Source organism: Comamonas avium (assembly GCF_014836675.1).
Lineage (GTDB): Bacteria > Pseudomonadota > Gammaproteobacteria > Burkholderiales > Burkholderiaceae_C > Comamonas > Comamonas avium.
On record NZ_JACSQK010000001.1, the window covers coordinates 208,334 to 323,676 of the forward strand.

Here is a 115,343-nt window from a genome sequence, read left to right on the forward strand (position 1 = left end):
GCGGTAACTTCGAAAATCTGGACACCACAGCCACGGCAGACGTGGTGGTGGCCGATACGCCTGACACGGTCAAGGTGGATATCCATGCCATTGTGACCAAGACATCAGTGATCAATGTGGACAACGTATCGACCAGCCAAAGTTTTGTGGTCAAGGCTTATGGGGTGGATGGCAAGCCTGCTGATATCTCTACGGTGCGAGGTACAGATCACGACGGTTTTGGTGTGGCTGGTGCGGCATCGGGTGACGACAAAGAGTTGGGCTACAGCAATGGCAAGAGTGAAAAGATTGCCATTGAGTTCAAAAACGAGGTCAAGAATTTTGATGTCCAGTTCGCTTGGCGCCATAACGGCGAAGCAGCCAAGGTGGAGTTTTTTGATGCTGCTGGCAAGTCTGTCGGTTGGGCCATTGTTTCTGGCGGAGGCTCCAGCACAGAGGCGCTGGTGAAGTACTACGACGCCAGTGGCAACCTCACCAGAACAGAAAAAGCGGCAGGGGGCTCGGACAAGGTGGACTTGGCCTACACCTTTGAACCTGGCAGCGGGCAGACCTTCGCATCGGCGGTATTTTCTGCGGTAGGTGCCGGAGATGATTACTTGATTCACTCCATTGCTTATCGAGAGGTGGTGGCGGGTGGTGTGCAAAGCATTTCAGGCGTCAGCGATGTGACGTTTGAATTCCGGACCACGCATGCGCCGGATCCCAGCAAATATGATTTCGTGAATACGTTTCCTACCGCACAGGTTGATATTGCGGGACAGATTTATCGCGTGCAACTGGATGCCAATGGCTACGGCAAGCTTTCTGTGATTACCGATGGGTCAACAGATTTGCAGGCAACAGTGGTTGCTGTCGATGGCAATTTTGAGCATGTTGATGTCCCGGCGAGTTTGACTTTGACAGCTACTGATGTCGTGGCGCGCGATGACGCCTTGCAGGGCGGTGAGGGCAACGACATTTTGGTTGGCGGACTGGGCAATGACAACTTGAGCGGCGGCGCTGGCAAAGACATTCTGATCGGCGGCAAAGGCCATGACACTCTGCTGGGCGGGCCGGGTGATGACATCTTTGTCTGGCTGAAAAATGATGCAGGCACTGCCCAGGCTCCAGCCAAGGACGTGATCAAGGATTTTGGTGAAGGCGGTGCTGCCAAAGGCAATGACGCTCTGGATTTGCGTGATTTGTTACAGGGTGAAGAAAACTCAGGTGATCTGAGTAAGTTTCTGCACATCGACCGTGCTGGCAGCAACACGGTTGTCAAGGTATCCAGCTCTGGTGTCTTGGCCAGTAACGGCAATGGGTTTGATCAGCAGATCACGCTGGAAGGCGTGAAGTGGACAGATCCAGGTAACGATGCGGGGGCACAGAATGCTTTGATCAAGCAGCTGATTGCACAAGGCAAATTGCTGGTTGACGGAAACCATTGATCTTGATGCTGCTGGCAGTCGCAATGCTGCTAGCAGCGTTCGCTCCAGTGGCAACTGCATCGAAGCGCATGTCCTGCAGGCATGCGCTTTTTTTATGGGCGCCCCAGCATCTGTGAACTGGTTGTCAGTGATCTTGGATGAGCAAATCTTTGGCTCAGGTGGTAGTGCGTTAAAAACCGTGCGTTCATACAGGCATGAATGTCAGCTGTAGATAGCACTTGCATTAGAATAAAGAAATAGGAATTATTCTTATTAGTTGTTGGGTGTTCCTGACCGCAATTCTTGTAACCTCCCGCACCTCGACGGTGTAGTGCTGCAGCCGATGCGGCACGATTTTCTGACTGGAAGCTTTTCAAAATGAAACTTTGGAAGACAGCTCTGTGCATGAGCTTGGTGGGTGCTGCAACCCTGGCGCAAGCCGCGCAACCTCAGGCCGTGACCGTGTACTCCTCGCGTATTGAAGCGTTGCTCAAACCTACGCTGGACGAGTACACCAAGCAAACCGGTGTGAAAATCAATCTGCTGACCGATCGTGGAGGTTCTTTGGCAGAGCGTCTGGCCGCAGAAGGTGCCAGCTCTCCGGCAGACGTGCTGATTACGGTGGACGTGGGCAATTTGTGGAATGCTGCTGAGCGTGGCCTGCTGCAAAAGGTCGATTCCCCGACATTGAACGCCAACGTACCAGCCAACTTCCGTGACGAAGGCAATCGCTGGTGGGGCCTGTCGCAGCGTGAGCGCACCATTTTTTACGCAGCAGATCGCGTCAAGCCAGAACAACTGAGCACGTACGAAGACTTGGCTGACCCTAAGTGGAAGGGCAAGCTGTGCCTGCGCACTTCCAAGCAAGCCTATACGCAGTCGCTGGTGGCCATGTTGATTGCCAAGCATGGTGTAGAAAAAGCAGAAGCCATCACCAAGGGATGGGTGAACAATTTGGCTGGTGACGTGTTCACCAACGATGCCAGCTTGCTCAAAGCCATTGCTGCTGGTCAGTGTGATGTAGGCATCGCCAACACTTACTACTTTGGTCGCATCCTGGCCAAAGAGCCTGAATTCAACAAGACCGTCAAATTGTTCTGGGCCAACCAAGGCCCCGGTCAAGGTGGCACACACGTGAATCTGTCGGGTGCTGGTGTGGTTAAACACGCAAAGAACCCAGAAGGCGCTCGCAAGCTGCTGGAGTGGCTGTCTTCCGAGAAGGTGCAGACGGCCTATACCCATGGCACTTACGAGAGCCCGATCAACAAGAAGGCTGAAGAAGATCCTATCGTCAAGGCGTGGGGCAAGTTCGTTCCTAGCCCTCTGAATGCTGGCGACATTGGCTCGCACCAAGCAGAAGCCATCAAGCTGCTGGACCGTGTCGGCTATCGTTAATCAGTTTTTCCAATTAGGTTAGCTATTTGTCCGTTGTAGACCATACCGCGCCAGCCTACCGCTGGCGCGGTTTTGCTTTTGCGCTGCCCATTGCGTTGCTCACCATCGTGCCTTTGCTGGCGGTGGTGGGAATGGCTTTAACGCCTCAACCTGAGATTTGGCAGCATTTGTGGAACCACGTGCTGCCGCGTGTATTGGCCAATACATTGCTGCTGATGCTGATCGTCAGCATCGTGGTACTGGCAGTCGGCGTGCCCCTGGCGTGGCTGACAGCCATGTGTGATTTCCCCGGCCGTAAGTTTTTTGCCTGGGCGCTGGTGCTGCCGCTGGCCATTCCTGCCTATGTGCTGGCTTTTGTGCAGATGGGGCTGTTTGAGTATGCAGGGCCCGTGCAAAGCTTTCTGCGCGATATCTTTGGAAGCAGCCGCTGGTTCCCTGATATCCGTGGCAGCCTGTGGGGGCTGGTCATGGTGCTGGTCATGGCGTTTTACCCCTACGTGTACTTGATGGCGCGCAGTGCATTTCTCACGCAGGGGCACCGCAGCATGGAAGCGGCGCAGGCACTGGGCTATAGCCCCGTAGCCGCATTCTTTAAAGTCGGCCTGCCTCTGGCACGCCCATGGATCGGTGCAGGTTTGGCCCTGGTGCTGATGGAGGTGCTGGCTGACTTTGGTGCGATTGCGGTCTTTAACTTTGATACGTTCACCACGGCGTTGTACAAGTCGTGGTTTGACCTGCACAACATTGGTGCTGCCGCACAGCTGGCAGCCATGCTCGTGCTCGTGGTTACGCTGCTGCTGGCGGCTGAGCAGCGATCGCGCAGTGCACAGCGCTTTCATGTGAGTAATCCTCAGCAGTACCGCGTGGTGCTCAAGGGGGGCAGTCGCTGGCTGGCGTTTGCGCTGTGTCTGCTGATTTTTTCTGCCGCATTTGCCGTGCCCATGGTGCAAATGGTGGCTTGGTCGCTGTCGGTATGGCAGGAAGATCTGAACAGTGATTACTGGGGCTATGCGTGGAATACGCTGTCGCTTGCATTGATGACTGCAGCCATTGCCACTGTGCTGGCGCTGATGCTGTCCTGGATTCGGCGTCGCTATGCAGATGGACTGACCAGCTGGACGGTGCGGTTGGCTGTTCTGGGTTACGCCATGCCGGGCGTGGTACTGGCAGTGGGGGTGTTCGTGCCCATTGCGTGGCTGGATGCTTGGTTGATGGCGCTCCTGGAGCCTTGGGGTGTCCAAAGTCTGGGCATCATCAAGGGCAGTCTGGCTGGCATGCTGCTTGCGCTGGCAGCCCGCTTTTTGGCAGTCGCCTACAACGCGACCGACGCTGCCATGCAGCGCATTACGCGCAGCCAGGAAGAAGCGTGTGCTTCTTTGGGACTGGGGCCGTGGCAGACCTTGCGCCGTTTGCACCTTCCGCTGCTGCGCACAGGGTTGCTGTCTGCTTTTTTGATGGTAGTGGTGGACGTGATGAAGGAGATGCCCATCACGCTGATGATGCGCCAGTTCGGCTGGGATACCTTGGCCGTGCGTGTGTTCCAGCTCACATCAGAATCCATGTGGGATCAAGCCGCTTTGCCTGCTTTGGCCATTGTGCTGGTCGGTTTGCTGCCCGTGATTTTGCTGGTGCTGCAAACGGAAAAGACGCCGTCTTCAGGCGGTTAAACATTGCCGAGATTTTTGAATGCTTGAAGTTAAAAACGTTTCGCTGGGCTATGGCGCCACCATCGTGGTGCAAAACGTGAGCATGCGTCTGGATCAGGGTGAGATTGGTTGTCTGCTTGGCCCTTCGGGCTGTGGCAAAACCACCTTGCTGCGAGCCATTGCAGGCTTTGAGCCTGTGCGGGCAGGCCAGATTGATTTACAGGGCCGGACGGTAGCTGCAGTTGCGCAGAGCGTACCGCCACAGTTACGTGACATTGGCATGGTGTTTCAGGACCACGCTTTGTTTCCCCACCTGAATGTGGGAGACAACATTGGTTTTGGCTTGCACCGCATGACCAAGAATGAGCGCGCTGCTCGCGTGCAGGAAATGCTGGAGCTTGTGGGTCTAGAGGGCATGGGCCAGCGCTGGCCCCATGCTTTGTCCGGTGGTCAGCAACAGCGCGTGGCCCTGGCACGTGCTTTGGCGCCAAAGCCCAGTTTGTTGTTGATGGATGAACCCTTTTCCAGCCTGGACACCAGCATGCGCGAGAGCATTGCGCGGGAGGTGCGGGCCATCTTGAAGCAGGCCAAGGCCACCGCTTTGATGGTGACGCACGACCAAAATGAGGCCTTTGCCATGGCCGACAATGTGGGGGTAATGGCGCGTGGTCAGCTCATGCAGTGGGGCAACGCAGTGCAGGTGTACTGTGCACCTGCGACACAGGATGTTGCGCAGTTTGTCGGCGAAGGGGCCTTGGTGCATGCGAAAACTACCCCTGGTGGTCAATGGCAAACCGCACTGGGTCTGCTGCCCGCAGGGCACCCCCATTACGCCACTGCGCATGGCATGCAAGTTTTGCTGCGCCCTGAGCATGTGCGTGTAGCTGAAAGCGGAGTGAACGTGAAGGTGCGTGCACGCACTTTTCGTGGCAGCCACTTTGTGTTTGAACTGGAGCTGCCTGACGGGCAGCGTGTGATGTCCAAGGTATCCCTGAATGCGTTGTATGCCAACTGCGAACGTGTGAATATTGCCTTGGCGGCTGATATTTAGTCGTCAAATAAACAAGCCTGGAGCGCTCATCCTGTATAGGGTGTGGCGCTTTTTTTTATGGCTTTTTTTGCTACGAAGACACGAAGGCTGGCCGCAAATTTCCTGCGCCGTGCGGTGTTTGCAGCGCTGTTCTTCCTCTGTGCACATGCTTATGCGCATAAGGAAACAACGAATCATTCGTTGGAGTTTGGAGAGCAGGCTTTCACAATCGGCCCTCCCAAGGAGAGCATGCCATGTCCACCACCCCACCTCGCATCATCATTGTTCCAGGCTGGCGCAATTCTGGCGTCGAGCATTGGCAAAGTTTGTGGGCCCAAGCACTTCCCCACGCGGAGCGGGTAGAGCAAGAAGACTGGCTCACGCCCAAGCGTGAAGACTGGGTGCGTACTTTGGAAACCGTGCTGCTGTCGCGCCCTGAGCCTGCCATTGTGGTGGCGCACAGTCTGGGGTGCATTACGACCACCCATGTCTCAGCAGCAGCTGCAGCGCGCATTCGCAGTGCATTGCTGGTGGCTCCGGCAGACCCTGAGCGCAGAGCTCATTTGGCCGACTTTGCGCCGGTGCCCTATAAGGCCTTGCCTTATCGCAGCGTGCTGGTTGCCAGCAGCAACGATCCATATTGCCCTGTGCGCCTGGCAGGAGCCTATGCACGGGCATGGGGCAGTGAATTTGTGCGGCTGCAAAACGCAGGCCACATCAATGTGGAATCAGGCCATGGCCGCTGGCCGCTGGGCTTTGCCTTGCTTGAATCTTTGCTGCAAGACATGGACTGGGGTATGGGCAAGCAGCAGATTGCGGCTTGATAGGGGTATTTAAAGTACGGACATGCGCTGTCAGACAAGCGGATTTTGCTCATATTTTCTATATGCAATTTTTCGATAAATTTAAAAGAATATATTCTTTTGAGTTTTAAGAACTCTTCATCACAATTCGAAGCATCTCTTTAAAACGCTCCTAGTGAGCAAGGCGACCACACCATGACATCTTTGAAGCTCAAGACTCTGTTGGCAACGATTGCGCTGGCTGCCGGTGGCATGGCAAGTGCGCAGGATCAATTGCTCAACGTTTCATACGACGTTGCACGCGAGTTCTATAAGGACTACAACCAAGCGTTCGTTGCGCACTACAAGAAGACCACCGGCAAGGACGTCAAGATTGACCAAGCGCATGGCGGCTCCAGCGCTCAAGCCCGTGCCGTCAATGACGGCCTGCCTGCCGACGTGGTGACTTTCAACACCACCACAGACATTGAATTTCTGGCCAGTAACGGCGTGGTAGCCAAAGACTGGGCCAAGCAGTTTCCTAACGACGCATCGCCAACAACATCGACCATGCTGTTTCTGGTGCGTCAAGGCAACCCCAAGAACATCAAAGACTGGAAAGATCTGATTCGCCCAGATGTCAAGGTAGTGGTCGTGAACCCCAAAACTGGTGGCAATGGACGCTACGCCTATCTGGCCGCCTGGGGCTCGGTGCGTGAAAACGGTGGTTCGGATGCTGATGCGCAGGCTTTTGTGAAAAATCTGTACAAGAACGTTCCGGTTCTGGGCAAGGGTGGGCGTGACGCAACAGCCATTTTCTTGCAGCGCAATATTGGTGATGTGCTCATCACGTTTGAATCCGAGGTGATCTCGGTAGACCGTGAATTTGGCAAAGGCAAGGTGCAGGCGGTGTACCCATCCAGCTCCATCATTGCAGAGAACCCAGTAGCTGTTGTTCAGCGCACGGCTGAGAAGAAAGGTTCAGGCGCATTGGCCAAGGCTTACCTGGACTACCTGTACTCTGACGAAGCCCAGGAAATTGCAGCCAATCATGCATTGCGCCCCCGTTCGGAAGCTGTGCTCAAGAAGCACGCCGATATATTCAAGCCCCTGAAGCAATTTACGGTGGGCAAGTACTTTGGCTCATTGGGTGAAGCGCAGAAGGTTCACTTCAATGACGGTGGCAAGTTCGACGAAATCTACACACCAGGCAAGTAATGCACAGCGCCTTTGCGCTTTGCATGCACATAACAACAATCTAGGCTGACAGGGACACCATGGCTTCTGCATCTCCCGCCAGCCCAAGCAGTCTTAGCGCCACCGCTGCGGTTCGCCGTGGGCGTGGCGCTAAGCGCGTTTTGCCCGGTTTCGGGCTGACCTTGGGCTACACACTTTTTTATCTGAGCATCATTGTGCTGATCCCATTGTCAGCACTGATCTTCAAGACATTTGAACTGTCTTGGCCCCAGTTCTGGGAAGCAGTCTCTTCACCACGCGTAGTGGCCTCTTACAAGCTGACCTTTGGCACATCGTTCATCGCTGCGTGCGTGAATTTGGTCTTTGGCCTGCTGATTGCATGGGTGCTGGTGCGCTACAAGTTTCCGGGTAAGAAGATCGTAGATGCACTGGTGGATTTGCCTTTCGCGCTGCCCACGGCAGTGGCAGGCATTTCACTGACGGCATTGCTGGCAGGCAACGGCTGGGTAGGGCAGTACCTGGAGCCTTTAGGGATTCAGCTGGCGTTCAACCCCAACGGGATTGTGATTGCACTGATCTTTATTGGGTTGCCTTTCGTGGTGCGCACCGTACAGCCCGTACTTGAAGACTCTGAAAAAGAACTGGAAGAAGCAGCCACCAGTCTGGGTGCTTCGCGCTGGCAGATTTTCTACAAAGTCATTTTGCCCAGCATCTTGCCAGCGTTGATGACAGGCTTTGCCATGGCATTTGCACGCGCGGTGGGTGAATACGGCTCGGTTATTTTCATCGCGGGCAATATGCCCATGGTTTCAGAAATCACACCGTTGATCATCATCGGCAAGCTGGAGCAGTATGACTACGCTGGAGCCACAGCCGTGGCTGTGGTGATGCTGGTGATCTCCTTTGTCCTGCTGCTGGTGATCAATGCCTTGCAAGCGTGGCAGCGCCGCCATACAGGAGCTCCCGCATGAACGAGCAACATTACTTTTTGTTGAAAGTGCTGCTGGCTATCCTGGTGGTGCTTGTGATTGCCTACAAGCTCACAGCCCCACCCAAAGGCAGCAGACCTGAAAAACTTTCCACGACAGAGCCACGCTGGGTGCGCTGGCTGCTGGTGGGAGTGGCACTGACCTTTATCTTGCTGTTCCTAGTGCTGCCGCTGGCCGCTGTGTTTACCGAGGCGCTGCGCAAAGGGCTGCAAGCGTATTGGGAGGGCTTGAATGAGCCAGACGCCTGGGCTGCCATCAAGCTGACCTTGCTGACTGCCGTAATTGCGGTGCCACTGAACCTGGTCTTTGGTGTGGCCGCCGCCTGGTGTATTGCCAAGTACGAGTTCAAAGGCAAAGCTTTTTTGACCACGCTGATTGACTTGCCGTTTTCTATCTCGCCCGTGGTAGCTGGCCTGATGTACGTGCTGGTGTTCGGTGCCCACGGCTGGCTGGGCCCCTGGCTGGCAGAGCATGACATCAAGATCATCTTTGCTGTGCCCGGCATTGTGCTGGCGACCGTGTTTGTGACCTTCCCATTCATTGCCCGTGAGCTGATTCCGCTGATGCAAGCGCAAGGCAATGACGAAGAGCAAGCGGCCATCGTACTGGGGGCCAGCGGTTGGCAAACCTTTTGGCATGTGACCTTGCCTAACATCAAGTGGGGCCTGCTGTACGGCGTGATCTTGTGTAACGCCCGTGCCATGGGCGAGTTTGGCGCGGTGTCGGTGGTCTCTGGGCATATCCGCGGTCAGACCAACACGATTCCTTTGCACGTTGAGATTTTGTACAACGAATACCAGTCCGTGGCGGCTTTCGCAGCGGCGTCTTTGCTGGCTTTGCTGGCGCTGGTGACTTTGCTCATCAAGACCGTGGCGGAGTGGAAGCACGAACAACAGATCAAGGCGGCAGCCAACTTGCCGCCAGAGCGTCCGACACCCCTCAAGGCATCTTGAGCGTGCAACGCATTTGAAAGAGACAGACCATGAGCATTGAAATTCGCAATGTCAGCAAGCAGTTTGGCGACTTCCAGGCCCTGCGCGATGTGAGCCTGGACATCAAGTCGGGAGAGCTGATTGCGCTGCTTGGCCCCTCGGGCTGCGGCAAGACCACACTGCTGCGCATCATCGCAGGCCTGGAGACGGCCGACGTCGGCAGCATCCACTTCAGCGGTGAAGACACCACGGACGTGCATGTGCGCGACCGCAATGTGGGCTTTGTATTTCAGCATTACGCCCTGTTCAGGCATATGACGGTGTTTGAGAACGTGGCTTTTGGCCTGCGCGTCAAACCTCGCAAAGAACGCCCCAGCGAAGCGCAGATCAAAGAAAAGGTCATGAGCCTGCTCAAGCTGGTGCAGCTTGACTGGGTGGCTGATCGTTTCCCTTCACAGCTGTCTGGTGGACAACGCCAGCGCATTGCCTTGGCGCGCGCTTTGGCCGTTGAACCTAAGGTGTTGCTGCTGGATGAACCTTTTGGTGCACTGGATGCCAAGGTGCGCAAGGAACTGCGCCGCTGGTTGCGCCGCCTGCACGATGAGCTGCATGTGACCTCCATCTTCGTGACACACGATCAGGAAGAGGCGCTGGAAGTGGCCGACCGCGTGGTGGTCATCAATCAGGGCAAGATTGAACAAGAGGGAACACCGCAGCAAGTGTGGGACAACCCTGCCAGTCCCTTTGTTTACGGTTTTCTGGGCGACGTCAACTTGTTCAAGGGCCGTGCCAAGGATGGGCATGTCTATCTGGAAGAGGGCATGCAGCTGGAAAGCAGCGAGGCGGTCGGAGCCACTGACAAGAGTGCGTTTGCATATGTGCGTCCGCATGAGCTCGATGTGGAGCGCTATTCGCCGGGGCAGCATACCGATGGCAATGGCCGCCAGACAGGCATGGTGGTGCAGCTCAGTCGCGCGATTGTGGTGGGCCCCATCGCACGTTTGGAACTTATTGCTGCGGATGATCACCAAACCAAAGACAATGCGGATTCTGAGCATTTGATCGAGGCGCAAATCTCTGCACAGCAGTACCGTGAAATGGGGCTGCGCGAAGGAGAGACGCTGGTGGTGACACCGCGGCGCGCCAAGGTATTCTTGGACGAAGCTGCCGGCATCTAACGGCGTCGCCTGCATGGGGCAGGGGGCGTTGATGCCGCCCCTCCTGTTGATGAGAGAACCATGCAGGTTTTAAATCAGATCACCACAGCCCCGCGCCGCACTCTGGCGCTGATTGCTGCCATTTGTGTGGGCATGCTGGCCTTCGGCATGTATCTGCAGTATGTGCAGGGTTTAGAGCCTTGCCCAATGTGCATCGTGCAGCGGTATGCATTGATTTTGGTCGCTGTCTTGGCTGGACTGGCAAGCCTGAAAGGGCAAAGTGGGTGGTGGAAAACTTTTGGCGTACTGGCCTTGCTGGCCTCTGGATTTGGTGCTTTTGTGGCTGCACGCCAAAGCTGGCTGCAATGGAATCCCCCTGAGTTCGCCACCTGTGGGCGTGACTTCTACGGCATGATCGAAAACTACTCGATCAGCCGCGCCATTCCCATGATTTTCCGTGGGTCCGGCGATTGCACCGCGGTGGACTGGACGTTCCTTGGCGGCTCGATTGCCAACTGGTCTTTTATCTGCTTTGCGGGCTTTTCGGTGCTGCTGCTGGTCTTGCTGCTCAAAGGCGGAAAACGCACTTAATCTTTAGCAATTACCAGCAAAAGCCCCAGCATGCTTGTCGTGCTGGGGCTTTTTGCTTTGGCTGACAATCTGTGCTTTGAGACCTCCTGATTTCTGCATGCCCCAGTACATCCTCTTTCACAAGCCCTACGACGTTTTATCCCAGTTCACGCCTGAGGGTGGAGCGCGTTCATTGGCGGAGTTTGATTTGCCCAAGGGGGTGTATCCGGCAGGCCGTCTGGATAAGGATTCGGAAGGTCTGCTGTTGCTCACTGACGATGGCCCTTTGATTGAGCAACTGCTGCACCCGCGCAACGAAAAGCCGAAAACCTACTGGGCGCTGGTCGAGCGTGTACCTGATGAATCGGCCTTGCAGCGCCTGCGTGCTGGTCTGCGCATTGAGGACTACACCACCTTGCCTTGCCAGGCACAGTTGCTGGAGCCACAGCCACAAATCGCTCCCCGTGATCCACCTGTGCGTGTCCGCAAAAGCGTGCAGGATGTGTGGATGGAAATTCAGGTGGTTGAGGGCAAGAACCGCCAGGTGCGCAAGATGACGGCGGCGATTGGCCACCCGACACTGCGCCTGATTCGCCAAAGCATTGCCAACTTGGAGCTGGGTGATTTGCGCCCCGGTGAATGGCGCAGCATTGAGCGCGCAGACATCCAGTGGGGCGACAGCATGCCCGCTGGCGAGGGCCGCCGCAGTGCTGCGGCACCAGTGCTGCATAAAAAGACAAGCCCCGTGGTGTCGGCACGCCGTCCCGGGGCTTGGTTTAACAAGAAAAAATAAAAAAGACAGTGACTGGCGCTTGAAATACAGGCGCTGTAAGCCTGAGAGCGGCGAACAGTCTCTTTGATTCAGCGTCACTCTGCCTTGCCGTGCACTGTTGTGCTTTGTGAGGCTTTGTGAACTCTCTCAATCAAGAGCCCATGGCTGGCTGCGTGGTGTTAGCAAGTTTTAAAGCTTGGAGCTGTCAAAGCTTTAAGCAGATTCAATGCTGCTGGTGCTGAAAATTGGTCCCGTGGTGTCTGGTATCCAGCCTGGGTAGGTTTCCATGACTTCGGCAAACAGGGCTGAATCAATCCAGCGCTGCAGCCAGTCTTGCAGATGAGGCCAGGGCTGCTCAGCCCATTGAGCCTCATCAATGCGCGCAAACTGGCGCACAAAGGGGCGCAAAGCCATGTCGGCCAGGCTGGGGTTCAAGCCATACAGATAGCCTGTTTCTGCCAGTTGTTCATCCAAGGCTGCGAGCCACGTGATGGCATCGGTCTGAGCCTGATTGACGGCTTCGGCGGTATAGCGCTCAGGGTATTTGCAACGGTCCAGTGCTTGCTTAAAAAAATCGTCGTTGCGACCAACCAAGGCCAGCATGTCATCTTGCGTGCCGTGGGTTGGGGTGAGCCAGCCATCTGGGTCATTCGTCTGCAGCGCATGAAGCATGATCGCCAGACTTTGCTCGATCACCTGGCCATCTTGCAGGACCAGCACCGGCACAGTACCCTTGGGCGATGCATCCAGCAGTGCCTGAGGCTTGGCGCGCAAATTGATTTCACGCAACTCGCAAGCCATGCCGGCATGTGCCAGAGCCAAACGCGCACGCATGGCGTATGGGCAGCGGCGAAAGGAATACAGGATGGGCAGTGCGGGAGCGGTCATTCAGTATGGTGATGGAAAATGAAAGGTAGTAGCCAAGCGCAATACGCCAGCAAGTGAAGGTTTCGAACTGTACCTGCTTGCCCAAAAACATGTGTCCAGATGCAGTAAGCTGCGCGACGCATTGAATATCGATTGAGTTGCATGTCTCCAAAAAATAGCCGGGGCTGGTTGGCCTTTGTGTGCTGGATGTGGCTGTTCACTCCAGCATTGTTAGAAGGGCTCAGCCTGCGCGCTGGTGCTCTCTGGGTTGCAGCGGCCTTCTTGTTCTGGCCATTAACGCTGTGGCGGCCTGCTTTGGCTCTGGCAATGGCGGGGTTGCTGGCTCTGGGCGCCATCAATATTGTTCACGTTGGTTTTTTTGGAAATCTGGCAGACCAGTTGCTGCTTGCGACCGCGCTGCGCACCAACTGGCAGGAAGCGCAGGAGTTCGTGGGCGTGCTGCCCTGGCCATGGGTGGCGTGTGCCGTGGCGTGGCTGGTGACGGGTATCTTTGCTTGTCGCTATGTCTGGCGTTTCGCAAGCATGTCGGCCAATGCATCGCCCGTGTTGCGCAAACTGTCCTGGGTGGGGGTGGTGATCTGGAGTGTTTTTCTTGTGTTTGTGCTGGTCAAGCGTTATGACTTTGATGAAGTGATCCGCAAGCTGAAAACCATTTACCCCATGCACATTGTGCGTGCATGGACGGCGCAGCAGCAATTGACGGACAGCTTGTTTTACACGCCACAACTGCCCAGTGCTGCGCCTGAAGCTGCACAGGTGGATACCCTGGTGGTTGTGATTGGAGAGAGTGCGTCAGCGCAGCGTTGGTCACTCCTGGGGTATCAGGGTGCTGACACCAATGGTGCCTTGGCGCAATTGCAGGGTGTGCAGGTGGCGCGTGCAATGGCCCATGGTTTGAATACGGCGGCAGCGCTGCCTTATCTGCTCACTGGCATGGCGGCGCAAGACAGCGTGGAGCACCGCGCTCCCTCGTTTCTGGATATTGCCCGCCAAGCCGGCTACAAAACCTTTGTGGTGAGCAATTCGCGCTATCACAGCGCGGTAGAAGATTTTTATGGCGTCACATTCCGGCGTGCTGCGGATGTGTTTTTGAAGGCAGGAAATGGAGAGTGGGACGAGGTGCTGACACCGCATCTGCAAGAAGCACTGCAAGACCCCGCGCCCCGCAAGCTGGTGGTGCTTCACACTTACGGCAGTCACTTTCAGGTTGAAGAGCGCTATCCCGCCACTGCGGCGCTCTTTCCGGATGTTTATGACAACTCACTGCGCTATTCCAGTGATTTGCTGACTCAATGGATTCAAATGGTAGAGCGCGGCGCTGGGCAGGGGAAAACAGCCTTGCTGCTGTACTCCAGTGATCATGGGGTGGCTATGCCTCCATGTGCAGATCAATACCGTACTGGCAGTGGCTTAAGCAGCCTGCAGGTGCCGCTGCTGACCTGGAGCAATGCAGCTTTGCGTGAGCGCTTCCCGCAGCTTGTGCCGCAATTTGACATGTCTGAGCGCGAGCAGCTGGAGCGCAGCAATGCAGCATTGGCAGATATCTCTGTGGCAGCGCTGGGATTTCCCGGCGTACTGACGGCGCTGGCGGGGCCGCAGGGCCGTCAGCTGACATTTCATGAGCACGATTGGCCTGCTCTGCAAAAACTGGACGCCTGCAGCTTGCAGTGACGGTGTGCAGATACAAAGTGTTGATTGCCAGGCACAAGTGATCCACTAGACCTGATGCTTTCCATCTTCATCCGATCCACGTATTCACCTTAGCCTGCTGCTTTCTGGTGCAGCAGGGAGGGGCAGGGGTGATTGACGTGGCTACGTTGAGACGTCATCAGACGCTGGGCTCCATGTGAGCACCTGTCCATCCGAGATATCGCCTGCAAAACCGGATTCTTTCGCACATCGACGCTGTTCAGCCTCGTTCTGCGCAGCGCACCATCATCACCAGGCTAGACCTATTCGTCATTCAGCTTTCGGGCTGGCTGCGTACAGAAGCGAATCGATCCCTGCATCGACCAGATGCTCCTAGATAGCTATAGCTGCCAGTTTCACGCAATTGCGTCTCTCGAACTCTTCGCCAGCCATACACACCGCCACTACCTAGCCAGGCCTGCAGGAGCAAGCCCAGCGGGAGCTGGTCATCGGCAGCGCACTGGCTTTGCGGTTGAACTTTCCAGGCGCAGTAACCATTGGGGGGCAACTGCAGCCCCCGGCACATGCTCAGTACGTTGCTGCTTTTTTGAGCATGTCACGCTCATCGGTGACCTCTTGAGCCCAGCATTCAAGCAACGTATCTCTTTGCTTTGGCTGGTTTGCTCTAAGCGTTGTGTAGCAGCAATTTGCTGCAGGCGAAGCCACTCGTGCAGGCCTTTTGTCTCGCGCTTAAACGGAGTGAATCACAAGGCCACCCTGCGGTCGTTTCGCAAGATCTGTTTAACGACCTCAATCTGAAATTTTCTTGCTAGCGTTTTGCGTTCATGCGGACTCCTATTTAAACGTAAATAGGAGGCGAAGTATTATCTTTAAAAATATGGAAAATGCAAGAGAACAGGTGAAAATTAGACCCAGACTTTCGCAAGATATCGTTTATTCATGGTTTTCGTTAACTTTTTTTCGTTGATTTATTGATTTATCTTAGTGGTTGTGTTTGTTGAAGAATTTTATATTTCGCAGGTTTTTCGGAATAGCCATGGGTAATACATGCACCCCGCGCCCCGAAAAAGCCTATGAAAGAACGAATGAAGGTTTTTTACTTAGAGTTATTAGCATTTTGTCGCAATTTTCGCTTGACAGTTGTTTCGGTATTAATCTCAGGTTTCTCGTGTTCGACTTTGGCGCAGTTGTCTGGGGTTGCAGCTATTGAACAGCAGCAGCAACAGCGGCAGCAGGAGCGGGAACGCGAGCTACGCGATCGTATGGCGCCTGATGCAGATATTTTGCGCCCCACCACAACGGCAGCGACATTAGAGATTCCTGAAAACGAGTCGCCCTGTTTCAATCTGCATAAGCTTGAACTGACGGGTAAAAAGCTCACGGAGGTTTCTTGGCTCAAGGAGTCGGCTGGTGTCGATTTCAGCACTGCGCCATGCATTGGCTCTAAGGGGGTGGAAGTTATTCTGGCTCGCATGCAGCAAGCAGTGATCGAGCACGGTTACGTTACGTCTCGTGTCATGGTGGTACCGCAGAATCTCAGAGATGGTGTATTGACAGTTGCCTTCATCCCGGGGGTATTGCGAGAAATCAGGTTCAGCGCGGACAGTACAGGTAATACCTCATTGCTCACTGCGCTCCCTTCTAAAGAAGGTGAACTACTGCAACTACGCGATATTGAGCAAGGGTTGGAAAACCTCAAGCGCGTACCTACTTCTGATGCCGATATTCAAATTACTCCGGCAGATGGGCCCAACGTAGAGCCCGGGCAGAGCGATTTACTTATTACTTACAAAAAGGTCAATCCCCTGCGCTTTAACGTCGCTTTGGACAACGGCGGTGTCGAATCTACGGGCAAAGTACAAGGTACGGGAACGGTATCCTGGGACAATCCGCTGGGCCTGAATGACCTGATGTATTTCAGCTTCGGCGGTGGTCTTTGGAATGGTGGCAACCGTGGCACCGAGACGCGTGCCGTTCAGTATTCCTTGCCGTTAGGGTACTGGCTGCTTGCCCTGTCCGGTTCTTATAGCAAGTACCACCAAAGCGTGGCTGGCGCTTATCAAAACTACACCTACAGCGGTGAATCCAGCAACCTCGATTTCAAACTCAGCCGCGTGGTGTTCCGCAATGCCTCCTCCAAGGCCAGCGTTGGGTTCAAAGTATTTCAGCGGACCTCCAACAACTACATCGACGATGTAGAAATCGAGGTTCAGCGCCGACGAACGTCAGGCTTTGAGCTGAGCCTCAATCAGCGAAGCTATCTTGGCAACGCCATTGTGGATGCCAACCTGGCCTACAAACGTGGCACAGGAGCTTTTGCAGCCTTGCGAGCACCCGAAGAGCCCTTTGGTGAAGGCTCCTCACGCATGAAGCTCTTCATTGCAGATCTGGCACTGACCAAGCCCTTCGAGCTGGCAGACACCAAGCTCAAATTTACCAGCGCCTGGCATGGTCAGTCGAACCAAACGCCACTCACGCCACAAGACCGCATTGGTATCGGTGGCCGTTACACCGTACGAGGTTTCGATGGCGAAAGTACCTTGCTGGCCGAGCGTGGCTGGTACTGGCGCAATGAACTCAGCATTCCTTTGAGTTTGGGTGCCGCAGGAAATGCCGAAGCTTTTGTGGGTCTGGACACCGGGCATGTCAGCGGGCCATCTGCGCAATACCTCGTGGGCCAGTCATTGACCGGCGCTGCCATAGGTCTGCGTGGGGCCTGGGGCAATCTTTCCTACGAAGTCTTTATGGCAACCCCCGTCAGGAAGCCAGAGCATTTCCGTACTTCCCAAACCAATCTGGCTTTGAGCCTGGCCTACAGCTTTTGAGGGGACATCATGAACAAGAATCTTCACCGCGTTATCTTCAACAAAGCTCGTGGCATTCGGATGGTAGTGCAGGAAATTGCCTCCAGTGAAGGCAAAGCCAGTGGCGGCAGTACTCAGACAGGCGGCTCTGGCGAAACACTGGCAAACAGTGCTTGCCCAACCAGATCGCTCCTGGCTGACCTGTCTCTCGCCCCGGTTTCTGCTGCTGCTAAAACAGCGGGCATGCTGGCCTTGGCTCTTGGAGCGCAGGCCAGCCTTGCGCAGATCATTGCCGACCCCTCAGCCCCCAATCGCCAGCGCCCAACGGTTCTGCAGTCTGCCAACGGCACGCCCACGGTCAACATTCAGACCCCTTCTGCAGGTGGCGTAAGCCGCAACACCTACCAGCAGTTCGACATTGGACAAAAGGGAGCCATCCTCAACAACAGCCGCACCAATGTGCAAACCCAGATCGGTGGCTGGGTGCAAGGCAATCCATGGCTCGCCAATGGTGGCGCCAGAGTCATCGTCAACGAAGTCAACTCTGCAGCCCAGACCCGGCTGATGGGGCCCTTGGAGGTTGCCGGCCAGCGTGCTGATGTCATCATCGCCAACCCCTCAGGTCTGGTGGTCGATGGCCTGTCTTTCATCAATGCCGCAGGCGTGACCCTGACAACGGGCAGACCCCTTTATGGTGCCAATGGCAGTTTGGGCGGCTTTAACGTTCAAAACGGGCTTATCAGCATTCAGGGCAGTGGTATGGATGCCAGCAAGGCCGATTACGCCAACATCCTTGCAAGAGCCATCTCGCTGAACGCCGGGCTGTGGGCTCAGGATTTGCGTGTGGTCACCGGCGTAAATGAGGTCACAGCAGATGGCAGCGTCCAGCAAGGCAATGCCATGGCTGCAGGTGGCGATTTTTCTCAGAAGCCGCAGTTTGCCCTGGACGTGGCTCAACTGGGCGGCATGTATGCGGGCAAGATCTTTATCGTCGGCACGGAGGCGGGGCTTGGCGTCAAGAATGCAGGCACAGTTTCTGCAAGCTCTGGTCGTTTGACCTTGAGCGCAGATGGCTTGCTGAGCAACTCCGGAACCCTGGCCAGCAATGCAGACTCTGCAGATCTGAGTATTTCTGCCAAGGGTGTCGATAACGGCGGAACGATCAGCAGCCAGCGAAATGCAGTTCTTCAGGATGGAGGGGCTGGCTTCAACAACTCAGGAGCGCTAAAGGCTGGCCAGCAATTGTTGATTGAGGCTGGACGAATCAGCAACCAAGGCAGTGGCAGCATCACGGCTCAAAGGCTGGATGTCACAGCAACCGGTCTGAGCAATGCCGGAAACATCACCCAGACCGGGGCGCAAAGCCTGCTCATCAGCAGCGCCACGCTTGCTAATACCGGCTCCAATGCAGTGCTGGGGGCACCACCTGCATCAACCGCCTCTGAAGGCTCTGGAACGGGCACCGGTAGTGGCACAGGAACTGGAGAAAGCTCCGGTTCAGGAGCCGCCCCTACCTCGAGCCAGGATGGCAGCGCGATACAGACGACACCTGTTGCGCCTGTGATTTTGGCCGATGGACATATCCAGGTGGCGCAGGACATTGACAATACCGGAAAGCTGCTTGCGAACGGCGCAAGCGATATCTCTGTGTCTGAGGCTTTGACGAACAGTGGCACCGCCAATGTTCGTCAACTGCACAGTGAGGGCATTCTGAACAACAGCCAGGGCACCTTGGTTGCGCAAAGTTTCACTGGCTCGCAGTCCTCGTTCCAGAATGATTCTGGCTCGTTTTTTGCGCATTCTGATCTGCAGTTGAATGCACAAAGTCTGGACAACTCGGCAGGCTCCATTGGCAGTGCCCAGTCGCTGTCACTCACGATCCAGCAAGGATTGAACAACACTACAGGTACATTGGCTGCTGGCAAGGACCTGACGCTTCAGGCGCAAAGCCTGGACAGCAGCGGCGGTCGCATTGTCAGCAATGCAGGCAGCATCTCCTTGGACGTTTCTGGCGCACTGACTAACCATCAAGGGCAGATTGGCACAGTGTCTGATGCCAAAGAAGCGCAGATTGGCATTCAAGCCCAATCTTTGGATAACACCCTGGGAGAAATCTCACAAAACGGATCGGGTCAGTTGCGCATCAACGTGGCTGATGCTGTGCACAGCAAGCAGGGCAAGATATCGAGCAACGGCAGCACTCAGATTCAAGCAGCAAGCCTTGACAACGATTCCGGAAAAATCACTGCCTTAAAGCACCTCGACATTGCAACGGCCCAAGGCATCCGCAACGTGGCAGGCTCCATGCAGTCCGGTGATGGCAATACAACCCCTGCCTCTACCTCTACTTTGGTTTCAGAGGGGTCATTCAAGATTCATGCCGGAAGCGGCATCGACAACAGAGGCGGTGCCTTGTTTGCCAGCGGTGCATTAGATGCCTCAGCCGCTGACATCGACAACACCGAGGGCTCTGTCGCTGCCATGGGTGATGCGCGCATACATGCATCCAACAGCCTGACCAATGCTTCCGGTAAATTGCTAGCTAATGGCGCTGTAGATGTTCAGGCTGGTCAGCGTGTTGACAACCAGTCTGGCGTCATTGCCAGCAGTGGTGGTGCAGTTCAAATCCAGACACAGGCACTGCACACTCAGAAAGGGCAGATCAGCTCTGCCAAAGATGCCACGATCGTTACGCAAACCCTCGATAACACACAGGGTTTGATCGAGCAGGCCTCCGATGGGTTGCTGTCAATTACCGCCAGCAACTCTTTGAACAACACAGATGCCAAGATTGTCAGCAACGGCGATCTTCGCGCCATAGCGGGGCAAGTGAGCAACCAGGGTGGAGAAATCACCAGCCTGCAAAACGCACATTTGCAGGTGGCAGCGCTCCAATCAGAGCAAGGCCTGATTCAGGCTGGGGCAGCTCTTGTCATCGACAGTGCTTCCGACATCAATAACCGCAAGGGTCAAATTCAAGCCCAGGGGCCGTTGACCTTGGATGCCAAAGGTCAGCTCACCAATTCAGAAGGCAAGATCCAAAGCAGCGGTGCCATCAACGCCCTAAGTGCTTCGCTTGACAACACTGCTGGCCAACTCAGTGGCACAGAAACTGTCAGCGTACAAACCGGCGCTCTGGGCAACGTTCAGGGCACGATTGCGTCCACTAACACGCTCCATCTCAACAGTACATCACTGAGCAACCAAGCCGGGCAAATAGGTGCGCAAACCATTGCCATTGATACCCAGCAAGGCGCGCTGAACAACGATGGCGGCAAGATCATCGCCTCAGCAGGCAACCTGGATGTGCAAAGTGGATGGCTGGACAACCAGCATGGCCGTATTGCAGCCTTGCAAAATGGCACTCTTACCTCCAGCGGCATCAACAACGATGCCGGTCGCATCACTGCCGCTTCTGTGCACATTCAAAGCAAGGATGCGGCAGGCCAATGGAGCACGGTTTCTAACCAAGGTGGCACCATCTTGGCAGATCAGTGGTTGCAACTCGATAGCTCTGCGCTGAACAACTCCGCAGGAGCCATTCAGACAACCGCTTCGACCAGTCAGCTGCAGATCAGCAGCCATGGTGGAGACATCATCAATCAGCACTCGGGCAGTGTTGGCGGCATTGTCTCGTCAGGCTCGTTGCACATTGATGCGCAAGGCGCAAACATCAATAACAGCCATGGCGGCTATATCGGTGCCTATGGTGAAGGCCACTTAACGGGTGGTCAGGTCACCAATCAGGGCGGCGCGATTGCGTCCAATAACACTTTGCAAATCAACAGCACCGCAGGCAGCGGTGTGGGAATTGACAATACGGCGGGTGGAACCATTCAATCCACCACGGACGTCAAGCTCAATGCCTTGGCAGCAGAAATAGCGAATGTTGGCGGATCCATCACCTCCAACAACGATGTGCTCATTCACAGCAGTGGCAAGGTCAACAACAACCAGGGTGTGATCAAGGCAGGGCACAACCTGTCAGTGTTTGATGCTGGCATTGCCAGCGGCGCGGCGCTCAGCAGCGCAAGCCAGACACTGAGCAACCAAGGTGGAACCTTGTTTGCGGGCAACAACATCAGTATCAAAAATCAGTCTGTCTCAGGGGCTGGCAGTCTCCAGGCGCAAGGCGGCATGCAACTGGCCTTTGCTGGCAATTACACCCATCAGGGTGATCTGAGCGTCAATGGCGATCTGTTGGTTGAAAGCGGCGGGGACTTCACCAACCAGGGGCTCATCAAAGGCGGCAGCAGTGTCACCGTCTCGGGCAACAACGTTGACAACCACAGTGGAGCAGAAATCAGCTCTGCCGGGGTGACCAGCGTCAATGCCAACCAGACATTGGCCAACCGCGGCCTGATTGACGGCAGCGACACCCGCATCAATGCCACCACGGTGGACAACGTGGGCACGGGCCGCATCTATGGCAATCATGTATCCATCCAAGCGGACACGCTCAACAACCGTGCAGAAAATGCAAGCAGCGCAACGATTGCTTCTCGGCAGGACCTGGACATTGGCGCACTTGTTTTAAATAACACAGGCGGTGCCAGCATTTTGAGCCTCGCAGACATGCGCTTCGGCGCCACGCTTGATGCCAATCGAGTAGCGGCAGGGCAGGCGCAGGCCATCAACAACACCGGCTCAAAGATTGACGCGGCCGGCAGCATTAATTTGAATGCGGAGGTTGTTAATAATACTAATGCTGGAATTGAAATTGCGAAGCAAGAGCTGGTAAGAAGCCAGGCCGGTGAGAATTTGGTGCAGCTTCCAGGACAACAAGTTGAAAGTGCGAATAACTATGTCGAAGTCTGGAGTGGAACATTTGTTCCATATTTGAAGGGAAGTAGTATTGGATTTTTTAATCGGAAAGATATTCCAGGTGCTTCTTCCGATGGCCGAATGTTCAAGGTTGTTCATCCAGATAAATTCCTGACAACAATTCCTGTTGCAATTAAGAGCTCTAGATCTTGTTATAGCGATGACATTGATTCCTGCACGACCACTTATGTGTATGAGTCTGGAGGGTCGGCTAGATTCGCTCAGTATGGCATTGATAAGCCTGCAAAATATAATACGAATAAACCTGATCCACTTGCATATGGAGCATCTGCCAATGAAGGGGGGTCATTTTCTTGGTACTCTAGAGATAAAAAAGCTGCTTATGAGGCTGCTTTAAAAATATACGATGAATCTATCGCTGCAGTCACCAAATTAAATAATGCGATTTTGGCGGAAATAAAAGAAAATAATAGATTTGTGGCTGCAGAGCGCAGTTATACAATTGTGAGTGGGGTCACTGACTCTTTCTATAAAGATCGCGTTATATCTTCAAAAGCTGGAGAAATTACTGCTGGCGGAAATATCAATGTCAGTGGGTTGCTGAATAATTTTGATTCCACTGTTATTGCCGGTGGAAATGTCACTGCAGGAAATCTGAATAATAAATCAACGGTCACTGGTACTGAGACCAAGACTTCCAATGGAACGGCTGTCTTCTATTCATGGAAATACCACGGAGGATTCAGTGATTCTCAGAAGCGGCATGCATCTGCTCCTGCGGCATTCAGCAGCTCCGAAAGCACAAGTTTTGAACTCCCAACGGTCGTATTCCTTCAAAACCAAGCAGGCACAGGTACCGGCGGCGGCGTAGGTGCCAACAGCAACACGGGTAATAACGTTGGCGATATTGGCGCAGCTTCCGGTGGAGTGGGTCAGTCCGTAGGCAGCTCAGGTTCTGGTAATGCGAGCAGCGGCGGCTCGGTCAACTCCGGCGGGTACAACGCAGCAGGCTCCGGTTCCGGCAATGCCCCTGCCACCGTAACCCAGCAGCCGGTCACCGCAGCAGCGGGCGAACAGGTCTTTATTCGTACGGTGGCCTCTGGCCCTTCGCTGCCCAGCAGCAGCTTGTTCGTGGTCAATGCGCAAAACGGCAACCGCCCTTTGGTGGAAACCGATCCCGCATTTGCCAGCTACAAAAACTGGTTGTCTTCGGACTACATGGTCAATGCTTTAAGGCTTGATCCCGCCTTGATGCAAAAGCGCCTGGGTGACGGCTTTTACGAGCAGCAGCTCATACAGCAGCAAATTGGGCAACTGACAGGCCGCCGTTTCCTGAGTGACTACACCAGCAACGACGAGCAATACATGGCCTTGCTGCAAAACGGCGTGACCTTTGCCCAATCGCATGCACTGCGCCCAGGGGTTGAACTGTCTGCAGCGCAAGTTGCGCAACTGACCAGTGATCTGGTCTGGCTGGTTTCGCAAAACGTCACCATGCCCGATGGCTCGGTGCAAAGCGTGCTGGTGCCCAAAGTCTATGTGGTGGCCAAGCCAGGTGACTTGAGCGCCACAGGCACCTTGATCAGCGCCGACACCATCGCCGTTAAAACCGATGGTGATGTGCACAACAGCGGCACCATTGCTGGCCGCCGTACGGTACTGATTGCTGCCAACGATATTAATAACATCGGTGGCCATATCGTCAGCGACTCTGTATCGCTCAATGCGCAGCGCGATATCAATGTGGTGGGCGGAACCGTTTCAGCCGCACTGCAACTGCTGGCCCAGGCAGGCAACGATATCAACGTGGAGACCACCACACGCACCACCAGCGGTGGAACCGCCCAAAACGGATACTCCAACACCGTGGTGGACAGGGTTGCAGGCCTCGTGCTCACCGGCCCGCTGGACAGCAAAGCGGCAACAGGGGGATTGATGTCCCTGATTGCAGGCAATGACATCAATCTTCAGGGTGCGCAAATCGCCAATGCAGACGAAGGCGGAGTTACCCGCATCCATGCAGGCAACAACGTCAACCTCTCTACAGTCGATACCTCCTCAGACAACCGCATCACCTGGGATGCCAAGAATCATCTCTTCTTTGGCAGCAGCCAGGAGGTGGGTACACAGATCAACACCCAGGGTACAACCGTCATCAATGCAGGCAACGACATCAATGCCCGTGCAGCCCAGGTGCAAACCACACAAGACCTGCGCCTGAACGCAGCGGCAAGCAGGTGGTGGCCGATGTGGGCGGAAACCTGAATCTGGAGAGCCTGCAAGATACCAGCACCTTCAGCGGCAAGCAGCAAAACATCGGCGGCTCCGTCACTGTCGGTGCCGGTTTCTCTGGCAGTGTCAGCTATAGCAAAAGCAAGGCCAAGGGCGACTTTGCCAGCGTCAACGAGCAAACCGGCATACAGGCCGGTGACGGCGGCTTCCAGGTCAACGTTAAGGGCAATACTGACCTGAAGGGCGCAGTGATTGCCAGCAACCAAACTGCGATTGACAACAACCGCAACAGCCTGACCACCGGAACGCTTACCCACAGCGATATTGAAAACCACAGCGACTACAAAGCCAGTGGTGTCAACCTTTCGGGGGGCTACAGCCAAAGCATGGGCGGCGGCAAGTCCGCAGGTTCACCGAACACTGTCGGCCAGGGCACCACTTGGTCGGCACAGCAATTCGGTACAGGGGTCCAGGGCGCAGCTGCAGGCATCAGTAGCGACAGCGGCAATGAGCGCAGCACCACGCACAGCGGCATCAGCGCAGGCGCTGTGACCATCACCGACGAAGCCGGTCAGCAGCAAAAAACCGGCCAAAGCGCCAGTGAAGCCGCAGCCAGTATTCAAAGCAATGTGCTAACCGGCGACGGCAGCAATGGACTCCAGAAAAACTGGGACGGTCAAAAGCTGCTGCAAGAGCAAGCGGCCAATGCACAGATCATGGCAACGTTTGGGCAGCAGGCCAGCAAGGCCGTGGGGGACTATGCCGAAGCACAGATGAAGATTGCACAGCAGCTGCGAAGTCAGGGCAAAGACGCAGAGGCGGATGCCATTAACGCGCTATGGGGCGACAACGGTAGCCTGCGCCTGGCTGCGCACACGGTGGTCGGTGGACTGACTGGCGGAATTGGAGGCGCTGCTGGTGCGGCAGCCGGAACTCTGACGGCACCAGCGGTGGCGCAGGCGTTGAGAGAAGCGGGTATCACGGGAGCATTGGCAGATGTGCTGACGGCGGCGGCTAGCACAGCAGCGGGAGCGGTGACGGGTGGCGTTAGTGGTGCGGCTGCTGCTGGCAATGAGGTGACGAATAACTACCTCACTCACAATCAAGCTAGGGAAAAAGAGAGAAAGTTAGCTAGTGCAGAGACTGAGGATGATAAGAAGAAAATTATTCAAGAATACGCTCAGCTTGATGAACAGCAGCGCAAGGAAGCCGGTATGTGCTTGGTCAACGACCAATGCCAGAGTGTATTTGACAAAGAATCACTCAAATCCGTGCTTGCCGAGTTGAACTCGGCTTGTTTGCAGCCGCGCTACTGCACGGCAGATGAGAAAGCCAGTATCCAGGAACTTAATCAGTTCTATGCGATGCGTGACAGCGTCAATCCTTACACGACGGTAGAAGAGTTACTGCTGGGTAATAAAGTCATAAGTAGTGCCTTTAAGGGTGTGGTTGCATTGTATGGAAAATTGATAGAGCGTACAGCCACAGATAATATAGTAAATACCGCTAAAATATTGTCAGAATATGGGAATTCTTCGTCCAAGATGATTCATATATTTGATGATTTCTCTCATAATCTAGGGCCACTAGTTACAAAATATGGAAGTAACGAGGCTGCATTTTCTGCTGTTCACACTGCGGCACAAAAAATGGCGGGGCAGCCAGGGGTTGTTACGGCATGGATCGATGTGAGCGGAAACCCTGTATGGGTCCGTGGAATGACCGTTAATGGATCATTTCGAATTGGTTCGTTCTCTGGAAATACTATGAATTCCAAGTATCCATTACCTAGGAAATAAAATATGCTTGACCCATTTGAAATTAAAGTTATGAAACTTGCTTTAAGAGGTGATACCCCTTGGATCGTTGGGATGCGAAATCAGATTCCATACCTAACTGTGACTGATCGCCAGTCACATGCTGGTGGTTTTACGACAAAATTCCACTGCAGTGATGTTGCAATTCCAGTCGAAATTCCTCGTGGAGAGGGGGATCTACCTGTGAGTGGATATCCACCTGCGATTAATGCTAAGCGTCGTGAGCCAGCCGAAGGTCTTGTTAGTTTCATTGTTTGGCTAGGTGATGACGGAAGAATTCGTCAGCTAGAAGCATGTTCATTAATAGATGATCAGTGGCCGAGTGATATATTTAATGGTTTTTATGAGTTTCAAGACGACTCGGGCAATATTTTGGAGGTATAAGGTATTTACGAGTGGTAGCTCCCATTAATAATAATTTATATTTAAGATATAAAATTAAACAAAATATTGATCTACGGCCTCATCAAACATGACTGATGGTTATTAATTCAACTGAATTTCCCATGGGCATATAATAATGGCGTTGAGCAAAATATCGCAATTGGGGTTTCGTCAAATGGTTTTGTTGTTCGAGCCAATCCTGTAAGTTTTTGGAAATAATAGCTATGATAAATTTAAAATTGGTTAATGAGTATTTAGCTCCCCCATTATTTTGTCCTGACTTGGGGGAGATGGGACATATTTCGTTTAAATAGGAGTCCATATGAACGCACAGCGCTACCCAGAAGCATTCAATTGAGGCCGTTAAACAAATCTTGGAACAAGGCCTGTACAAGTGAATTCGCCTGCAGCAAATTCCTGCGGCACAACGCTTAGAGCAAGCCGGCCAAGGTGAAGAGATGTGTCGCTTGAAGGCTGAGTTCAAGCGGGTCACCGAGGAGCGTGACATCCTGAAAAAAAGCGGCGGCGTACTTCGCTCGTCAGTGCGACTGAAGTACGCCTTGCGATACGGTGATTTGTGCAACAACTCCCAGCAGAAGTCTGGATACAAAAAAGCCTGAGCGGTGAAGCTCAGGCTTTGTATGGCTGGTGGCAGGCCTGATAGTTCGGCCAAGCCAGTGGTATGAGATTGAAAAAATGCAATGGAGATGCTGCCGGTGTCTCAACAGATGGCCGGTTGAGTTCGATCCAGTACGGAACAATCAGCTAATTGATGGCAGGCAGGATGGTGGACAAAAAATAAAAGCCCCGTCTATTGCTAGACGGGGCTTCATTTCTTGGCGGAAGAGGCGGGATTCGAACCCGCGGTGGGGATTAACCCACACACGCTTTCCAGGCGTGCGACTTAAGCCACTCATCCACCCTTCCGAAGCTGAAATTCTAACCTGTTTTTTAGAGGTGCCTGGCTTTAAAGGCCTATTGCACCTAAAAAAACGAAGTTAGTTGCGTGCGCCTTGCTGAACCACGCGCATGGCAGAGGCGATGAGGCCCGAGACTTCAGAGATATTGCTGGGCACGATGAGGGTGGTGTTGGCGTCTTTGGCGACCTTGCTGTAGGCATCCACAGCGCTTTCAGCCACTTTCAGTTGCACAGCCTGCTCGCCACCGGGTTGCTGAATGGCAATAGCCACACGCTCCAGCGCTTGCGCGGTGGCCTCAGCCACGGTGGTGATGGCCGAAGCTTCACCCTGGGCTTTATTGATTGCAGCTTGCTTTTCACCTTCAGAGCGGGCGATGAACGCTTCACGTTCGCCGGTGGCAATGTTGATTTGCTCCTGGCGGCGGCCTTCAGAGGCGGCAATCAAGGCGCGCTTTTCACGTTCAGCGGTGATCTGGGCCTGCATGGCGCGCAGAATTTCGGCGGGAGGTGTCAAATCCTTGATTTCATAGCGCAGCACCTTGACGCCCCAGTTCAGGGCGGCTTCGTCAATGGCGTTGACCACTTGCGCGTTGATCATGTCGCGCTCTTCAAAGGTCTTGTCCAGCTCCAGTTTGCCGATCACGCTGCGCAGCGAGGTTTGCGCCAGCTGTGTCACCGCCATGATGTAGTTGGACGAGCCGTAGCTGGCGCGCATGGGGTCGGTGACTTGAAAGTACAGGATGCCGTCGACCTGCAGCTGTGTGTTGTCACGCGTAATACAGACTTGGCTGGGCACGTCCAGTGGAATTTCCTTGAGGCTGTGCTTGTACGAGACTTTCTCGATGAACGGAATGATGATGCGCAAACCGGGGCTGAGGGTGCCTGCGTATTTGCCAAAGCGCTCCTTGATCCATGCGTGCTGCTGGGGAACGATTTTGACGGACATGCTGACAAAGATGGCAGCTATCACTAAACCGACAATGGCGATTTCCATGGTCTAAGCCTTATAAGAGAAGAAAAAACGGGTTGAAAAAAGAGGGCGCTCAGGCCTTGTCTACGATCAGGCGGTTGCCTTGCACTTCAATCACGCGGTGCAGGCCTGCTGCGGGCATGCTGCCGGGGCGCAGTACCACGGTCCACTGGCTGCCGCGGTAGGGGATGCGGGCGGTGCCGTCGCTGTTCCATTCGGGGACATGTACGGTCTCGCCAATATCCAGATTCAAGTCGGGGTTGGCGGCAGCGGGCAGCTCTGGCATGCGGCGGCCACGTATGCGGCGGCACAGCATGACCGACAGCACGCCTACGATGGCTGCAGTGCTGATCTGAATGGGCATGTCCAGCCCCAGATGCGCAGCCACGGCACCGGCTGCCATGCCCAGCGCAATCATCAAGAGGTAGATACCCCCTGTGAGCAGCTCGGCGGCAATGGTGATACCCGTCAGGATCCACCACAAATTACTGTCCTCCATGTATCGACTCCCTTGTCTTGTTGATGGCAGTGTCATGAAACTGCCTGTAAATGTAGGAAAAGCGTCTGCAAATTGCAGTCTTGACTGCGATATTACTTACACTGCGCGCCTATCTGACTTTTATTGATCCCCGATTGCAAAGGGTTGCGCATGAAATTCCGTTTTCCCATCGTCATCATCGACGAGGATTACCGCTCCGACAACACGTCTGGTTTGGGCATTCGCGCCCTGGCACAGGCCATTGAGGTTGAAGGTTTTGAGGTCTTGGGTGTCACCAGTTACGGTGACCTGAGCCAGTTTGCGCAGCAACAAAGTCGCGCCAGTGCCTTTATCTTGTCGATCGACGACGAGGAGCTGACTGGCGACAATGATGATCCCATCATTCACAGCCTGCGCAATTTCATTGGTGAAGTGCGCCGCAAGAATGAGGAAGTGCCGATCTACATTTACGGCGAAACCAAAACGGCACGCCATCTGCCCAACGACATTTTGCGTGAACTGCACGGCTTCATTCACATGTTTGAGGACACACCGGAGTTTGTGGCCAAGCACATCATCCGTGAAGCCAAGAACTATCTGGAAAGTGTGCAGCCACCGTTCTTCAAGGCTCTGCTGGATTACGCCGAAGATGGCTCTTACAGCTGGCACTGCCCCGGTCACTCGGGTGGTGTTGCGTTCTTGAAGAGCCCTGTGGGCCAGATGTACCACCAGTTTTATGGTGAGAACATGCTGCGCGCCGACGTGTGCAATGCGGTGGAGGAGCTGGGCCAGCTGCTGGACCACAATGGTGCCATTGGCGAGTCAGAGCGCAATGCAGCGCGCATTTTCAATGCCGATCACTGCTACTTTGTGACCAACGGCACATCCACTTCCAACAAGATTGTCTGGCACCACACTGTGGCTCCGGGCGATGTGGTGGTGGTGGACCGCAATTGCCACAAGTCCATCCTGCACTCCATCATCATGACGGGTGCGATTCCGGTGTTCTTGAAGCCTACGCGCAACCATTTCGGCATTATTGGTCCGATTCCGCAAAGCGAATTCAGCGTGGAATCCATTCAGGCCAAGATTGCTGCCAATCCGCTGCTCAAGGGTGTGGATGCCAAAAAGGCCAAGCCCCGTGTGCTGACGCTGACGCAGTCCACCTACGACGGCGTGCTCTACAACACCGAAACCATCAAGAACATGCTGGACGGCTATGTGGCCAACCTGCACTTTGATGAGGCATGGCTGCCGCATGCGGCGTTTCACCCCTTCTACGGCACTTACCACGCCATGGGCAAAAAGCGCCAGCGCCCGAAAGAGTCGGTGGTGTATGCCACGCAGTCCATTCACAAGCTGCTGGCCGGTATCAGCCAGGCTTCGCATGTGCTGGTGCAGGACTCGCAAAACGAAAAGCTCGATCACCACCTGTTCAACGAGGCGTACCTGATGCACACCTCGACCAGCCCGCAGTACAGCATCATTGCCAGCTGCGATGTGGCTGCCGCCATGATGGAGCCGCCCGGGGGCACTGCGCTGGTGGAAGAGTCCATTGTGGAAGCGCTCGATTTCCGCCGCGCCATGCGCAAGGTGGACGATGAATTTGGCGACGACGACTGGTGGTTTGAAGTCTGGGGCCCCGAAAAGCTCGCCGAAGAAGGTGTGGGCCGTGCCGAGGACTGGATCATTCGCGGCAAGGACGCCACGCCCAAGTCCAAGGCCAAGAAAAAGAACGGTAAAGAGTTCGACAACTGGCATGGCTTTGGCGATCTGGCCGATGGCTTCAATATGCTGGACCCCATCAAGTCCACCATCGTGACGCCCGGTCTGGATCTGGATGGCGACTTTGCCGACACCGGCATTCCCGCCTCGATCGTGACCAAGTACCTGGCAGAGCATGGTGTGGTGGTGGAGAAGACGGGCCTGTACTCGTTCTTCATCATGTTCACCATTGGCATTACCAAGGGCCGCTGGAACACCATGCTCACTGCGCTGCAGCAGTTCAAGGACGACTACGACCGCAACCAGCCGCTCACGCGCATCCTGCCCGAGTTCTGCCAGCAGTTCCGCCGCTATGAGCGCATGGGCCTGCGCGATCTGTGCCAGCACGTGCACCAGATGTACGCCAAGTACGACATTGCGCGCCTGACCACCGAGATGTATCTGTCGGACCTCAAGCCTGCGATGAAGCCTTCGGATGCCTATGCACACATTGCCCAGCGCAAGACCGAGCGTGTAGAGATCGACCACCTTGTTGGCCGTACCACGGTGGGTCTGGTGACGCCTTACCCACCGGGCATTCCGCTGCTGATTCCCGGCGAAGTCTTCAACAAGAAGATCGTGGATTACTTGCTGTTTGCGCGTGACTTTGCCAAAGAGTGCCCGGGCTTTGAAACCGATATCCACGGTCTGGTGGAGATTACGGACGACAGCGGTGTCGTGCACTTTTACGCAGATTGCGTGGCAGAAGAAAAACCCGCGGCGGTCAAGCCACGTGCACGTTCGCAAGTGCGCAAGCCAGTGGCCAAATCCACAGGTGCTGCGGCTAAATAAAGACTGACCAGTCCATCAAGGCTTCAGATTGAAGCCTTTAATAAAGAGAGCTGCTAACGCTTATGCTGCTTGGTTTTTAGATATAAAACTATCTGAAAACTATAGTGTGTAAGCGTTGGTAGCTCTCTTTTTATTGTTTCTGCTGCAGGGCAGTGTCACTGCGCACCCGCCAGTAGCGGGCAAATCTTGGCAGGCCACTGGGGTGGCTGCCGTTAAAACGGTAGGTGATGGTGCTGCCCATGGCGGGCGGCTGTGCGCGGTCGGCATCGCTCAAGCCACTGCCAATCTTGAAGCGCTGGCCGCTGGGCATTTGCACCAGCAGCGCACCTGTCATGCCCTGGTATTTGCCTTTGCCGGGCAGGTGGGCCACCACTACGGCCTCGGCATCTTCAAACAGTTTGAGCTTGATGAGGTCATCGCTGCGGCCTGCACGGTAAGGGCTGTCAGCGTGGCGCAGCATCAGCCCCTCAGCACCGGCGGCGCTCACGGTGCGCAATTGCCGCATCAGCGCCTCATGGCTGGCAACCTGCCATTGCGCAGCAGCCTGCACCCAGTCCTTGCCGATGGCTGCCACCAGTTTTTGCAGCGCTTGCTGGCGCTGTGCAAAGGGGCCGCTGTGCGCGGGCAGGTCAAACACCATGTAGCGCAGTGCGCGCCAGCCAGCCTCGTCTTTGCGGCCCTGGCCCACACTCGATTGCACGGCTGCAAACTGCTCACGCCCGGCCCACAGCTCGCCGTCCATGGGCTGTGCAGGCCAGTGCTCGGTAAACCATGCGGGCGCATCAATCGGCACACCCTGTCGGCTGCGCAGCTGCTTGCCATCCCAGTGGGCGCGAATGCCGTCGTATTTTTCACTGACCCAATAGGCGCGTACATCGATGTCAGGGCGGTAGGTGTTGGCCAGCGTCAAATCACTGGCCAATGCCACGGTGGCGCAGGCAGCTGCAAGCGCTGCACACAGCATGCGGCGCAGCACCATCCATGTGGACATGGCAGCTCCTTTCCGGTCTGACGTTGGGTATGGGTCTTGGTGTGGCTGCATTTCACCAAATTGGTGCTGCAGTGCCAAGCCCGGGCGTCAGATGGGCACAGGTGGCTAACCCTGCGCCCTGCAAGGAGCCGCCGTGCCGCGGCCCTAAATCACAATCTGGCTGCCCAGCTCCACCACGTTGCGGTGGGGCAGGTGCAGAAAGTCGGCCGCTGAGCCCGCGTTGCGGTACATCTGGGCAAACAGCTTTTCACGCCACAGGGCCATGCCATGGCCGCGCTGGGGCACGATGATGTCGCGCGAGAGGAAGTAGCTGGTTTCCATGATGGATGTGGACGGCAGCTCCCCGCGCTGTGTGAGCATGGACAGAGCGTTGGGCACGTGCGGGTCATCCATAAAGCCAAAGTGCAGCAGCACCTGCCAGCAGTCATGGCCCAGATCGTGCGCCGTGGCGCGGTGTGCAGGGGGAATGTGGGCCAGCTCATGGTGGCGCACCGTAACAAACACGTTGCGAGCGTGCAGCACCTTGTTGTGCTTGAGGTTGTGCAGCAAGGCGCTGGGCACCGTGCCCGATTGCGACGACAGAAAAACGGCTGTGCCTGCCACGCGCGTAACGCTGTCACGGCGCAGCATTTGCAAAAACTCGGCCAGTGACAGCGCATGCGGCTGCATGGCGCTTTGTACCAGCTGACGGCCTGTGTGCCAGGTGCGCATCAGCACAAACATGCCGGCACCAATGGCCAGGGGGAACCAGCCCCCATCAGGCAGCTTGATGAGGTTGGAGGCAAAAAAGCTCACATCCACGACCAGAAAGAACAGCGTTGCCGCAGCAGTTGGGAGCAGCGGGTACTTCCAGCCCCAGCGCACGACAAAGAACGTCAGCACCGTGGTGATCAGCATGTCCAGCGTCACGGCAATGCCGTAGGCTGCAGCCAGATCGCCAGACGACTGGAAAAAGATGACTGCCAGCGCAATACCGGCGCACAGGCCCCAGTTCACCAGAGGCAGGTAGATCTGACCGGTATCGGTTTCGCTGGTATGCAGCACCTGCAGGCGCGGCAGATAGCCCAGCTGGATGACTTGTTTGGTCACGCTGAAGGCGCCGGTAATCAGGGCCTGAGACGCAATCACGGTGGCAGCTGTAGCCAGCACCACCAGGGGCAGCAGCATGGCGCGCGGTGCCATGGCAAAGAAGGGGTTGCTGACGGCATCGGGTTGTTGCAGCAGCAGCGCCCCCTGACCCAGGTAGTTGATCAGCAGCGCAGGCATGGCCACGCTGAACCAGGCCTGGCGAATGGGGCGTTTGCCAAAGTGGCCCAGATCGGCATACAAGGCCTCGGCACCCGTCACGCAAAGCACCACGGCACCCAGCAGCAAAAAGGCAGTGCCCGGCTCTTCGGCAATGAAAGCCAGCGCATAGTGGGGGCTGAGTGCCCACAAAATCTGGGGCAGCTGCACGATGTGCCAGATGCCCAGCGCGGCCAGACTCAGGAACCACAGCAGCATGATGGGCCCAAACCAGCGTCCAATCCCTGCGGTGCCGCGTTTTTGCACGGCAAACAGCACGAACAAGATGCCCAGCGTCAGCGGCAAAATGGCTGACGACAGGTTGGGCGAAATGACCGCCAGGCCTTCAACAGCCGAGAGCACCGAGATGGCAGGCGTAATGACACCATCGCCATAAAACAGGCAGGTGCCGAAAATGCCAATCGCCATCAGGTAGCGGCGCAGGCGAGGGTGCCCTTCTACAGCGTGCGCAGCCAGCGCCAGCATGGCCACCAGGCCCCCTTCGCCGCGGTTGTCAGCGCGCAGCACCAGGGTGACGTATTTGAGGGAAACAATGACCGTGACAGTCCACACCACCAGCGACAGTACGCCGTAGACGTGCTGGGTGGTGAGCGAGACGTGGCCGGAGTTAAAAACTTCCTTGAGAGCGTACAGAACGCTGGTGCCTATGTCGCCATAGACGACGCCCAAAGCACCCAGCGTGAGGGCGGTAAACGATGATTTTGTAGATTGCACAAAAAAAGCAGGCAGCAACGATGAGCGCGATTGTGCGATGGCGGAAGCTGCGCGTCGATGCGTGTGCAAAGCTACGCTGTAGGCATGGACTAATGCTTGACGCCATCCAAAAACCTGAGCTCTTTTAAAAAAGGAGCGCTGCACACAGGCTGAATGGGTGCCAAGCGACTAAAACATGGTGTTTACAGGGCAGTGAAGGTGCAGCGGCCAGCCCAGTGGGCTGGTTGCTTACTGGCGCTCAATCACGCCGCAGGCCAAACGTGCCCCCGCATTGCCAGTCGGCTGGGTCTGAAAGTCATCGGGGTTGGCGTGCACGATCAAGCCTTTGCCCAGAATGTCGCGCTCACCTTTGCCCAGTGCCAGCTGAGTGGACTCAAACTGCACGATGGCCAGGCCATTGGCATTGGCCCGCAGGCTGGGTAAGTCCCCCGCATGGCTGGCCGTTTGGCCATGCTTGCCGTGCGCGCTGGCTGCAGGGTTGAAGTGTCCGCCTGCGCTGGTGCCGTCGGGGCTGCTGCAATCGCCTTTTTCGTGGATATGAAAGCCGTGCTCGGAATTGGGCTTGAGGCCACTGACCTGACCCGATACCTTGACCACGCCGTGCTCGTGCTGGCTGAAGTGCACCTTGCCCGTGACCGCATTGCCTGCGGTGGGCTCAAGCTCTGCGGTGGCAGAAATGCCTTTGTAAGTGCCTGCACAACCGATCAGGGACGCAGCTGCAATACTGCCTAAAAAATATCGATAGAACATGGCAACCTCCGGGTTTGTTGGAATAGGGAAACAGGATTTGACTATGCAGGGTACAGCCCCTCGGGGCATGTCCACCCCGTCCGAGCTTTGCGTAATAGATTACCGCTTGTCACTGAATTTGCCCAGACGAGCTGTGGCTGTGTACGCACTTAGCTCAGCTCAGCTCAGCTCAGCTCAGCTCAGCGAGGTGTCCATGATCATCATCAGCACAAAGCCCAGCATGAGTCCGCCGGTGGCATAGGTTTCATGCCCTTTGCGGTGTGATTCCGGAATGATTTCGTGGCTGATCACAAACAGCATGGCACCCGCAGCGAAGCCCAGACCCCAAGGCAAAATGCTCAAGGAGGTGCTGACAATGGCTGCACCCAGCACCGCACCGACGGGCTCAATCAAGCCACTGAGCATGCCCAGCAGCACGGAAAGCTTGCGGCTGTAGCCTGCAGCGAGCAGGGCAACCGCTACCACCAGCCCCTCGGGCACGTCCTGAATGGCAATCCCTGTGGCCAGCGCATTGCCCGCCGCACTGCCGCTGGCGTAGCCAACGCCAATGGCCAGGCCTTCGGGCAGGTTGTGCAGGGCAATGGCAAACACAAACAGCCAGGTGCGCTGCAGTTTGCGCGCAGCATCTACATCCAGTCCCTCACGGCCTTTGATGAAGTGCTCATGGGGCAGCATCTTGTCCATGACCATCAGGGCCAGTGCGCCCAGCAAGATGGCAGAACCAATCACACCACCTGCCGCCCAGCCGCTGCCCCCAAACATGCCTTGGCTGCGGACAGCCTCCAGCCCCGGCAAGATGAGTGAGAAAGCGCAGGCGGCCAGCATGACCCCGGCCCCGAAGCCAAAGAGAGTGTCTTGCGTGCGCTCGGACATGCGCTGCGACAGCATGACGGGCACTGTTCCCAGCGCTGTTGCAAGGGCTGCAGCAGAGCCACCAGCCAGTGCCTGCAGAACCACCGGATGGTTTTGTGCATAAACCCAGAACTGGTGGCACACAGCCCAGACGCCAACCATCATGATGGTCAGCCCGATCCACAGCCTGATGCTGTGACGCACCTCCACAGGCGAGCGCAGGCGTGGGTGCGAATCGTCAATGGCTGCGGGGTGTTTCTTCATGCACATGCTCTTTGAAGTAATGGTCGTACCTGCTTAGCCTTGTGGGGCATTTCGGGCGGCGGCAAAGCGACGGGAAACTTCGGCCCAGTCAATGACGTTGTAAAACGCGGCGATGTATTCGGGGCGACGATTTTGGTACTTGAGGTAGTAGGCGTGCTCCCACACGTCCAGCCCCAGTATGGGCGTAGAGCCCGAACCAATACCTTGCATGAGCGGGCTGTCCTGATTGCCACTGCTTTCAATCGCCAGGGTGCCTTGCGCGTTGACGACCAGCCACGCCCAGCCACTGCCAAAGCGCGTGAGCGCAGCCTGTGTGAATGCGGCCTTGAATGCTTGCAGACCTCCCAGGTCTGCTTGTATGGCCTGGGCCAGTTGATCTGTCGGGCCTGCGTCACCCTGCCCGGCAGGGGTCATCACAGTCCAGAACAGGCTGTGGTTGGCGTGTCCGCCACCGTTGTTGCGCACAGCCGCGCGTATGCCTTCGGGCAGACGGGACAGGTCGGCAATCAGTTGCTCCACCGGTTCATCGGAATGGGCGGTGTCTTTCAGCGCTGCATTCAGGTTGTTGACATACGCCTGATGGTGTTTGGTGTAGTGAATCTCCATGGTTTGCGCATCAATATGCGGCTCCAGCGCGTCAAAGGCATACGGCAGTGTGGGCAGGGTGTGAAGGGTCATGTTGAAGCTTTCAGTTAGAGAGCATGGCCATCAGTGCAGATGGCTGGAGGGGAAACGAATGCTTGGTGTCGAGGGTGCAAAGCAAGCACTGTCAGGTTGCCCGGGCTCGGGAGCACGCAAAACGGCATCAATGCAGGTGCAGCTACCGTAGCGGGAGTGCCACTGCAGCAGGGCAGCGTGGGTTTCGCGCATGTGGCGCAAGGCAGCCTGCTGCACCTCGGGGGCTGTGGCTGGAGCGCTTTGTATGCTGCGCAGCCCGATGTGTGCATCACACAGGTAATCCAGCGCGAGCACCAGTTGCTGGCGCTGTTCCAGCAACTGGGCAACGTTATGGTGGCTCACCACCCAGGCAGCCATGCAGCGGTCAGGGTGTGCATACAGCATTGGACCGGCCAGAAGGCGTGCCGCCACCTGCAGTGCGTTGATCTGCAAAGCCATAGCGCTTTCTATCTTGCCGTGCTGGCTGAACTGCAGGGCGCGCCTTGCCAGTTGCTCCCAGGCGTGCAAAGTGCTGTCGTCCTGTGCAGTGTGCGGGTCCAAAGCGAGGAAAATGTTGGTGGCTTGCATATGCAGGCGGTTCTTGTGGAGTGCGGATGCCAAATCTTGCGCAGCATCAATTGATTGAGAATTATTATCATTCAATATTTATTCTGCTGCAGATAAAAAGACCAGAAAGTCATCGCAGGCATCTAAGGAGCAGGGCGTTTGCAAAAGCGATCAGCGGCTGATCGATGGGCCGCAGACGCAAAAAAGCCCCGCAGGCCTTGCAGACCCCCCGGGGCACCAGTGGCTTTATGTGCTGTCAGTTAATGCGGCAGCAGAGCCTGAGCACATCGAGTGAATGGCTTGCCTGCAGGTACTTCATGGAACACCAGACAGCTCGAGAAAAAGCCCTGCTCTGTGCGTTGTGGCAGACGTCAACGCTTGGGGGGTGTGTGTTCCAGTAATGATCCAGGCCCCGACATCCGGACCAAGCAAGCGGCATCAAGGAGTGCTTTACTGAGGTGCTCGCTGTGCTTGAGGGGTGAGCTGATGATCAGAGTGCGAGCTGCGACTGGAGAGAATGCTGCTGATCGCACCGAGGGTGAGCTCGCCCACGTGGGCATACGCCAGCTGGCCCTGGGCATCAAAGAAGTAGGTGCTCGGCAGACCTTGCGCGCCTAGAGTCTTCATGGCACTGGAAGTGGGGTCGAGCAGCACATGAGACAGATCCAAGCCTTGCGCTTGAAGAAAACGCACGACTTGCTCAGGTTTTTCACCTTGATTGACCATCACGAACACAGTGTCAGGGAATTTTTTCTGGGCTTGCTCAAACGCAGGCATTTCACGGCGGCAAGGTGGGCACCAGCTGGCCCACAGGTTCAGGACGACAGGCTTGCCCTTGAGGCTATGCAGTGCAGTGGGTTGACCAGTCAGCGACAGCAGCTCTAAGTCTGGTAAAGGTGCTGCTTGACGCTGCGCAGCTTCCAGGACAGCGCTGGCCAGGAACCAGGTAAGGATGCCCGCTGCAGCCCCCGTAAAAACCGCTTGGCGCAAGTCACGCTGCTTCATGGTCCGCCAGTACATGAATGCCAGCCCGGCAGCTACGCCTGCCCACCACAGGTAGCCGCCATCGCCAATCGCCAGCAAAGACATGGGAGATGACAAATATTCTTCGCTCCAGCGTGCAATGTGGGCCAGCCTTGCAGTGACGAGCCCCACAAGCAAACTGCTATACACCAAGCTACCTGCTGACTTATAGCGTTCTGCTGAGGTTTTGCGTTTGGCGAGCACTCTTGCAATGAACCACCCGACCACAAATGCCGCTAAAACCATGAGAGGACGGATAGGAAGTGGACCAATGCTTGTCATGGTGTGCCTGCTGTATTGAGTTTTTCTAAGAAGCTGGCTGCACAGAGTTCATCCACCATGCCTAGAGCACAGCGTTCCCCGACATCAGGAGCCATCCGAATCAAGACTGGAACTGCTGCCCAGGCCAGCGCTTGCCCTTGAGCAAGACACGCGTCTTGGGAGGCGTTGTGTGGAGCATCGGGGCCAATGACTGGCATCTGCCGCAAACACGCTGAGACTTTGGAGCGGCCAAAGCTATTCTTTTTGATCATATGACAGCTGGCACACCACTGAGCAAAGAAGTCGATCAGTATTCATTGGTCTTGCAGCGGAGCTTCTTGCAACAGCTCTTTGGCATCCTGAACCCGTTTGGCAGGCCAACGACAGCCGCCAACGGCCAGAAGCAGCAGCCACATGTTTTCCTGTAGATGGCCACACCGCTTCTGAGCCTTTCCATAGGCAATGTCTGCCCCTTGGGGGTCAGTGCCGCACAGATGCCTTGATTAGCAGTTCTGTGATTCCGTCTGCATCAGTGTCGTCCGATGAACTCTCAGGGATTTGCGCTGCAGCGTCAGGCAGTGCAGGAAGTTTCCAGTTCTGCGACAAGCCTGCTTGCCTGCCATGTCCCTGCTTCATTAGCCCGTGAAGCAGCAGTTCGTAGAACTCCGAAAACGCTTCTTCCAGCGTCAGGCCGGTGCGCGCCAGAAACCGCGTGCGCCGGATACGCAATGCACCACCCATCAAAATTTCTGCGACCAAAATCGCATGGCGAGGGTGAAACACACCTTTTTCAACACCCCGCTGCACCAGATGGGCTAGCCCTTGGCCGCGCTTTTCCTGATAGCTATCGAACAGCCTGCGGCCTTGACGCGAAGCGTCCAGGTCCTTCAGGAACGGAACACCAAGCAATGCCGACGCTCGTACACCGATATCGAGGTACTGCGTGATGATCTCCACAACGTCGCCGTCTTTGGATCTGAGCGCGTCACTCTCTAGCAGCAGCGAGTTGAGATACTGCTTTGCCACAACCAAAAAGAGATCTTCCTTCGTCTCTGCCACCGAATAGAGCCGGCTGCGCGAACAACTGAGGCGTCGAGCGATCTCGCCGACTGTCAGCTCCGAAACGCCCTCTACACGAAAGAGTTCAAAAAGGTCAGACAGAAACTCTTCCTGCGAGCGTCTTGAAGACATAAGTGGATTCCCTAGATTTGCTTGAAAACGGTACCAAGCCGATTGACTTGGTACTTTTAATTCACTCAAATGGTACCAATCAAACAGGATTGGTACCAAATGACTGATCACCGACAGAGAGACATTTCGTCTCCAATTCATACCGCACCACAGGCGCCTGCGAACGGGAAATTATCAGGTCGCAGAATTGAAACCCACATCGGTGCGATTGTGCTGATTGCACTCGTACTGATCACGCTGGTCAACGTCGTAGTCCGCTATTTCACGGACCAGTCCTTCGCTTGGACCGAGGAAATCTCGGTGTTCCTGCTGCTGGCACTGACGCTTGCGGGATCCGCAGTCGCGTCTGCACGGGATGGCCACATCCGCATCGAATTTTTTTACGAACGCGCGACACCACGGGTCCGACGACTGCTGATCTGGTTGAGCATGCTGTGCACTCTGGCAATGTTTCTGCTGCTCACGGTGCTAATGGTACGTGCCGGTTGGCAGGAGTTCACCTTTGGTGAAACTACGACGGGACTTGGAGTCCCGCGATGGTGGTATACGGTTTGGCTCCCGCCATTGGCCCTCTTTGTGGTGGTACGAACTTGGCTGGCCGGCATCCAGCAGCTCAAGAGCTCACGCACCCCAGATTCCCTGTCGCATGAGGAGGTGCTCTGATGATCGGCACCATTTTGATCCTCGGCTTTGTCTTTCTGATGCTGGCGGGCGTTCCCATCGGCGTCGCGATGGGCCTGAGCGGCACGATGGCCGTTGTAATGACAGGCGTTGAGATGCCCTGGTTCGGGCTGTTCACCGTTCAACAGAACTTTGAAGCAGGTATTGGCAAATATCCTTTACTGGCGTTGCCTATGTTCGTACTGGTGGGTGCCGCCTTCGACAGGTCCGGGGTGGCCCAGCGGATGGTCAATTTCGCAACGGCTGTACTGGGCAGAGGCCCGGGAATGCTGCCGATCGTAGTCATCGTGGTGGCCATGATTTTGGGCGGCATCTCCGGCTCGGGCGCGGCGCTGGCGGCAGCCATTGGAAGCGTGATGGTCGGTGCAATGACCAAAGCCGGTTATCCGCGTGCGTTCTCAGCCACCGTGATCGGCTCGGCCACCGCCACTGACATTCTCATTCCGCCGTCACTGGCATTCGTCATCTACAGCATTCTGGTGCCAGGCGTTTCATTGCCCGAATTGTTCGCTGCAGGCCTGGTGCCAGGTGTCTTGGCAGGTCTGGCATTGATTGTTCCCGCATGGTGGATCTCCCGGCGGCAAGGATTTGGCAAGACCGAAGCGAAGGAGCCTCGCCCCCCGTTTTGGAAGAGCCTGCGCGAAGCCAGCTGGGGGCTGGTCACGCCCGTACTGATTCTGGGCGGAATGCGTGCTGGCTGGTTCACCCCCACTGAAGCCGCTGTCGTTGCAGCCGTCTATGTTCTTGGGATCGGGCTATTTATTCACCGAACTATCAACTGGGCCGATCTATACGACATCTTTTGCGAGGCGGCCGTGGTGTCCGCAGTCATTCTGGTGATCCTCGGATTGGCAGGCATTTTCGCCTACTGCATTCAGACGCTGGGAATTGTTGACCCCATCGTGGCGTGGTTCTCCGCAAGCGGCTGGAGCAGTTTCCTCACGCTGATCGTGGTGCTCGTCGTGCTCAAGCTCGTGGGGATGTTCCTGGACGGTGTGTCCGTATTCATGGTGTTTCTGCCCTTGCTGGTTCCTCTGATCAAGCTGTTCGGCTGGGACCCGGTCTGGTTCGGTGTGCTGGTCACGATGGTGATCGCGCTGGGTCAGTTCACCCCCCCGCTCGCTGTCAATCTGCTCGTGGCCTGCCGATTGTCACAGGTGGCCGTGGAAGAAACGTTGCCCTGGGTGGGATGGTTCTTTCTGAGCTTCGTGCTGGCGATTGCTGCCGTTGTGTGCTGGCCTGGATTGGCGCTCTGGTTGCCCAGGGCCATCGGCTACTGAGCCCGCTGACAGACATTTTCTTCAAACCCACAAAGGAGACAAACCATGATTCAACGCCGACAGCTGCTACAGGCAGGTGCTTGCACCGCCGTCATCGGAATGCCTGCGCTGGCGCTCGCACAAACCAAATACCGTGCCGAGTACCGACTCTCGCTCGTTGTGGGGGCAGGAACAAACTGGCACTTTGCGGCCGAGCGATTTGCAAATCTGGTTCGAGAAAAAACACAGGGGCGTCTGAACTTCAAACTCTACCCTGGCTCCTCGCTGGTGCAAGGCCAGCAGGACCGCGAACTGACGGCATTGCGCCAAGGGGTGATCGACATACTCGTCGGAACAACGGTGAATTGGTCGGGAACGGTCAAGGATTTTGCCTTGTTCAATCTTCCCGGTCTGATGCCCAACGACCGTGCCGTCGATGCTGTGCTTGCGTCGGATGCGCTCAACAAAGACTTCTATGAGGTGATCCGCCGCTCAGGCATGGAACCTCTGGCAAGCGGCGAATATGGTCCCATTCAACTGATCAACGCCAAGCGCCGCGTAGCTGTACCTAATGACATCAAGGGCCTCAAGATCCGTGTCGTGGCGACCCCCATGCAGCAGCAAATCATGAGCGCCATGCACGCCAATCCGACCACGATGACGTTTGCCGATGCGCAACCCGCACTTGCCTCGGGAGCGATCGATGGACTCACTCTGACCCTCGAGCAGTTTGTTGCTTACAAGCTCAGCTCCCTGGGCCAAAAACACATTGCCTACTGGAATCAATCTAACGAGCTCATTCACTTTCTCGTGGCCAACCCGGTTTGGAAAACATGGAGCGATCAGGACCAAAAGCTCGTCCGCGAGGCGGCCCAGGAGGCAGGCAAGGAGCTGACCCGGCGCGTGCGCGAGACAGTGGCGACCAATGAGCAAATGGTTGCTAAGCAAGGCGTTGACATTTACAAGCCGACCGCTCAGGAGCAGGCGCTGTGGAATGGCGCCACCCGCGAGGTTTACCAGCGCTGGAAGCAGCAGATCAACGCACCGCTGGTGAGCAAGTTCGAACAAGTCGTGGCCCAGGCCATGCAGTCCTGAGTGCTTACGTGATTGACCCCAACACAAGGAGAGAGCAATGAGCAACGTAATCGTCGCCGGAGTCGGCATGACACCGTTTCGCAAGCCGGGTGATCACCCCCCCTACACGCAGATGGCGGCGAAGGCCGTGCGCGATGCCTTGGCGGATGCAGGCTTGGACTACGGTCAGGTACAGGAGGCGTTTGCCGGCCACGTCTATGGAGACTCCACAAGCGGGCAGGCCGCGCTGTACGAAGTGGGCATGACCGGCATACCCATCGTTAACGTGAACAACAACTGCTCTACTGGATCGACCGCTCTGTACTTGGCTCGCAGGGCGATCATGTCAGGGGCGGCAGACTGCGTATTGGCCGTGGGCTTCGAGCAAATGGCTCCAGGCGCACTGGGATCCCACTGGAACGATCGCAGCTCCCCACTCGCCAAGTTCGACGACGCTACAACCCGGTTCGCGGGCGAGAGCGAGTTGCCGATGGCCATCCGCTATTTTGCCAGTGCGGGGGCCGAGCATATGAAGCGCTACGGAACACCACTGGAGACGTTTGCCAAGGTCCGCGCCAAGGCCAGCCGCCATGCGGCGCGCAATCGTCTTGCGCTATTTCGCAAGGAGGTAAGTGCCCAGGACGTGCTCGACAGCCCAGCAATTGCCGAGGGCGTCATGACGCGCCTGATGGCCTGCCCACCAACCTGCGGGGCGGCAGCAGCGGTACTGGTGAGCGAGGCGTTTGCCAAGCGCCACGGCATTGATACGCGCGTGCGCATCCTCTCTCAGGCGCTGACCACGGATCGCCCCGCAACGTTCGAATCTGGCTCCATGCTCGAGGTTGTCGGTTTTTCCATGACGCGTGAGGCAGCCCGCAAGGTCTATGAGGACGCAGGTATCGGGCCGCGCGACATCAATGTCTGCGAGCTGCACGACTGCTTTGCACAGAACGAGGTGATCAGCTACGAGGCGCTCGGGTTCTGCGAGGAAGGCGAGGTGCAGCGATTCGTGGATGACGGCCAGAACACCTATGGCGGTATGGTCGTCACCAATCCTTCCGGCGGCCTGCTGTCCAAGGGACACCCACTGGGGGCGACGGGACTGGCCCAGTGCTTTGAACTGACCCAGCAATTGCGAGGTAATGCCGAAGATCGACAGGTGCAGGGAGCACGCCTGGCGCTGCAGCACAACGCCGGCATTGGCGGCGCCATCGTGGTGACCCTCTATGGCCGTCACGACTGAGGTGCAACGATGACACATGCGCACTCTCTCGATCGCGGGCTGCTCATCGACAAGGATGCAGCCTGTCTGGTGCAAGGCAAGCAACAGTGGACCTATGCAGACGTGGCACGTCACAGCTACCGGCTCGCGCGCAAGCTCAAGGAGGCCGGTTATGAGCCTGGAACCAAGGCATCTATCCTCAGCCGCAACAGCGCTGCTGCGTTCATGTGCGTTTTTGGCATTGCACGGGCGGGGCTGACTTGGGTGCCAGCCAATCCCAAGCTCAACGAGGAGGACAACGCATACCTCCTGAACTTCATGGATTGCGAGCTGCTGATCTTCCACAGCGATCTAGCGGATATGGTTCGCTCACTGCAAAGGCAGTTGCCCAAGCTGACACTGTGGCTCTGCCTGGATCGGCAACTGCCGGATTTTTTGTCCCTTGAGGACTGGCTTGGTGACGTCAGTGCGGAGCCTATCGATGCCTTTCATGACCCCGACGCCGTCGCAATCATCGCACCGACAGGAGGCACGACGGGGCGCTCTAAGGGCGTGCAGCTCACCCAGCGCAATGTGAACGTCTTTATGGCGTCTCATCTGATGAGCCTGCACTATCCGCATTCCGAGCGCCCTGTGAACCTGGCCGCCGCACCGCTCACACACGCAGCGGGCTTCGCTGCGCTACCGACCGTGGCGCGGGGTGGCAAGGTCGTGGTGTTGGAGTCGCCCGATCCAGCGTCTTTGCTCGACACCATCGAGGAGCACCGAGTCACGGAGCTGTTTTTACCTCCGACCGTGATCTACCGGCTGCTTGCCACGCCCGGTGTGGAGACACGAGACTATTCCAGCATGCGGTACTTCATCTACGCGGCAGCGCCCATGGCCGTGGAAAAGCTCAAGCAGGCCATCCAGGTTTTTGGTCCTTGCATGACCCAGGTATTCGGTCAGGCTGAAGCCCCCATGATGTGCACCTACCTCGCACCGGACGAGCATCTACAGGATGGAGCCCTGGCACCCGACGATGTGCTTTCGAGTTGCGGTCATCCGACACCCCTCGTGCAGATCTGCATTCTGGACGATGACAATCAGCGCTTGCCAGTGGGCGCGCGCGGTGAAATCTGCGTGCGAGGCGACCTTGTGACGCCGGGTTATTACAAGCAGCCTGATGTGACAGCCAAGACAATCGTAGATGGCTGGCTGCATACCGGTGACGTAGGCTTCATCGACAAACAGGGCCGAGTTCATATCTGCGACCGCAAGAAGGACATGGTCATCTCAGGTGGATTCAACATCTACCCTCAGGAGATCGAGCAAGTGCTTTGGTCGCATCCCAGCGTAGAGGACTGCGCAGTCATCGGTGTTCCTGATGACGATTGGGGAGAGGCGGTGAAAGCTGTCGTGGAACTCAAAACGCACGCACGGGCCACGGCAGCTGAACTCATGGCCCTTTGCAAGGATCGGCTGGGATCTCTCAAGACGCCCAAGTCCGTTGACTTCATTGACCAATTACCTCGAAGCCCCAATGGCAAAGTGCTCAAACGGGATCTCAGAGCCACATATTGGGTTGGCCATTCCAAGGCCATCTAAACTGGCGTCGCTCGTGTCCCTGTGCTGACGGGCTGAAATGCACATTGACCCGAGCGACAGCACTACGATGCCTCGACTACTGAATCTGACGGCTCAAATGTGATTGATGAGAGCTATTTCGCATCCATGCATTAAATAATGCGGCAACGCAGTCCTGTAAACGGCCTCAATTAAGAATGCAGTAGGCGCATGACTTGTTCATGAAACGTGATGGCCAACTTCCAACAACCCATCGGGCAGCAGCTGATAGACACTGTCGGCTGCTCCCTTAAAACCCGTCGTTGGGCAAGTGCCGGCCTTGTTGATGCAATGACCGCTATACAGCCGTGGCCGATAGGTCGTGAGCCAGCCCTGAACAGCAGCCACCGCGGCACAGCAGATATGTGCTGCCGATGCACGAACGACAGAAACGGGTTGATCTGAGGCTCTTGTCATCGAGCCACAACCAGCCATTAGCCATTCCGCCAGCAAACGCACTGAGGTGGGCCCCAGTGGCGCAGCCCTATGACTTCTTGCGTCGCGTTTCTGGAAGAAAGGCGGTCGCAATGCCAAGCAGAGGCAGAAAAGAGGTCACTCCATAGACCCACACGATGCCGTGGATGTCTGCCAGGTCACCGAGTGCGGCTGCGCCAATGCCGCCGACCCCGAACATCAGTCCAAACATCAGCCCGGATACGAGTCCCACCCGACCGGGTACGGCCTCCTGTGCATAAACCACCAGAGCGGCAAAAGCGGATGACATCACCAGGCCGATAACGATGGCGAGGATGCCTGTCCAGACCAGGCCAACGTGCGGTAAAGCGAGTGCGAACGGGGCAACACCAAGGAACGATATCCAAATGACGGCCTTACGGCCAATCCGGTCTCCAACAGGTCCGCCGGCGAAAGTACCGGCGGCGACTGAGGCCAGGAACATGAAGAGAAACAGCTGGCTGGACTGGACGCTGAGCTCAAAGCGCTCGATCAGGTAGAAGGTGAAGTAGTTGGTGAATGATGCGATGTAGACAAACTTTGCAAACATCAGCACGCAGATGACGGACACCGCACGTATTACGCCAGCGCGGTCCAGTCCCTCGCCGTGGCTTTTTGACAGAGCCTTGGCTTGGGCTGTTCCGTGCTGACGTACCCAAATTGTGAGTCTATATAGAACGAAGATAGCAACCAGAGCAACCACCATGAACCAGGCCACTGCGGGCTGTCCATAGGGGATGACGATGGCTGCGGTCAGCAGGGGACCTATGGCCGAGCCGGTGTTGCCGCCCACCTGAAAGGTCGATTGTGCGGTGCCAAAGCGTCCACCCGACGCCAGCCGGGCAATGCGAGAGGCCTCCGGGTGAAAAGTCGCAGAGCCGACACCCACCACCGCCGCTGCGATCAAAAGCATCTCGTAGGTGCTGGCTGTTGCCAGGAGTGCGATTCCGATGAATGTCATGCCCATGCCTGATGGCAGCAGGTAGGGCTTGGGATGCTTGTCTGTGTACAGGCCGATCCAGGGCTGCAGTAGCGAAGCCGTCACTTGATAGACCAGGGCGATGATTCCGATCTGCCCAAAGCTCAAGGCAAAGCTTTGCTTGAGCATAGGGAAGATCGAAGGCAGCATGGCCTGGATCATGTCGTTGAGAAGGTGGGCAAAGGCAGCGCCACCCACAATAGGCAGGAGAAAGCCTTGCGGCTTAGCTTCAGGAGTCACCACTGGAGTTGCATCCGAGGAAGCGATAGTTGCGGTTTGAACGGTCATTGAGATACGGGGCAGGGCGATGGCGCTGATCTGTTAAGAGGCAGAACTTTGAGATTACGGGTTTGCTAATTGGCTGTCGCGCGCTCATCTGCCAATACCTGTAGAGTTTCTGCCATGACCCCGCACCCATCCCATAAGCACAAGCAGTACGACGACATGGCCTGGCCGGTCGTGGTCATGGAAAACAGGTGGCCGGCAGGTATGTCCACGGGCTGGCATTTCCATCCCAAGGGGCAGCTTCTCTACGCTACTGAGGGGGTGATGATCGTACACACCGATGCCGGGTCCTGGATTGTTTCGCCCAACAGAGCGCTCTGGATGACCACAGGCCTGAGGCATAACGTCACGATGGTTGGTGACGTGTTGATGCGCACGGCGTATATCGATGTTGAGAAGGTCTTGATCTTGCCGGGGGAGAGCAGCGTCATCAACGTCTCTCCTTTGCTGCGCGAACTGCTCGTGGAGGCGGTTGGCATTAATTTTCGCGTCGAACCGAAGGGCCGTGACGCACGGCTTCTCGAATTGCTGATTGATGAGATTCGCGTCTCAACGACCTTGCCGCTGCACCTGCCAATGCCCAGTCACGAGCGGCTTCGCACCATCTGCGACAAGCTCTGTGCAAACCCATCGAATTCCTTCAGCGCTGCCCAATGGGTAGCATCGATTCATGTTGCAGAGCGAACGTTGCACCGGTTATTTATGAAAGAAACCGGCATGACTTTTGCCCAGTGGCGCGAGCAGGCCAGGTTGGTTCACGCGCTGCGTGGGATTGCTGCGGGTGACAAGGTGATCAATGTGGCGCTTGACTGCGGTTATGGCAGTGCCAGCTCTTTTGCCGCTATGTTTCGCCGATATTTTGGGGCCTCGCCTTCGAGCTTCTATCAGTAACAGTGCCAAGTTAAAAAGTTGTCACTTGGGTGTGTACTGTTGACGAACTGGCATCTGCTAATTGGCAGTTGTTAATTGGCCTCTGTTTATAGGCTGCAACTGTCCAGATCCAGGAGCGATTAAGTCCTGGCCACAAGGTCTGTGCACGCCTGAGCTACCTAGATTGCAGCCTGCTCTTCGTGGTCTTTGGCAAAGCTCGATCAGGTACTCTTATGTGAATAAATGATTGAAAACAGCCATGCATACCCACTTCACGCGTGGGATGCGGATATTTGATCTATCTGCATTGAAGTTGCAGCCTCTTGGCATATCCAGTCCATGAAAGCTTTCACCTCTGGCCGTGTAGCCGCACCGGGGCGAGTTACCAAGTAGTAAGCAAATCTCGCAGGCCAGGGCTTATCCAGAACCTGCACAAGTCGTCCCGCTTCAATCTCGCTGCGGGCATAGGCTTGCGCAACCAGTGCTAAACCTTGTCCGGCCTCCGCAGCCCGGATGAGTAGAAATTCATCTTCAAATGCACTGCCTCGTTCGGCTCGTGGGTCTTCGTGTACGCCATGCGCGTTGAGCCAAAGCGCCCAATCAGCACGGTCACTGTCGTGGAGCAGTGGAAAGCGCAGGCAGTCGGCAGCATCTGTGATCGATTCTTGCTGATCTTTCAAAAAAGCAGGGGATGCAACGGGTACGAGTACCGGCGCCATTAGGTGCATGACATCAAGGCCGGGATAGTTGCCCAGCCCATGGCGCAGTGCAATATCTACACGAGCTCGTCGCAAATCCACCAGCTCAGAGGTGGCTTCCACGCGCACTTCTATATCAGGGTTATGTTGCTTGAAGCGTCCTAGTCGAGGAACTAGCCAGGAAGCCGCAAATGTAGCCACGGTACTGACCGTGAGGCTTTTTCTGCTTGTAGTGGCTTCCAAGGTGTCCACGGCCTTGTCAATTTGCAGGAATGCCTCCAACAGCTTGGGGTAGACGCTTGCACCGGCTTTGGTAAGACGCATACCCAGACGTTCGCGCTCCAGCAGGACTACGCCCAGCCTGTCTTCCAGTAATCGAATCTGTTGGCTGACCGCCCCGGGAGTGACGTGCAATGCCTGGGCTGCGGCCTTGACGCTTCCGCGCTGTCCGACTTCGACAAACGTGCGCAGAGCTTGTAATGGGTATGTCATGTTGAATTTAGTTTTGCTAAATACAAAAGGTAGAAATCATCGCTTTTCTAACCATTAAATAAGAAGAAAAATGCGAACTGTCGATTAATTTCTAATTTAGTTTATCTAAAAAATGTTGCATCTTTATACCGACAGTTCTCCGAATGGGTTCAAGGTAACCATTGCGCTTGAAGAGCTTTCATTGCCGTACAGCCTTCACCACGTGCGTATCGATGAAGGCGATCATCAACAACCAGACTTTCTTGCCCTGAATCCGCATGGCCGCATTCCGGTGCTCACGGATAGCGATACAGGCGTTGTTCTTTTCGAGTCGGCAGCCATCTTGCTTTACCTGTCAGAAAGGACGGGGAAACTGTTGCCTCAGAACGCACGCGCACGCTGGGAAGCCATCAAGTGGTTGCAGTTCCATGCGTCCAGCGTTGGCCCGCTGCTGGGCCAGCGTGTGTACTTTGAGCTGTTTGCAAATGCGCCTATTGCAGAGGCTATAGACCGCTATCGAAACCTCACGCAAGAGATGTTTGCAGTGCTAGACCGTCTGCTGGCCAATCGCCCCTATCTGGCAGGGGAGGACTATTCGATTGCAGATATCGCTCATTTTGGCTGGATGCACATTGCACAAATCGTCCATTTCGACTTCAGTCAGTACCGTCACTTGAGTGAATGGTATGCGCGCATCGGGGCTCGAGCCGCAGTGCAAAAAGGCATCACGCTGCCAGCACCGGCAACTGGCGCATGAACATCAATCAGACCTATCCAGAAATGACCAATTCACATTTTTCTGCGCGCACGCGTGGCGCGCCCTGTGCCGCTTTTTATGCACACCCGGGCTACACACGCATGTTCGCTGCGGATCGGCTGACTGTGGGAATCTTCTTGCCGTTGCGAAGCTACCAAGGAGACATGGCTGTGCTTGCGGGTCAGGCGCATCTGGTCACTGAAATCGATAGACATGGTTTTGCCGCAGTGTGGGTGCGAGATGTACCTTTGTTTGATCCATCTTTTGGAGATGCGGGACAGGTTTTTGACCCGTTCACCTACCTTGCTTTCCTGGCTGCAAACACCAAGCATGTGGCTTTGGCAACAGGTAGTGCCGTCATCTCTTTGCGTCATCCCATTGACTTGGCGAAAGCAGCTGCCACGATTGATCAGTTGTCTGGTGGGCGCTTGGTGATGGGTGTGGCCTCGGGTGACAGGCCTATGGAGTTTCCCGCGTATGGACTTGAGCATGCTGCCAGGGCCGATCGATTTGCTCAGGCGCTCTCCTATATGCGGCAACTGACACAGACCGGGCTTTTGTCCATTGATTCCCCGCTAGGGCACTTCAAGGGGGCAGAGTTCCTGCCAAAACCTGTGGCAGGGTCCATACCGCTGGTTGTCACGGGTTCATCAGGTCAATCGCTGTCCTGGATTGCAGAGCACGCAGACGGCTGGTTAACTTACCCCAATGAGACGCATACCCCGAGAGGGCCGCAACATTTGGCGGAAAAAATTCGTGCTTGGCGAAACCTCATTGCAGATGGTGCGTTTCGTCCGCACATGACCAATGAGTGGATCGATCTTGTCGATGACCCCGAGCACCCTCGCACGCCTTTGCACGGGGGTTATGTGTTGCGAACAGGGCGTAACGGTCTGATCACACTGCTCCAAGAGTGGCAGGCTGCTGGTGTTAATCATGCAGCACTGGGTATTCAGTTTTCTCAGCGCCCTGCTGCGGAAGTACTTGATGAGCTGGCCAAGGAGGTGCTGCCGCATTTCCCATCCCATCAGGGGGCTCGTGCATCGGCAGTCACCTGGTAAATGCTTGAGCACGGCCATACAGCAAAGGAGGCGTTATGAATATTTGTGACCCAGTGGTGGAGGGTGTCCAGGTGCGGCAAGTGCAACCACACGATCAAACGCAATGGATGCATCTTTACCGCCAGTACGCGCACTTTTATGGTGTGCCCATGAGCGATGCAATATTGGAGCGCACTTGGTCGTGGCTTTTAGACCCTATGCATCCGTTGGAAGGGCTCGTCGCTGAGTCTGCAGGGCAGCGCCTGACTGGATTGGCTCACTTTCGTGCATGCCCGGAGCCACTGATGGCCCAGGAAGTGGGGTACCTCGATGACCTTTTCGTTTTGCACGATCACAGAGGCCTGGGCATCGGGCAGTGTTTGATGATGAACATCGATGCCATTGCGCGCGAACGAGGCTGGCCCCTGGTGCGCTGGGTCACTTCGGATGCCAATACCCAGGCACGCCACCTCTACGATAAGCTTGCCCAGTTGACCTCATGGGTCACTTACGACCTGGATACTCAGAGATAGGCGGGGCGCAGATGCCATGCTGTTTGCTGGCCCGGCCTGCATCACAGTCCGAAGTCTGAATACTTCTGCCAATGATTGCTCTGTGGCTTTACGCCGATGGCCTGACACCCTGCCTTATGCTTGCCGCAACGCTACCCCACACTTGGATTGGTGCCTGCACCATTGACTGCCATGACAGATATCCGCTTTGCCCGTTTCCCTGATGATCTTGACTCGGTGCTCTGCATTTTCCGGGAGTATGTGGCCAGTCCCGCCGCCAACTTGGACTTTCAAGACTTTGAATCCGAGTTCGCATCCTTGCCAGGAAAATACGCTGCACCCGAAGGCTGTGTTCTGCTGGCTTGGAAGAACGGTCAGCCCGTGGGATGCGCTGCGCTGCGTCGTGTAGATGCCCAAGTGGCAGAGATGAAGCGCGTCTATGTGCGGCCTGCAGTGCGTGGTGAAAGCCTGGGGCGCCGATTGGTGGAGGGTATTTTGGAGTCTGCGCGGCAGGCTGGCTACGCCCGCATCTGCCTGGATGTGCTGCCCGAGTTTCAGGCAGCGCAGCGGCTTTACGAGTCGCTGGGGTTTGCAGATGCGGCGCCCGTAAGTTTCAATCCTGTGCCGGGGACTCGGTATCTTGGACTGAACCTCAAAGAGCGGTAAATCTGACGACCGATCGAGACGGCCATGCAAGAACAAGGCGTGGATATTCCCGTTTGACCGGCCACAGGCTGTCCATGCTCGATCCTTTGAGCCATCTCTAACTTTTTCCCCTTTGCGCTCGTGCTCACCCAACAACTCCAAGGATTCATCCTGACCCGCAACTGGCGAGATACGGCAGCGGGTACCGAAGTCGAGTACTGGCTGGCCACGCAGGCAGGCCCCTTGAAAGTCCTGCTGACAGGGCAGACGTCCGTAGCATTTGTAGAGGCCAGACACAAAGCTGTGGTGCAGGCACAGCTCTTTAGCATGCCGGATGTGACGTTGCGTGAGCTGGGGCTCAAGAGCTTTCAGCAAGAGCCAGTTCTGGGGGTGTACTCCAAAAAATTCCGTCAACTGGGGCGGCTGGCACGCGCACTTCAGCGCCAGGGGGTTGCTTTGCTTGAAGCCGATGTGCGCCCGCATGAACGCTATCTGATGGAGCGTTTCATCACTGCGAGTGTGACGATTCAAGGAGGGCGGCTAGAAAACTCCGTGTGCGTCGACTGCAAGCTCCTGCCTGCACCGGATTACAGGCCACATTTGAAAGTCGTTTCGCTGGATATCGAAACCAGCCAGCACCAGGAGCTTTATTCCATTGCGCTGGATGGCATGGCGGAGCGCGTCGTTTTCATGCTTGGTGAGCAGCCCTGCGAGCCTGTTGAATCCACCAACTTTGCGTTGCGCTATTACTCAAGCCGTAAAGCGATGATTGAGTCTCTCAACGAATGGTTTGAGCGCAATGACCCTGACGTCATCATCGGGTGGAACGTTGTTCAGTTTGACCTGCGTGTTTTGCAAAAAACAGCAGATGATGCGCAAACACCCCTTTTATTAGGGCGCGAGCGCCAACCTATCGCATGGCGTACCCATCCTGGCAAACAGGAATATCTCTTCGCCCCCATGCCAGGCCGGGTAGTCATTGACGGCATCGAAGCGCTCAGAGCCGCGATTTGGAGCTTTCCCTCTTTCAGTCTTGAAAATGTCTCGCAGCAACTCCTTGGCGAGGGTAAGGACATTGGCGATGAGTACGACAAGATGGCAGAAATCGAGCGGCGCTATCAGGAGGACAAGCCTGCTCTCGCCGTTTACAACATCCGCGATTGCGAGCTGGTTCTGCGCATTTTCGAGAAAGCGAATTTGCTGCCTTTTGCCATGGAGCGTGCACATACGACAGGTTTGCAGCTCGACCATTTTGGTGGATCTATCGCCGCTTTCAGCCACCACTACCTGCCGCGCATGCACCGCTTGGGCTATGTAGCACCCAATGTGGGGGAGATTCAGGGCAAGTCGTCTCCGGGTGGCTATGTCATGGATTCCAAACCCGGCTTCTACGATTCAGTTTTGGTTCTGGACTACAAAAGTCTCTACCCCTCCATTATTCGAACCTACCTTGTGGACCCGGTGGGTCTTGTCGAAGGCTCACGTGCAAGTGAGCCTGGGAAACCTGTCAAGGGGCCGATGGATACCCTGTTCTCAAGGGATAAGCATTGCTTGCCGGGGATTGTGACTACGCTTTGGCAGGCACGTGATGAGGCTAAACGCAATAAAAACGAGCCTTTGTCGCAGGCGCTGAAGCTGGTGATGAATTCTTTTGCCGGGGTGCTGGGGGCATCAGAGTGCCGCTTCTTTAACCCCAGGTTAATTTCTGCGATCACCTTGCGCGGCCATGAGATGGTGAAGGTCACCCGTGACTTTGTAGAAAAGCGAGGCTACCAGGCGATTTACGGTGACACGGACTCTATTTTTATCTGGCTAAGACGTAGCCATACTGACGAGCAGGCACGCGCTGTAGCGGCTGACCTTGTCAGCGATATCAATGCGTGGTGGTCGCAGACTTTGATGCAAGAGCAGGGCTTGGAGAGTTTTCTTGAAATCGAGTTCGACACGCATTACAAGAAGTTCTTCATGCCGACAATCCGGGGCTCGGATATTGGCAGCAAGAAGAGGTATGCGGGCCTGTGCAGCGATGAAGAGGGCAAGGAAGCGATGGTTTTTCGTGGTCTGGAGATGGCGCGAAGCGACTGGACACCTTTGGCTCGCCAATTCCAGGAGGGCTTGCTTTCACGCGTTTTTCAAGGAACCCCTTATCAACAATACATAGCCGAGTACGTGCATTCCACTCTGGCTGGTCATAAGGTTGATTCGCTGATCTATAGAAAGCGCCTGCGACACAGACTCGATGCCTATGTGACGAATGTGCCCCCGCAAGTGAGGGCAGCCCGCATTGCTGATGCATACAACGTACGTCTGGGGCGGCCCGCACAGTATCAAAACGGGGGCTGGATCCGATACGTCATGACCCAAAACGGCCCCGAGCCACTGGAGGCTCGCAGTTCACCAATTGACTACGATCACTATCTGACAAAGCAGCTTCAGCCAATTGCAGATGCCATCTTGGTGCCGCTGGGCGACAGCTTTACAGCGTTGACGTCGCCCCAAAAAAATCTCTTTTAGCGAATGGATTGCCCCTGATCGGTCCACATCGAATGTGTCAGCTTTAAAAAATCAAAGCTAGCAGCAATCGATGATCAATCACTCATGCCCAATCGATTGATAAGGCATGAGGTATCAGCGAAGTACGGGGCGTTGTCTCAAGCGACTGCGGCTTACACCTGATCGGCTGACAGGCCCGCAGTCTGGCTGAAGCCACCGTCTACATAGGTGATCTCGGCGGTTACGCCAGAAGCCAGGTCTGACAGCATGAAAGCTGCTACGTTGCCGACATCTTCAATGGTGACATTGCGGCGCAGTGGCGATGCATCGGCCACGCGGCCCAGCAACTTGCCAAAGTCCTTGATGCCCGAAGCAGCCAAGGTCTTGATGGGGCCAGCAGAAATACCGTTGGCGCGGATGGCGCGGCCATCTGCGGTGCGGCCCACGGCTTCAGCCAGGTAGCGCACCGAAGCTTCCAGCGATGCCTTGGCCAGCCCCATGGTGTTGTAGTTGGGAATGGAGCGCAGTGCGCCCAGGTACGACAGTGTCAGCAGTGACGACTTGTCGTTCAGGTAAGGCAGAGCCGCCTTGGCCATTGCGGGGAAGCTGTAGGCGCTGATGTCGTGGGCGATCTGGAAAGCTTCGCGGCTCAGACCTTCCAGGAAATTGCCTGCAATGGCTTCACGCGGCGCGAAACCGATGGAGTGCACAAAGCCGTCAAACTTGCCCCAGGCATCGCCCAGGCCCTTGAACATGGCTTCAATCTGTGCGTCGTCGGCGACGTCGCAGTCAAAAATCAGGGTCGAATTGAATTCAGCCGCGAAATCGGTGATGCGGTCCTTGAAACGCTCGCCCACGTAGCTAAAAGCCAGTTCAGCGCCTTGCTCATGGCAAGCCTTGGCAATACCGTAAGCGATGGAGCGGTTGGACAGCACGCCAGTGATCAGCAGCTTCTTGCCGGTCAGAAAACCCATTGTTCTTCTCCTTAGGAAATTCAGTGAAGGCCAGCCGCAGGTTTTGTACAACGCAAAAAACACAGGGCGGCGGGCCGCAGTGGTGCAGAATTGTCGCATGCGCTTTTGGAAGTTTTGTTTCTTGCTCGCAGGAGCCACTACGGTTGCCCCGACTTGGGCTGGCTACGCCTATGCTTTGTGGGGACAGCCCAAGTACGCGCAGGACTTTGCACACTTTGGCTATGTCAACCCTGACGCCCCCAAAGGCGGGGAGTTGCGGCTGGTCAGCAACCTGCGGGTTTCAACCTTCGATAAATACAACCCGTTCACCATCAAAGGCAATGCACCCGCTTATTTGTCCAACTTGATGTTTGATACCTTGCTGACCGGCAGCATGGATGAAACAGCGACAGGTTATGGCCTGCTGGCAGAAGACGTGACGGTGGCCGCTGATGGCATGTCTGCCACCTTTCGCCTGCGCCGCCAAGCCCGTTTTCACGACGGCACACCGGTTCTGGCCCAAGATGTGCGGCACAGCTTTGCCACGTTGATGGGGCCACACACCTCGCCCGCCTACAAAACCATGCTGGCTGAAGTCGTGGCTTGTGAGGTGATGGACAACCGCACGGTGCGCTTTACTTTTCGAGCGCCCAATCGTGAACTGCCACTGACCGTGGGTAGTCTGCCCATCTTCAGCCGGGCGTGGGGTGCAGGCAAGCCTTTCAGCGAGGTGGTAATGGACACCCCGATTGGCAGTGGCCCCTACAAAATTGGCCCAGTGAGCTTTGGCAAAGACATTACCTACGTGCGTGATGCGCATTACTGGGCCAAAGATTTGCCTGTGCGCCGTGGCACGATCAACTTTGACCGTATCAACGTCAAAATTTACAAGGACAACACCGCCAGACTAGAAGCGCTGAAGGCGGGGGAGTTTGATTTGATGCGTTTTTACAGCGCGGGCGACTGGGCGCGGCGTGTGGATGGGCGCAAGTTCAAATCTGGCGAACTGGTCAAAGGCGAGTTCGCGCACAAGCAGCCCACTGGCTTTCAAAGCTATGTGCTCAATGCTCGCCGTCCTTTTTTGCAAGACGTGCGTGTGCGCGAAGCGCTGGGCCTGGCGCTGGACTATGAATGGATGAATCGCCAGATGTTTTACGGCGCTTACCAGCGCGTAAATGGTATTTTTGGCAATACCTTGTGCCAGACCACAGGGCTACCCAGCGCTGCCGAGCTGGAGCTGATGCAGCCTTGGGGCGATGTGCTGCCCCCTGGTGCTTTTGGCCCCATGACGGTTGCGCCACGTACGGATGGCGATAGCAGCCTGCGCGAGAACCTGCGCAAAGCCAAGGGCTTGCTGGCTGCAGCGGGCTGGACAGTGCAAGGCGGTGTGCTGCGCAACAGCGCCGGCCAGGCCATGGAGCTGGAGTACTTGGACAGCAGTGAAGTGGGCCAGCGCACCGTAGCGTCATGGCAGCGCAATTTGCAAAAGCTGGGCATACAGCTCAATTTCCGCGCCGTGGACTATGCGCTGTACCAGCAGCGTTTGCAGAAGTTTGACTTTGATATCACATCCATTGCCTACCAGGGCACCAACAACCCGGGGCAGGAGTTTGCCGACTTGTTTGGCAGCGCATCAGCCGATCAGGAAGATTCGGGCAATTTCCCCGGTGTGAAGAGCAAGGCGGTGGATGCGTTCGTTCAGGCCATGGTGTCGTCCAAGACTGAGGCGCAGTTGCTGCCTGCCTGCCATGCACTGGAGCGAGCGATTGCCCATGGGCACTATCTGATTCCGCAATGGTCGTCCAGCACGCACCGCATGGCCTATAACCAGTGGCGTCTGGAGCACCCGCAGGTGATTCCTCCGTACTCCAATGGTGAAAACTGGGTGATCGACACGTGGTGGGCACGCATGCCCCCCTTGACGGCAGAAACGGCCCCGGTGGTCTTGAAAGAACAGGCGCAATAGACATGCTGGCCTACATTTTCAAACGCATTCTTTTAATGGTGCCCACGTTGATGGGGGTGCTGCTCCTGACTTTTGTGGTCATCCAGTTCGTTCCCGGTGGCCCTGTCGAGCAGTATCTGGCCGAGGCCAAAGCAGGGGTGGGTGGAGGTGCTGAAGGCGGGGGCATGGCTTACCGGGGTGCGCAGGGGGTGGATCCACAGCGTATCGAGCAAATCAAGGCCTTGTACGGGTTTGATAAGCCGGCGCACGAGCGGTTCTTTCAAATGCTGCGCCAGTTTGCCCAATTCGATCTGGGCACCAGTTTTTTTCAGAACAAACCCGTCTGGGCACTGATTGTGGAAAAGCTGCCTGTGTCCATCAGCTTGGGGTTGTGGACGTTTTTCATCAGCTATCTGGTTGCGGTGCCGCTGGGCGTGGCCAAAGCGGTGCGTGCAGGGTCGCGTTTTGATTTGGTGACCACGCTGCTGATCTTGATTGGCTACGCCATTCCAGGCTTTGTGCTGGGCGTGGCGCTGCTGGTGATTTTTGGCGGGCAGTTGCAGTGGTTTCCGCTGCGTGGGCTGACTTCGGCCAACTTCGACGAACTCAGTGCCATGGGCAAGGTGGTGGATTACCTGTGGCACATTGCGCTGCCGGTAACTGCCATGGTGGCGGGCAGCTTTGCGGTGACGGCCATGCTCACCAAGAACGCTTTCCTGGAAGAAATTCGCAAGCAATATGTGCTGACTGCGCGCGCCAAAGGCTTGAGCAAGCGGCAGGTGCTGTGGAAACACGTATTTCGCAATGCGCTGATTCCCATCATCACGGGCTTTCCGGCCGCGTTCATTGGGGCGTTCTTTGCCGGGTCGCTGTTGATTGAAACGCTGTTCTCACTGGACGGTCTGGGTCTGCTGAGCTACGAGAGTGTGATTCGCCGCGATTACCCCGTGGTGCTGGGATCGCTCTATCTGTTTACCTTGATCGGACTGGTGACCAAACTCATCAGCGACCTGTGCTACGTGTGGGTCGATCCACGCGTTAAATTTGATTGAATATGGCTCCAATCCAAACACCGTCTGTGCAGGCAGCTATGTTTATTGAGTCTTTGCCCACCGTGGCACCACGCTCTGTCTCACCGGGGCGCAGGGCATGGCAGCGCTTTAAGCGCAATAGGCTGGGTTTTTACAGCCTCATTTTGTTTTGCGTGATTGTGGTTCTCAGTCTGTGCGCTGAGGTGGTGAGCAACGACAAGCCGCTCATCGTGCACTATGAAGGGCAAACCTATTTCCCGCTGCTCAAAGACTATCCTGAGACAGTGTTCGGCGGCGACTTTGAAACGACCACGGACTACCTCGACCCCTACATCACAGAGCAGTTGCACAAGGGCAGCAACTGGGCGCTGTTTCCTCTCAATCGCTATGGGGAGGCAACGATCAATTATTTCGCCCAGGCCCCAAATCCTGCCCCGCCATCAGCCGCTAACTGGCTGGGCACCGATGACCGGGGGCGTGATTTGCTGGCACAGCTGCTGTATGGCTTTCGCGTAAGTGTGCTGTTTGCGCTGGCTCTGACTTTTGTTGGGGTGCTGCTGGGGGTAGTGACGGGCGCGATTCAAGGCTTTTTTGGGGGCAAGACTGATTTGGCCTTTCAGCGGTTCATTGAAATCTGGGGCTCCATGCCAGAGCTGTACCTGCTCATCATCTTCAGTGCCGTGCTGGCGCCCAGCATCAGCTTGTTGCTGGTGCTGCTCAGCCTGTTTGGCTGGATGGGGCTGTCTGACTATGTCCGGGCCGAATTTCTGCGCAATCGCCAGCTGGACTATGTCAAGGCTGCACGCGCCCTGGGCGTGCCCAATGGGCAAATTATCTGGCGACACATCTTGCCCAACAGCCTGACACCGGTCGTCACATTTTTGCCGTTTCGCATGAGCGCCGCCATCTTGGCGCTGACATCGCTGGACTTTCTGGGGCTGGGTGTGCCCCCTGGAACGCCCAGCTTGGGCGAGCTGCTGAGCCAGGGTAAGAACAGCATTGATGCATGGTGGATTTCGCTGGGCACATTTGCTGTGCTGGTCATGACGCTGCTGCTGCTGACCTTTATGGGCGATGCCCTGCGCGATGCGCTGGACCCACGCAAAGCGCAAGTGACCGATGCCAAGGGGGGTGTGTGATGCAAGCGGCCGATGACAAGCTGCCACTGCTGTCTGTGCGTGACCTGAAGGTGCGCTTTGGCCGCAAGACGGTGGTGCAGGGGGTGAGCTTTGATGTGCATCCTGGAGAGAAACTGGCTTTGGTAGGCGAATCCGGCTCTGGCAAGACCATCACAGCTTTGAGTTTGCTGCGGCTTGCGGAAGACGCACATATCAGCGGCCAAGTCTTGCTCAATGGGAGGAATCTGCTCTCACTGACTGAGCGAGAAATGCGTGCAGTGCGTGGCGGTGATGTGGCCATGATCTTTCAGGAGCCCATGACAGCGCTGAACCCGCTGATGACGGTGGGGGTTCAAGTGGCAGAGGTGCTGCAGCTCAAAGAGGCGCTGAGCAAGCAGCAGGCATGGAAGCAGGCTGTGGAGTTGCTGGCGACCACAGGCATACCAGAGCCTGAACGCCGCGCACAAAGCTATCCGCACCAGCTCAGCGGTGGGCAGCGTCAGCGCGCCATGATTGCGATGGCGCTCGCGTCCAAACCGAAATTGCTGCTGGCAGACGAGCCCACCACGGCACTGGATGTCACGCTGCGCATGCAGGTGCTGGAGCTGCTCAGTGATCTGCAGCGTCAGACGGGCATGGCAATTTTGCTGATCACGCACGACTTGCCACTGGTGCGCCGCTTTGCCGATCGTGCGGCCGTGATGGAGCATGGTGTATTGGTAGAGCAAGGGCCAGTGACGGCACTTTTTGATTACCCTAAACATGCCTATACACACAAACTGCTGCACAGCCAGCCTGTGCGGGATGTACTGCAGACCCATCCCGGGGCCAGGCCAGTGGTGCAGGCCAGTCAGTTGCGTGTGAGCTATCCCGTACCGCTGGCAGGCATCAAGGGCTGGTTTGGCAAGGGTGAGTTTGTCGCAGTACAGGGTGCGCAACTGTGCTTGCGAGAAGGGCAGACGCTGGGTGTTGTCGGAGAGTCCGGCTCAGGAAAATCCACCTTGGCGCAAGCCATTCTGGGGTTGTTGCCCAGCCATGGTGAATTGCACATCAGTGGCAAAAACTGGCAACAGCCCGCCATGCGCAATACACCTGCCAACCAGGCACTGCGCCGCCAGGTGCAGGTTGTTTTTCAAGATCCGTTTTCATCGCTTTCGCCGCGCATGACGGTGGAAGAAATTGTGGGCGAAGGCCTGCGCGTGCACGCCCCTGACATCAGTGAAGCAGGGCGGCGTGAACAAGTGCTGTCCGTGCTGCTGAGCGTAGGCTTGAGTGAGCAGCAGTTCCCCGGTTTGCTGCAGCGTTACCCGCATGAGTTTTCGGGGGGGCAGCGCCAGCGTTTGGCGGTGGCGCGAGCTTTGATCTTGCGCCCCAAAATTTTGGTGCTCGATGAGCCTACCAGCGCGCTGGATGTGACGATCCAAAAGCAGGTGCTGGGTTTGTTGCAGCGTCTGCAGCGCGAGCTGGGGCTGAGCTATCTGCTGATTACGCACGATATGGAGGTGATTCGCGCCATGGCGCACGACGTCTTGGTGATGAAAAACGGCGAGGTCGTGGAGCAGGGCACGGTCGATGCTGTACTGGGGCAGCCTCAGCACCCCTACACCCGGCAACTGGTTACAGCAACCTTTTAGGTCGCTTGGCTGTGCAGTAGGCAGTGCATGCTGCGTTGCATGTTTTGCCGCATCTTTACAAGGTGTTGGGCTGACTGTTGCTTGGCGTGCCTAGTATTGGAGTCGTCAGCAATTACCCACGAAAGGGGTCGCTATGAACAAGCAATACGTGACTGCAGCTATGACCGCACTGGTCGTGGCTGCATCCTCCTTCTCCGCCGTCGCCCAGCCACGCCATGGCGGCGGTGACTGGCAAGGCCAAGGGGCTTCTCAGCGCCCTTCGCATGGCGCCCATAAGGGCCAGCAAGCGCACCGGCCTGCAAAGCCTGCCGCTCCTGCGTATCGCCCTGGCGTGCAGCCGCACCAAGCGCATCCGCATGGAATGCCTCCCGGGCAGGCCAAACGCATGGGTGCAGGCCCGCAGCACAACTGGGTCAAGGGTAGCCGCGTGCCGCTGCAATACCGCTCATCCCACTATGTGGTCAATAACTGGCACGCCCACGGCCTCAAGCGTCCTGCGCGTGGTCAGCAGTGGGTGCAATACGGCGGCGACTATCTGCTGGTGGCTGTGGCCACGGGTGTGATTGCGCAGCTGGTTCTGGGTTATTGACAGCTATCCATGCGCGCACGTGCGTGCGTGTGGGCAGGGGCCTTTGGCAGACACGCGGTATGTGTGTGGAGGCTCAAAAGCGCTTGCTTTTGAGTGTCTGCCCCGGGTTCGACAGGGTGTGAGCAGAGCGAAGTTATCGCTCTGTAAAACAAAGAACCGATTCCTTTTGCATCGGTTCTTTGTTTTTATAGCAGTCAACGTACGACTGGTAATGAACTTAGATATAAAACAATCTAAAAACGCCAGTGCATAGGCGCTGATAGCTTATTTATTTGTAGCTGCCTGTTGGATTGACGCCGTCCTGGTGCACCCACAGCACTTTCTGGGTGTCGATGCCTAGTGATTGCGCTTGGTGTAGCAGCCGCTCTTCCACGCCGTCTGGCAGTGATGGCTGGCGCGAGAGAATCCAGAAATAGTCCAGGCTGGAGCCAATCACCATGGCCCATTGGTAATTATCATCCAGCGCTACAACGTTGTAGCCGCCATAAAACGGGCCAAAGAACGACACTTTGAGGGCTGCAATATCCGGCGCAATCGTCGGGTGGGCTTTGCCGTGAGAAATTTTCCACTCTCCGCGCTTGGGGTCGTAGCCGCGGTTGATGACCTGGATGCTGCCGTTGGGGTTGAGGTTGTACTCCGCTTGCGTGCGCTGCAGGCCTTTTTCAAAACTGTGCTCAATGCGGGCCACTTCGTACCATTTGCCCAGATAGCGGTCTAAGTTGAAGCCGTCGACAGGCTCAATACCCTCTGGAATGCGCGGGTTACGCGTTGCATAGATGGTGGCTCCCGCCAGTGCTGCCAGGCCAATCGTGCACAGCACGGCATTGCCTACCGTCACACCCGAGCGGCTAGATGGCGAAGCTGGGGGGGCGATAGTAGGGTGCAGAGCCGTTTTGAGGCTTTGCACCGTATTGTGTAATTTGTTGGAGGTCTTGCACTTGTGGCAAGTGCAGTGGATGTTGGCCTTGCAAGAACGGTCAAAGAAAGACATGGGCATGATCCTGTGGCAAAAAACGCAGAAACAGGCACTTTGTGGGTGCGCTCGAATGCACACAGTATTTGTAGCAGAAGGCTTGCACCGGTGTAGGTCACGTCCGTAAATCCGTGTGCTGATGTGCTGAGCTTGTGGTGCGCATGCCCAAAAATGGCAGTAAAAAGAGAGGAATGCCCAGATGTGAGACAATTTTTTGAATCCCGCCGTCACGTTGCCTTGCAGTGTGTGGAAAAATAACGGGTTTACTGAAACCTCAACTGGAGAGATTGCCATGGGCAATAAGATCGTTACTGAAGCTGACCGCAAGCGCACACCCCGTCCTGTTGCCCCTAACGGCGTAACTTTGTTGCCACAAGGCCGTGGCCAGCGCTCGAGCTTGGAGCGTGGTTCGCACACTCGCAGCAAGAAGAACGCCGGCAAGCGCCCTCACTCGGGTTAATCCATCGATGCATGTTTGGGTAACCCGTTGCCCAAATCTGACCAAGAAAGCCTCAGGCCCTGTCTGGGGCTTTTTTTATGGATGATGCGAAGTGGGCAAAGTTGCCTGCTTTGCTCTGCTTTCGGAAAAAAGAAACGGTGTGCGGGTTGGTTGTCGTTAGGATGCATGGCTTTAAAGCCATGATGCTGCCCCTGTGAGGGTTGTGGAGCCAAGTTGAAGATGTACTGTGACAAGCCCTCAGATACCATGCAGCCAGTGACGGCACAGGATGGCGCACCCTGGCGGGTGGTGTGCCTGTGTGCTGCGTGGTGTGGTGTGTGTCGCCAGTACGAGCCTGAGTTTTTGGCGATTCAGGAAAAATTTCCCCAAATCCGCTTTTCCTGGGTGGATGTAGAGGACCAGGAAGAAATAATGGGCGATGTCGATGTAGAGACATTTCCCACATTGCTGATTGGACAGGGCGCGCAACCGCTGTTTTTTGGGCCTGTGCTGCCCCAGGTGAAAGTGCTGGAGCGGTTGTTGACCTCTTTGCTGCAGGCCCCGCAGGAAGCTTCTGGCATGCCCTCTGAAGCTGTACCACTGTGGCAACGGATTGCAGCGCAATAGCAATGATTGCTGCAGGAAATCCGGCTGCTTGACATTGCGAATCAATGCTTTGCGGATACAATAGAACATTCACGACCAAACGGGCGGGTATTAACCGCCCTTTTTTTTGGTCGCTTGCATTTGGAGCTCGAAGCCGCCAGCAAGCAATTGCAGGATGGTTATCGGGTTTTTTGTACTTCCGGGATTGAACTGAGCACGTGGCACTACAGCAAATTGTTGAACAAATCGTAACGGGTCTGGGCTACGACCTGGTGGAGATCGAGCGTTCCGCTGGCGGATTGCTTCGTGTCACCGTTGACTTGCCTTGGCAGGCGCCGCAAGAAGGTGCGGATCCTGTTCCTGAGGCTTTCGTGACCGTAGAGGATTGCGAAAAAGTCACACGACAACTGCAATTTGCGCTGGAAGTCGACGGTGTTGATTACACGCGTCTGGAAGTGTCTTCTCCGGGCATCGATCGCCCCCTGCGCAATGAACAGGACTTTGTTCGTTTCGCTGGCGCAGAAATCGATATCACCCTCAAGGAAGCCATTGGTGCAGCTGGTGGTGGTGTGGTGAATGCAAATCGTAAGAAATTCCGCGGCACGCTCGAGCGTGCTGAATCGGGTGGCTGGCAAATCGTCTGGAGTGACGAGCCGCCGCGCAAGCCCGGTGCGAAAGTGAGCAAAAAGCGTGAACCTGCGCCGTTACAGGCAATGGGCTTTACGCTGCAAGAGCTGCGAGAGGCGCGTTTGGCGCCCGTGGTGAGTTTCAAGGGGCGTGGCGCTAAGCCCGCTTGAGATAGAGCACATGAGCTAGATGGGTGCCCAAGCTGGTGCCACCGCTTGAAAGAATTGAAATTAGGAGAGTCATCGCATGAACCGCGAACTGTTGATGTTGGTTGAGGCCATTTCGCGCGAAAAGAACGTAGAACGCGATGTGGTGTTTGGCGCCGTTGAGTTGGCTTTGGCGCAAGCTACCAAAAAGCTGTACGAAGGCGAAGCGGATATTCGCGTTGCGATTGATCGCGACAGCGGCGATTACGACACCTTCCGCCGCTGGGTGGTGGTGCCTGATGATGCCGGTCTGCAAAACCCCGAGGCTGAAGAAATGCTGATGGATGCGGAAGACCGCGTTCCAGGTATTCAGGTCGGTGAGTTCATTGAAGAGCAAATCGAGTCGTTGCCAATCGGGCGTATCGGTGCGATGACTGCCAAGCAAGTAATCTTGCAAAAAATTCGTGACGCAGAGCGCGAAATGCTGCTCAACGAATTCATGGCACGTGGCGAAAAGATTTTCACCGGCACCGTCAAGCGCATGGACAAGGGCGACATCATTGTCGAATCCGGCCGTGTTGAAGGCCGCCTGCGCCGCAGCGAGATGATCCCCAAGGAAAATCTGCGCAACGGTGACCGTGTGCGCGCCATGATCATGGAAGTGGACTTGACCCTGCGTGGCGCACCTATCGTGCTGTCGCGTTCGGCCCCTGAGTTCATGATTGAGCTGTTTCGCAACGAAGTACCAGAAATCGAGCAAGGTTTACTGGAAATCAAGAGCTGCGCACGCGATCCCGGCAGTCGTGCCAAGATCGCAGTTGTTTCGCACGATAAGCGCGTGGATCCAATCGGAACCTGCGTGGGCGTACGCGGCACCCGAGTGAACGCTGTAACCACAGAGTTGGCGGGCGAGCGCGTAGACATCGTGCTGTGGTCGGAAGACCCTGCGCAGTTTGTGATCGGTGCTTTGGCGCCTGCCAATGTTTCATCCATCGTTGTAGATGAAGAGAAACACGCCATGGATGTGGTGGTAGATGAAGAAAATCTTGCCATCGCCATTGGTCGCGGCGGTCAGAATGTGCGCTTGGCGTCCGATCTGACAGGCTGGAAGATCAACATCATGGATGCAGCAGAATCTGCCCAGAAGCAAGCTGAAGAGACCGATGGTGCTCGCAAGCTGTTTATGGAGAAGCTGGATGTGGACGAAGAGTTCGCTGGCATCTTGGTAGATGAAGGTTTTAGCAGCTTGGAAGAAGTGGCCTATGTGCCCTTGTCCGAGATGCTGGGAATTGAAGCTTTTGATGAGGAAACCGTGACTGAGCTGCGCGCCCGTGCCAAGGATGCGTTGCTGACCATGGAAATTGCTCAAGAAGAAAGCGTCAGCGAAGTCTCGCAAGAGTTGCGTGACTTGGAAGGTCTGACACCTGAGTTGGTGGCCAAATTGGCTGCTGGCGGAGTGTTGACTCGTGATGACTTGGCCGATTTGGCCATCGATGAACTGACCGAATTGACCGGTCAAACTGATGACGAAGCCAAGGCTTTGATCATGAAGGCGCGTGAACATTGGTTCACCGACGGTCAGGAATAAGGGTCAGGGAGGATCGAACGGAGTATGTCTTTGAACACTGTTGCTGAGTTCGCTAGCGAACTTAAAAAATCCCCTGAGACTCTGCTGGAACAACTCAATGCCGCTGGTGTGGCAAAGAGCTCTGGCACTGATGCCTTGACCGAAACGGACAAGCAAATGCTGTTGTCGCACCTCAAGGCCAGCCATGGCTCTGAAGGCGACGGCAAAAAGAAGATCACGCTGACGAAAAAGTCGACCAGCGAGATCAAGCAGGCCGATGCCACTGGCAGAGCCCGCACCATTCAAGTGGAAGTGCGCAAAAAACGTACTTTCATCAAACGTGACGATGCCCCCGAGGTAGTTGCCGAAGCTGCTGCCCGTTCTGCGCAAGCTGCACAGGCTTCCCAAGAGCTGGTGCGCCGCGAGGAAGAAGTCCGCAAGCAAGCAGAGATGATTAGCCAAGAAGAAGTTGAATTAGCGCAAACGCGCCATGAGCGTGAAGAACGCGAAGACCGTGTGCGCAAAGAGCGCGAAGCGGAAGAGCGCGCTGCTGCTTACGCAGCCGCCGAAGCCGCCAAGGCTCGCCAAGCCAAGGAAGCGCAAAAGGAAGCTGCTGCAGGTAATGCAGCTTTTGCTGAAGCACGTGCCAAAGCACAAGCTGATGCGCGTGCCAAGGCCGATGAAGAATCCCGTCAGCGCCAGGCTGAAGAAGCTGCTCGCGCCAAGGATCTGGAAGATCGTCGTCGCAAGGCTTTGCAAGAAGCAGAAGCTATTCGCGCCATGATGGCTGCACCTAAGAAGGTGCTGGTTGCCAAGAAGCCTGAAGAGCCCAAGAAGGTTGTTGCTCCAGCTGCGGCTGCTGATGCCAAGAAGACCACCGCTTCCAAGGATGCCAAGCCTGCTGCAGGCGCAGCAACGGCTGCACCTGGCCGCGGCGGCGCGAAGGACAAGGAAGTCAAGTCTTCCAAGTTGTCTTCGACTTGGTCGAACGACGCCAATGGCAAGAAGAAGGAAATCAAGACCCGTGGCGACAGCTCGGGTGGCGTGGGTAATCGCTCCAGCTGGCGCGGTGGCCCTCGTGGTGGCCGTCGTGGCAATGACCGCAACGATCACCAGCAGCAACAGCAGCAGCAGGAATTCCGCGCGCTGGAAATCTCGGTGCCAGAAACCATCACTGTGGCCGAATTGGCTCACAAGATGGCGGTGAAGGCGTCCGAGCTGATCAAGGTGCTGATGAAGATGGGCCAGATGGTCACCATCAACCAGCCTTTGGACCAGGACACCGCCATGATCGTGGTGGAAGAAATGGGCCACACCGCCAAGATCGCTGCACTGGATTCTCCAGAAGCCTTCAGCGAGGAAGATACTTCCAAGTACACCGGCGAGCTGGTGTCGCGTGCTCCTGTCGTTACAGTCATGGGCCACGTTGACCACGGCAAGACTTCGCTGCTCGATTACATTCGTCGCAGCAAAGTGGCAACCGGCGAAGCGGGTGGTATTACCCAGCACATTGGTGCATACCATGTGACGACTGACCGCGGTATGGTGACGTTCCTGGATACTCCGGGCCACGAAGCGTTTACCGCTATGCGTGCCCGAGGTGCCAAGTCCACCGACATCGTAATTTTGGTCTGTGCGGCTGATGACGGCGTGATGCCTCAGACCAAGGAAGCCATCAAGCACGCCAAGGCTGCTGGTGTGCCGATCGTGGTTGCCATTACCAAGTCTGACAAGCCTGAAGCGAACCCTGAGAAGGTCAAGCAAGAGCTGGTGGTCGAAGAGGTCGTGCCAGAAGAGTACGGTGGTGATTCTCCGTTCATCTCTGTGTCGTCCAAGACCGGCGCTGGCGTTGACGCATTGCTCGAGCAAGTGCTGCTGCAAGCTGAAGTGCTGGAGCTCAAGGCTGCAGTGGACGCAGCTGCCAAGGGTCTGGTGATTGAGGCTCAGCTGGATAAGGGTCGCGGCCCGGTCGCTACAGTGCTGGTGCAATCCGGTACGCTGAAGGTCGGTGACGTGGTGCTGGCTGGTCAAACCTATGGCCGCGTGCGTGCCATGCTGGACGAAGACGGCAAGCAGACCAAGGAAGCTGGTCCTTCGATTCCTGTGGAAATCCAGGGTCTGTCCGACGTGCCTTTGGCCGGTGACGACTTCATGGTCATGGCCGATGAGCGCCGTGCCCGCGAAATCGCGACTTACCGTGCAGGCAAGTTCCGTCACACCAAGTTGGCCAAGCAGCAAGCTGCCAAGCTGGAGAACATGTTCTCGGACATGACTTCTGGCAACGTGCAGACTCTGCCTTTGATCATCAAGGCCGACGTACAAGGCTCGCAAGAAGCGTTGGCAACATCGCTGCTCAAGCTGTCGACCGACGAAGTCAAGGTACAGATCGTGTACTCTGGCGTGGGTGGTATCTCCGAGTCCGACGTCAACCTGGCGCTGGCTTCCAAGGCCATCATCATCGGCTTTAACGTGCGTGCTGACGCCCAGGCTCGTAAGACGGCCGAAAGCAACGACGTGGATCTGCGCTACTACAACATCATTTACGATGCCGTAGATGAAGTGAAGTCCGCCATGTCCGGCATGCTGGCTCCTGAAAAGCGCGAAGAGATCATCGGTATGGCCGAGATCCGCACTGTGTTCGTGGCAACCAAGATCGGTACGATCGCTGGTTCCTACATCACCCAGGGCCATGTGGTCCGCAACGCACACTTCCGTTTGCTGCGCGACAACGTGGTTATCTACACGGGTGAGATCGAATCGCTGCGCCGCCTGAAGGACGATGTCAAGGAAGTCAAGGAAGGCTTCGAGTGCGGTATCAAGCTGCGCAACTACAACGACATCCGCGAAAACGACGTGCTGGAAGTTTTCGAAATCAAGGAAATTGCACGTACGCTGTAAACCATAGCTTTCAGCGCTGATGAATAAAGGGTTTGAAGGTCGAAAGGCTTTCAAACCCTTCTCTGACTAGCGCTACTAGCTCATAATTTTTAATGCCACCTAAACGTAAATCTGCTGCGCCTAACCGCAGCTTCAAAGTTTCTGACCAGATCCAGCGTGATCTGTCGGAGCTGATCGCCCGCGAGTTGAAGGACCCGCGTGTTGGCATGGTCACACTGCAAGGCGTTGAAGTGACGCCCGACTATGCGCACGCCAAAGTGTTTTTCAGCTTGCTGATCGGTGACCCGGATGAGTCGCAAAAGGCGTTGAACCAAGCTGCAGGCTTCCTGCGCAATGGCTTGTTCAAGCGTTTGCACATCCACACCGTTCCTACTTTGCACTTCGTCTACGACCGCACCTCAGAGCGTGCTGCTGACATGAACGCCTTGATTGCCAAGGCTGTGGCGTCACGCGGCCCTGAAGAAGGCTAAGCAATGAACGCCACTCGCACCAGGGTGCAGCGGCGCCCTGTGCATGGGGTGTTGCTGCTCGATAAACCGCTGGGTCTTTCCAGCAATGACGCTTTACAGAAAGTGAAGTGGTTATTGCGTGCGGAAAAGGCCGGCCACACTGGCACTTTGGATCCCCTTGCCACCGGCGTGTTGCCGCTGTGTTTTGGGGCTGCCACCAAGTTCAGCCAGTTGCAGCTGGAAGCTGCCAAGACCTATATTGCTGTTGCCCGCTTAGGCCAGACTACTACCACTGCAGATGCAGAAGGTGAAGTGCTGCGTGAGCGGGTGGTGGATATGTCAGCCATCACGCCAGCGCTGCTGGCGCAGGTGCAGGCTCGCTTTACGGGCCCTATCCAGCAAGTGCCGCCTATGTACAGCGCCCTCAAGAAAGATGGCAAGGCGCTGTATGAATATGCGCGCGCAGGTATTGAAATTGAGCGTCCTGCGCGCAATGTAACTATTCATGCACTGGACATTGTTTTGTGCAAGGATGCGGACGGTTTGGATGCCCTTGAGCTGACAGTCACCTGCAGCAAGGGCACTTACATTCGTACGCTGGCAGAGGATGTGGGGGAGGCGCTCGGTTGTGGCGCACACCTGCGTTCGCTGCGCCGTACAGACACGGGCGGCATTGGTGTCGATCGTTGCATCACTTTGGATGCCTTGATCGCCATGCCCGAAGAAGAGCGCATGAGCGTGGTGCAGCCGGCAGATTGTCTGCTGCATGCCCATACGCGCGTGACGCTGGATGCGAGTGAAAGCGGCCGGTTTCTGACTGGTTTGCGTCGCCGCGGCGATTGGCCCGATGCCGAGGCTGTCGCAGTTTATGGGGATGAACCACGCGCCTTGCTGGGTGTGGGGCACATCACAAGTGGGGAGCTGATTCCTGATCGCCTGCTCAGCCCCCTAGAAATTCAACAAATTTTGGAAGGCACGCCGCGCCCACAAGACCGCGGCATTTTGGAAATCGTATGAGCAAACAAATCCGCAACATCGCCATCATCGCGCACGTTGACCATGGCAAGACCACAATGGTTGACCAACTGCTGCGCCAATCGGGCACTTTTGCCGAGCACGAAAAAGTGGTCGACACCGTCATGGACAACCACGCCATTGAACGTGAGCGTGGCATTACGATTTTGGCGAAGAACTGTGCCGTATCGTGGAACGATACCCACATCAACATTCTTGACACACCCGGTCACGCGGACTTCGGTGGTGAAGTTGAGCGCGCTCTGTCCATGGTGGACGGTGTGGTGCTGCTGATCGATGCGCAAGAAGGCCCCATGCCCCAAACGCGTTTCGTGACCAAGAAGGCTCTGGCCCTGGGTCTGAAGCCTATCGTGGTGGTCAACAAGGTGGACAAGCCCGGTGCCAACCCCGACAAGGTGGTGAACGCTGCGTTTGACCTGTTTGACAAGCTGGGCGCTACTGACGAGCAGCTGGACTTCCCCGTGGTGTACGCATCGGGCATCAACGGCTGGTCTTCCAAAGTAGAAGGCGTACCAGGTGAAAAGTGGGGCGAAGACATGTCGGCCCTGTTTGACACCATCTTGGAGCACGTGCCTTTCGTACAAGGCGATGCCACTGCACCTTTGCAGTTGCAAGTGTCTGCGCTGGACTACTCCACGTTTGTGGGCCGTATCGCTGTGGGCCGTATCACTCAGGGTACCTTGAAGGTTGGCCAGAATGTGCAAGTGATGGCCGGTCCTGATGGCAAGGCTTACAACGGCAAGATCAACCAGATCCACAAGTTCCAGGGTATCGACCGCGTGCAAGCCACTGAAGCCGGCCCTTCGGAAATCGTGCTGATCAACGGTATCGAAAACATCGGTATCGGTGAAACCATCACTGATCCCGCCAATCCTCAGCCTCTGCCGATGCTCAAGATTGACGAGCCGACACTGACTATGAACTTCTGCGTGAACAACTCGCCTTTGGCGGGCCGCGAAGGCAAGTACGTGACCAGCCGTCAAATCTGGGACCGTCTGCAAAAGGAACTGCGCTCCAACGTGGCTCTGCGCGTCAAGGAAACCGGCGAAGACGGTATCTTTGAAGTGATGGGCCGTGGCGAATTGCACCTGACCATCTTGATCGAAGAAATGCGCCGTGAAGGCTACGAGCTGGCCGTGTCCAAGCCCCGCGTGGTGTTCAAGGACATCGACGGTGTCAAGCACGAGCCTATCGAGCTGGTGACTGCGGACATCGAAGAAGGCCATCAAGGCAGCGTGATGCAAGCCCTGGGCGAGCGCAAGGGTGAACTGGTGAACATGGAACCCGATGGCCGCGGTCGCGTCCGTCTGGAATACCGTATTCCTGCCCGTGGCCTGATCGGCTTTACCAACGAGTTCATGAACATGACACGTGGTTCCGGCCTGATCGCCAACATCTTTGACAGCTACGAACCCCATAAGGGTGACATCGGTGGCCGCAAGAACGGCGTGCTGATCTCCATGGACGATGGTGAAATCTTCACCTACGCTCTGGGCAAGCTGGACGACCGCGGTCGCATGTTTGTGAAGGCCAACGACCCCGTGTACGAAGGCATGATCATTGGTATCCACAGCCGTGACAACGATCTGATCGTCAACGCCACGCGTACCAAGCAGCTGACCAACTTCCGTGTATCTGGCAAGGAAGACGCGATCAAGATCACTCCTCCTATTCAGCTGTCGCTGGAATACGGCGTTGATTTTATTGAAGACGACGAGCTGCTGGAAATCACTCCTACCAGCCTGCGCGTGCGCAAGCGATTCCTGAAGGAGCATGAGCGCAAGCGTGCTCAGCGCGACAACTAAGCCGCGTTCAGTGTGCTTTCAAAAGGCCGCCTTGTGCGGCCTTTTTTTACGTATGGCTGGTAGTCAAATGCAGCCAGAGTGACAAAACAAAAGTGACGCTTGCGGTATCGTGCTCACTTTGTTGGAGACAGTTGGAGCACAAAAATATGTCACAGACCCCTGCAGACGTTCTGGCCGAAGTACGCGGCCATGTTGGATTCATCACCCTCAATCGACCCAGAGCCATCAATGCCTTGTCACTGGGCATGGTGCGCGATTTGCTGGCGCAGTTGCTGATCTGGAAAGATGATCCCAAGGTGTTGGCGGTGGCCATTCGCGGCAGCCACAAAGAGGGCGTGTTTGGGCATTTCTGTGCAGGCGGTGATATCCGCTTTCTGCACCAGGCGGGCAGCACTGGCAACCCAGAGCTGGAGGACTTCTTCACGGAAGAGTACGCGCTCAACCACCTGATCTTTACCTACCCCAAGCCTTACATCGCCTTCATGGACGGCATTGTGATGGGCGGCGGTATGGGCATCAGCCAAGGTGCCAGCCTGCGTCTGGTGACTGAAAAAACCAAGATGGCCATGCCAGAGACCATCATTGGCCTGTTCCCCGATGTGGGGGGGGGCTACTTTCTCTCGCGCTGTCCGGGTGCTGTGGGCGAGTGGCTGGCGTTGACGGGCGATACCATCGAGGCGGCTGAAGCGTTGGCCTTTAATTTGGCAGACGCCTATTTGCCCGCCGCTGAGCAGGGTGCCCTGTGGGAGGCACTGGGCGCGCAGCAGTTTGCAGATGGCGATGCCGTGCACGCCTTTGTACAGGCGCGCAGCCAGCCCCATGCACCGCAACCCGTGCGCGATGTGCAGCAGATCAACCGTATTTTTGCTCTGCCCACGGTGCGCGACATCATCAGCGCTTTGGAGACAGATGCCAGCGAGTGGGCACAGGCCACCGCAGCCGTACTGCGCAAGCGCTCGCCCCTGATGCTGTTTGTGGTGCTCGAGCAGATCCGCCGCGCGCGCAACATGGGTGTCGCCGAAGATTTGCGCATGGAGCGCGACATGGTGCGTCACTGTTTTTACCTGCGCCCCGGCCAAAGCGAAACAGTGGAAGGCATCCGCGCGCTGGCAGTGGACAAAGACCACAACCCGCGTTGGAACCCGGCACGCATTGAGGACGTGCCTGAAGATCTGTGGAAGGCGTTTTTTGTCAGCCCATGGCCTGCGCACTCACACCCTTTGGCTTACCTCAAAGACTGATGCAGGTGTAAAAAAACCACGCAGGCACAGGCGTGGTCTTTAAAAATAGAAGCATCAAGCGCTGGTATTTAAAGGTTTTCAGATAGTTTTATATCTGAAACCCTTGTGGATAAAGCGCTGGATGCTCTTGTTTATTGCTTCTGGCGTTTAACGGTTGCGGCTTTTCATGGCGCGTTCCACCTCGCGCTTGCCTTCTCGATCCTTGATCACATCGCGCTTGTCATGCTCGCCCTTGCCCTTGGCCAAGGCAATGTCGCATTTCACCAGGCCGTTTTTCCAGTGCAGATTCACGGGCACCAAGGTGAAGCCTTTTTGCTCCACTTTGCCAATCAAGCGCTTGATGTCGTCTTTTTTCATCAACAGCTTCTTAATGCGTGCTGAATCGGGGCTGACGTGCGTGGAGGCGGTCTTGAGTGGCTGAATTTGGCAACCAATCAAGAACAGCTCGCCGTCTTTGATGATCACGTAGCCGTCGGTCAACTGCGCCTTGCCACTGCGCAAGGCTTTGACTTCCCAGCCGTGCAGCACAATGCCTGCCTCGTGGCGCTCTTCAAAGTAATAGTTGAACGCCGCTTTTTTGTTATCCGCTATGCGGGATGGTGTTTCTGATTTTGTTGCCATGGGTCTTTCTGGGCGGGTGACCCGCAGATGCCGGGCTCTACCTACAATGGGCGTTTCTCCCGCTGAACAGCAATTCTAGTTTCTCCAGCCGTGCGTGGTCCGTTGGTGCAGCAATGCCCCAGGCATGTGCCGTGCTGGCTTTGTGCTTTCATGAAAAACGTTAACAAGTCTGTTCTTATTTGGTATAGCCCCGAAGAAATGTTTGCCTTGGTGGCGGACGTGGCAAGCTATCCAGAATTTTTGCCCTGGTGCTCGCACACCAAGGTGCTGGAGCAGGACGCAACGAGCATGACGGCGGAAGTCGGCATGTCGATGGGTGCACTGCGTAAATCCTTTGTGACACGCAATGTGCACGAAGGCAAGACCAAGATCAGCATGCGCTTGGTCAAAGGCCCGTTTTCGCGCCTAGAAGGCCACTGGATTTTTCACCCCGTAGGCGATGGCTCACAGCGTGCCTGCAAGGTCGAGCTGCAGCTGGACTATGGCTTTGACAGCGTGGCCATTGCTACGCTGATTGGCCCTGTTTTTGACCGCATTGCCAACTCCATGGTGGACGCCTTTATCAAGCGTGCTGAAAAAGTCTATGGCTGATACCAGCAAGCTCAAGGTGCATGTGGTCTGGGCCGATAGCAGCGCCGCTGTGCAAGAGCGAGCGGTAGCACTGCCTGAGGGGGCGTGCTTGCAAGATGCTCTTGACGCCTGTGGCCTGCAGTTGACGGCGTCGCAATCTTGCGGTGTCTGGGGGCGTACCAAACCATTGGATTGCGCCTTGCAAGACGGTGACCGTGTGGAGCTGTATCAACCGCTCAAGGTTGACCCCAAAGTAGCGCGCCGCGAACGGTTTGCCAAGCAGGGCGCGCGCAGTGCAGGGCTGTTTGCCAGCCGGCGCACCAACAGTAAAGCAGGCTACTGAATCAAAGCGTGGAGGGGTGGGGCCGCCGGTTCATGAGCAATTGCTCTTGATCGTTTGCTGGGCACGCTGCAAATCGGCTTGGCGTTGCTCGTCGGTCATAAAGCCACGCTCGCCTTTTGCATTGACGGTGGCCAGCAGGCTGCCCGACTGCAGCGCAGCTTGTGCAGTGCGTGCGCGCTGGCAGTTTTCTTGGCGAGCCTGAGCTTGCTGGGCTTTTTGCTTTTTTTGTTCAGCTTCTTCGGCTTTGCGCTTGGCGTCCTCTATGTCTTTTTCCTTGGCTTGATCCTGCGCAGCTTGTTTGGCCTGTGCAGCCGCTTCTGGCGTCTGGGCTGCGGGCGTAGCTTCAGTGGGGGCAGCTTGTGAGGGCTGAGCAGACTTGGGTGGCAAGCCAGCAGTCTCTGCGCTGGGGTAGACCATGCGTGCACTGGCAGAACGTGTGCCGTGAGGCTGCTTCAAAATCTGCTCAGGCGCAATGTGCGCAGGTGGTGGCCGATCACTGAACACTTTGCGACCGGCTTCATCAACCCATTGCCATTGGGCCAAAACACTGCTGCTGCAAATGCTCAAGACAGCTGCAATCCATAGTTTGTGGGTGTTCATGGCTTTCAGTTTAGCGCGATCGTGCAAGGTTTCTTGTTGCATGTTTGGCACGGGTTAGTGCTGAGAAAGCTACAATCTTTCTTTTGGAGCCTTCACAATGCGCCTTCTCGGAAAAGCACTGACATTCGACGACGTTCTGCTCGTTCCCGCCTACTCCGAAGTCCTGCCCAAGGACGTAACTCTCTCCACACAGTTCACACGCAACATCACGTTGAACCTGCCTTTGGTCTCTGCGGCCATGGACACGGTGACCGAAGCGCGTCTGGCCATTGCCATTGCCCAAGAAGGTGGCATTGGCGTGATCCACAAGAACATGACAGCCCAGGAGCAAGCGGCTGAAGTGGCTAAGGTCAAACGCCATGAATCCGGTGTGGTAATTGATCCTGTCGTGATCACCCCTGACCACACGGTGCTGCAAGTGCTGCAGCTGTCAGAAGAGCGCGGCATTTCCGGCTTCCCTGTGTGCGATGGCGGCAAGGTGGTCGGCATTGTGACCAGCCGTGACGTGCGCTTTGAGACCCGCTACGACGTCAAGGTCAGCCAGATCATGACGCCCCGCGAAAAGCTGATTACTGTCAACGAAAAAGAGGGCACCACGCCCGCTCAAGCCAAGGCACTGCTCAACAAGCACAAGCTGGAGCGTATCTTGGTGGTCAACGATGCATTCGAGCTCAAGGGCCTGATCACCGTTAAAGACATCAACAAGCAAACCAATTTTCCTAACGCCGCGCGTGACTCGGCTGGCCGCCTGCGCGTGGCTGCCGCTGTGGGCGTGGGCGCCGGCACCGAAGAGCGTGTCGACCTGCTGTCCAAGGCTGGTGTTGATGCTGTGGTGGTGGATACCGCCCATGGACACTCCAAGGGCGTGATTGATCGCGTGCGCTGGGTCAAGCAAAACTACCCGCACCTTGAAGTCATCGGCGGCAATATCGCCACAGGCGCTGCCGCACTGGCATTGGTTGAGGCAGGTGCTGACGCCGTGAAGGTGGGTATTGGCCCCGGCTCGATTTGCACGACACGTATCGTCGCCGGTGTGGGCGTACCCCAGATCATGGCGATCTCCAACGTGGCCGAAGCCCTCAAGGGTACGGGCGTACCTTTGATTGGTGACGGTGGCATCCGCTTCTCGGGTGACATTGCCAAGGCGCTGGCTGCCGGTGCTTCTACCATCATGATGGGCGGCATGTTCGCGGGTACCGAAGAGGCTCCTGGTGAAGTGATTCTGTACCAGGGCCGCTCGTACAAGAGCTACCGCGGCATGGGCTCTATCGGTGCCATGCAGCAGGGCTCGGCCGACCGTTACTTCCAAGAGTCGTCCACTGGCAACCCCAATGCAGACAAGCTGGTGCCAGAAGGTATTGAAGGCCGTGTGCCCTATAAGGGCTCGATGGTCTCCATCATTTACCAAATGGCTGGTGGCGTGCGTGCCTCCATGGGCTACTGCGGATGTGCCACTATTGCAGAGATGGGCGAGAAGGCCGAGTTTGTGGAAATCACCGCTGCCGGTATCCGTGAATCTCACGTACACGATGTGCAAATCACCAAGGAAGCGCCAAATTACCGCGCCGACTGAGTGATGGGCTGATTGGCCTGCAGGTCACAAGCGGGGTTGGCATGGCTGGCTCCGCTTTTCTTTTTCAGGAGTCCCTCATGAAACTTGCCGAAGCACTGTTGCTGCGCGCTGATCTGAAGAAAAAGCTGGCCTCGCTGCGTGAGCGGATTGGCCGCAACGCCATGGTGCAAGAGGGTGAGGCGCCGCAGGAAAAGGTCGAAGATTTGCTGGCCCAAGCGACTAGTGCATTGCAGGAGCAGCAGAAATTGGTGCGCAGCATCAATGCTACTAATGCATCCGCCAAACTTGCCGATGGCCGTTTGCTGTCGGATCTGTTGGCGCAGCGCGACATGCTGATTGAGCAGCATTCTCTGCTGACCAGTACGATTGCGGCCACGCACAAAGAGGTTGATCGCTACAGCCAGCGCGAGATCAAATGGGTGCCGCAAATCAACGTAGCCAGTTTGCAAAAGCAGGTGGATGACCTGTCGCGCAAAATTCGCGAGGTGAATGTGGCTGTGCAGGCGGCCAACTGGCAGATTGATATCTGACCATCGCTATCGAGTTTCGGAGCGCCACGGGCGAGTGCAAAGACCTCGGTGAGGCCAAGAGGTTGAAAATAAGTTGGTCTCTCCTGTAGAGCGTGAAGGGCAGCGCTGGTGCTAAAACCACCTGACCAATCAGCCCATCACCTTTGACAGCGTACATGTGACACCGCACACCGCACTACCTTGCACTGACGTGGCGCTCCCCTTTATGCCAATAACCATCCATTCTTGGCTGGAATTTGAGATTCTGGTCAGAATGCTAAAATCTGGTCTGATTTAACGCTAAACTAGCTTTCTCATCTCCATTCCATGCAATCCGTCGGTATCTACGAAGCCAAAACTCGTTTTTCTGCCTTGATCGAACTGGTCGAGCAGGGCGAGGAAGTGCGCATCACGCGCCATGGCAAAGAGGTGGTGCGCATGCTGCCCGTGCGCCGCCGCCCCGTAATTACCGATGAGCAGATTGCCCGTGAGCTGGAGCAAATTCAGGCGCTGCAAAAGACAGTGCGGGCGCAAGCAGCTGCAGACACTGTCGTGATGCTGCGCCAAACAGGACGCAGTCGGGCATGAGCGCTTTTGTCATTGATGCGTCTGTAACGGCTGCGTGGCTGCTGCCCGATAGCGCCAGCGCAGACACCCAGCGTTTATATGCACGCATTCGTCGCCATGAGGTTGACCCGCAAGCGCCCAATGTTTGGCAATGGGAATGCGGCAACCTGATTGCTTCGGGTGTCAATATTGGCCGTATTCCACACAGCTCGGTTGAAGGGCTGTGGGGGGTGCTGGAGGCCATTCGCCACCGTGTTGAGCTGCATGAGCTGGCACCTGCCCAGCACAAAGCTGTGCTGGACGTTGCGCTGGATACGGGCTTGCCCGTGTACGACGCCGCTTATTTATGGCTGGCGCAATCCCTGCGATTGCCGCTGGCCACTTTCGATCCTGCCCAGATCACGGCAGCGCAGCAGCGTGGAATCGCGTTGCTGGCTGCGGCTGATTTTTGAAACGGATACTCCTTTCTATTGCCTTTGGATCACACCATGCAACACGACAAGATTCTGATTCTTGACTTTGGCTCCCAAGTCACACAGTTGATCGCACGCCGAGTGCGCGAAGCCCACGTTTATTGCGAAGTTCATCCCTGCGATGTCAGCAGCGAATGGGTGCGCGAATTTGCCGCTGACGGCCACCTCAAGGGTGTGATCTTGTCAGGCAGCCACGCCAGCGTTTACGAAGTAGACGACCGTGCTCCGGATGCCGTGTTTGAGCTGGGCCTGCCCGTGCTGGGCATTTGCTACGGCATGCAGACCATGGCTACCCAGCTGGGTGGCAAGGTTGAAGGCTCCAACAGCCGCGAATTCGGCTACGCCGAAGTGCGCGCCCATGGTCACACCAAGCTGCTCGACGGCATTGAAGACTTCGTGACCACCGAAGGCCACGGCATGCTCAAGGTCTGGATGAGCCACGGCGACAAGGTCACCCAGCTGCCTGAAGGTTTCAAGGTGATGGCATCCACCCCTTCGTGCCCGATTGCCGGCATGGCAGATGAGGCCCGCCGCTTCTATGCGGTGCAGTTCCACCCGGAAGTCACGCACACCGTGCAGGGCCAGGCATTGCTGAACCGTTTTGTGCTGGATATCTGCGGCACGAATGCAGACTGGATCATGGGCGACTACATCGAAGAAGCCGTGGCCAAGATCCGCGAGCAAGTCGGTGACGAAGAAGTCATTCTGGGCTTGTCTGGTGGCGTGGATTCGTCCGTGGCCGCAGCCCTGATCCACCGCGCCATCGGCGACCAGCTGACTTGCGTTTTTGTCGATCACGGCCTGCTGCGCTTGAACGAAGGCGACGCGGTCATGGAAATGTTCGCAGGCAAGCTGCACGCCAAGGTCATTCGCGTCGATGCGGCCGACCTGTTCCTGGGCAAGCTGGCTGGCGTGAACGAGCCAGAAGCCAAGCGCAAGATTATTGGTGGCCTGTTTGTCGATGTATTCAAGGCCGAGGCTTCCAAGCTCAAGGCTGCCAACGCAGGTAGCAAGGGTGCAACCTTCCTGGCCCAGGGTACGATTTACCCCGACGTGATCGAGTCCGGCGGTGCCAAGAGCAAGAAGGCTGTGGTCATCAAGAGCCACCACAACGTAGGCGGTCTGCCTGAGCAGCTGGGCCTGAAGTTGCTGGAACCTCTGCGTGACCTGTTCAAGGATGAAGTGCGCGAACTGGGCGTGGCTCTGGGCCTGCCCCGTGGCATGGTCTATCGTCACCCCTTCCCGGGCCCCGGTCTGGGCGTGCGTATCTTGGGTGAAGTCAAGAAGGAATACGCCGACTTGCTGCGCCGTGCCGACGCCATCTTCATCGAAGAGCTGAACAACTGGATCGACGAAGCCACAGGCAAGAGCTGGTACGACCTGACCAGCCAGGCATTCACCGTGTTTCTGCCCGTCAAGAGCGTGGGCGTGATGGGTGATGGCCGCACTTACGATTACGTCGTGGCACTGCGCGCTGTGCAAACCAGCGACTTCATGACTGCCGACTGGGCAGAGCTGCCTTACGGCCTGCTCAAGAAAGTGTCTGGCCGCATCATCAACGAAGTGCGCGGCATCAACCGCGTGACTTATGACGTGAGCACCAAACCACCAGCAACGATTGAGTGGGAATAAGCAAGCGTCTAGCAGTGTCTAGCTGCTAGTGCAGAAAAAGCCTCGTAGATCATTGATTTGCGAGGCTTTTTTTGGCCCATCGGGTCAATCCTCCGCACTCGGATTCCAGAAGGCCTGCAGCACACCCTTTTCCTGCTCCAGTGCGGCCACCAGCCGGTCAAGCGCCTCGGGCTCCACCGCCGTGGCGTACAGCGCGGCCTCAATCTCGATGTCGTTCTGGCCGAAGGCGTGCTGCGCCACATCGCGCACCGGGTAGCTGGCAGCCTCTAGCAGAGCGACCAGTTTTTCGCGCACGTCGGCCTGCACGTCGCGCTGGCAGATGGCATAGACGGCATAGCTGGCTTCGCTAAATTGCTCGTTCACGGGGCGCCGGTTGATGCGGTTGACCACCGGGCGCAGCAGGGTGTTGGCCGCCAGCACGAACAGCGCCGCCAGCAGCGCCTCGCCGATCAGCCCGGCCCCGGCGCAAGCGCCTACGGCGGCTGAGCCCCAGAGTGTGGCGGCGGTGTTCAGGCCGGTGACGTTGGCACCTTCTTTCATGATGGCGCCCGCGCCCAGAAAGCCGATGCCTGACACCACATAGGCCACCACGCGCACCGCGCCCTCGGGCCCGCCTAGGCGAAACGCCATGTCGACGAACACCGCCGCGCCCACGGCGACCAGGGTGTTGGTGCGCAGCCCGGCGGTGCGCTGGCGCACTTGGCGCTCGAAACCGATCAGGCCGCCCAGCAGGAAGGCGGTGCTCAGGCACACCAGGGTGTTGAGCAGGGCGGCGGGATTCAGGGAAGTTAGAACTTGCATGGCGGGTCAGTGGGGTAAGGAAGGTGGCAAGAAAGTGGCAAGAAAGGTGACAAGAAAGGGCGGGCACAGGGGGCAAGGGAGTCCCGAGCGGGCGCGGGCTTTGGCGCAGCACGGTATGGCACGGCCCTGCAGCATGGCCTCAGCGGTCGAAGGCCCAGGTCGCACCCAGCGTCCCCCATGCGGCCACGCGGCCATGGTCGCCACGGGCCTGACTCAAGTCGATGCTCAGGTCTGGGGTCACCATCCAGCGCACGCCGAGCCGCCAGTGGTTGAACGTCGATTCGCGAAAACGCTCCGCGACGAAAGACCACTGCGCGGCCGGCGACCATTCGAGAGCGGCGCCGGCTCTGGTGGTGCCGGGGGCATGGCGCATGAAGTCGCGCCCCAGGTTGAGGTGCAGCTTCACGCTGTCGCTGGCATGCCAGGTCAGCGGCACCAGCAGCGTGCTGCCGGCGGCGTGGAGCGAGGTCAGGGCTTCGCTCTGCCAGTGCGCCTGCGCCACAACGCCCACGCTCAGCCGGTCGTGCAGTGGCAAGACCCATTTGAGCTGTGGGCTGACGTTTCCGGTCCGGCCGATGTCGTTTTCGCTCTGGTGCTCCAGTCCCAGGCTGAGTTCGAGCGGACCGACGCGGCAACCCGGCTCCAGGTGATATAGCGTGCGGTTGCCCTGCCGTTCGCGTTCGCTCCAGGCTGACAGCTGGCATTGGCCCTCGTCCAGGATCGTGGCGTCGTCTACTGCGTGGTGGCCGCCGGCCGCGTGGGCTAGGCTGGCGCCCAGCCCCAGTGCGGCCACAGTGGCCAGCCTTGTACGTGCCGTGGTGGCAACGTGCCGCGCGACAAAGTGAAGGTGCTTCATGAAAACCTCGTGCGATTCAGAGGGGAGGGTGGCGTTCGGGCCGAGGGCCAGCCAGGCCACCCGGCCCGGGAATTTTTTAAAAGGGAACGCTCGAAACAACAGGCCGCCCGGCCCTCGCCGGGGAGGATGCATGGCTAGGGCCAGCCTGCTGAGGCCGAGGCGGTGCCATGGCCGCCACGGCGGCTGCGCGGTGGGCGGCCGTGGACCGACTCAGAACCAGTGGCCGAAGCGTCGGATGTAGATGGTCTTGACCGTTTGCGCCAGCGCCATGTACGCAACCATGGTGGCCAGCAGCCAGCCAAAGTAGCTCGGCTCGAGCGCAATGAAGCCCAGCGAATCGGCAAACGGCGAGTACGGTAGCCAGCAGCCGACCACGATGGCGAGACTGGTCGACAACAGCACCGGCAGCGTGGCTGTGCTCTGGAGGAACGGGATCTTGCGCGTGCGCAGCATGTGCACCACCAGCGTCTGTGATACCAGGCCTTCGATGAACCAGCCCGAATGCATGATCGAGGCGCCACCGCCATCGGCATGAAACGCGGCGCCGGCGCCGAACACCGTCCACAGCAGCACGTAGGTCGTGATGTCAAACACCGAGGAGGTCGGGCCCATCCAGATCATGAAACGGCGGATGTTATTGGCCTCCCATTTGCGCGGCTTCTTGACGAAGTCGGGGTCCATCTTGTCCCAGGGCAGGAACATCTGCGACATGTCGTAGATCAGGTTCTGGATCAGCAGGTGCACCGCCAGCATCGGTTCCCACGGCAGCCACGCTGAGGCCACGAGCACCGAGAACACGTTGCCGAAGTTCGAGCTGGCCGTCATGTTCAGGTACTTGAGGATGTTGCCAAAGGTCTCGCGCCCCTTGATCACGCCTTCTTCCAGCACCATCAGGCTCTTTTCCAGCAGGATGATGTCGGCCGTTTCCTTGGCGATGTCGGCACCGCTATCCACTGAAATGCCCACGTCCGCATCGCGCAGCGCCGGCGCGTCATTGATGCCGTCGCCCAGAAAGCCCACGGTGCGCCCGTTGGCCTGCAGCGCCTTGACCACGCGCGATTTCTGCAGCGGCGTAAGCTTGGCAAAAATCGTCGTGAACTGCACCGCTTCGCGCAGCGTGGCGTCGTCCATCGCCTCGACGTCGCGGCCCACCAGTGGCGTGCCGGGGTCCAGGCCGACGTCGCGGCAGACTTTGACCGTGACCACAGGGTTGTCGCCGGTTAGTACCTTCACGGCCACACCGTGCGCCTGCAGCGCGCGAATGGCGGGAGCGGCGCTTTCTTTGGGCGGGTCGAAGAAGGTCAGAAAGCCGCGCACCACCAGGTCTACCTCGTCGGCCATGCGGTATTCGGCCTTGACCTGGTCGCTCGGGATCTGGCGTGTGGCGACAATCAGCACGCGGTAGCCCTCTTCGTTGTAGTCGGTCGCGCGCTGCAGCAGGGCGGCGCGGGCGGTGGCGTCAAGCACCTGCACCTGCTCGCCCTGTTGCCAGTGGGTGGCCACGGCCAGCATTTCTTCGACGGCGCCCTTGGACACCATCATTTGCGCGCCGTGCTCGTCGGCCACCACCACCGACAGGCGGCGGCGCACGAAGTCGAAAGGCATCTCGTCCACCTTGCGCCAGCCCGACAGCCGTGCTGCGATGGCAAGCTCCTCGGCGCGATGGACCACCGCGATGTCCATCAGGTTCTTTTGACCGCTCTGGTGGAAACTGTTGAGCCAGCCCAGCTCCAGGATGTGCGGATCTTTCTTGCCTTGCAGGTCGAAGTGGTGCTCCAGGATGATCTTGTCCTGCGTCAGGGTGCCGGTCTTGTCGGTGCACAGCACGTCCATGGCGCCAAAGTTCTGCACCGAGTTCAACCGCTTGACTACCACCTTGCGGCGTGACATGGCCAGCGCGCCCTTGGCCAGGTTGGCCGACACGATCATGGGCAGCATCTCAGGCGTCAGGCCCACCGCTACGGCCAGCGCGAAGGTCAGCGCCGACATCCAGTCGCCCTTGGTGAGACCGTTGAGCAGGAAGACGATAGGCACCATCACCATCATGAATTTGATGAGCAGCCACGAGACGCTGCTGACACCGCGGTCGAAGCTGGTCTCGATGCGTTTGTGGCTGACCACGTTCCTCGCCAGCGAGCCAAAGTAGGTTTCTGCGCCGGTCGCTACAACGATCGCCGTAGCGGTGCCGCTGACCACGTTGGTGCCCATGAAGCAGATGTTGGCCAGGTCGAGCAGGTCGCTGGGGGCCTGCTCATTGACCTGTACCGACTTCTGCGACACCGCGCCCAGCGTGTCGTACTTTTCGACCGGCAGGGCCTCGCCAGTCAGCACGGCCTGGCTGATGAAGAGGTCGCGCGACTCGATCAGCCGGATGTCGGCGGGAATCATGTCTCCGGCCGACAGGTAGACGATGTCGCCCGGCACCAGCTCGCGCATCGGCACTTCCTGCTTGATCGGGCTGTTGGCGCCTGAAATGCGGCGCAGCGCCGTGGCCGTGTTGCCCACCATCGACTTGAGCCGCTCGGCGGCCTGGCCCGAGCGGTACTCCTGCCAAAAGCGCAGCAGGCTGCTGATGATCACCATCGTCACCAGAATGATGATGCCGGTCCACTCGGCTTCACCTGGCGCCGCTAGATACACGTCGGTGACTGCGCTGACGCAGGCCAGGAACAGCAGCACCAGTACAAAGGGGTTCTTGAACGCCAGCAGCAGCTGGATCAGCGCGTGCGGCGGCTTGTCGTGCGCGACCTCGTTGAAGCCGTGCCGGGTCAGTCGTTCGCTGACCTGCGATTCGGTCAGTCCCGAGAGAGAGCCGCCGACGTTTTTGAGTGTGCGCTCCAGCGAGTTGTTGGCTTCACTTTCAATGCGGGCCGAGATTTTTTCTCCCTTGCCCAGCGCATTGCTGATAAATCCTTTTTGCCGGGATTCGGTCTTGATGCTGTCGTGATGTGTCATGGATGGCTCCTTGCGGACGGGTCGGTGGCATGCGTTCACCGACGCCAGGGTTTTTTAGGGCGAGTGAGGGCTGGCCAAAGAGAGAGAAACTCATGGCAAAGCCTGTAGCGTGGGCGCTCAGTGGCAAAGGGCTGGCCGCGCCAAGTCGTGCTAGGGTGGGCGCGCGACCGGGCGACGGGCCGCCTCTGGGCGGTCTCGTGTGGGATTCAGACGGGGGGAAGGGGCCAAGGGCACGCCGGTCGGTGCGGCGTCACGCGGCGTGTTGCAGGGCGTCAGGCCCGCCGCGCGCAATGCACGGCCGTTGGCGGCCGGCAGGTGGAGCCAGACCGCCGTGCGCGTGGCCGGCGGCAGGAGGGACAGCACGTCGGCAATGGCGCGGGCCGACCATGGGGCCAGCGCCTGGGCAAACGCCACCAGACCGTGGCGCTGCAGCAGCTCGTAAATCTCGGAAGTGGCGCGCTGCGCAATGGCGGCGCGAAGAAAAAAGGACAGGTCGTTGTTCTTCACAGGAGTTCTCCTCGGGCAGGCGCCGAGAAGAATTCCTTTACGTGATCACGCGCAGGAACACCACCGAAGCCAAGCCGGGTTCATTTGAAAAAGTTAATTTGGAAATAAGAGGCGCAATCAAGCGCCAACTAGAACTGGGGTCCATGACTTCTCCTTTCGTATGAATGTGGTGAATGCGAAATGCGCAATATCAATCGCCGCGACGGTGCGTTGCCAGCAGCGGTTGCGTGATGAGAAAACTGCGAATGCGATGGGTCGGCCAAAGCGTCACCTGATCCAGGCGTGACTCGTGGCTCAGGGTAGGCGCATGCGCCGCCAGCGCGGGGGGCGCGGTGGCGGGCAACTGCTGGGGTGGGCTGCAGAAACGCACGACAAAACTCCTTGGCGACAAGGGAGTCGTTCACGCAAAAGGGCGTTGAAAACAGACGGCCGCTTCTGGATGGCGCTGCAGGTTCAAAAGAACCCAGCCACGCCAGACCAGAGTGCTAAGCCTCAGTGCGTGTAAAAAAAGACCGGGAAGGACGAGGTACCTGATTGAAGCGGGTCAATCAAGCGGCTGCGGTACGCCAAGGTGGCTCCGCAGCCCAGGGAATTGGGTGTCAGGAAGCCAGGCGTGCCGCACCGACCAGGTCGGGCTTTACATCACTGAAATTACAACTGCCACTATCCACGGACGGACTCCAAAATAAAGATGTGGCGATTATTGCATTGCAGCATGGCCTCGGCAACCCCCATAGCCAACGAATCGATGCTGTTTCTTTGAAATACTGTGGAGTGGTTGCTGGCGCTGGCTTGTCTTGCCCGTTGCTGCGCGGGGCCGTGTTCGATTCATCGCTGACACTGCAAAAAGCCGCTGCGCAAGGAAAAGGCGCTGCGTAAGGGACAGCACATGGTCCACCTGTCTTTGGCGCAAAGCCCTGCCGGTTCAAGCTGGCAGGGCTTTTTTTGCTGTGTTTTAGGAAGTCAAAATTCCGAGCCGTCGGGATAAGCGCAGCAAGTTAGACCGATCAACGTGCAGCGCACGTGCGCTGCTGGCAATGTTGTGGTTATGTGCTTGGAGTGTCTGCATGATCAGCGTGCGTTTGAACTGATCGACGTGGGCATTCAGACTGGTGCTGTCGCTGGTGATGGCGTCGGGGAAGGCGCTGGCAGCGTCGCTCACAGGCAGTCCGGCGCTCTGTATGAGCGCGGTCGGTGGTGTGTGAGGCAGCTTTAAATCTTCGGCAGTGATGCCCAGTGTTTGCTGGTGCGTGCGTGGGCGGCGCATGGCGTGCAGCACACTGCGGCGTATGCAGTGTTCCAGCTCGCGGACATTACCGGGCCAGTGGTAGTCCAGCAGGGCAGCTTGGGAGGCAGTCTCCAGCCGCACTTGGTCAAGCCCCAGTTCTGAGCGGGCCCGCTCCAGAAAATGGCCAGCAAGTACCAGTAGATCACCGTCGCGATCCCGCAATCGGGGCACCTGAATGGGGAAAACGCCCAGACGGTGAAAAAAATCAGCGCGCATGTGCCCGCTGCGAACGGCCTTCTCCAGATCTTGATTGGTTGCGGCAATGATGCGCACATTCACCGTGCGTTCACGGTCCAGCCCCAGGCGCTGGATGTGGCCACTTTGCAGTACACGCAGCAGCTTGGCTTGGGTTGCCAAAGGCAGCTCACCCACTTCATCCAGAAACAGGGTGCCCTGATGGGCTTGCTCGAATTTTCCGGCTCGCTCCTGTACTGCGCCGGTGAACGCGCCACGGACGTGGCCAAACAGCTCACTTTCGACCAGGTTTTCTGGCAGGGCTGCGCAGTTGATGCTGACAAATGCCTGATCGGCGCGCAGCGACTGCGCATGTACGGCTTGTGCAACCAGCTCTTTGCCCACGCCTGTTTCTCCGGTGATCAGTACCGCTAAGTCACTGGCTGCCACGGTGGCAATGTCGCGCTGCAGGTTGCGCATGGCTGCGCTGTGACCCAGCAGGCGGGTGTGGGTCACCGGTGTGTGCCGACGAAAATGCTCCGCGCGTTGGCGCTCTTGCGCTGCGGTCTGCTCCAGCTCACGCATGCGCGCGGCAGTGGCGACGGTTGCTGCCGCCAAATTGCTGAAAGCCTGCAAGGCCGCCAAAGGCGCATCGCCTGCAAAGCTGCCGGGCTGCAGTGCATCGAGGGTGAGCAAACCCCATGGTTGCTCGTTCACCATGAGCACACAGCCCATGCAATCGTGCACGGGCAAAGGGGCATCGGTGTGGTGGGTGACCAGGCCGTCGTAAGGGTCGGGCAGCTCGGTGTCGGTGGGAAAGCGCATGGCCTGTCCGGCAGCCAGCAAGGCCGCAAAACGTGGGTGTTCGCTCACCCGGAAGCGGCGACCCAGTGTGTCAGGGCTCAGACCATCGATAGACAAGGGGCGCAGCCATGTTCCATTTTCTTCAAAACGTAAAAGTGCAGCGGCGTCTGCTGGCAGCACCGTGCGCAAAGCGGCCAGCAGACGGCGGTAGCGTTCAGGTTCAGACAGGTGGTTGGAGAGTTGCGCGATCAGTGGAAGCAGGGCGCTAAGCAAGCTGGCATCGGGAGTCATTTTGACATCTTATGGTGTCAAATTGACGGACGTCATGCTGTGTCAAAAAGACATGGATGCATGTAAGTGCATGAATTACAAGCTGTGCAAACCTGGCATGTACTTTGCCAGTGCTCAAGATGTCCTGGCGCATTGCGCTGCCGTGACTTTGTAAAAAGGAAAGATCTCATGCTGAATGAACGCCAACGTGCCATTGTCAAATCTACCGTGCCTTTGCTGGAAGCCGGGGGCGAAGCGCTCACTACCCATTTCTATCAGCTGATGCTGTCTGAAAACGAGGCTGTGCAGCCACTGTTTAACAGCGTGCACCAGCAAACCGGTGCACAGCCTCGCGCACTGGCGCGCAGCGTGCTGATGTATGCCAAGCACATTGATGACTTGTCGGGCCTGGGCGATTTGCCTGCGCAGATCATTCATAAGCATGTGTCTTTGCAGGTGCAGCCAGAGCATTACCCCATCGTTGGTGCTTACTTGCTGCGTGCTATCCGCGAAGTGCTGGGTGCAGAAATTGTGACCGATGAAGTGATTGACGCCTGGGGCGCTGCCTACGGGCAACTGGCTGATATTTTGATCAGCGCCGAAAAAAGCATGTATGCAGACAATGCGCAGCTAGAAGGCGGCTGGGCAGGTGTTCGTCGTTTCGTGGTGGCACGCAAACAGGCTGAGACGTCAGAGATTACGTCGTTTACCTTGCACCCTGAAGACGGCGGCAAAGTGGTGGCTTACCAGGCGGGTCAATTCATTGGTTTGCGTCTCTTGGTCAATGGCAAAGAGCAGCGGCGCAACTATTCGCTGTCGCAGGCGGCGGATGGACGCAGCTTGCGCATCAGTGTCAAGCGTGAGGCACAGGGCGTGGTGTCATCGCACTTGCACACGCAGGTGCATGAGGGTGATGTGCTGGAAGTGTTTGCACCTGCCGGTCACTTCACGCTGGACGACAGCGACAAGCCTTTGGTGCTGATGGCCGCAGGCGTTGGCATCACCCCCTTGATGGCGATGCTGGAAAAAGCATTGGCTGCACAGCGGCCCACTACCTTGATTCATTGCACACGCAGCCCTGACTTACAAGCCTTTCGCACCCAGCTGATCGAGCTGGCCGCGCAGCATTCCCACTTGCAGCTGCGCTTTAGCTACGAGCAAGAAGCCGCACCCGAAAACACTGAGGGTGTGCAAGTTGCCACGGGCATGCCTGATGCCGCTTTGCTCCAGGCCTGGCTGCCGGTGCAGCGTGATGTACAGGCCTACTTTCTGGGCCCTGTCGGCTTTATGCGTTTGGCGCAAACCGTTTTGCGTGATGCTGGCGTGCCTAAGGCACAAAGTCATCACGAGTTTTTTGGCCCGGCACAGGCGCTGGCAGCTTAACTGGCATGATGGCCAAAGTTGGTTGGTGAGTGCTGACAAAGCACTGATCCACTGCGTTGGCACTTGAGCAACCCCGTCTGCCGTGACGGGGTTTTTTTTGTTATTAGATGAATATTAAAAATGCCTGGAAGCCCGCTGTTGCCCCTGCGGCGCGCCTTGATGTCTTTCGTGTAGGGCTGGGCGCTACGCTGGGTCTGGCCTTGGCCATGTTGCTGGTCTTTGAGGGCCGGCAACTGGGGTTTGCCATGGGCCTGAGCTTGTTTGCCCCTTTGGGGGCCAGTGCTGTTTTGCTTTTTGCAGTGCACACCAGCCCGCTGGCACAGCCTTGGTCCTGCGTGGCAGGTAACACTGTCTCGGCGCTGTGGGCGTGTCTGGTGGTCAGCTGCATTCCGCTGCAATGGGCGCCTGCTGTCGCTGTGGGGGGCTCCATCGTGCTCATGCAGCTGACGCGATCTCTGCACCCGCCGGGTGGGGCCGTGGCGCTGTTGTGGGCGTTAGAGGCACAGGCCGGTGTCGTGCATGACTGGGCGTACGCTCTGTGGCCCATAGGTGCCATGACGTTGTGCCTGGTGCTGGTGGCCATGCTCTACCACCGACTGTGGGGCAAAACGTACCCGCTACAGCCGCAGGCACCTGTGCGCGCATCAACAGCCCAGCACTTGCCGGCCATGGATTTGTCCACTGCGGATCTGCAGGCCTTGCTGGCGCGGTTTGACCAAGGCAATAACTTGACGGCACAAGAGCTGGGGCAACTGGTGCTGGCAGCCGAAGAGCAAGCGATTGCGCGGCGATTTGGCAGTGTGTCTTGCGGGCAGGTGATGTCGTCTGCCTTGTGGACGTGCGGCCCGCACGATTCACTGGCCTCCGTGGCGCTGAAGTTTCAGCAGCATCCGATCAAAAGCCTTCCTGTGGTGGATGCACAGGGCCGTTTGCTGGGCGTAGTGGCGCGGGCCGCCTTGCTGGACTGGGCATTGGCACAGCGCACCAATGTTCACGAGCGCAGGCGTCAGCGGGTGTGGCGTTTGTGGGGCAAAAAACCCGTTCATGACACCGCATGTGCCGCAGATTTAATGCACGACGCGCCCATGCATGTGGATGCCAGCACGCCTGTGTCTCAGTTGCTGGAAACGCTGACACACCATGCTGTGCCTTTTGTGGCAGTGCTGCAGGCAGGCAAACTGGCTGGGCTGATCACGCGCACCGATGTCATGCGCTTGTTGCTGCACTAACTGCGGCACTGACCCTCAGTCAACCTCTGCATCAACCCGCATCGCCCCGAATCCGGCCAGAAGCATCACCCAGGCACAGGTGCTAGAGCGATTACCTACAATCGGTCTGCCCACAAAACCGTCCAGCGCTGCTGCGTTCGATGGTTTTTGTTTTTGGATGCGTACGCCTTTTCAGGGAACGCAATGCCTGCGTACCCACTCTCTTTGCTCTATGCGCCTTTTCGCTTCGATTCCAGAATTTTTTCGCGACAACTATCCCTCATCTGAACGCCTGGGAGTGCCGGTGGCACGCTGGCGCCAGAGCATTTATCGCACGGTGTTTGAGAGCAACACCGAGATGGGCAAGCGCTTTGAGCGGCGGCTGACACTGGCCATTATCTTGAGCCTGTGCGTAGTGAGTGCGCACAGCATTCCATCAATTGCTCAAGACTGGCGCCTGTACTACCTGCTGCGCGCGCTGGAGTGGGTGTTTACGCTGGGCTTTACTGTGGAGTATGCGCTGCGCCTGATCTCTGTGCGCCATCCACTGCGGTATGCGCTGAGTTTTTATGGGCTGGTGGATTTGCTGGCCATCGTGCCCACGTATCTGGGTATCTTCTTTCCCGAGGCGCATTTTCTGGTGGCCGTGCGGGCGCTGCGTTTGGTGCGCACGTTCCATGTGTTTCCGGTGTTGCGCAATTTCCTGGATGAATACCTGATGCTGGGTCAGGCGCTCAAGGCCAGTGCGCGCAAAATCTTTGTGTTCTTGAGCGTGGTGGCGCTGATTGTGTTTGTCATGGGCACGCTGATGTACGTCATCGAAGGCCCAGAGCATGGCTTTACCAGCGTGCCACTGGGTATTTACTGGGCCATCTCGACGGTGACCACGGTGGGCTATGGCGATGTGACGCCGTCCACTGCCATTGGCCGCATTTTTGCGTCCATCATGATGTTGCTGGGCTGGGGCGTGTTGGCCGTGCCAACTGGCATTGTCGGGGCTGAGCTGTCACGCAGCGCAGGCACCAAGGCCCGACTCAAAGGGGTGGACTGCGAAGTGTGTGGCCTGGCCCGGCATGAAGATGATTCGCGCTATTGCCGTCGCTGCGGCTCTCGGCTGCAACTGCCTGGCGCTGCGCGCGCGGGGGCCACGCCCACGGCCCCGGCCACGGCTGCGCAGCCAGCGGGAGCAGCCGCGCCGGCCCCATCCCGCCAAGACAAGGCATCAGCCACAGAGGCAGAAACTGCCTGAATGCGTTATTGATTTTGATAGTGGCTTGCGCGCATGGTTACGTCATTTGGTTACGTCATTTGAAGTACGAATGCATTGCAAAGTGCTGCGAATAGAGCGCAGGCAGCTCTTGTTTTAAATAATTTTCAGCCCATCTGTCATGGCTGATGCGCTGTGATAGCGCGGTATCCGGAGTAAAAAAATGCTTTTTAGTACCTACCAGCTGGGTCACCTGCAACTGCCTCATCGCGTGGTATTGCCGCCCATGACGCGCTCGCGCGCCGCAAAAGGCGATGTGCCTACCGATTTGATGGCCGAGTACTACGCCCAGCGCGCAACGGCCGGGCTGATCGTCAGCGAGGGCACGCAAATCAGCCCTGAGGGCCAGGGCTATGCGTGGACGCCCGGCATCTACAGCGCCGCGCAAATCGCGGGCTGGAAGAAAGTCACCGATGCCGTACACGCCAAGGGCGGGCGCATTTTTGCGCAGCTGTGGCATGTGGGCCGCGTGTCGCATGTAGCTTTGCAACCGGGTGGCGCGCAGCCCGTGTCGTCGTCCGCATTGCAGGCGCAGGGCGTGAAAGTGTTTGTGGACCCCGAAGGCAAAGGGCCTGAAGCCGGCGTGGGAGGCATGGTGCAGCACAGCATGCCGCGTGCGCTGCGTGAGGATGAAATCCCCGCCATCGTGGCTCAGTACGCACAGGCTGCGCGCAATGCGCTGGAGGCAGGCTTTGATGGTGTTGAGCTGCATGCGGCCAATGGCTACCTGATCAATCAGTTCATCGACTCGCAGGCCAATAACCGCACCGACGGCTATGGCGGCACCTTGTCCAAGCGCCTGCGTTTCTTGACGGAGGTGACGCAGGCCGTAATTGCCGTGCTGGGCAAAGAGCGTATTGGTGTGCGTCTGGCACCGCTGACCACGCTCAATGGCGCCGTAGACGATACCCCGCAAGCCACCTACCTTGCCGCAGCCAAACTGCTGGATGACTTGGGTGTGGCCTACATCCATATTGCGGAAGTGGATTGGGAAGATGCCCCGCAGATGCCGCTGGCGTTCAAGGAGGCGCTGCGCATGGTCTACGGCGGTACGCTGATTTATGCCGGCAAGTACACCAGGGAAAAGGCCGAGGCCGCATTGCAAGCGGGCTGGGCAGATCTGATTGGTTTTGGCCGCCCCTACATTGCCAACCCTGATTTGCCGCGCCGCCTGCAGCATGATTTGCCGCTCAATCAGCCCGATCCCAGCACCTTCTTTGGTGGCGCTGCCAAAGGGTTGACTGACTATCCGTTTGCGCAAGCTTGAAGGCAGCCCCGGGCATTCATGGCAACATAGGCGCTTTGAATGATTGGTGAGGGAATTCGCATGAAGCAGTGGCTGTGGGCAGTGGTGGGTGCAGTGGCTCTGGCAGGTTGTGCCAGCTCGGGGAAAAATGGCGTAAAAGACGCCGTTGTCCAAGTCAAAGAAGACAAGGTTGCACGCGTGAAAACCGTGGAGTTTGCCCCGCAACTGATTGATTGTGGCCGTACAGCGCAGTGCCCGACACTGGGCGTGCACTGGAGCAGCGAAGCCCCCAATCGCGCCATCTTGCTGGTGGGCACCTGGGGCGGCAAAGCCAAGGTAGAGGCGGTTGAGTTCAACGTTCGCCCGCATGCACCATTGCGCGTGCGCTCCAAGGCGAGCGTGGCATCTGCATTGCCGGGCGTGACGGCATTTGCCGTGCCCATGGATACGCTCGAGCGTGTGGCCCTTGGCAAGGGTGCATGGGTGCGTGTGACCACCGATGGCGGCGTGCTCGAAGAAAACATGTACACCGGCGAGCGTTCCAGCCCTGCGGCAGACGCATTCAAGCGTTTTGTCTATGAAGCCTATAAGGGCACGGACAAGGAAATCAGCACCGGGCTGTCAGGCATCTTTGGTGACAAGCCCTATGAGCCTAATTACGCAAAATAAGAGCTACTAAGGCTTTCTGGCTCTACGTTTCAATGCTCTAGGGCATTGAAAGCTAGAGCCATTAAGCGTTAGGCGCTCATTTTTATAAAGTAATGGGTCAGAGCACCACGTGTATTCGACATGGTTTTAGCCCGTGGTGAAGCGAGCCTGGCGCTATTTCAGGCATCATCGTGGGTTAGCCTTAGGCTCGTCGATATAACCAATGCATCTTATTACTTAAGCATTGCTTCTTTGGTGTTTTTATACCGACGCGTTACATTCCAACATCCCAATTTTTGAAAGCACGTAACTGGCGCCGGGTGGCGCAGCGTGCTGTGGCTCAATACATGATCGACATTCGGGATCTGTCCCTGACTTACCAAGGCTCCAAGGGGCCTGTCGAAGCGCTCAAGCACATCAATTTGCATATTGAGCAGGGCGAAATCTTCGGCATCATTGGTCGCTCCGGCGCGGGCAAAAGCTCGCTGGTGCGTTGCATTAATTTGCTCAACCGCCCCACATCGGGCCAGATGCTGGTTGATGGTCGTGATCTCATGACCATGAACGACGCGCAATTGCGCGCGGCACGCCATGAAATTGGCATGGTGTTCCAGCACTTCAACCTTCTGTCGTCACGCACCGTGTATGACAACGCTGCGCTGCCGCTGGAGCTGGCGGGCATGACCAAGGCACAGATCAAGGAACGCATTGATCCGCTGCTGGACCTGGTGGGGCTGTCGCACCTGTCAGACCGCTACCCCGCGCAAATCTCGGGCGGCCAAAAACAGCGCGTAGGTATTGCGCGCGCGCTGGCTTCCAACCCCAAGGTGCTGCTGTCGGACGAAGCCACCTCCGCGCTGGACCCTGAAACCACCCGCTCCATCCTGGACTTGCTGCGCAAGGTCAACCGCGAGCTGGGCGTGACGGTGGTCTTGATTACGCACCAGATGCAGGTCATCAAGCAGATTGCTGACCGCGTGGCCGTGATTGATGCGGGTGAAATCGCCGAGCTGGGCGCTGTCATTGACGTCTTTACGCAGCCCCAGCAAGCCATTACCAAGAGCCTGATTGACGAAATCGTGCCGCAAGAGCTGCCCGAAAGCGTGAGCAAGCGTGTGCGCACCCTGGCAGCCAAGTTGCCAGAAGGCCAAAGCGGCCAGTTGCTGCGCCTGTCTTATGCAGGCGAGAGCGCATACGAGCCCATTTTGTCGCACCTGATTCGTGAGCTGGGGCTGGATTTGTCCATCCTGCACGGTCAGATCGATGAGATTCAGGATCAAACCTTTGGCTCTTTGGCGGTGTACGCCAGTGGTGAGGCAGCCAAGATTGAAGCGGCCATTACGCACCTGCGAAACAGCGGCGTAGTGGTGCAAGTGGTGCAAGTGAAGGGCTAAGCGATGTTCGAGAATTTTTCCGAAATGATGATCGAGTTGTTCATCGACTCGTTCTGGGAGACGCTGATCATGGTCGGCATCTCCGGCCTGCTTGGCGGCATTATTGGTATTCCGCTGGGCGTCTTTCTGCGCCTGACCGACAAGGGTGGCGTGCTGGAGAACGCACCGCTGAACAACTCGGTGGGCTGGGTGGTGAATGCCGTGCGCTCCACGCCTTTCATCATTTTGCTGGTGGCCATTATTCCGTTCACACGCCTGATTACGGGCTCTTCGATCGGCACCTGGGCCGCCGTAGTGCCTTTGACCATTGCCTCCGCGCCGTTCATTGCGCGTCTGGTGGAAACCTCGCTGCGGGAAGTAGACAACGGCCTGGTAGAAGCTGCACAGTCCATGGGCGCAACCACCGGACAAATTGTCTGGAAGGTGCTGCTGCCTGAAGCCATGCCCGGCATCGTGGCTGGCCTGACCATCAGCTTTGTCAGCTTGACGGGCTACTCGGCCATGGCTGGTGCCATTGGCGGCGGTGGCCTGGGTGACTTGGGTATCCGCTACGGCTACCAGCGCTTCCTGCCGGACATCATGCTGGCGGTGGTGGTCATTCTGATCTTCTTTGTGCAGGCCATTCAAAGCTTTGGCGACTGGATTGTGCGCCGTATCAGCCACAAATAACTGGTGCTTCAAGCCCCAAAAAGCCCCGCAGGTTTCAAGCCTGCAGGGCTTTTTTAATGGGCGCCTGGTGCGGGTGAAAGTTCGGCGGGTTCTGCGCGAACGCTTCGCAGCATCCGCTCAACCCTGCGAGCTGGGTGCAAGCTGCTCGCGCAGCGTCTGCAGTATTTCTTCTGACAGCTCGGGGTTGCCTGCCGCCGTTGCACGGGCGAGCACCAAGGCCCCCACCATGCTGCTCAGTGTGGAGATCGTCTGCGCGCGTCTTTCCGTGTTGTCGCCTTCTATGACACGCATAAACCGCTGAATATTGCGCTCTACCCCCTGAGCAAACACTTCAGACATTGCGGGGCCGGCACGCGCTGCATCCGTGGCCAAGGCGGCTGCCGGGCAGCCTTGGCCGGGTTGATCGCGGTGGCTGGTTGAAAGATAACCATGAACCAGAGCCCGGAAGTGGTCTGCCGTGGTGATGTCTGCGGGGGTGTCTGTGTCTGCAGTGGCACAGCCCGTGTGCTCCAGAGCATCCAGTGGTGTGATCGTCCATTCAAAAGCGCGCAAACACGCCTCGCGTGCCAGCGCGTCTTTGGATTCGAAGTGCCGGTACAAACCACCGTGCGTTAACCCGGCATCGCGTGTGATCTCGGCGACGCCCACGCCATCCAGTCCTTTTTCTCGGTAGAGGCGAGCCGCTGCATCCACGATGCCTGCGCGGTTCTCTGCGGCCTGTGTTTTGCTCACTTTCATAAGTTAGATGATAACCATCATCTAAACTCATTTATGATGATTGCCATCATCAATAAGACCGGGCACACGAGACGTGCCTGGCAAGACAGGCGAAAGGCGCAGTATGAACAGGCGTGTTGTCATTACGGGCATGGGGCTGGTATCTCCTTTGGGCTGCAATGTGGAGCTGGCATGGAAGCGGCTGCTGGCAGGCCAGTCGGGTGTGCGTACCCTGGATCCTTTACTGGGCGCAGGCACGGGTGTTGCCGTTGCGGGGCGTGTGCCCGGGCTGGATGAAGATGCTGAGGCTGGGTGGAATCCTGAGGCAGTCATTGCAGCCAAAGAGCTGCGGCGCATGGATCGTTTCATTGCATTTGCGCTAGGCGCTGCAGACCAGGCCATCGCGCAAGCGCAATGGAGCCCTCAGACAGCGCAGCAGCAAGAGCGCTCGGCCACTGTCATTGGCTCGGGTGTCGGGGGCTTTAGCACGATTGCAGAGGCGGTTCGTACCACCGATGCCAAAGGCCCTCAGCGCCTGTCACCGTTCACGGTTCCCGCATTTCTGGCCAATCTGGCAGCAGGGCAGGTGTCCATACGGCATCAATTCAAGGGCCCGCTGGGCGCACCTGTGACGGCATGTGCCGCCAGCATTCAGGCCATAGGCGATGCGGCACGTCTGATCAGCAACGATGAAGCCGACATTGCCTTGTGCGGCGGCAGCGAGGCCACGATCGATCGCGTGGCCCTGGGCAGTTTTGCGGCAGCCAAAGCACTGTCAACCCATTTCAACGACCATCCCGCACAAGCGTCTCGGCCCTTTGATCTGGCTCGCGATGGTTTTGTGATGGCTGAAGGGGCAGGGCTTTTGGTGCTGGAGTCACTCGATCATGCGCTGCGCAGGGGTGCAACCCCGCTGGCGGAGGTGATTGGCTATGGCACATCGGCTGATGCGCACCATGTCACGTCAGGCCCTGAGGACGGATCAGGGGCCGCACGGTCCATGCAGATGGCCCTGCGACAGGCGCAGCTGCAGCCTTCACAGGTGCAGCATTTGAACGCACACGCCACCTCGACCCCCGTGGGCGACCGCGGGGAGCTGGCCGCTATTGGCCGAGTGTTTGGTGCCGGCCGGCCATCCATCACGGCGACCAAATCAGCGTTAGGCCACATGCTGGGTGCTGCAGGTGGCGCAGCGGCTATTTTTACAGTGCTGGCCTTGCGTGATCAGCTGGTACCGCCTGTGCTCAATCTTGAAAATCCGGACCCATTGGCTGCGGGCCTTGATCTGGTCACAGGTGGTGCCAGAGCGCAGAAAATTGAGCACGCCATGCTCAACGGTTTTGGCTTTGGCGGGGTGAATGCCTCGCTGATACTCAAGCGTTATTGAGCTTGAGCACTGGGCTGGCCTTGCGGTTATTTGACGCGACACTGCCGCTGCGTTGAATCCGCATTCCACTCGATGGAGGCGGTGGTTTGTCTGCCCATGCCTTGTGCAGCCACGCAGGTGGCCTGAGCGGCGCTAAGAACTCTGGCGAGCCAAGGTGTGCGACCCCTGGATGCATAAATCTTCACTGACTTGCTCGTGCAGTACATGCTGGGTCAGCACCGGTTCAATATTGCTTGAGTCCATGGGGCCGTACCACTGGCCACCGGGGTAAACAATCATCAAGGGACCGTGGTTGCAGGGGTACTGGCAACTGGTTTGCAGCAGCATGACCTTTTTCTTCAGGACCGGGTTCTCGCGCACTGTGCGGGCCAAATGTGGCCACAGCTGCACGGCACCCTTGGCGGTACAGCGCGGGCCTGTGCACCACAGCACATGGTGCTGGTGCTCGGGCACTATGGACCAGCCCTTGGGGTCGTGCTCCCAGTCGTCCTCACCCACCACGGCAGGCACATCGTGTGTATCGGGCTGCGCTAACGCGTCTTGTACCGTTGCGGCCAGTACATCGGCCAGCTGCGGTGTCTGCACCAGGGGGGCGGCAAAGATCAAGCGTTGGCTGTGTGGGCCGCTATCAGTACGGTCAATACGGCCAATACGGTCAGCACGCCATCGCATGATCAATTTGTGCAGCCAGCGGCGCAGCGATGGCTCGTCAGGCACCATCACCGGCAAGATGACGATGGTTTGCGCCGCGGCACACAGGTCCAGTGCTTGGGGCAGCGCGGGCTGAAAACGGTCCACAAACGCGGGCTGCACCGACAAGAGTGGCAGCCCCCGTGCCACCAGCGTGGCATGCAAGTGCTGGGCCAGTGCAGTCAGTTCGCTCTCACCGCTGGCGTAGCCAGCACCCCGGCTGAGAAGAACGATGGCCAGTGATGCTCTGCAGCCCGCCGCGGCACTGGTACTGGGGGGCAAGGGGGTGCAGGTCATAGCAAGTTATCCGGCAGAAATTCAATCAAGGGCTTGCCACTTCGCGGGCTGGTACGCACCAGCGCACGCACGCCATACACATCGGCAATGATCTCGGGCGTCAGCACATGTGCCGGCGTGCCTTGAGCGACTACAGCGCCATCCTTGAGCAGGTACAGCCGGTCACAGTAATGTGCGGCCAGGGGCAGCTCGTGCAGTGCAGCCAGCGCTGTCATGCCCAGGCTTCGGATCAGGTTCATCAACTCGAACTGGTGGCGCACATCCAGGTGGTTGGTGGGCTCGTCCAAAATCAATAACGGCGCTTGCTGTGCCAGGGCGCGGGCCATGAGTACACGCTGCTTTTCACCGCCGGAAAGGGTGGAGAACATGCGCTCTGATAAAGCCTGCGCATCCACCCGCTGCAGCGCCTGTGCAACGATGCGAAAGTCTTCTTCACCATCACGTGCGAACGGGGACTGGTGGGGGGTACGACCCATCAGCACCACATCGCGCACGCGCAGCTCAAACTCGCTGGCGTTTTCCTGTGCCAGTACAGCCATGGCGCGGGCATTCTCGCGTGCACTGGTGTGCCAGACATTGCGCTCGTTGACTTGCACGCTGCCGCTGGCCGGTTTCAAGATGCGGTAGATCATGCGCAGCAGGGTAGATTTGCCGCTGCCATTAGGGCCCAGCAGGCCAACCAGCTCACCCGGCGTCACATGCAGGCTGACATCGTGCACGATGCGAGCTGCAGCGGCTTGCCAGCTCAGGTTCCGGGCCTGCAGGTGCGCGCTGTGTGATGGGCCGCTCATACAGACAATCTTTCACGTGCGTTCTTGCGGCACAGCATCCAGACAAAGAAAGGGCCACCGAGCAACGAGGTGATGACGCCGACTGGCACTTCTGCCGGTGCAAATGCAATGCGTGAAACCACATCCACCCAGATCAGAAAAATCGCCCCTACCAGTGCAGCCACAGGCAGCACGCGCCGGTGCTCGGCCCCCACCAGCATGCGGGTGACATGGGGCACGATCAGGCCCACAAAACCAATCGGACCGGTCAACGCCACCAGCACGCCGGTGACCAGCGAGACCAGTACAAACAGCCAGCGCCGTGTGCGCGTGGTATCCACGCCCAGCGTGGCGGCGCTTTCTTCGCCCGACAGCAGGGCGTTGAGCGCACGTGCCTGCGTCAGCAGCAAAGCGGCGCCCACCACCAGCAGCGCAGCAGGCAGACCCAGCTCATCCCAGCGGGTGCCGGCCAGGCTGCCCAGCGTCCAGGTCAGTACCGAGTTGGCCAGCTCACGCTGATCGGCTGTCAGAACGATGAGGCTGGTGACGCCGCCCAGACAATACGCAATGGCAACGCCGCCCAAGATCAGGCGCGATGCTTGCAAGCGCCCATTGGCGTAGGCCAGCAAATACACGCTCACGCAGGCGATCAATGCGCCGCCAAAAGCGCCCAGCGGTAAGGCCAGTTCACCCGCAAAAGCAAATGCACCAAAGGCAAGCACACTGACCGCACCCACCGATGCGCCCGACGACACGCCCAGCAAATACGGGTCGGCCAGCGGATTGCGCACCATGGCCTGCATGGCCACACCCACCAGCGCCAGCCCTGCGCCAGCAAGCGCCGCCAGCAGTACGCGCGGCATGCGCACGCGCCAGACAATTTGAAATTGCGCCGTGCTCCAGTTGCCGGGCTGCAGATCCATGCCCAGCCGGGTGCCGATCTCATGTGCAGAAATCAGCCAGGCTTGCTGTGGCGCAATGCGCACGGGCCCCAGCGTGATGGCCAGTGTGAGCGACACCAGCAACACAGCCAGCAGGGCTGCCAGCCATAGCGTCAGCTGGCGACGTTGCAGCGCAAAGGCCACGGTGGTGGATGTCTTCATGGCAGGGTGACTAGCTGGGGGTGCAGCGCGTGGGCCAGCCTGCGCGTTGCCTCGACGTTGCGTGGGCCGGGCGTGGCTTCAGAGAAATCCATCAGTACAAAATTTTGCTCGCGTATGGCGGTGACATCTGCCAGTTCAGGCTTGCTGAGCAAAAACTGGCGCTTGCCGTCTGGTGTCGGCTGATCGTTGTCGACGATGACAATCCAGTCCGGGTTGCGCGCAATCACATCTTCCCAGTTGCCGCGCATCCAGCTGCTGCTCAGGTCATCAAAAATGTTGCTGGCCGCAGCCGCTTCAATCATGGCCTGTGGCATGGCATAGCGGCCTGTGGTGACGGGAATGTCAGTACCGCTGTCAAACACAAACACCTTGGGCTTGTGCGTCACGCCTTGGAGCGCAGTGGTGATGTCGCTGAGCTGGGCCCGCTGAGCATTGACCAGTGTTTCAGCCCGTGCTTCGATGCCAAAGATCCGTCCCAGATTGAGCAGGTCGTTGAAGGTGTCCTCCAGTGACACGCGCTCACGGGCTACCTGGCGGATGCACGATTCGCTGAGCACGTAGCTGGCAATGCCCAGCTCATTGAGGCTGGCTGGCGTAATCTGCCCCTGCCTGAACCCGTAAGACCAGCCGCTGAAAACAAAGTCTGGCTGAGCGTTCAGCAAGGTCTCCAGATTCATGCCCTGGCTTGACAAGTCAGGCACCCGGGCCAGCAGTGGTTGCATGGGGGCGGGTAAACGCCTGATATCACGCAGGCCGCCATAGCCCACCAGACTGTCTTGCAGCTTTAGCGCCAAAAACATCTCGATGAGGTTGATGCCATGGACCACAGCGCGCTGGGGCACCTGATCGAAGATCACTGGCTGGCCGCAGACTTCAATGGTTCTGGGCGCCAGAGCGGCCTTGCCCGGTGCCTGGCTCTGTGTGCTTTGGTCAGAGCAGCCACTGAGTGCAATGCCAGCCATGACTGTGATCGTCGATAGCTTTAAAAACATGAGCATATAGCGCACGTATTTATTGAATTTCATAGTGATATGTATTTGAATGCAATGAAATACATGCGCTGGTAGCTATTTTTTAAATGGCGTTAGAAAGAAAACTCAGCCGTCAGATCTACGCGGCGACCTTCGCCCGGGTAGGCCTGAGCCGCCTTGGCGCTGGAGATGGCGGAGTAGGTGTAGAGCTTGTCGGTCAGGTTGCGCACCGTCAGTCGATAGGTGCTGCGCGGCAGGGGGCGCCAGCTCAGGGCAGCATCCCACACGGTGTAGCCAGCGCTACGGGCTGTGTTGGCGTTGTCTGCAAAGCGGCTGCCCACGGCGCGTGCGCCCAGCGATGCCTGCAAACGCCCCAAGCTGCTGTGCGTGGTGTAGTGCGCCCACAGATTGGCGGTGTTGCGTGCCACATTGGTGGGGCGCTTGCCTGAGCGGTCCACGCCGCCTGCTTCGATCAGCTTGTCGTACTGGGCATCCACAAAAGCGTAATTGCCTTCCAGTCGCCAGTTGGGTGACAGGCGCAGCACCGTGCTCAGCTCCAGACCCTGAGAGCTTTGCTTGCCACCTTGCACGGACAGCTGGCTGTTGTTCGGGTCGCGGGTGATGATGTCTTTTTTCTCGATGCGATAGACCGCTGCAGTCCACTCGCCCTGTGCAAATTGCTGCTTCAGCCCCAATTCAATCTGGCGCGCTGTGGTCAGCTTGAAGGGCTTGTTGCCAAGGTTCAACGTCAGGACGTTGGTGACCGGGTCATGCCCTTGCGATATTTGTCCATACAGACTGGTCTTGGTGCTCAGCTTGTGCGACAGCCCCAGCCGCCATGCCGTGCCGGTCAGGCTCTTTTCAAACGAGCTGGTCCCAATCAGGTCCGTTCGCTCGAAGTCCGTCATATCGCGGCGGATGCCTGCCAGCAGCAGCCAGCGATCATTGATTGACCAGGCGTCTTCAGCGTAGAAATTATGGGTGGTTGCCTGAGTAGTAAATCGTGGGATCGAGCTTGTGGTGTTGTCCCAGCCTTGATAGTGGGCATCCACAGGCAACGTGGTGGAGTAGTTAAAGCCCGAGGAGGCATAGCCGAATTTAGCCCGCGTCACCTCCCAGCCCACTACCAGCTGGTGAGCCCCGGCCTTGAGTTTGGTTTCCAGACGGTTGCCGGTCTGCTCCAGGTCGTGTGTCAGCTCGATATAGTCGCCGCGTGTGATGGTCTGGGCTGCAGGATCGTATCGATAGGCTTCGATATTGCGCCAGTAGCGGTCAGCCTTGAAGTGGTACAGCTCGTTGCTCAGACTCAGCTGGTCGTTGACCTGGTACTGCGCGCGGGCGCGAACGCGCTTGTCCTTGATACGGATATCGCTGTCGTCCGTATTGAAGTTGCGGCCCAGCAGTTCGGGCACGATGGAGCCATTGACGGTGGGCGTGCCAAAGTAGCGTGCGGGTTTTTCGTCGCTCACATCGGCAAGCAGTTCAAAGCGCAGCGCAGCCGTGGGCTGCCAGCGCAGGGTGCTCATCAGCTTGCCACCGCTGGCGCGGGCCATATCGAATTCACCATTGGTGTAGTGGCCGTAGGCATCAAGACGGTAGCTCAGCGTGTCACTGAGCGCACCGCCCATGCCCAGTCCCAGCTTGCTTGAGCCATGTGAGCCTGCGCCCACCAGCACTTCACGCACCGTCTCTCGTGTGGGCTGCTTGCGCACCACATTGGCCGTGGCGCCAACGGTTCCCGTGCCATAGACAATCGAAGCCGGGCCGCGCAGCACTTCTACACGTTCATAGCCCCAGCTGTTTGCCGGGTAGGGTGTTGTTGAGGAGGCTACGCCCAGTCGCACGCCGTCTTCGGCAATCCCCACGGAATTGGTACCAGTAAAGCCCCGTGTGCTGAAAGACAGGCTGTTGTAACTGGTGGCCGACAGCGGCGTCATGCCTACGGTGCGGCCAATGATGTCGGCCATGCGGCTGTCGCCACGCTCTTGCCAGGTTTGTTCGTCCACATAGTCCAGGCTGGCTGGCAAGTCGCGCGTGGCAATGCCAGTGCGGCTGCCGGAGGTGCTGGCTTGCGACAGGCCCAGGCCGACATTGCCCATCACCTCAACTGTTGGCAGTACAGGCAGTGCATAAGTGCTGGAAGGTATGGCCTCCTGCGTCTGCTCAATGCCGATATGCACAGCAGCAGGCTCAGCAGCGATAGCCATAGAGGCGGGCACCAAGCCGATCAGAACGGCAGGCAATTTGAAATGATTCATGGTGATCAGAGAATGCTGACCGCCTGCCTGCTGCTGATGAGATCTCGCTAGGGTTGTGGGCCGGTATCTGGTCCTGCCACTAGCTTGTTGCCATCACGCTGCTCCCCGCAGACGGTCGTTGCAAATGCTGGCGAAAAAGGGGTGAACCCCATGTTGCACAGCGTTCAAACAGGCCGGTATCCGGGCTCACAGATGGCTTTGGGCTTGCCGCTCGCCTTCCCAATGTTGCCGCGCACCTCATGTTGAGGCCACGTAAAACATCAGTGGCTGGCCATTGCACTGCATGCAAGAGCCTCGAGTCGGATTTATCTGTTTACCGTTGCGGGGGCAGCCAGGGCATTGCACCCTGTTCCCGTTTAACCCGGGAGTGAACCCGAGCACCTGTTGTACGAAATTGAATAAAAACATGGTGCACATCAGTTGTGCACAGCATCTTCATTCAATAAGCTGCGCAGTATATCGTGGCAAATCTCCGCACCGAGCGGCAGCGCCATTGAACAGCTGGCGCTTTGGCAAAGCGTGCATCGTCTTTTTCGAAGGGGCAGGCGTGCGCAAGCGACGTGTATGTTGATTGCCGGTGCTAGCAGCGAACGGCAGGTGATCGGAAAAACGGTGCACCAAGCAATTTCAGCAATGAAAAAGCCCCTTTCGGGACTTTTATGGGTTGCTTTGAACCCTGAATTTGGCGGAAAGGAGCTTCCGCCCCGAGCCTATATGTCATGCGCCTTGCGACGTGATTTGTGAAATCTATAGGCCTTCCTACAGACCAATTCTTTTAGGACGCAGGTGATGCGGACGGCTGCATTCGGCCAGTCGCAGTCCTTGGGGTCATAACCGTAGGGAGCAGGTTTAGGCTGGTTGCCGACATTCCCGGCAACTCTATCCACAGACAGCTTGCGCCGAAACCTGTCGTACGCACGAGAGCCTTTGCAGGACTTTGCACCAAGGCACGCCTAAGCTTCGGATTTGCTAGCTATTCCGTCGGAAATCTTTGGTGCGCCCATTCGTTGTACTTCAAACTGACATCCTCCCTGGCCCCTATAGGACTGGGCTTCACGCGCGTTTGGTGACGGCGTTCGATGAGGACCAATGGGTCGAGTAAGATGTAATTGGCATCGGAAATTCATCACAAAAATGAGCTATATCGTCGCCTTTGTCCGCCTTCCCGGCACGTCCAAAGAATATCCGGTTTGTTGCCTCCGAACAGACATCAAGCCCGAAGATGCCGTGATTGTCGAATTGATCGGAAACCGGTTTGAAATAGGGAGAGTTTCAACCGTCAAGTATTTAGACTGGGACTGCAATGCCAGTTTAGTTTGCAAGGTAGGCGAAGGCGAAATAACAAGTCGCGGAGTTCAACTCGCTCCGGGGACTCCACGCTCTGTCGGCATAGTCTCAGGAGAGATGCTTATTGCGAGATTGCGCGAGCGTGGATGGACTCCATACCATTCGTTGGTCACGTACCGTATGGTCCTCGCTTTCAACAACGAGATTCAGACCGCTCGAATATTGGTCCGCAGGCATGGCGTCGACTTTCAGGTGCTCCCCGACTTGCAAGCCCTTCCTGTTGCCTTCAGCAAAGCGTCAGTTGCTAAAACTGAAGGCAGATTTGTGCAGCATTTCCTAGCCCACACAACGTTTAATTTGTACGAAGGAGCCATCCGGTTTGCCGAGGCGTTTGAGCGCAATGAAGGCAACTACGATCGCTTCTTTGTTTCAGTTGGCGAAAGGGATCGACGCACCGCAGAACAAAAAGCAGCAGCCAAAGCGTGCAGAGAAGACTCCGGTTTTTATTGGCGAGGCAGCGACGACGACGGGATGGAACAAGGCATGAACGCGTGGTACAGCGAGATGCTTGCACGAGACTAGCAATCGGATCGCCCTCCTGCAATGACGGCGTTGCGGGTGACCGGTCAGGCAGCGACTGTAGGGTACGACTCATCACACTCCACTGATGAAAGATAACTACAACGTTGAACGTCTGTTTTTCTTGACTGTGACAGACTGCAACGGGTCGATTTGCGACAGCCGCAACCGGCCAGAAGCAGACATTTTTACTTCAGCGCTGATGGTAAAAAGTAGTCCTAAATTGCTGGGCACTTAAAAATTTATGAACATTCGAAGATTTAGAAATGGTGATGAGTCGGCGCTCTTTTGCGTCTTTTATTCTGCTGTGCATGACACCGCTTCGCAGGACTACACACCAGAGCAGGTAGATGCATGGGCACCAGCAGATATCGACCCCGAGCTTTGGGCTGGGCATATGAGAGCTCTTCTCCCGTTTGTCGTCGAACATGAGGAAGAAATTGTGGGGTACGCAGACATTCAGCCCAATGGTTACATAGACCATTTCTTCATCTCTGGCCCCTATGCGCGACAAGGTGTCGGAACCCTGTTGATGAAACATATTCAAAAAGAAGCCCAACTGCTTGGCATTGCCGAGATGACGTCTGATGTGAGCAAGACTGCAGAGCCTTTCTTTTTGCGACATGGCTTTCAAGTGGTGAAGCGAGGGTTCCCAATTCGTCGTGGCGTAACACTTCAAAATGCATTGATGCGCAAAAAACTAGCGCAGTGCAAAATTGACTAACTTCCGCTTAGGGTCGAATTGCGACGGTCATAGAACGACCAAAGCAGCCGATCAATATTTCTACAAAATCCCCTGCTTACAATCCGCACTTGCGAAAAACAGTTCCGCAAATACGAAGAAACGGCCATGGAATTTTCTGCACTAGTACCTGAATTGATTGTGAGCGACCTGCAAGCCAGCCTGAAATTTTGGTGCGGGGTAGTGGGGTTTTCTGTTTGGTATGACCGCCCAGAAGATGATTTTTCTTACTTAACATTGGGTAGCGCCCAAATCATGCTTGAGCAGCGAAGCAATACGGGTGACGATTGGGTCAGCGCTAGTTTGGAACAACCATTTGGGCGGGGGGTCAACTTCCAAATTCAGGTTCCATCTCTGGACGCGGTAATTTCTCGCTGCAACAAAAATGGCATAGACCTTTTTTTGCCTGAAGAAGAGCGCTGGTATCGCCGAGGGACTGAGGAGGTAGGTCAGAAACAATGCATTGTTGCTGACCCAGATGGTTACCTCATCCGCTGTATCCAGTCGCTGGGGAAACGGCCAGCTTCTAACCTTTAACGTGCAAGGCCGCTGCGCGCGCGCAGGCAATACGTGCTCATTGGTTCACAGAGAGCGGCTTTGGGTTGTGTTCTGCCGCTGCTTTCGGCCATTATGGAGGTATCAAGAAGCGGTCACCCAAGGCCTAAATTAAGCTGCGCTGCAAAGCGGTGTCGGTTGGAGTCAGTGGTTAGGAGTCCACCGCATGGTGTACTCATCTTGGCCGGTGGCCTCATCCAAGCCCTCCCCGGTGATTTCAAAGCCTTGAGATTGGTAGAACGCAACGCTTGCCAAGTTCGCTTTGTAAACAGACAGGCTGAGGGTGTGGCGTATGGACTTTGCGTGGGCGATGAGACACTTTCCGACACCAGCACCTTGAAGATCAGGAGCAACAAAAATGGCAGCCAGCGTATCTCCAACAAGTGCATAAAAGCCGATCACCGTTTGGCCTTTCTCATACACATAGACTTCAGACGCCGGGATGTAGGTGTTGCGCATACTTTTCAGTTGCGAATCCCAGAATTCTGAAGCAACGAAATCATGTGCCTTGATTGATGCAGAAAGCCACACGTCAAGCAACATGTCAATGTCTGTTTGTGAAAAATTTCGAATCATTCAAATTGTTTGAGTTGCAATGCCTAACGTTCGGCATGAGCAGAAGCTGCTTCAATCTCGCGAGCTAATTCGTTTTAAACACTATAGCTTTTGCATGGATTTGGACAATGCAGTTAGCCTCGTGAATCATCAGATGACGGCTTTGCGGACCGGATCTGAAAGACCGTTAAGAGTCGCAAGCAGGCCTTGCCAGTAGGTTGATACCGGCCCATAACAGTGGCTTCGGTAGATAAGCAGCTTTGCAGTTCAACTTCAAAAGAGATTTACAAAACTGAGAACCGTCGACCAGGCCAGCTCAAGTAAAGCAAACGCAGAAAATAGTCCGTTCACAACAAGAAAAATCGCGCCAACGACAACCACTAGAACTATGAGTTGCACAGTCTTCATACGGTGAAGTCTCCCGAAAAACCCATTCAATGATCCATCTTAGGTTGGTTATGCGCTGCACCCACTAGTTCGTTTGCAGTCAAAGGTAATGATGGTTCTTAATAAAAAAGCCCGGTGAGCTTTGATCACCGGGCTTTTTGTTTTGTGGAATCCAAATCTGAGTTCAATTCAGGGCTTCAACCAGCGCGACAGTGGGGCGGCTTTCCAGCCACTCGTCCACGTTGTCGGCCTTCCAGCCAACTGCGCGGGGGCCCAGCTGGATGGGGGGCGGGAAGCCTTCGTTCAGCATCCAGTTACGCAGCGTTGATTTTGAGATGCCCAGCTTTTCAAGCAGCGTGGTGCGGCGATAGATAAGGATTTGAGTTTTTGCCATTGTGGTGCTCATGCGGGAATGGGTGGTTGTTCGGGGCGTAGCGATGGCTTGCTTGCCAGTTGCTGCAACTGTTCTTGCAGCACGTCGTCTTGTTTTACGTGCTCATAAACCGCCAACCCCAGCTGCTTGGCCACCATGTATTCCAGGCTGGCTCCCGTGGGCTGTTGCCAGCCGGGCAGCAGGTAGATGGCGTGACAGGTCATGAGCTGGCTGACGCCCATGCGCATGTATGCGGTCCAACTGCAGTTATCGTTTACGTCCGGTACGGGGTTCTCGGCGGGGTTTTCTACATGCCAAGCCCTTTTCCGTAAGCGTGCTGCAGCGTCGTGAAAGGCGGGGTAGTTGTTATCTGGCAGGCCCGTCATGGGGCCAGCAATGTAGATGCGCTGGGGCACCCATGCATCAGCCACATCTGCATGGTGCTGATGCAGTGGAGTTCTATTTTTTGCTAGAGACAAAGTCACCAAAGCGCTGGCACTCATCCACGATCAAGCGGGTGGCCATGCGCCAGCCGGTAGACCGGGTTGAGGGCACGCTGGAAATGTGCGTGTGAACCTTGATGAATAAGGACAACAAGACCAGTGGTGATTTCAAGGAAATTGACCTGCTGGGCCGCCAGATTGAGCGTCTGGCCCGAGTGCACAAGTACAGCGAGACGGGCAAGGAAAGCGACCTGAACCCAAAGATTGACGCTGGCCCCAAGGCGCAGCCTGAGCGCAATCAGCTCGGTGGTCAGGAGAGGCTGGAAAAGCTCACTCAGAAGGCCAATTGAAGTTGATATTAGTGGTCAGTAGCTGACCGTTAAAAACCAATAGGTGAGCAGTCGCCCTAATGAAAAAGCCCCTTTCGGGGCTTTTATGGGTTGCGTTGAACCCTGAATTTGGCGGAAGACAGCTGGAGTCGAACCAACCCAGGAGTGACTGACACCCCTCACCGGGTTTGAAGCCCGGCCGCACCACCGGGCACGATTGCCTTCCTTAGAAGAAGTTGCAGATTGTAGCGCGCAGTGGGTGTCGTTTGCCGCAAGTGCAAGTCAAACGCGGTATCAGCTTTGGGTATGCCACTGCGTATCGGGGCGCAGAACGTGGGCATCGCGCACGCGGCGCGTGTAGCCCAGGCGGTCAAAGCATTCAATGATCTGGATAGCGCGCTTGCGGCCCAGACCTGTGACATCGCGGAACTCGCGTGCCACCACTTCGCCGTTGGGGGTGGCGCTGGCCAGCTCTTTGATGGTGCGGGCCAGCTCATCCATGTTGGAAGCGGTGTAGAACAAGTCTTTGACCACCTGAAACACCAAGCCCTGGCGGGCCAGTTTGCGCAGTAGCTGGCGCACAACTTCTTCGCCTGTGCCGGTGTCTGCGGCCAAGTCACGCACCCATGGTGGGTCAAAGCGGCCTGCGTCCAGCAGGGGCAGCAGTTGCTCTGACAAGGCTTGCTCCTGGGCGCTGAACTGCACGCTGTGGCTGGGCAGGTGCAGCCACGCGCCGCTGCTGGCCAGTTGTTGGTCTTGCAGCAGCTGATCAATCAATGCTCGCCACAGTTTGTCGTGCTGGCTGTGTACCAGACCGGGCCATGCCATGCGGCGCAGGCGGGCGGCGTTAATGCCGGGCTCGTCGGGGTACTTGTCGTGAAAGCGGGCAATAGTGTCCATGACCTGCTGCTGCAGTTGCTGCCAGCGTGCGCTGTCAAGCAGCAGTGCGTCGCCATCGGTTTGTGCAATACGCTGGGTGCCGGGTAAGTCCATGCCATCCATGGCGCGGCCACTCAGGCGCTGTAGTTGCGACAAGCTGATGCCGTGTGCCGCATGCGTTACTAAGGCCGCAGGTGCGCCTGTAGTAACCAGCGACTCCAGCGCTTGCAGATAGGCCAAACGCGCAGCACTGCGGCGCTTGCGGGCCGGGGCGTAGGGGTCAAGCACCATGCCGCCCGCAATGGTGCGGCTGGCTTGGGCATTGCGAATGATGAGGCGGTCGCCCGGAATCGCGTAGACGGGGTGGTCCAGCACCAGTTGTGCGGCCACTTCCGTGCCCGGTTCAATCGCGCCATCTTGCAGCAGGGCTACGTGAGCGGTGCAGCGCTGGGTGCCAATGTGCACATGCACGGCGGTCCACTGCTGCATGGGCGGGGCTTCTGCCAGCAGGTGCAGGCGAATGTCAATGCGGTCACTGGCCTGCAGCACGCGCGCGTCGGCGATCCAGTCGCCGCGAATGATGTCCTCTTTGGCAATGCCTGCCAGATTCAGTGCGCAGCGCTGGCCCGCCAAGCCCACTTGTGCCGCCTGATTTTGTGCGTGGATGCTGCGCACGCGCACGGCTTGACCACTGGCCGAGTGCTGCAACACATCGCCCACAGCGACTTGGCCGCTGAACACGGTGCCCGTCACCACCGTGCCTTGGCCGGGCAGGGTGAAAACGCGGTCTACCGCCAGGCGGAACAGCCCGTCTTGGGGCCTGGAAGGCATCATCAGCGCCTGTACTTCCAGGTACTCGCGCAGCGCCTGCACACCGCGGTCGCCGGGTTGGCTGGCTGCCGTTTCAAAAATTGGGCTTTCGTGCAGGCTGGAGACGGACAGGATGGCTGCAATTTCCAGCCTCACTTCTTCGATGCGCTGGGGCAGCACGCGGTCCACCTTGGTCAGGGCGACGGTGCCTTTTTTGACACCCAGCAGCTGCAAAATTTCAAGGTGCTCCAGCGTTTGCGGCATCACCCCGTCGTCGGCTGCCACCACCAGCAAGGCGTGGTCAATGCCCACAGCGCCGGCGGCCATGGTGTGCACAAAGCGTTCATGGCCGGGTACGTCAATGATGCCCAGCACATCTCCGTTGGGCAGGGGGGCATAGGCATAGCCCAGCTCAATCGAAATGCCCCGCGATTTTTCTTCTTTGAGGCGGTCAGTTTCCACGCCCGTGAGGGCGCGCACCAACGTGGTTTTGCCGTGGTCAATGTGTCCAGCGGTACCGATGATCATGCAAACACTTTCTAGTCAGCAAAAATATTTAAGCAAATATGCCTCTGGCGCTTATCTGGTAAGCGCTGGTAGCTATTGATTTATTGAAGTGCGGCCAGTTGCTGCACAAACTGCGCTTGCATGGGCTCTTCCAGGCAGCGCAAGTCCAGCCAGAGTGCATCGTCGTGCAAGCGGCCAATGACCGGGCGGGGCAGGGCACGCAGGCGCACTTCCAGCTGGGTCAGCTGGCGGCCAGCTTGCTTGCCGCTGGCTGGGTAAAGCTTCAGCCCAAAACTGGGTAGGTTCTCTACGGGCAGGGCGCCACTACCAATTTGGCTGTGCATTGCGGCAGGCTCTACCACCCACGTATCCCCCAGCACGGTTTGCAGCTGTGGTGCCAGGCTTTCGGCCTGGGCCTGCATTGCAGCTTGGGGGCGGGTGAACAGGCGCAGCGTGGTCAGACGTTCGGCCAGTTTTTCTGGGTGCAGGTACAGGCGCAGTGTGGGCTCCAGGGCGGCCAGCGTGAGTTTGCCCACGCGCAGGGCACGTTTCATGGGGTTCTTTTTGATCTGCGCAATCAATTCCTTGCGGCCTACGATGATGCCCGCCTGGGGGCCGCCCAGCAGTTTGTCGCCCGAGAAGGTGACAATGTCGGCCCCGGCATCCACCGTTTCTCGTACGGTCACTTCGTGGGGCAGGCCCCAGTGGCGCAGATCGACCAAAGTGCCGCTGCCCAGATCCACCATCATGTTCAGGCCGCGCTCATGGGCCATGGCTGTGACTTCAGCGTCTGAGACACTTTTGGTAAAGCCCATCACTGCGTAGTTGCTGGTGTGTACCTTCATCAGCAAGGCGGTGCGATCGCTGATGGCTTCTGCATAGTCTTTGGCGTGGGTGCGATTGGTGGTGCCCACTTCGAGCAGCTGGCACCCGGCACGTTTCATGATGTCGGGGATGCGGAACGCACCGCCAATTTCCACCAGCTCGCCGCGTGAGACCACAACCTCTTTGCTTGGAGCCAGGGTGGACAGCGCCAGCAGCACGGCAGCAGCATTGTTGTTGACGATGGTGGCAGCCTCGGCGCCGGTCAGCTCGCAAATCAGGGCTTCAACCAGATCATCGCGGTCGCCACGGCCACCGGTTTCGAGGTCGTATTCCAGGTTGGCAGGGTTGGTCAGTGCTTCGACCACTGCATCCACGGCCTCTTGAGGCAGCAGGGCACGGCCCAAATTGGTGTGCAGCACCGTACCCGTGAGGTTGAACACGCTTTTCAGGCGGGGGGCAAAACGCTCGGTCAAGCGGCTTTGTACGGCCTGGGTCAAAGCGTCAGCGCTGACTTGTCCGGCTTGCAGGCTGCCATCGAGCAGGTGGTGACGCAGGCCATCGAGCACATGCCGTACTGCATCGGTCGTGCTGGAGCGACCAAATTCAATCTGCAAGCCTTGCAAGACGGGGTGTTGGAGCAGTTTGTCAACCGAGGGAAGACGTGGGGCGGCAGTGTTCAATGCAGCACTCTCAATGTGAAAACAATAAAAAAAGGCCGCCGCAGCGGCCTTTCGGCAAGTGGGCACAAGTGCTTATTCTGCCGCAGGGTCAACCAGAGCTTCGTCTTGGTTTTCTGTCTGCTCTTGCGAGACAGCGACAAATAGCAAGGGGTTCGCACTGGCGCGCTTGAACGTGGTGCTTTCGCTCATCAGCAAATCCAGCATCAAGCTGGCCAAGTCGTCTGCCAATGGTTCTGCCATCGGGTCTTTTTCTTGATTGACGATTTTGCGGTAGGTGCCGCATTCATCACAGGTTTCTGCTGTGATAACGTCTTTGCTGCCCTCAATGGTCTGGTAGTGAATGCCTGCAGTGGACTCGCAGTGCGAGCACTTCACGCGCACCATATGCCACTCGGTACAGCAAGTGCTGCAGTGCAGGTAGCGGTGGCCGTTGGCCTTGCCGCCAATGCGCAGAACGCTGGCCACAGGTTCGCTGGCGCAAACAGGGCAGATGGAGGCCGGGTCGGTGTAAGGCACATCTGCTGCATTCAAGGCCGCTGCGCGCTTGGCGTAGGTGACCTGCAAAGCAGCCATGATGAAAGGTGCCATGCCAATGTGGCGGGCAGCGACTTCTTTTTCCAGCAGACGTTGAGCGATCTCATCGCGCTCTTCGTGGCTCAGTTCGCGCAAGGACTGAATCAAGGGCTGTAATGGCTCTGGCAGACCTTCGCTGCCTGCCAGGGTATCGAGCATGGCATTGAGTACTTGGTGCCATGCCGGATCGATGTGCTCAGCTGCAGGCAGCAAGGGCATGGAGTGCTGCTGTGCACGAGCCACGTCCGTTGTGTTCAGTGCTTGCAACTCTACTTTGGAGACAGCTGCATGCTGTGCATCCACAATTTTAGCTGCAAATTGCAGGTAATCGGCAATCGGATTGCCTTCGGAAAGCTGACGCAGTCGGGCTGCGCGCTCGGCAAACAGGCTGGCTACTTGAGGCAGCAGGATGCGAGGGAAGGAAGTCTTGTCCAGCGATTCAATTTCGCCGGGCTGAAGAATGCGTTGTTGCATGAAAAGGGGTTCCCTAAATTGAAGCCGCCGGTACGCCCAGCATGGGCTGTACCGGCGGCAATCAACAAGCGTCTAAGTGACTTTTATTTCGCGGCCAAACCAGCGACTTAGTCGTTGTCGCCGGTCATCTTGCGATACCAGCCGCGGTGGTGTTGCTTGGCCCAAGCACGTGTGACTGTGCCATACAACATTGCGCGAATGGTTCCACGGGTCCAAATAGCCGCGTAGACGTGCATGACGATCAGGCCAATCATCCATACTGCTGCAATAGCATGCAGGACGGATGCTGTGCGGACCAGGTCCACAGGCAGGTTCCACCAAGCGCGCCACATCAGAAAACCGGTGATGGTGATCAATGCCATGCCAATGACCAGACCCCAGAACAACAGCTTTTGACCGCCGTTGTACTTGCCTTGTTCAGGCATGTCGTGGTCATCACCATCAATCATTTTGTTCACGTTCTTGAGCCACTCGATATCGCGAGGCTCAATCACGTTCAAGCGCCAGAAGCGGAACGCCATGATGATGAAGAACACAGCCATCACTACACCAATGTAGGGGTGCAGGATGCGGGTCCAGGGTCCGCCACCGAACAATTGAGTCAGTGGGAAGAACGCTGGATGAAAGAACGCCAAGCCAGACAGAGCCAGCAAGATGAAGCAAATGCCTACCACCCAGTGGTTGGCGCGCTCCGATGCGTTATAGCGCACGAGGTCGCGTGGATTGCGTTTCATTGGCCGTTCTCCTTCTTGTCGGCTGC

General features: G+C 57.1%; 99 protein-coding genes, 2 tRNA genes, 1 pseudogene and 1 riboswitch (1 of these 103 cut by a window edge). Of the genes and pseudogenes, 63 read left to right on the forward strand and 39 right to left on the reverse strand.

Annotated features, from left to right (window positions below):
- From H9646_RS18535 to H9646_RS01010, 11 genes are all read left to right on the forward strand, one after another.
- Positions 1-1,427 (forward strand): type I secretion C-terminal target domain-containing protein (locus tag H9646_RS18535; protein WP_191721461.1); only part of this gene is annotated, 1,427 nt, incomplete at its 5' end.
- A gap of 357 nt (positions 1,428-1,784) precedes the next feature.
- On the forward strand, positions 1,785-2,801 hold the full coding sequence (locus H9646_RS00965; protein ID WP_191721462.1) for an extracellular solute-binding protein: 1,017 nt from the start codon (positions 1,785-1,787) through the stop codon (positions 2,799-2,801).
- Between the two features lie 26 nt (positions 2,802-2,827).
- Entirely contained in the window at positions 2,828-4,468 is a 1,641-nt protein-coding gene (locus H9646_RS00970) for an ABC transporter permease (RefSeq protein ID WP_225213908.1), read from the forward strand.
- 19 nt (positions 4,469-4,487) lie between these two features.
- Entirely contained in the window at positions 4,488-5,498 is a 1,011-nt protein-coding gene (locus H9646_RS00975; protein ID WP_191721463.1) for an ABC transporter ATP-binding protein, read from the forward strand.
- A gap of 233 nt (positions 5,499-5,731) precedes the next feature.
- Entirely contained in the window at positions 5,732-6,301 is a 570-nt protein-coding gene (locus H9646_RS00980; RefSeq protein ID WP_191721464.1) for an RBBP9/YdeN family alpha/beta hydrolase, read from the forward strand.
- A 174-nt stretch (positions 6,302-6,475) separates the two neighbouring features.
- Positions 6,476-7,477, forward strand: coding sequence for a sulfate ABC transporter substrate-binding protein (locus H9646_RS00985; RefSeq protein WP_191721465.1), 1,002 nt, complete (start codon positions 6,476-6,478; stop codon positions 7,475-7,477).
- Positions 7,478-7,536: 59 nt separating this feature from the next.
- Entirely contained in the window at positions 7,537-8,427 is an 891-nt protein-coding gene (cysT, locus tag H9646_RS00990; protein ID WP_191721466.1) for a sulfate ABC transporter permease subunit CysT, read from the forward strand.
- Positions 8,424-9,398: a sulfate ABC transporter permease subunit CysW gene (gene cysW, locus H9646_RS00995; protein ID WP_225213909.1), complete on the forward strand. Its 975-nt coding sequence runs from the start codon at positions 8,424-8,426 to the stop codon at positions 9,396-9,398. Before cysT ends, cysW begins: the two co-directional genes overlap by 4 nt.
- Before the next feature lie 29 nt (positions 9,399-9,427).
- The gene (locus H9646_RS01000; RefSeq protein ID WP_191721467.1) at positions 9,428-10,555 is read left to right on the forward strand and encodes a sulfate/molybdate ABC transporter ATP-binding protein; all 1,128 of its coding nucleotides are present in this window, start codon (positions 9,428-9,430) and stop codon (positions 10,553-10,555) included.
- Between the two features lie 60 nt (positions 10,556-10,615).
- A complete protein-coding gene (locus H9646_RS01005; RefSeq protein WP_191721468.1) occupies positions 10,616-11,125 on the forward strand; it encodes a disulfide bond formation protein B in 510 nt (169 codons plus the stop codon).
- Positions 11,126-11,222: 97 nt separating this feature from the next.
- Positions 11,223-11,897, forward strand: a complete 675-nt coding sequence (locus H9646_RS01010; RefSeq protein WP_191721469.1) for a pseudouridine synthase — start codon at positions 11,223-11,225, stop codon at positions 11,895-11,897.
- 192 nt (positions 11,898-12,089) lie between these two features.
- On the opposite strand, the gene H9646_RS01015 is transcribed toward H9646_RS01010, so the two are convergent.
- Positions 12,090-12,764, reverse strand: coding sequence for a glutathione S-transferase (locus H9646_RS01015; protein ID WP_191721470.1), 675 nt, complete (start codon positions 12,762-12,764; stop codon positions 12,090-12,092).
- A 141-nt stretch (positions 12,765-12,905) separates the two neighbouring features.
- On the opposite strand from H9646_RS01015, the gene H9646_RS01020 reads away from it, so the two are divergent.
- The 6 genes and pseudogenes from H9646_RS01020 to H9646_RS18330 all read left to right on the forward strand — a co-directional run.
- Complete coding sequence (locus tag H9646_RS01020) at positions 12,906-14,435, forward strand: sulfatase-like hydrolase/transferase (protein ID WP_191721471.1); 1,530 nt, start codon at positions 12,906-12,908, stop codon at positions 14,433-14,435.
- Between the two features lie 1,241 nt (positions 14,436-15,676).
- Entirely contained in the window at positions 15,677-17,239 is a 1,563-nt protein-coding gene (locus H9646_RS01025) for a ShlB/FhaC/HecB family hemolysin secretion/activation protein (RefSeq protein ID WP_225213910.1), read from the forward strand.
- A gap of 9 nt (positions 17,240-17,248) precedes the next feature.
- The gene (locus tag H9646_RS01030) at positions 17,249-24,268 is read left to right on the forward strand and encodes a two-partner secretion domain-containing protein (protein WP_191721473.1); all 7,020 of its coding nucleotides are present in this window, start codon (positions 17,249-17,251) and stop codon (positions 24,266-24,268) included.
- On the forward strand, positions 24,244-26,034 hold the full coding sequence (locus H9646_RS01035; protein WP_191721474.1) for a hemagglutinin repeat-containing protein: 1,791 nt from the start codon (positions 24,244-24,246) through the stop codon (positions 26,032-26,034). The genes H9646_RS01030 and H9646_RS01035 overlap by 25 nt, the downstream gene beginning before the upstream one ends.
- 3 nt (positions 26,035-26,037) lie before the next feature.
- Positions 26,038-26,436 (forward strand): hypothetical protein, encoded by a 399-nt coding sequence (locus tag H9646_RS01040; protein WP_191721475.1) that lies wholly within the window; start codon positions 26,038-26,040, stop codon positions 26,434-26,436.
- Between the two features lie 322 nt (positions 26,437-26,758).
- Positions 26,759-26,996 (forward strand): annotated as a pseudogene (locus H9646_RS18330) (IS3 family transposase); the annotation flags it as partial.
- 277 nt (positions 26,997-27,273) lie between these two features.
- Here H9646_RS18330 and H9646_RS01045 read toward each other — a convergent pair.
- From H9646_RS01045 to H9646_RS01055, 3 genes are all read right to left on the reverse strand, one after another.
- Positions 27,274-27,363: transfer RNA gene (locus H9646_RS01045), tRNA-Ser, on the reverse strand.
- Positions 27,364-27,434: 71 nt separating this feature from the next.
- Positions 27,435-28,349: an SPFH domain-containing protein gene (locus tag H9646_RS01050; RefSeq protein WP_191721476.1), complete on the reverse strand. Its 915-nt coding sequence runs from the start codon at positions 28,347-28,349 to the stop codon at positions 27,435-27,437.
- 49 nt (positions 28,350-28,398) lie between these two features.
- On the reverse strand, positions 28,399-28,824 hold the full coding sequence (locus tag H9646_RS01055; RefSeq protein WP_191721477.1) for an NfeD family protein: 426 nt from the start codon (positions 28,822-28,824) through the stop codon (positions 28,399-28,401).
- Positions 28,825-28,974: 150 nt separating this feature from the next.
- On the opposite strand from H9646_RS01055, the gene H9646_RS01060 reads away from it, so the two are divergent.
- Positions 28,975-31,359 carry an arginine/lysine/ornithine decarboxylase gene (locus H9646_RS01060; RefSeq protein WP_191721478.1) on the forward strand — a complete coding sequence of 795 codons (2,385 nt, stop codon included), beginning with the start codon at positions 28,975-28,977 and terminating at the stop codon, positions 31,357-31,359.
- Between the two features lie 130 nt (positions 31,360-31,489).
- Here H9646_RS01060 and H9646_RS01065 read toward each other — a convergent pair whose 3' ends face one another.
- The 8 genes from H9646_RS01065 to H9646_RS01100 form a co-directional block, all read right to left on the reverse strand.
- Positions 31,490-32,350, reverse strand: a complete 861-nt coding sequence (locus H9646_RS01065; RefSeq protein ID WP_225213911.1) for a DNA ligase — start codon at positions 32,348-32,350, stop codon at positions 31,490-31,492.
- Positions 32,351-32,494: 144 nt separating this feature from the next.
- Positions 32,495-34,369: a potassium transporter Kup gene (locus H9646_RS01070; protein WP_191721480.1), complete on the reverse strand. Its 1,875-nt coding sequence runs from the start codon at positions 34,367-34,369 to the stop codon at positions 32,495-32,497.
- A gap of 228 nt (positions 34,370-34,597) precedes the next feature.
- A complete protein-coding gene (locus tag H9646_RS01075; RefSeq protein ID WP_191721481.1) occupies positions 34,598-35,119 on the reverse strand; it encodes a superoxide dismutase family protein in 522 nt (173 codons plus the stop codon).
- A 174-nt stretch (positions 35,120-35,293) separates the two neighbouring features.
- Positions 35,294-36,235, reverse strand: coding sequence for a ZIP family metal transporter (locus H9646_RS01080; RefSeq protein WP_370551216.1), 942 nt, complete (start codon positions 36,233-36,235; stop codon positions 35,294-35,296).
- Positions 36,236-36,268: 33 nt separating this feature from the next.
- A complete protein-coding gene (locus H9646_RS01085) occupies positions 36,269-36,913 on the reverse strand; it encodes a superoxide dismutase (protein WP_191721482.1) in 645 nt (214 codons plus the stop codon).
- Between the two features lie 30 nt (positions 36,914-36,943).
- Positions 36,944-37,480, reverse strand: coding sequence for a hypothetical protein (locus H9646_RS01090; protein WP_191721483.1), 537 nt, complete (start codon positions 37,478-37,480; stop codon positions 36,944-36,946).
- A 429-nt stretch (positions 37,481-37,909) separates the two neighbouring features.
- Positions 37,910-38,764, reverse strand: a complete 855-nt coding sequence (locus H9646_RS01095; protein ID WP_191721484.1) for a TlpA disulfide reductase family protein — start codon at positions 38,762-38,764, stop codon at positions 37,910-37,912.
- A gap of 459 nt (positions 38,765-39,223) precedes the next feature.
- Positions 39,224-39,934: a TetR/AcrR family transcriptional regulator gene (locus tag H9646_RS01100; RefSeq protein WP_191721485.1), complete on the reverse strand. Its 711-nt coding sequence runs from the start codon at positions 39,932-39,934 to the stop codon at positions 39,224-39,226.
- Between the two features lie 99 nt (positions 39,935-40,033).
- On the opposite strand from H9646_RS01100, the gene H9646_RS01105 reads away from it, so the two are divergent.
- From H9646_RS01105 to H9646_RS01125, 5 genes are read left to right on the forward strand one after another with little or no spacing between them, the layout of a single operon-like run.
- Positions 40,034-40,597: a TRAP transporter small permease gene (locus H9646_RS01105; protein ID WP_191721486.1), complete on the forward strand. Its 564-nt coding sequence runs from the start codon at positions 40,034-40,036 to the stop codon at positions 40,595-40,597.
- A complete protein-coding gene (locus H9646_RS01110) occupies positions 40,597-41,895 on the forward strand; it encodes a TRAP transporter large permease (protein WP_191721487.1) in 1,299 nt (432 codons plus the stop codon). Before H9646_RS01105 ends, H9646_RS01110 begins: the two co-directional genes overlap by 1 nt.
- A 45-nt stretch (positions 41,896-41,940) precedes the next feature.
- Positions 41,941-42,969, forward strand: coding sequence for a TRAP transporter substrate-binding protein DctP (gene dctP, locus H9646_RS01115; RefSeq protein WP_191721488.1), 1,029 nt, complete (start codon positions 41,941-41,943; stop codon positions 42,967-42,969).
- A 37-nt stretch (positions 42,970-43,006) separates the two neighbouring features.
- Positions 43,007-44,191, forward strand: a complete 1,185-nt coding sequence (locus tag H9646_RS01120) for a lipid-transfer protein (RefSeq protein ID WP_191721489.1) — start codon at positions 43,007-43,009, stop codon at positions 44,189-44,191.
- 9 nt (positions 44,192-44,200) lie between these two features.
- A complete protein-coding gene (locus H9646_RS01125; protein WP_191721490.1) occupies positions 44,201-45,757 on the forward strand; it encodes an AMP-binding protein in 1,557 nt (518 codons plus the stop codon).
- A gap of 502 nt (positions 45,758-46,259) precedes the next feature.
- Here the strand turns inward: H9646_RS01125 and H9646_RS01130 are convergent.
- The gene (locus H9646_RS01130) at positions 46,260-47,495 is read right to left on the reverse strand and encodes an MFS transporter (RefSeq protein WP_191721491.1); all 1,236 of its coding nucleotides are present in this window, start codon (positions 47,493-47,495) and stop codon (positions 46,260-46,262) included.
- Between the two features lie 114 nt (positions 47,496-47,609).
- On the opposite strand from H9646_RS01130, the gene H9646_RS01135 reads away from it, so the two are divergent.
- On the forward strand, positions 47,610-48,383 hold the full coding sequence (locus H9646_RS01135) for an AraC family transcriptional regulator (protein ID WP_191721492.1): 774 nt from the start codon (positions 47,610-47,612) through the stop codon (positions 48,381-48,383).
- A 251-nt stretch (positions 48,384-48,634) separates the two neighbouring features.
- On the opposite strand, the gene H9646_RS01140 is transcribed toward H9646_RS01135, so the two are convergent.
- Positions 48,635-49,552, reverse strand: coding sequence for a LysR substrate-binding domain-containing protein (locus tag H9646_RS01140; protein WP_191721493.1), 918 nt, complete (start codon positions 49,550-49,552; stop codon positions 48,635-48,637).
- 112 nt (positions 49,553-49,664) lie between these two features.
- Between H9646_RS01140 and H9646_RS01145 the strand changes: the two genes are divergently transcribed.
- The 5 genes from H9646_RS01145 to H9646_RS01165 all read left to right on the forward strand — a co-directional run bounded on the left by H9646_RS01145 (position 49,665) and on the right by H9646_RS01165 (position 54,999).
- A complete protein-coding gene (locus H9646_RS01145) occupies positions 49,665-50,288 on the forward strand; it encodes a glutathione S-transferase family protein (protein ID WP_191721494.1) in 624 nt (207 codons plus the stop codon).
- 101 nt (positions 50,289-50,389) lie between these two features.
- On the forward strand, positions 50,390-51,349 hold the full coding sequence (locus H9646_RS01150) for an LLM class oxidoreductase (protein ID WP_191721777.1): 960 nt from the start codon (positions 50,390-50,392) through the stop codon (positions 51,347-51,349).
- A gap of 35 nt (positions 51,350-51,384) precedes the next feature.
- Positions 51,385-51,861 (forward strand): GNAT family N-acetyltransferase, encoded by a 477-nt coding sequence (locus tag H9646_RS01155; protein ID WP_191721495.1) that lies wholly within the window; start codon positions 51,385-51,387, stop codon positions 51,859-51,861.
- A 171-nt stretch (positions 51,862-52,032) separates the two neighbouring features.
- Positions 52,033-52,506 (forward strand): GNAT family N-acetyltransferase, encoded by a 474-nt coding sequence (locus H9646_RS01160; protein WP_191721496.1) that lies wholly within the window; start codon positions 52,033-52,035, stop codon positions 52,504-52,506.
- Between the two features lie 120 nt (positions 52,507-52,626).
- Complete coding sequence (locus H9646_RS01165; RefSeq protein WP_191721497.1) at positions 52,627-54,999, forward strand: DNA polymerase II; 2,373 nt, start codon at positions 52,627-52,629, stop codon at positions 54,997-54,999.
- Positions 55,000-55,151: 152 nt separating this feature from the next.
- Here the strand turns inward: H9646_RS01165 and fabI are convergent, their stop codons facing one another.
- Positions 55,152-55,952, reverse strand: a complete 801-nt coding sequence (gene fabI, locus H9646_RS01170; protein ID WP_191721498.1) for an enoyl-ACP reductase FabI — start codon at positions 55,950-55,952, stop codon at positions 55,152-55,154.
- A gap of 97 nt (positions 55,953-56,049) precedes the next feature.
- Here fabI and H9646_RS01175 point away from each other — a divergent pair, with 97 nt between their 5' ends.
- From H9646_RS01175 to H9646_RS01195, 5 genes are all read left to right on the forward strand, one after another.
- Positions 56,050-57,897 (forward strand): extracellular solute-binding protein, encoded by a 1,848-nt coding sequence (locus H9646_RS01175; protein WP_191721499.1) that lies wholly within the window; start codon positions 56,050-56,052, stop codon positions 57,895-57,897.
- A gap of 2 nt (positions 57,898-57,899) precedes the next feature.
- Positions 57,900-58,928: a microcin C ABC transporter permease YejB gene (locus H9646_RS01180; RefSeq protein WP_191721500.1), complete on the forward strand. Its 1,029-nt coding sequence runs from the start codon at positions 57,900-57,902 to the stop codon at positions 58,926-58,928.
- A 38-nt stretch (positions 58,929-58,966) separates the two neighbouring features.
- Complete coding sequence (locus tag H9646_RS01185) at positions 58,967-60,046, forward strand: ABC transporter permease (RefSeq protein ID WP_225213945.1); 1,080 nt, start codon at positions 58,967-58,969, stop codon at positions 60,044-60,046.
- On the forward strand, positions 60,046-61,659 hold the full coding sequence (locus H9646_RS01190) for an ABC transporter ATP-binding protein (RefSeq protein ID WP_191721502.1): 1,614 nt from the start codon (positions 60,046-60,048) through the stop codon (positions 61,657-61,659). The genes H9646_RS01185 and H9646_RS01190 overlap by 1 nt, the downstream gene beginning before the upstream one ends.
- Positions 61,660-61,792: 133 nt before the next feature.
- Positions 61,793-62,248, forward strand: a complete 456-nt coding sequence (locus H9646_RS01195) for an RcnB family protein (protein WP_225213912.1) — start codon at positions 61,793-61,795, stop codon at positions 62,246-62,248.
- A 268-nt stretch (positions 62,249-62,516) separates the two neighbouring features.
- Here H9646_RS01195 and H9646_RS01200 read toward each other — a convergent pair whose 3' ends face one another.
- Positions 62,517-63,239 (reverse strand): lipocalin family protein, encoded by a 723-nt coding sequence (locus H9646_RS01200; RefSeq protein WP_191721503.1) that lies wholly within the window; start codon positions 63,237-63,239, stop codon positions 62,517-62,519.
- Between the two features lie 274 nt (positions 63,240-63,513).
- Here H9646_RS01200 and H9646_RS01205 point away from each other — a divergent pair, with 274 nt between their 5' ends.
- The 9 genes from H9646_RS01205 to H9646_RS01245 all read left to right on the forward strand — a co-directional run bounded on the left by H9646_RS01205 (position 63,514) and on the right by H9646_RS01245 (position 74,034).
- On the forward strand, positions 63,514-63,681 hold the full coding sequence (locus H9646_RS01205; protein WP_191721504.1) for a hypothetical protein: 168 nt from the start codon (positions 63,514-63,516) through the stop codon (positions 63,679-63,681).
- Positions 63,682-63,900: 219 nt separating this feature from the next.
- Positions 63,901-64,287: a thioredoxin family protein gene (locus H9646_RS01210; protein ID WP_225213946.1), complete on the forward strand. Its 387-nt coding sequence runs from the start codon at positions 63,901-63,903 to the stop codon at positions 64,285-64,287.
- A 197-nt stretch (positions 64,288-64,484) separates the two neighbouring features.
- Positions 64,485-65,063: a ribosome maturation factor RimP gene (gene rimP, locus H9646_RS01215; protein WP_191721505.1), complete on the forward strand. Its 579-nt coding sequence runs from the start codon at positions 64,485-64,487 to the stop codon at positions 65,061-65,063.
- Positions 65,064-65,139: 76 nt separating this feature from the next.
- Entirely contained in the window at positions 65,140-66,627 is a 1,488-nt protein-coding gene (gene nusA, locus H9646_RS01220) for a transcription termination factor NusA (protein ID WP_191721506.1), read from the forward strand.
- A gap of 24 nt (positions 66,628-66,651) precedes the next feature.
- Positions 66,652-69,504, forward strand: coding sequence for a translation initiation factor IF-2 (infB, locus tag H9646_RS01225; RefSeq protein WP_191721507.1), 2,853 nt, complete (start codon positions 66,652-66,654; stop codon positions 69,502-69,504).
- Between the two features lie 92 nt (positions 69,505-69,596).
- Positions 69,597-69,974 carry a 30S ribosome-binding factor RbfA gene (gene rbfA / locus H9646_RS01230; RefSeq protein WP_191721508.1) on the forward strand — a complete coding sequence of 126 codons (378 nt, stop codon included), beginning with the start codon at positions 69,597-69,599 and terminating at the stop codon, positions 69,972-69,974.
- Positions 69,975-69,977: 3 nt separating this feature from the next.
- Positions 69,978-70,970: a tRNA pseudouridine(55) synthase TruB gene (truB, locus tag H9646_RS01235; RefSeq protein ID WP_191721509.1), complete on the forward strand. Its 993-nt coding sequence runs from the start codon at positions 69,978-69,980 to the stop codon at positions 70,968-70,970.
- Positions 70,967-72,793 carry a translational GTPase TypA gene (typA, locus tag H9646_RS01240; protein ID WP_191721510.1) on the forward strand — a complete coding sequence of 609 codons (1,827 nt, stop codon included), beginning with the start codon at positions 70,967-70,969 and terminating at the stop codon, positions 72,791-72,793. Before truB ends, typA begins: the two co-directional genes overlap by 4 nt.
- 146 nt (positions 72,794-72,939) lie before the next feature.
- Positions 72,940-74,034, forward strand: coding sequence for an enoyl-CoA hydratase/isomerase family protein (locus H9646_RS01245; RefSeq protein WP_191721511.1), 1,095 nt, complete (start codon positions 72,940-72,942; stop codon positions 74,032-74,034).
- Between the two features lie 147 nt (positions 74,035-74,181).
- Here H9646_RS01245 and smpB read toward each other — a convergent pair whose 3' ends face one another.
- Entirely contained in the window at positions 74,182-74,655 is a 474-nt protein-coding gene (gene smpB, locus H9646_RS01250; protein WP_191721512.1) for an SsrA-binding protein SmpB, read from the reverse strand.
- A gap of 150 nt (positions 74,656-74,805) precedes the next feature.
- Between smpB and H9646_RS01255 the strand changes: the two genes are divergently transcribed.
- A complete protein-coding gene (locus H9646_RS01255) occupies positions 74,806-75,246 on the forward strand; it encodes a type II toxin-antitoxin system RatA family toxin (RefSeq protein WP_191721513.1) in 441 nt (146 codons plus the stop codon).
- Positions 75,239-75,568 (forward strand): RnfH family protein, encoded by a 330-nt coding sequence (locus H9646_RS01260; protein WP_191721514.1) that lies wholly within the window; start codon positions 75,239-75,241, stop codon positions 75,566-75,568. Before H9646_RS01255 ends, H9646_RS01260 begins: the two co-directional genes overlap by 8 nt.
- A 30-nt stretch (positions 75,569-75,598) precedes the next feature.
- Here the strand turns inward: H9646_RS01260 and H9646_RS01265 are convergent, their stop codons facing one another.
- Positions 75,599-76,210: a DUF4124 domain-containing protein gene (locus H9646_RS01265; RefSeq protein WP_225213913.1), complete on the reverse strand. Its 612-nt coding sequence runs from the start codon at positions 76,208-76,210 to the stop codon at positions 75,599-75,601.
- Between the two features lie 55 nt (positions 76,211-76,265).
- Here H9646_RS01265 and guaB point away from each other — a divergent pair, with 55 nt between their 5' ends.
- The 5 genes from guaB to guaA all read left to right on the forward strand — a co-directional run bounded on the left by guaB (position 76,266) and on the right by guaA (position 80,922).
- On the forward strand, positions 76,266-77,741 hold the full coding sequence (gene guaB / locus H9646_RS01270) for an IMP dehydrogenase (RefSeq protein ID WP_191721515.1): 1,476 nt from the start codon (positions 76,266-76,268) through the stop codon (positions 77,739-77,741).
- Positions 77,742-77,818: 77 nt separating this feature from the next.
- On the forward strand, positions 77,819-78,271 hold the full coding sequence (locus tag H9646_RS01275) for a DIP1984 family protein (RefSeq protein WP_191721516.1): 453 nt from the start codon (positions 77,819-77,821) through the stop codon (positions 78,269-78,271).
- A 306-nt stretch (positions 78,272-78,577) separates the two neighbouring features.
- Entirely contained in the window at positions 78,578-78,838 is a 261-nt protein-coding gene (locus tag H9646_RS01280) for a type II toxin-antitoxin system Phd/YefM family antitoxin (protein ID WP_191721517.1), read from the forward strand.
- Positions 78,835-79,269 (forward strand): type II toxin-antitoxin system VapC family toxin, encoded by a 435-nt coding sequence (locus tag H9646_RS01285; protein WP_191721518.1) that lies wholly within the window; start codon positions 78,835-78,837, stop codon positions 79,267-79,269. Before H9646_RS01280 ends, H9646_RS01285 begins: the two co-directional genes overlap by 4 nt.
- 36 nt (positions 79,270-79,305) lie before the next feature.
- Entirely contained in the window at positions 79,306-80,922 is a 1,617-nt protein-coding gene (gene guaA, locus H9646_RS01290) for a glutamine-hydrolyzing GMP synthase (RefSeq protein WP_191721519.1), read from the forward strand.
- 84 nt (positions 80,923-81,006) lie between these two features.
- On the opposite strand, the gene H9646_RS01295 is transcribed toward guaA, so the two are convergent.
- The 5 genes from H9646_RS01295 to H9646_RS01315 all read right to left on the reverse strand — a co-directional run bounded on the left by H9646_RS01295 (position 81,007) and on the right by H9646_RS01315 (position 86,411).
- Positions 81,007-81,723: an MgtC/SapB family protein gene (locus tag H9646_RS01295; protein WP_191721520.1), complete on the reverse strand. Its 717-nt coding sequence runs from the start codon at positions 81,721-81,723 to the stop codon at positions 81,007-81,009.
- A 139-nt stretch (positions 81,724-81,862) separates the two neighbouring features.
- Entirely contained in the window at positions 81,863-82,579 is a 717-nt protein-coding gene (locus tag H9646_RS01300) for a hypothetical protein (RefSeq protein ID WP_191721521.1), read from the reverse strand.
- 210 nt (positions 82,580-82,789) lie between these two features.
- On the reverse strand, positions 82,790-85,534 hold the full coding sequence (gene mgtA, locus H9646_RS01305) for a magnesium-translocating P-type ATPase (RefSeq protein ID WP_191721522.1): 2,745 nt from the start codon (positions 85,532-85,534) through the stop codon (positions 82,790-82,792).
- A gap of 150 nt (positions 85,535-85,684) precedes the next feature.
- A complete protein-coding gene (locus H9646_RS01310; protein WP_191721523.1) occupies positions 85,685-86,041 on the reverse strand; it encodes a hypothetical protein in 357 nt (118 codons plus the stop codon).
- A 190-nt stretch (positions 86,042-86,231) separates the two neighbouring features.
- Positions 86,232-86,411: a hypothetical protein gene (locus H9646_RS01315; RefSeq protein ID WP_191721524.1), complete on the reverse strand. Its 180-nt coding sequence runs from the start codon at positions 86,409-86,411 to the stop codon at positions 86,232-86,234.
- A gap of 164 nt (positions 86,412-86,575) precedes the next feature.
- Between H9646_RS01315 and H9646_RS18700 the strand changes: the two genes are divergently transcribed.
- A complete protein-coding gene (locus H9646_RS18700; protein ID WP_404813070.1) occupies positions 86,576-86,920 on the forward strand; it encodes a hypothetical protein in 345 nt (114 codons plus the stop codon).
- A 76-nt stretch (positions 86,921-86,996) separates the two neighbouring features.
- On the opposite strand, the gene norR is transcribed toward H9646_RS18700, so the two are convergent.
- A complete protein-coding gene (gene norR, locus H9646_RS01325; protein WP_191721525.1) occupies positions 86,997-88,598 on the reverse strand; it encodes a nitric oxide reductase transcriptional regulator NorR in 1,602 nt (533 codons plus the stop codon).
- Positions 88,599-88,766: 168 nt separating this feature from the next.
- Here norR and hmpA point away from each other — a divergent pair, with 168 nt between their 5' ends.
- The 7 genes from hmpA to H9646_RS01360 all read left to right on the forward strand — a co-directional run bounded on the left by hmpA (position 88,767) and on the right by H9646_RS01360 (position 96,392).
- Positions 88,767-89,960, forward strand: a complete 1,194-nt coding sequence (gene hmpA / locus H9646_RS01330; RefSeq protein ID WP_191721526.1) for an NO-inducible flavohemoprotein — start codon at positions 88,767-88,769, stop codon at positions 89,958-89,960.
- Positions 89,961-90,067: 107 nt separating this feature from the next.
- Complete coding sequence (locus H9646_RS01335) at positions 90,068-91,189, forward strand: HPP family protein (protein WP_191721527.1); 1,122 nt, start codon at positions 90,068-90,070, stop codon at positions 91,187-91,189.
- A gap of 211 nt (positions 91,190-91,400) precedes the next feature.
- On the forward strand, positions 91,401-92,417 hold the full coding sequence (locus tag H9646_RS01340; protein WP_191721528.1) for an ion transporter: 1,017 nt from the start codon (positions 91,401-91,403) through the stop codon (positions 92,415-92,417).
- Between the two features lie 181 nt (positions 92,418-92,598).
- The gene (locus tag H9646_RS01345; protein ID WP_191721529.1) at positions 92,599-93,702 is read left to right on the forward strand and encodes an alkene reductase; all 1,104 of its coding nucleotides are present in this window, start codon (positions 92,599-92,601) and stop codon (positions 93,700-93,702) included.
- Between the two features lie 60 nt (positions 93,703-93,762).
- Positions 93,763-94,350 carry a hypothetical protein gene (locus tag H9646_RS01350; protein WP_191721530.1) on the forward strand — a complete coding sequence of 196 codons (588 nt, stop codon included), beginning with the start codon at positions 93,763-93,765 and terminating at the stop codon, positions 94,348-94,350.
- A 326-nt stretch (positions 94,351-94,676) separates the two neighbouring features.
- Positions 94,677-95,723, forward strand: a complete 1,047-nt coding sequence (locus H9646_RS01355) for a methionine ABC transporter ATP-binding protein (protein ID WP_191721781.1) — start codon at positions 94,677-94,679, stop codon at positions 95,721-95,723.
- Between the two features lie 3 nt (positions 95,724-95,726).
- Positions 95,727-96,392, forward strand: coding sequence for a methionine ABC transporter permease (locus H9646_RS01360; protein ID WP_191721531.1), 666 nt, complete (start codon positions 95,727-95,729; stop codon positions 96,390-96,392).
- Between the two features lie 117 nt (positions 96,393-96,509).
- Here H9646_RS01360 and H9646_RS01365 read toward each other — a convergent pair whose 3' ends face one another.
- Complete coding sequence (locus H9646_RS01365) at positions 96,510-97,130, reverse strand: TetR/AcrR family transcriptional regulator (RefSeq protein WP_191721532.1); 621 nt, start codon at positions 97,128-97,130, stop codon at positions 96,510-96,512.
- A 103-nt stretch (positions 97,131-97,233) separates the two neighbouring features.
- Between H9646_RS01365 and fabF the strand changes: the two genes are divergently transcribed.
- Complete coding sequence (gene fabF / locus H9646_RS01370) at positions 97,234-98,496, forward strand: beta-ketoacyl-ACP synthase II (protein ID WP_191721533.1); 1,263 nt, start codon at positions 97,234-97,236, stop codon at positions 98,494-98,496.
- Between the two features lie 132 nt (positions 98,497-98,628).
- Here the strand turns inward: fabF and H9646_RS01375 are convergent, their stop codons facing one another.
- Genes H9646_RS01375 through H9646_RS01395 form a run of 5 tightly spaced genes read right to left on the reverse strand, consistent with a single transcriptional unit; the run spans position 98,629 to position 104,585 of the window.
- Positions 98,629-99,483, reverse strand: coding sequence for a (2Fe-2S) ferredoxin domain-containing protein (locus H9646_RS01375; protein ID WP_191721534.1), 855 nt, complete (start codon positions 99,481-99,483; stop codon positions 98,629-98,631).
- Positions 99,480-100,274 carry an ABC transporter ATP-binding protein gene (locus H9646_RS01380; protein WP_191721535.1) on the reverse strand — a complete coding sequence of 265 codons (795 nt, stop codon included), beginning with the start codon at positions 100,272-100,274 and terminating at the stop codon, positions 99,480-99,482. The genes H9646_RS01375 and H9646_RS01380 overlap by 4 nt, the downstream gene beginning before the upstream one ends.
- Positions 100,271-101,356 (reverse strand): FecCD family ABC transporter permease, encoded by a 1,086-nt coding sequence (locus H9646_RS01385; RefSeq protein WP_191721536.1) that lies wholly within the window; start codon positions 101,354-101,356, stop codon positions 100,271-100,273. The genes H9646_RS01380 and H9646_RS01385 overlap by 4 nt, the downstream gene beginning before the upstream one ends.
- A complete protein-coding gene (locus tag H9646_RS01390) occupies positions 101,353-102,381 on the reverse strand; it encodes an ABC transporter substrate-binding protein (protein WP_191721537.1) in 1,029 nt (342 codons plus the stop codon). Before H9646_RS01390 ends, H9646_RS01385 begins: the two co-directional genes overlap by 4 nt.
- A 59-nt stretch (positions 102,382-102,440) precedes the next feature.
- Positions 102,441-104,585, reverse strand: coding sequence for a TonB-dependent receptor (locus H9646_RS01395; protein ID WP_191721538.1), 2,145 nt, complete (start codon positions 104,583-104,585; stop codon positions 102,441-102,443).
- Between the two features lie 153 nt (positions 104,586-104,738).
- A riboswitch (cobalamin riboswitch) is annotated at positions 104,739-104,985 on the reverse strand.
- Positions 104,986-105,719: 734 nt separating this feature from the next.
- Between H9646_RS01395 and H9646_RS01400 the strand changes: the two genes are divergently transcribed.
- The 3 genes from H9646_RS01400 (at position 105,720) to H9646_RS01410 (ending at position 107,730) form a co-directional block, all read left to right on the forward strand.
- Positions 105,720-106,454, forward strand: a complete 735-nt coding sequence (locus tag H9646_RS01400) for a hypothetical protein (RefSeq protein ID WP_191721539.1) — start codon at positions 105,720-105,722, stop codon at positions 106,452-106,454.
- 241 nt (positions 106,455-106,695) lie between these two features.
- On the forward strand, positions 106,696-107,175 hold the full coding sequence (locus H9646_RS01405; protein ID WP_191721540.1) for a GNAT family N-acetyltransferase: 480 nt from the start codon (positions 106,696-106,698) through the stop codon (positions 107,173-107,175).
- 126 nt (positions 107,176-107,301) lie between these two features.
- Positions 107,302-107,730 carry a bleomycin resistance protein gene (locus H9646_RS01410; protein WP_191721541.1) on the forward strand — a complete coding sequence of 143 codons (429 nt, stop codon included), beginning with the start codon at positions 107,302-107,304 and terminating at the stop codon, positions 107,728-107,730.
- Between the two features lie 162 nt (positions 107,731-107,892).
- Here the strand turns inward: H9646_RS01410 and H9646_RS01415 are convergent, their stop codons facing one another.
- From H9646_RS01415 to H9646_RS01425, 3 genes are all read right to left on the reverse strand, one after another.
- Positions 107,893-108,324, reverse strand: a complete 432-nt coding sequence (locus H9646_RS01415; RefSeq protein ID WP_191721542.1) for an N-acetyltransferase — start codon at positions 108,322-108,324, stop codon at positions 107,893-107,895.
- 550 nt (positions 108,325-108,874) lie between these two features.
- Positions 108,875-109,084, reverse strand: coding sequence for a helix-turn-helix transcriptional regulator (locus tag H9646_RS01420; RefSeq protein WP_191721543.1), 210 nt, complete (start codon positions 109,082-109,084; stop codon positions 108,875-108,877).
- A gap of 8 nt (positions 109,085-109,092) precedes the next feature.
- Positions 109,093-109,494, reverse strand: a complete 402-nt coding sequence (locus tag H9646_RS01425; RefSeq protein ID WP_318244896.1) for a DUF4406 domain-containing protein — start codon at positions 109,492-109,494, stop codon at positions 109,093-109,095.
- A gap of 149 nt (positions 109,495-109,643) precedes the next feature.
- Between H9646_RS01425 and H9646_RS01430 the strand changes: the two genes are divergently transcribed.
- Positions 109,644-109,856 (forward strand): hypothetical protein, encoded by a 213-nt coding sequence (locus H9646_RS01430; protein ID WP_191721545.1) that lies wholly within the window; start codon positions 109,644-109,646, stop codon positions 109,854-109,856.
- A 109-nt stretch (positions 109,857-109,965) separates the two neighbouring features.
- Here the strand turns inward: H9646_RS01430 and H9646_RS01435 are convergent.
- The 6 genes from H9646_RS01435 to fdxH form a co-directional block, all read right to left on the reverse strand.
- Positions 109,966-110,061, reverse strand: a tRNA-Sec gene (locus tag H9646_RS01435).
- Between the two features lie 68 nt (positions 110,062-110,129).
- Complete coding sequence (selB, locus tag H9646_RS01440) at positions 110,130-112,052, reverse strand: selenocysteine-specific translation elongation factor (protein WP_191721546.1); 1,923 nt, start codon at positions 112,050-112,052, stop codon at positions 110,130-110,132.
- Between the two features lie 80 nt (positions 112,053-112,132).
- The gene (gene selA / locus H9646_RS01445) at positions 112,133-113,536 is read right to left on the reverse strand and encodes an L-seryl-tRNA(Sec) selenium transferase (protein WP_191721547.1); all 1,404 of its coding nucleotides are present in this window, start codon (positions 113,534-113,536) and stop codon (positions 112,133-112,135) included.
- A 72-nt stretch (positions 113,537-113,608) separates the two neighbouring features.
- Positions 113,609-114,583 carry a formate dehydrogenase accessory protein FdhE gene (gene fdhE, locus H9646_RS01450; protein WP_191721548.1) on the reverse strand — a complete coding sequence of 325 codons (975 nt, stop codon included), beginning with the start codon at positions 114,581-114,583 and terminating at the stop codon, positions 113,609-113,611.
- A 107-nt stretch (positions 114,584-114,690) separates the two neighbouring features.
- Complete coding sequence (locus H9646_RS01455; RefSeq protein ID WP_191721549.1) at positions 114,691-115,317, reverse strand: formate dehydrogenase subunit gamma; 627 nt, start codon at positions 115,315-115,317, stop codon at positions 114,691-114,693.
- Positions 115,314-115,343, reverse strand: partial view of a formate dehydrogenase subunit beta gene (gene fdxH, locus H9646_RS01460; protein WP_191721550.1) — the end only. Its footprint extends 900 nt past the window's final position; only the last 30 of its 930 coding nucleotides appear in the window; its start codon lies beyond the right edge, outside the window; the stop codon is at positions 115,314-115,316. Before fdxH ends, H9646_RS01455 begins: the two co-directional genes overlap by 4 nt.

Coding starts and splice junctions, on each gene's coding strand:
- H9646_RS01040 (WP_191721475.1), top strand. CDS start 26,038: ATGCTTGACCCATTTGAAATTAAAGTTATGAAACTTGCTTTAAGAGGT.
- H9646_RS01025 (WP_225213910.1), top strand. CDS start 15,677: ATGGCGCCTGATGCAGATATTTTGCGCCCCACCACAACGGCAGCGACA.
- guaB (WP_191721515.1), top strand. CDS start 76,266: ATGCGCCTTCTCGGAAAAGCACTGACATTCGACGACGTTCTGCTCGTT.
- cysT (WP_191721466.1), top strand. CDS start 7,537: ATGGCTTCTGCATCTCCCGCCAGCCCAAGCAGTCTTAGCGCCACCGCT.
- H9646_RS01280 (WP_191721517.1), top strand. CDS start 78,578: ATGCAATCCGTCGGTATCTACGAAGCCAAAACTCGTTTTTCTGCCTTG.
- H9646_RS01055 (WP_191721477.1), bottom strand. CDS start 28,824: ATGGAGGACAGTAATTTGTGGTGGATCCTGACGGGTATCACCATTGCC.
- H9646_RS00965 (WP_191721462.1), top strand. CDS start 1,785: ATGAAACTTTGGAAGACAGCTCTGTGCATGAGCTTGGTGGGTGCTGCA.
- H9646_RS01345 (WP_191721529.1), top strand. CDS start 92,599: ATGCTTTTTAGTACCTACCAGCTGGGTCACCTGCAACTGCCTCATCGC.
- H9646_RS01095 (WP_191721484.1), bottom strand. CDS start 38,764: ATGACAAGCATTGGTCCACTTCCTATCCGTCCTCTCATGGTTTTAGCG.
- selB (WP_191721546.1), bottom strand. CDS start 112,052: ATGATCATCGGTACCGCTGGACACATTGACCACGGCAAAACCACGTTG.
- H9646_RS01145 (WP_191721494.1), top strand. CDS start 49,665: ATGTTGCATCTTTATACCGACAGTTCTCCGAATGGGTTCAAGGTAACC.
- H9646_RS00985 (WP_191721465.1), top strand. CDS start 6,476: ATGACATCTTTGAAGCTCAAGACTCTGTTGGCAACGATTGCGCTGGCT.
- guaA (WP_191721519.1), top strand. CDS start 79,306: ATGCAACACGACAAGATTCTGATTCTTGACTTTGGCTCCCAAGTCACA.
- H9646_RS01135 (WP_191721492.1), top strand. CDS start 47,610: ATGACCCCGCACCCATCCCATAAGCACAAGCAGTACGACGACATGGCC.
- H9646_RS01150 (WP_191721777.1), top strand. CDS start 50,390: ATGTTCGCTGCGGATCGGCTGACTGTGGGAATCTTCTTGCCGTTGCGA.
- H9646_RS01125 (WP_191721490.1), top strand. CDS start 44,201: ATGACACATGCGCACTCTCTCGATCGCGGGCTGCTCATCGACAAGGAT.
- H9646_RS01245 (WP_191721511.1), top strand. CDS start 72,940: ATGTCACAGACCCCTGCAGACGTTCTGGCCGAAGTACGCGGCCATGTT.
- typA (WP_191721510.1), top strand. CDS start 70,967: ATGAGCAAACAAATCCGCAACATCGCCATCATCGCGCACGTTGACCAT.
- H9646_RS01430 (WP_191721545.1), top strand. CDS start 109,644: ATGAATAAGGACAACAAGACCAGTGGTGATTTCAAGGAAATTGACCTG.
- H9646_RS01190 (WP_191721502.1), top strand. CDS start 60,046: ATGCAAGCGGCCGATGACAAGCTGCCACTGCTGTCTGTGCGTGACCTG.
- H9646_RS01100 (WP_191721485.1), bottom strand. CDS start 39,934: ATGTCTTCAAGACGCTCGCAGGAAGAGTTTCTGTCTGACCTTTTTGAA.
- H9646_RS01060 (WP_191721478.1), top strand. CDS start 28,975: ATGAAATTCCGTTTTCCCATCGTCATCATCGACGAGGATTACCGCTCC.
- H9646_RS01405 (WP_191721540.1), top strand. CDS start 106,696: ATGAACATTCGAAGATTTAGAAATGGTGATGAGTCGGCGCTCTTTTGC.
- H9646_RS01085 (WP_191721482.1), bottom strand. CDS start 36,913: ATGACCCTTCACACCCTGCCCACACTGCCGTATGCCTTTGACGCGCTG.
- H9646_RS01185 (WP_225213945.1), top strand. CDS start 58,967: ATGTTTATTGAGTCTTTGCCCACCGTGGCACCACGCTCTGTCTCACCG.
- H9646_RS01275 (WP_191721516.1), top strand. CDS start 77,819: ATGAAACTTGCCGAAGCACTGTTGCTGCGCGCTGATCTGAAGAAAAAG.
- H9646_RS01265 (WP_225213913.1), bottom strand. CDS start 76,210: ATGCAACAAGAAACCTTGCACGATCGCGCTAAACTGAAAGCCATGAAC.
- H9646_RS01200 (WP_191721503.1), bottom strand. CDS start 63,239: ATGTCTTTCTTTGACCGTTCTTGCAAGGCCAACATCCACTGCACTTGC.
- H9646_RS01205 (WP_191721504.1), top strand. CDS start 63,514: ATGGGCAATAAGATCGTTACTGAAGCTGACCGCAAGCGCACACCCCGT.
- H9646_RS01130 (WP_191721491.1), bottom strand. CDS start 47,495: ATGACCGTTCAAACCGCAACTATCGCTTCCTCGGATGCAACTCCAGTG.
- H9646_RS01335 (WP_191721527.1), top strand. CDS start 90,068: ATGAATATTAAAAATGCCTGGAAGCCCGCTGTTGCCCCTGCGGCGCGC.
- H9646_RS01120 (WP_191721489.1), top strand. CDS start 43,007: ATGAGCAACGTAATCGTCGCCGGAGTCGGCATGACACCGTTTCGCAAG.
- H9646_RS01110 (WP_191721487.1), top strand. CDS start 40,597: ATGATCGGCACCATTTTGATCCTCGGCTTTGTCTTTCTGATGCTGGCG.
- H9646_RS01355 (WP_191721781.1), top strand. CDS start 94,677: ATGATCGACATTCGGGATCTGTCCCTGACTTACCAAGGCTCCAAGGGG.
- fabF (WP_191721533.1), top strand. CDS start 97,234: ATGAACAGGCGTGTTGTCATTACGGGCATGGGGCTGGTATCTCCTTTG.
- H9646_RS01360 (WP_191721531.1), top strand. CDS start 95,727: ATGTTCGAGAATTTTTCCGAAATGATGATCGAGTTGTTCATCGACTCG.
- H9646_RS01365 (WP_191721532.1), bottom strand. CDS start 97,130: ATGAAAGTGAGCAAAACACAGGCCGCAGAGAACCGCGCAGGCATCGTG.
- H9646_RS01300 (WP_191721521.1), bottom strand. CDS start 82,579: ATGAAGCACCTTCACTTTGTCGCGCGGCACGTTGCCACCACGGCACGT.
- H9646_RS01340 (WP_191721528.1), top strand. CDS start 91,401: ATGCGCCTTTTCGCTTCGATTCCAGAATTTTTTCGCGACAACTATCCC.
- H9646_RS01350 (WP_191721530.1), top strand. CDS start 93,763: ATGAAGCAGTGGCTGTGGGCAGTGGTGGGTGCAGTGGCTCTGGCAGGT.
- H9646_RS01075 (WP_191721481.1), bottom strand. CDS start 35,119: ATGTTCTATCGATATTTTTTAGGCAGTATTGCAGCTGCGTCCCTGATC.
- cysW (WP_225213909.1), top strand. CDS start 8,424: ATGAACGAGCAACATTACTTTTTGTTGAAAGTGCTGCTGGCTATCCTG.
- H9646_RS01260 (WP_191721514.1), top strand. CDS start 75,239: ATGGCTGATACCAGCAAGCTCAAGGTGCATGTGGTCTGGGCCGATAGC.
- H9646_RS01080 (WP_370551216.1), bottom strand. CDS start 36,235: ATGAAGAAACACCCCGCAGCCATTGACGATTCGCACCCACGCCTGCGC.
- H9646_RS01065 (WP_225213911.1), bottom strand. CDS start 32,350: ATGTCCACATGGATGGTGCTGCGCCGCATGCTGTGTGCAGCGCTTGCA.
- H9646_RS01380 (WP_191721535.1), bottom strand. CDS start 100,274: ATGAGCGGCCCATCACACAGCGCGCACCTGCAGGCCCGGAACCTGAGC.
- mgtA (WP_191721522.1), bottom strand. CDS start 85,534: ATGACACATCACGACAGCATCAAGACCGAATCCCGGCAAAAAGGATTT.
- H9646_RS01090 (WP_191721483.1), bottom strand. CDS start 37,480: ATGCAAGCCACCAACATTTTCCTCGCTTTGGACCCGCACACTGCACAG.
- fdhE (WP_191721548.1), bottom strand. CDS start 114,583: ATGCAACAACGCATTCTTCAGCCCGGCGAAATTGAATCGCTGGACAAG.
- H9646_RS01015 (WP_191721470.1), bottom strand. CDS start 12,764: ATGACCGCTCCCGCACTGCCCATCCTGTATTCCTTTCGCCGCTGCCCA.
- H9646_RS01155 (WP_191721495.1), top strand. CDS start 51,385: ATGAATATTTGTGACCCAGTGGTGGAGGGTGTCCAGGTGCGGCAAGTG.
- nusA (WP_191721506.1), top strand. CDS start 65,140: ATGAACCGCGAACTGTTGATGTTGGTTGAGGCCATTTCGCGCGAAAAG.
- dctP (WP_191721488.1), top strand. CDS start 41,941: ATGATTCAACGCCGACAGCTGCTACAGGCAGGTGCTTGCACCGCCGTC.
- H9646_RS01010 (WP_191721469.1), top strand. CDS start 11,223: ATGCCCCAGTACATCCTCTTTCACAAGCCCTACGACGTTTTATCCCAG.
- infB (WP_191721507.1), top strand. CDS start 66,652: ATGTCTTTGAACACTGTTGCTGAGTTCGCTAGCGAACTTAAAAAATCC.
- H9646_RS01020 (WP_191721471.1), top strand. CDS start 12,906: ATGTCTCCAAAAAATAGCCGGGGCTGGTTGGCCTTTGTGTGCTGGATG.
- H9646_RS01000 (WP_191721467.1), top strand. CDS start 9,428: ATGAGCATTGAAATTCGCAATGTCAGCAAGCAGTTTGGCGACTTCCAG.
- H9646_RS01385 (WP_191721536.1), bottom strand. CDS start 101,356: ATGAAGACATCCACCACCGTGGCCTTTGCGCTGCAACGTCGCCAGCTG.
- H9646_RS01455 (WP_191721549.1), bottom strand. CDS start 115,317: ATGAAACGCAATCCACGCGACCTCGTGCGCTATAACGCATCGGAGCGC.
- H9646_RS01160 (WP_191721496.1), top strand. CDS start 52,033: ATGACAGATATCCGCTTTGCCCGTTTCCCTGATGATCTTGACTCGGTG.
- rbfA (WP_191721508.1), top strand. CDS start 69,597: ATGCCACCTAAACGTAAATCTGCTGCGCCTAACCGCAGCTTCAAAGTT.
- H9646_RS01105 (WP_191721486.1), top strand. CDS start 40,034: ATGACTGATCACCGACAGAGAGACATTTCGTCTCCAATTCATACCGCA.
- H9646_RS01395 (WP_191721538.1), bottom strand. CDS start 104,585: ATGAATCATTTCAAATTGCCTGCCGTTCTGATCGGCTTGGTGCCCGCC.
- H9646_RS01390 (WP_191721537.1), bottom strand. CDS start 102,381: ATGAAATTCAATAAATACGTGCGCTATATGCTCATGTTTTTAAAGCTA.
- H9646_RS01175 (WP_191721499.1), top strand. CDS start 56,050: ATGCGCTTTTGGAAGTTTTGTTTCTTGCTCGCAGGAGCCACTACGGTT.
- H9646_RS01420 (WP_191721543.1), bottom strand. CDS start 109,084: ATGGCAAAAACTCAAATCCTTATCTATCGCCGCACCACGCTGCTTGAA.
- H9646_RS01255 (WP_191721513.1), top strand. CDS start 74,806: ATGAAAAACGTTAACAAGTCTGTTCTTATTTGGTATAGCCCCGAAGAA.
- H9646_RS01030 (WP_191721473.1), top strand. CDS start 17,249: ATGAACAAGAATCTTCACCGCGTTATCTTCAACAAAGCTCGTGGCATT.
- H9646_RS01140 (WP_191721493.1), bottom strand. CDS start 49,552: ATGACATACCCATTACAAGCTCTGCGCACGTTTGTCGAAGTCGGACAG.
- H9646_RS01410 (WP_191721541.1), top strand. CDS start 107,302: ATGGAATTTTCTGCACTAGTACCTGAATTGATTGTGAGCGACCTGCAA.
- H9646_RS01210 (WP_225213946.1), top strand. CDS start 63,901: ATGTACTGTGACAAGCCCTCAGATACCATGCAGCCAGTGACGGCACAG.
- H9646_RS01375 (WP_191721534.1), bottom strand. CDS start 99,483: ATGACCTGCACCCCCTTGCCCCCCAGTACCAGTGCCGCGGCGGGCTGC.
- H9646_RS01050 (WP_191721476.1), bottom strand. CDS start 28,349: ATGGAAATCGCCATTGTCGGTTTAGTGATAGCTGCCATCTTTGTCAGC.
- H9646_RS01180 (WP_191721500.1), top strand. CDS start 57,900: ATGCTGGCCTACATTTTCAAACGCATTCTTTTAATGGTGCCCACGTTG.
- norR (WP_191721525.1), bottom strand. CDS start 88,598: ATGACTCCCGATGCCAGCTTGCTTAGCGCCCTGCTTCCACTGATCGCG.
- H9646_RS01415 (WP_191721542.1), bottom strand. CDS start 108,324: ATGATTCGAAATTTTTCACAAACAGACATTGACATGTTGCTTGACGTG.
- H9646_RS01400 (WP_191721539.1), top strand. CDS start 105,720: ATGAGCTATATCGTCGCCTTTGTCCGCCTTCCCGGCACGTCCAAAGAA.
- H9646_RS01295 (WP_191721520.1), bottom strand. CDS start 81,723: ATGCAAGTTCTAACTTCCCTGAATCCCGCCGCCCTGCTCAACACCCTG.
- H9646_RS00980 (WP_191721464.1), top strand. CDS start 5,732: ATGTCCACCACCCCACCTCGCATCATCATTGTTCCAGGCTGGCGCAAT.
- H9646_RS01195 (WP_225213912.1), top strand. CDS start 61,793: ATGAACAAGCAATACGTGACTGCAGCTATGACCGCACTGGTCGTGGCT.
- smpB (WP_191721512.1), bottom strand. CDS start 74,655: ATGGCAACAAAATCAGAAACACCATCCCGCATAGCGGATAACAAAAAA.
- fabI (WP_191721498.1), bottom strand. CDS start 55,952: ATGGGTTTTCTGACCGGCAAGAAGCTGCTGATCACTGGCGTGCTGTCC.
- hmpA (WP_191721526.1), top strand. CDS start 88,767: ATGCTGAATGAACGCCAACGTGCCATTGTCAAATCTACCGTGCCTTTG.
- truB (WP_191721509.1), top strand. CDS start 69,978: ATGAACGCCACTCGCACCAGGGTGCAGCGGCGCCCTGTGCATGGGGTG.
- H9646_RS01005 (WP_191721468.1), top strand. CDS start 10,616: ATGCAGGTTTTAAATCAGATCACCACAGCCCCGCGCCGCACTCTGGCG.
- H9646_RS01285 (WP_191721518.1), top strand. CDS start 78,835: ATGAGCGCTTTTGTCATTGATGCGTCTGTAACGGCTGCGTGGCTGCTG.
- H9646_RS00975 (WP_191721463.1), top strand. CDS start 4,488: ATGCTTGAAGTTAAAAACGTTTCGCTGGGCTATGGCGCCACCATCGTG.